At 42.2% G+C, this 83,964-nt stretch carries 67 protein-coding genes, 2 pseudogenes and 1 riboswitch; of the genes and pseudogenes, 20 read left to right on the forward strand and 49 right to left on the reverse strand.

Going from position 1 to position 83,964, the window contains the following annotated elements; translation table 11 throughout:
- The first annotated feature begins 68 nt into the window (after nt 1-68).
- Nucleotides 69-965, forward strand: coding sequence for a LysR family transcriptional regulator (locus MHN30_RS10945; RefSeq protein WP_239359573.1), 897 nt, complete (start codon nt 69-71; stop codon nt 963-965).
- 6 nt (nt 966-971) lie between these two features.
- Here MHN30_RS10945 and MHN30_RS10950 read toward each other — a convergent pair whose 3' ends face one another.
- The gene (locus MHN30_RS10950; RefSeq protein ID WP_239359575.1) at nt 972-1,823 is read right to left on the reverse strand and encodes a GNAT family N-acetyltransferase; all 852 of its coding nucleotides are present in this window, start codon (nt 1,821-1,823) and stop codon (nt 972-974) included.
- A gap of 259 nt (nt 1,824-2,082) precedes the next feature.
- Here MHN30_RS10950 and MHN30_RS10955 point away from each other — a divergent pair, with 259 nt between their 5' ends.
- Complete coding sequence (locus tag MHN30_RS10955) at nt 2,083-2,778, forward strand: hypothetical protein (RefSeq protein ID WP_239359576.1); 696 nt, start codon at nt 2,083-2,085, stop codon at nt 2,776-2,778.
- Between the two features lie 81 nt (nt 2,779-2,859).
- Here the strand turns inward: MHN30_RS10955 and MHN30_RS10960 are convergent, their stop codons facing one another.
- The 8 genes from MHN30_RS10960 to MHN30_RS23820 all read right to left on the reverse strand — a co-directional run bounded on the left by MHN30_RS10960 (nt 2,860) and on the right by MHN30_RS23820 (nt 9,163).
- Complete coding sequence (locus MHN30_RS10960; protein WP_239359577.1) at nt 2,860-4,122, reverse strand: HAMP domain-containing sensor histidine kinase; 1,263 nt, start codon at nt 4,120-4,122, stop codon at nt 2,860-2,862.
- A gap of 21 nt (nt 4,123-4,143) precedes the next feature.
- On the reverse strand, nt 4,144-4,845 hold the full coding sequence (locus tag MHN30_RS10965; protein WP_239359578.1) for a response regulator transcription factor: 702 nt from the start codon (nt 4,843-4,845) through the stop codon (nt 4,144-4,146).
- Entirely contained in the window at nt 4,845-5,756 is a 912-nt protein-coding gene (locus MHN30_RS10970; RefSeq protein WP_239359580.1) for an alpha/beta fold hydrolase, read from the reverse strand. Before MHN30_RS10970 ends, MHN30_RS10965 begins: the two co-directional genes overlap by 1 nt.
- A complete protein-coding gene (locus MHN30_RS10975) occupies nt 5,749-6,879 on the reverse strand; it encodes a DJ-1/PfpI family protein (RefSeq protein WP_239359581.1) in 1,131 nt (376 codons plus the stop codon). Before MHN30_RS10975 ends, MHN30_RS10970 begins: the two co-directional genes overlap by 8 nt.
- A gap of 117 nt (nt 6,880-6,996) precedes the next feature.
- Entirely contained in the window at nt 6,997-7,641 is a 645-nt protein-coding gene (locus MHN30_RS10980; protein ID WP_239359582.1) for a DUF6058 family natural product biosynthesis protein, read from the reverse strand.
- 3 nt (nt 7,642-7,644) lie between these two features.
- On the reverse strand, nt 7,645-8,034 hold the full coding sequence (locus tag MHN30_RS10985; protein WP_239359583.1) for a hypothetical protein: 390 nt from the start codon (nt 8,032-8,034) through the stop codon (nt 7,645-7,647).
- Between the two features lie 63 nt (nt 8,035-8,097).
- A complete protein-coding gene (locus MHN30_RS10990) occupies nt 8,098-8,940 on the reverse strand; it encodes an alpha/beta hydrolase (protein WP_239359584.1) in 843 nt (280 codons plus the stop codon).
- Nucleotides 8,941-9,031: 91 nt separating this feature from the next.
- The gene (locus MHN30_RS23820; RefSeq protein ID WP_275446621.1) at nt 9,032-9,163 is read right to left on the reverse strand and encodes a hypothetical protein; all 132 of its coding nucleotides are present in this window, start codon (nt 9,161-9,163) and stop codon (nt 9,032-9,034) included.
- Between the two features lie 269 nt (nt 9,164-9,432).
- Here MHN30_RS23820 and speA point away from each other — a divergent pair, with 269 nt between their 5' ends.
- Together speA and speB are read left to right on the forward strand one after the other, a co-directional pair.
- On the forward strand, nt 9,433-11,346 hold the full coding sequence (speA, locus tag MHN30_RS10995; protein ID WP_130163871.1) for a biosynthetic arginine decarboxylase: 1,914 nt from the start codon (nt 9,433-9,435) through the stop codon (nt 11,344-11,346).
- Between the two features lie 3 nt (nt 11,347-11,349).
- Nucleotides 11,350-12,270 carry an agmatinase gene (speB, locus tag MHN30_RS11000; protein WP_010604538.1) on the forward strand — a complete coding sequence of 307 codons (921 nt, stop codon included), beginning with the start codon at nt 11,350-11,352 and terminating at the stop codon, nt 12,268-12,270.
- A 1,247-nt stretch (nt 12,271-13,517) separates the two neighbouring features.
- Here speB and MHN30_RS11005 read toward each other — a convergent pair.
- Nucleotides 13,518-14,000, reverse strand: a complete 483-nt coding sequence (locus MHN30_RS11005) for a MarR family transcriptional regulator (protein ID WP_130163867.1) — start codon at nt 13,998-14,000, stop codon at nt 13,518-13,520.
- A 116-nt stretch (nt 14,001-14,116) separates the two neighbouring features.
- Between MHN30_RS11005 and MHN30_RS11010 the strand changes: the two genes are divergently transcribed.
- Nucleotides 14,117-15,016: an EamA family transporter gene (locus MHN30_RS11010; protein WP_239359585.1), complete on the forward strand. Its 900-nt coding sequence runs from the start codon at nt 14,117-14,119 to the stop codon at nt 15,014-15,016.
- A 50-nt stretch (nt 15,017-15,066) separates the two neighbouring features.
- Here the strand turns inward: MHN30_RS11010 and MHN30_RS11015 are convergent, their stop codons facing one another.
- The 3 genes from MHN30_RS11015 to MHN30_RS11025 all read right to left on the reverse strand — a co-directional run bounded on the left by MHN30_RS11015 (nt 15,067) and on the right by MHN30_RS11025 (nt 16,748).
- A complete protein-coding gene (locus tag MHN30_RS11015; RefSeq protein ID WP_045989465.1) occupies nt 15,067-15,582 on the reverse strand; it encodes a GNAT family N-acetyltransferase in 516 nt (171 codons plus the stop codon).
- Between the two features lie 27 nt (nt 15,583-15,609).
- Nucleotides 15,610-15,915, reverse strand: coding sequence for an NIPSNAP family protein (locus tag MHN30_RS11020; RefSeq protein ID WP_239359586.1), 306 nt, complete (start codon nt 15,913-15,915; stop codon nt 15,610-15,612).
- A gap of 95 nt (nt 15,916-16,010) precedes the next feature.
- On the reverse strand, nt 16,011-16,748 hold the full coding sequence (locus tag MHN30_RS11025; RefSeq protein WP_130163865.1) for a WYL domain-containing protein: 738 nt from the start codon (nt 16,746-16,748) through the stop codon (nt 16,011-16,013).
- Between the two features lie 106 nt (nt 16,749-16,854).
- Here MHN30_RS11025 and MHN30_RS11030 point away from each other — a divergent pair, with 106 nt between their 5' ends.
- The 3 genes from MHN30_RS11030 (at nt 16,855) to MHN30_RS11040 (ending at nt 19,154) form a co-directional block, all read left to right on the forward strand.
- Complete coding sequence (locus tag MHN30_RS11030) at nt 16,855-17,373, forward strand: DUF1579 domain-containing protein (protein ID WP_130163864.1); 519 nt, start codon at nt 16,855-16,857, stop codon at nt 17,371-17,373.
- A gap of 476 nt (nt 17,374-17,849) precedes the next feature.
- Nucleotides 17,850-18,227: a VOC family protein gene (locus MHN30_RS11035; protein WP_239359588.1), complete on the forward strand. Its 378-nt coding sequence runs from the start codon at nt 17,850-17,852 to the stop codon at nt 18,225-18,227.
- A gap of 279 nt (nt 18,228-18,506) precedes the next feature.
- Nucleotides 18,507-19,154: a hypothetical protein gene (locus MHN30_RS11040; RefSeq protein ID WP_017219287.1), complete on the forward strand. Its 648-nt coding sequence runs from the start codon at nt 18,507-18,509 to the stop codon at nt 19,152-19,154.
- A gap of 126 nt (nt 19,155-19,280) precedes the next feature.
- Here the strand turns inward: MHN30_RS11040 and MHN30_RS11045 are convergent, their stop codons facing one another.
- The 3 genes from MHN30_RS11045 to MHN30_RS11055 form a co-directional block, all read right to left on the reverse strand.
- A complete protein-coding gene (locus tag MHN30_RS11045; protein ID WP_239359589.1) occupies nt 19,281-20,894 on the reverse strand; it encodes an ATP-binding protein in 1,614 nt (537 codons plus the stop codon).
- 31 nt (nt 20,895-20,925) lie between these two features.
- Nucleotides 20,926-21,729 carry a PhnD/SsuA/transferrin family substrate-binding protein gene (locus MHN30_RS11050; protein WP_239359638.1) on the reverse strand — a complete coding sequence of 268 codons (804 nt, stop codon included), beginning with the start codon at nt 21,727-21,729 and terminating at the stop codon, nt 20,926-20,928.
- 119 nt (nt 21,730-21,848) lie between these two features.
- Nucleotides 21,849-22,736: a LysR family transcriptional regulator gene (locus MHN30_RS11055; protein ID WP_239359590.1), complete on the reverse strand. Its 888-nt coding sequence runs from the start codon at nt 22,734-22,736 to the stop codon at nt 21,849-21,851.
- Between the two features lie 107 nt (nt 22,737-22,843).
- Here MHN30_RS11055 and MHN30_RS11060 point away from each other — a divergent pair, with 107 nt between their 5' ends.
- Nucleotides 22,844-23,512: an NAD(P)H-dependent oxidoreductase gene (locus tag MHN30_RS11060; protein ID WP_239359592.1), complete on the forward strand. Its 669-nt coding sequence runs from the start codon at nt 22,844-22,846 to the stop codon at nt 23,510-23,512.
- A 50-nt stretch (nt 23,513-23,562) separates the two neighbouring features.
- Here the strand turns inward: MHN30_RS11060 and MHN30_RS11065 are convergent, their stop codons facing one another.
- The 8 genes from MHN30_RS11065 to MHN30_RS11100 all read right to left on the reverse strand — a co-directional run bounded on the left by MHN30_RS11065 (nt 23,563) and on the right by MHN30_RS11100 (nt 34,308).
- Nucleotides 23,563-24,870: a hypothetical protein gene (locus tag MHN30_RS11065; RefSeq protein ID WP_239359594.1), complete on the reverse strand. Its 1,308-nt coding sequence runs from the start codon at nt 24,868-24,870 to the stop codon at nt 23,563-23,565.
- A gap of 629 nt (nt 24,871-25,499) precedes the next feature.
- Nucleotides 25,500-26,099: a polymer-forming cytoskeletal protein gene (locus tag MHN30_RS11070; protein ID WP_239359596.1), complete on the reverse strand. Its 600-nt coding sequence runs from the start codon at nt 26,097-26,099 to the stop codon at nt 25,500-25,502.
- A gap of 191 nt (nt 26,100-26,290) precedes the next feature.
- A complete protein-coding gene (locus tag MHN30_RS11075; protein WP_239359598.1) occupies nt 26,291-28,975 on the reverse strand; it encodes a DUF349 domain-containing protein in 2,685 nt (894 codons plus the stop codon).
- Complete coding sequence (locus tag MHN30_RS11080; protein WP_010371878.1) at nt 28,965-29,246, reverse strand: DUF1315 family protein; 282 nt, start codon at nt 29,244-29,246, stop codon at nt 28,965-28,967. Before MHN30_RS11080 ends, MHN30_RS11075 begins: the two co-directional genes overlap by 11 nt.
- 2 nt (nt 29,247-29,248) lie before the next feature.
- Nucleotides 29,249-29,575, reverse strand: coding sequence for a zinc ribbon domain-containing protein (locus tag MHN30_RS11085; RefSeq protein WP_239359599.1), 327 nt, complete (start codon nt 29,573-29,575; stop codon nt 29,249-29,251).
- Between the two features lie 108 nt (nt 29,576-29,683).
- The gene (locus MHN30_RS11090) at nt 29,684-31,354 is read right to left on the reverse strand and encodes an AGCS family amino acid carrier protein (protein WP_239359600.1); all 1,671 of its coding nucleotides are present in this window, start codon (nt 31,352-31,354) and stop codon (nt 29,684-29,686) included.
- Between the two features lie 135 nt (nt 31,355-31,489).
- Nucleotides 31,490-32,617 (reverse strand): M14-type cytosolic carboxypeptidase, encoded by a 1,128-nt coding sequence (locus tag MHN30_RS11095; RefSeq protein ID WP_239359602.1) that lies wholly within the window; start codon nt 32,615-32,617, stop codon nt 31,490-31,492.
- Between the two features lie 245 nt (nt 32,618-32,862).
- Nucleotides 32,863-34,308 carry a glyceraldehyde-3-phosphate dehydrogenase gene (locus MHN30_RS11100; RefSeq protein WP_045988707.1) on the reverse strand — a complete coding sequence of 482 codons (1,446 nt, stop codon included), beginning with the start codon at nt 34,306-34,308 and terminating at the stop codon, nt 32,863-32,865.
- A gap of 188 nt (nt 34,309-34,496) precedes the next feature.
- Here MHN30_RS11100 and MHN30_RS11105 point away from each other — a divergent pair, with 188 nt between their 5' ends.
- Nucleotides 34,497-35,297 (forward strand): DUF2989 domain-containing protein, encoded by an 801-nt coding sequence (locus MHN30_RS11105; protein WP_239359604.1) that lies wholly within the window; start codon nt 34,497-34,499, stop codon nt 35,295-35,297.
- 61 nt (nt 35,298-35,358) lie between these two features.
- On the opposite strand, the gene MHN30_RS11110 is transcribed toward MHN30_RS11105, so the two are convergent.
- The 4 genes from MHN30_RS11110 to nhaD all read right to left on the reverse strand — a co-directional run bounded on the left by MHN30_RS11110 (nt 35,359) and on the right by nhaD (nt 40,415).
- Complete coding sequence (locus MHN30_RS11110) at nt 35,359-36,684, reverse strand: sodium-dependent transporter (protein WP_239359605.1); 1,326 nt, start codon at nt 36,682-36,684, stop codon at nt 35,359-35,361.
- 79 nt (nt 36,685-36,763) lie between these two features.
- Complete coding sequence (locus tag MHN30_RS11115; RefSeq protein ID WP_010604514.1) at nt 36,764-37,294, reverse strand: DUF924 family protein; 531 nt, start codon at nt 37,292-37,294, stop codon at nt 36,764-36,766.
- A 122-nt stretch (nt 37,295-37,416) separates the two neighbouring features.
- Nucleotides 37,417-38,763: a lysine-sensitive aspartokinase 3 gene (gene lysC, locus MHN30_RS11120; RefSeq protein WP_017219273.1), complete on the reverse strand. Its 1,347-nt coding sequence runs from the start codon at nt 38,761-38,763 to the stop codon at nt 37,417-37,419.
- A gap of 88 nt (nt 38,764-38,851) precedes the next feature.
- Nucleotides 38,852-39,022: riboswitch (Lysine riboswitch) on the reverse strand.
- A gap of 145 nt (nt 39,023-39,167) precedes the next feature.
- Nucleotides 39,168-40,415, reverse strand: coding sequence for a sodium:proton antiporter NhaD (gene nhaD, locus MHN30_RS11125; RefSeq protein ID WP_010371900.1), 1,248 nt, complete (start codon nt 40,413-40,415; stop codon nt 39,168-39,170).
- Nucleotides 40,416-40,571: 156 nt separating this feature from the next.
- Here nhaD and MHN30_RS11130 point away from each other — a divergent pair, with 156 nt between their 5' ends.
- From MHN30_RS11130 to MHN30_RS11145, 4 genes are all read left to right on the forward strand, one after another.
- Nucleotides 40,572-41,816, forward strand: a complete 1,245-nt coding sequence (locus tag MHN30_RS11130; protein WP_010604512.1) for a hypothetical protein — start codon at nt 40,572-40,574, stop codon at nt 41,814-41,816.
- A gap of 4 nt (nt 41,817-41,820) precedes the next feature.
- Nucleotides 41,821-42,369, forward strand: a complete 549-nt coding sequence (locus MHN30_RS11135; RefSeq protein WP_010371906.1) for a hypothetical protein — start codon at nt 41,821-41,823, stop codon at nt 42,367-42,369.
- Nucleotides 42,366-45,143 (forward strand): ATPase, encoded by a 2,778-nt coding sequence (locus MHN30_RS11140; RefSeq protein ID WP_222243129.1) that lies wholly within the window; start codon nt 42,366-42,368, stop codon nt 45,141-45,143. The genes MHN30_RS11135 and MHN30_RS11140 overlap by 4 nt, the downstream gene beginning before the upstream one ends.
- A gap of 107 nt (nt 45,144-45,250) precedes the next feature.
- Nucleotides 45,251-45,802: a DUF4136 domain-containing protein gene (locus MHN30_RS11145; protein WP_010371911.1), complete on the forward strand. Its 552-nt coding sequence runs from the start codon at nt 45,251-45,253 to the stop codon at nt 45,800-45,802.
- Nucleotides 45,803-46,141: 339 nt separating this feature from the next.
- Here the strand turns inward: MHN30_RS11145 and MHN30_RS11150 are convergent, their stop codons facing one another.
- From MHN30_RS11150 to MHN30_RS11170, 5 genes are all read right to left on the reverse strand, one after another.
- Nucleotides 46,142-47,053 carry a hypothetical protein gene (locus MHN30_RS11150; RefSeq protein ID WP_130163856.1) on the reverse strand — a complete coding sequence of 304 codons (912 nt, stop codon included), beginning with the start codon at nt 47,051-47,053 and terminating at the stop codon, nt 46,142-46,144.
- A gap of 459 nt (nt 47,054-47,512) precedes the next feature.
- Nucleotides 47,513-48,484, reverse strand: coding sequence for a transposase (locus MHN30_RS11155; protein ID WP_239359606.1), 972 nt, complete (start codon nt 48,482-48,484; stop codon nt 47,513-47,515).
- Nucleotides 48,485-48,580: 96 nt separating this feature from the next.
- Nucleotides 48,581-48,904, reverse strand: coding sequence for a hypothetical protein (locus tag MHN30_RS11160; RefSeq protein ID WP_239359607.1), 324 nt, complete (start codon nt 48,902-48,904; stop codon nt 48,581-48,583).
- Between the two features lie 156 nt (nt 48,905-49,060).
- Entirely contained in the window at nt 49,061-49,459 is a 399-nt protein-coding gene (locus MHN30_RS11165) for a hypothetical protein (RefSeq protein WP_239359608.1), read from the reverse strand.
- Nucleotides 49,449-50,021, reverse strand: coding sequence for a hypothetical protein (locus tag MHN30_RS11170; protein WP_239359609.1), 573 nt, complete (start codon nt 50,019-50,021; stop codon nt 49,449-49,451). Before MHN30_RS11170 ends, MHN30_RS11165 begins: the two co-directional genes overlap by 11 nt.
- 327 nt (nt 50,022-50,348) lie before the next feature.
- On the opposite strand from MHN30_RS11170, the pseudogene MHN30_RS11175 reads away from it, so the two are divergent.
- Nucleotides 50,349-50,584: pseudogene (locus MHN30_RS11175) on the forward strand (site-specific integrase); the annotation flags it as partial.
- A 248-nt stretch (nt 50,585-50,832) separates the two neighbouring features.
- Here MHN30_RS11175 and MHN30_RS11180 read toward each other — a convergent pair.
- From MHN30_RS11180 to MHN30_RS11220, 9 genes are all read right to left on the reverse strand, one after another.
- On the reverse strand, nt 50,833-51,120 hold the full coding sequence (locus MHN30_RS11180) for a hypothetical protein (RefSeq protein WP_239359610.1): 288 nt from the start codon (nt 51,118-51,120) through the stop codon (nt 50,833-50,835).
- A gap of 206 nt (nt 51,121-51,326) precedes the next feature.
- A complete protein-coding gene (locus tag MHN30_RS11185; protein WP_239359611.1) occupies nt 51,327-52,505 on the reverse strand; it encodes a cystathionine beta-lyase in 1,179 nt (392 codons plus the stop codon).
- 2 nt (nt 52,506-52,507) lie between these two features.
- Nucleotides 52,508-53,410, reverse strand: a complete 903-nt coding sequence (gene nudC, locus MHN30_RS11190; protein WP_239359640.1) for an NAD(+) diphosphatase — start codon at nt 53,408-53,410, stop codon at nt 52,508-52,510.
- Between the two features lie 147 nt (nt 53,411-53,557).
- Complete coding sequence (gene nagB, locus MHN30_RS11195; protein ID WP_045988699.1) at nt 53,558-54,352, reverse strand: glucosamine-6-phosphate deaminase; 795 nt, start codon at nt 54,350-54,352, stop codon at nt 53,558-53,560.
- 262 nt (nt 54,353-54,614) lie between these two features.
- Nucleotides 54,615-55,748 (reverse strand): DUF5009 domain-containing protein, encoded by a 1,134-nt coding sequence (locus MHN30_RS11200; RefSeq protein ID WP_130164352.1) that lies wholly within the window; start codon nt 55,746-55,748, stop codon nt 54,615-54,617.
- A gap of 258 nt (nt 55,749-56,006) precedes the next feature.
- Nucleotides 56,007-57,131, reverse strand: coding sequence for an N-acetylglucosamine-6-phosphate deacetylase (gene nagA / locus MHN30_RS11205; protein WP_130164353.1), 1,125 nt, complete (start codon nt 57,129-57,131; stop codon nt 56,007-56,009).
- Nucleotides 57,131-58,042 carry a BadF/BadG/BcrA/BcrD ATPase family protein gene (locus tag MHN30_RS11210; protein ID WP_130164354.1) on the reverse strand — a complete coding sequence of 304 codons (912 nt, stop codon included), beginning with the start codon at nt 58,040-58,042 and terminating at the stop codon, nt 57,131-57,133. The genes nagA and MHN30_RS11210 overlap by 1 nt, the downstream gene beginning before the upstream one ends.
- A gap of 310 nt (nt 58,043-58,352) precedes the next feature.
- Nucleotides 58,353-59,195 carry a 2OG-Fe(II) oxygenase family protein gene (locus tag MHN30_RS11215; protein WP_017219251.1) on the reverse strand — a complete coding sequence of 281 codons (843 nt, stop codon included), beginning with the start codon at nt 59,193-59,195 and terminating at the stop codon, nt 58,353-58,355.
- 386 nt (nt 59,196-59,581) lie between these two features.
- A complete protein-coding gene (locus tag MHN30_RS11220; protein WP_039495550.1) occupies nt 59,582-60,703 on the reverse strand; it encodes a hybrid sensor histidine kinase/response regulator in 1,122 nt (373 codons plus the stop codon).
- 107 nt (nt 60,704-60,810) lie between these two features.
- On the opposite strand from MHN30_RS11220, the gene MHN30_RS11225 reads away from it, so the two are divergent.
- A complete protein-coding gene (locus MHN30_RS11225; RefSeq protein ID WP_239359612.1) occupies nt 60,811-64,542 on the forward strand; it encodes a response regulator in 3,732 nt (1,243 codons plus the stop codon).
- 99 nt (nt 64,543-64,641) lie between these two features.
- Here the strand turns inward: MHN30_RS11225 and MHN30_RS11230 are convergent, their stop codons facing one another.
- Entirely contained in the window at nt 64,642-65,316 is a 675-nt protein-coding gene (locus tag MHN30_RS11230) for a DUF3334 family protein (protein ID WP_010378035.1), read from the reverse strand.
- A gap of 115 nt (nt 65,317-65,431) precedes the next feature.
- Between MHN30_RS11230 and cmoA the strand changes: the two genes are divergently transcribed.
- Together cmoA and cmoB are read left to right on the forward strand one after the other, a co-directional pair.
- Entirely contained in the window at nt 65,432-66,157 is a 726-nt protein-coding gene (cmoA, locus tag MHN30_RS11235) for a carboxy-S-adenosyl-L-methionine synthase CmoA (RefSeq protein ID WP_010378032.1), read from the forward strand.
- Nucleotides 66,158-66,165: 8 nt separating this feature from the next.
- Entirely contained in the window at nt 66,166-67,134 is a 969-nt protein-coding gene (gene cmoB / locus MHN30_RS11240) for a tRNA 5-methoxyuridine(34)/uridine 5-oxyacetic acid(34) synthase CmoB (protein WP_239359614.1), read from the forward strand.
- 97 nt (nt 67,135-67,231) lie between these two features.
- Here cmoB and MHN30_RS11245 read toward each other — a convergent pair whose 3' ends face one another.
- Together MHN30_RS11245 and MHN30_RS11250 are read right to left on the reverse strand one after the other, a co-directional pair.
- Nucleotides 67,232-67,849, reverse strand: a complete 618-nt coding sequence (locus MHN30_RS11245; RefSeq protein ID WP_130164356.1) for a fibronectin type III domain-containing protein — start codon at nt 67,847-67,849, stop codon at nt 67,232-67,234.
- Nucleotides 67,850-68,188: 339 nt separating this feature from the next.
- The gene (locus tag MHN30_RS11250; protein WP_239359616.1) at nt 68,189-71,068 is read right to left on the reverse strand and encodes a hypothetical protein; all 2,880 of its coding nucleotides are present in this window, start codon (nt 71,066-71,068) and stop codon (nt 68,189-68,191) included.
- Between the two features lie 614 nt (nt 71,069-71,682).
- Here MHN30_RS11250 and MHN30_RS11255 point away from each other — a divergent pair.
- Complete coding sequence (locus tag MHN30_RS11255) at nt 71,683-74,745, forward strand: hypothetical protein (RefSeq protein WP_239359618.1); 3,063 nt, start codon at nt 71,683-71,685, stop codon at nt 74,743-74,745.
- 145 nt (nt 74,746-74,890) lie between these two features.
- Nucleotides 74,891-75,091 (forward strand): annotated as a pseudogene (locus MHN30_RS11260) (IS3 family transposase); the annotation flags it as partial.
- A gap of 256 nt (nt 75,092-75,347) precedes the next feature.
- On the opposite strand, the gene MHN30_RS11265 reads toward MHN30_RS11260, so the two are convergent.
- The 4 genes from MHN30_RS11265 to MHN30_RS11280 form a co-directional block, all read right to left on the reverse strand.
- On the reverse strand, nt 75,348-77,078 hold the full coding sequence (locus tag MHN30_RS11265) for a fibronectin type III domain-containing protein (RefSeq protein WP_130164359.1): 1,731 nt from the start codon (nt 77,076-77,078) through the stop codon (nt 75,348-75,350).
- 1,270 nt (nt 77,079-78,348) lie between these two features.
- On the reverse strand, nt 78,349-78,624 hold the full coding sequence (locus MHN30_RS11270) for a hypothetical protein (protein ID WP_130164360.1): 276 nt from the start codon (nt 78,622-78,624) through the stop codon (nt 78,349-78,351).
- Nucleotides 78,625-78,650: 26 nt separating this feature from the next.
- Nucleotides 78,651-83,492: an RHS repeat-associated core domain-containing protein gene (locus MHN30_RS11275; protein WP_239359620.1), complete on the reverse strand. Its 4,842-nt coding sequence runs from the start codon at nt 83,490-83,492 to the stop codon at nt 78,651-78,653.
- A 53-nt stretch (nt 83,493-83,545) separates the two neighbouring features.
- Nucleotides 83,546-83,964: hypothetical protein (locus MHN30_RS11280; RefSeq protein WP_239359622.1), on the reverse strand; the 419-nt coding region annotated here is incomplete at its 5' end.

Genomic DNA, 83,964 nt, shown 5'->3' on the forward strand with positions numbered 1-83,964 from the left:
TAGCTAGGTGAAGGGGATACAGGTATAGTGATTTTAGTCATTTACTAATTGCATTTTTTACATCCGCTATGAAATCGATTACTGAAGAAGATTTGTTTGTTCTTACCGTTGAATCTGGCAGCCTCAAATCTGCGGCTGAAGTGATAGGTACCGATCCCTCCTCGGTAAGCCGAAAGCTCGCAAACTTAGAAAGTCGATTAGGAGTAAAACTTTTACAGCGCTCCACTAAGCAAACGGCCGCAACCGAAGTTGGTCTTGAGTACTATAAAGGCGTAAAGCAATTACTAGATGAAAAAAGGGAATTAGAAGAATCGATTTCAGGCACCTCAGCAGTACCTTCTGGGACATTGAGGGTTGCAGCTCCACACGACTTCGCTGAGCGCTTCATTGCTCCTGTGGTACAAACCATGATAACCACCTATCCAGATCTCAATATCGAGTTACTGCTCGGCAGTCATTTTGAAGATCTCAAGGCTAAACAAATCGATATTGCAATTAGGATTGGCAAACTGGATGATTCCTCCTTGATTTGTCGACAACTAGGCCATGTACCACGGGTCTTGGTGGCCTCTAAATCGTATATTGAACGCATGGGACAACCGCAACGCTTTAGCGATTTAAGCAAACTGGATTTTATCTTTTACAATAAACCTAAACTTGGTGATCAGCTCATTCTCGGTAAAGGCCTGCACCGTGAAGCCGTTACGGTAAGTGGTAAACTCATCGCCAACAGTGTTGCAGTGCTAAAAAATTGGGTAAACGCTGGCCTTGGTGTGCATTACGGGCCGCTATGGGCATTTCAAGATGAATTAGCTATGGGCAATTGTGTACAGCTACTACCTGAACTACACGATGAAAGTTATCCTATTCACGCACTGTACTTGTCGAAGCAATATACTCCCGCAAAGGTACGGGAGTTTGTTGAGCTATTGACTTCAACCTATCAGCAATACCGCTTCGATTGAATCAAACTAACCAATTTCAAACGAAGTTACCCCGAACACTCGCGTTAATGGCAAATCTGGGCGTTCAGCGGTGTACATTCTCGCGGTTTCAAAAGAAAGCGACATCTTGTACTTTTGTGTAAGCGCAACAGCAGCTGCATTTACTTCTGGCACATCCAAATAAATGGCCTCAGTTGCTGATACCTTGGACCTAAGCGCTAAGAAGAGTGTCTCTGCAAGTTCTACGTTATCAGCATAAAGAGGTCCTATTTTATAGCCGACGTGACAAGGGCGGATCACACCAATGGCTACAAGAGTGTCATCCTGTTTAATGCCTAAAGCGTGGCAGTTTGGCTGGTTAATCCAAGCATCAACAAAGGCTACTCTTTTTGCTGGGAAAAACGCACTGTCGTACGCAATGACCTCTTCTATTGGTAATCTTTCAAGTGCCACTAAGTTTGTGCTATCTGGCGCTTCGCCACCACCCACACCTTCGTAGCGAATATTACGATAGGCGAGCTTAAAACCCGATTTTTTGTAATTCTCTTGCTGCGCGACCACTCCATCCAGTGCGACGTTACAACCAGCTAAATATTGAAGTCCAGCCTCCCAAATCTGCATCCCATAACCCTGACCTCGATATTCTGGTTTAACAATATAAAAGCCTAAAAAACCAAATGAATCATCGTACTTAACCACCGAAATCGATGCGATAGGCTCATCGCCTAGATAGCCAATTAAAAAGCCATTTGGATCGGCCTGATAGTAGCACTGTGCGTCGCTAAGCCCAGGGTTCCACCCTTCTTGCAGAGCCCACTTTGCTGCAGTTTCTAATTCAGTTGGGTCCATTACTTTTATTTTAAATGCTCTATTTTCCATGGCGTGTCTACTTTCCTCACCTGATGTAGTTTGTATTATAGCGGACAATCCTGCACTGCAATGGCCCTATCATAGGCATAATAAGCCACAAATTTGGAGCAAATATAAAGGACATGAACAAATATAAAGGACAGGCACGCTAACGCCCGAACAATTATTACACTGATTGATTTTCCACACGCATCGCTATATGGTGTGCACCAAATACAAGCCTAACGCATTAATTACCAAAAAATAAACCATAAAAAGGAGTTGTTTTATGGCCCTCTACATTAAAGATTCGGCGCTCGCATGCCCTGCGACAAAAGTGTTACAAGCGACTGATTTTTACAAGCCATTCCCGAGTAGCCAAGATGTCGCGTTTAATGACAATCAGCTATTACCAATAGGACTACTTGCCTATTCAAAGTTAGACGTAAACAGCGATGATAATGTACTTATCGCATTACCGATTTCTATGGAGATTTTTGATGGCGACCTTCCTTATATCTCCTACTCACTGACAGACAATGGGTGGCAAGTTGACGCTCACAATGTTGACAATCTAAGTGAAGAGAAGGTGGATTTTGAAGACTATAGCGAATACTATCAGCAAGCAGCCAGCTTCTACGCCAAACATCAACGACTTAACTACTCCCTTGACGAAAACGATGAAAGCGTTCCGCTATTTGAATTCGGTGGGCAACCCATACTCGGTTGCAATTGGGACGCCTATTTGTGGGATGAAGAAGGCGATGATGAAACGCGCTATTTTGACGCTATGGATGAGCAAAGTGGCGAGAACTACAGCCACTACTCCACTCGTGAAATTGGCTTTTTTGATGAAGAGCATGACGTAGATTTTGCCTACCTTGGCACCTTCTGCTTCTCCACTTATTTTGAGGGCGGTGGCGAAGGGATTGTTTTTTATAGTGCTAAACACAAGAGAGTATTGGTTATCGCTGAGTTTTCTTAAGTTCAATTAAATTATCTCAAGGCACGATAACGGAAGTCACCGTGCCTTTTCATTGTGTGTTGGGTCAGGTCAACAACGACCCTAAGCAAACTTTAAGTGAACCGATACACCCGTTTCGCCACTTTCAATCATCACCTCTACAGAAAACTTCTCACAAAGACGCTTTACTAGCGATAAGCCAATGCCTGTACCTAAACTATTAGGACCCCGCATGCCAGACTCAAAGGCTTGCTCGTTTGCCGTAAAGATCTCTGGTAACCCTTGACCATTATCCGCAATCGTTAGTGTATTATCTCTGTAACGAATATGAATTTGCTCACCTTGGCTATGATGTACAGCGTTCTGTAACAGGTTTTGCACCACTAATCTTAGCTCCTGTGCGGCCATAGGAACAAATACATTGCCGGGTAAGTCAATACTTAGGACTTTATGCTCAAACAGCGCTTGGTTATTAATAATGCAAGCTTCAATCACGGATTGTAAATTAGTCTGCTCCGGTGTATCGGCTTTTTCCCGGGCAAGGGCAAGTAGCGCCTCTAGTGTTAGCTGCATCTGCAGGTCAGATTCCGCTATCCTTGCCACCAGCTCTTGCTGTTTACTGTTTAACTCAGTGTGGTTGAGTAAACTAACCGCCCCTTGGGAAATGGTCACAGGTGTTCTCAATTCATGGGAAATATCTCTGGTAAATTGGCGTTCACGCTCAACGAATGCTCGAATGCGAGCAAGGGCCGATTCTAGCGTTTGTGCAAATTTACCAATTTCATTTTGCGAAAACTGAGATGCAAAATTGGTCGGTAGGTTTTCAACGGGACTCCCGTCTACAATTACCATAAGCTCATCCAAAGGTTTAAGTAGTTTCTTTGCCAGCTTTACCGTTCCGAGTGCTAACAATAACGCGATCACTAATCCAATCGCCAATAGGGTCAGTGAAAAACCAAGCATTAAGCCTCGCAGTTCGCGCACTACAAGATGGCCGCTTACTTCAGCAAGCAATATGCCTTGTTCACGGTCATCCTTGTTTAGAAAGGCGATATGATAATGTTTACCCGCCTCAGCGCTAAACTCTTTGCGGTTTGGTTCCTCAGCGAGTAGCGTTCTTACCACCGCGGGTAAAGTGTCGGTTGTAGGATGAAATGTAACGAAGTCAAAATGTGCTTTTGGTGTCTCGTTATTGACGATTTGAAGCGCTATCTGCTTTCTTTCATCCTCTAAAATTTGATAAAAAAAGCTGTCTTCTATGATGTAGCTAAAAAGCAAAGTGATCAGTGAAAATAATACACTGAGCAACACGACGATAGAGACAAAATAAGTGATGATGCGGTTTCTTAGTTGTTTTGTTTTCATTTTACTCAATTGCTATTTCAGCTATAAATCCAGCACTAAACCAACGCTGTGAATGGTTTTAATAATGGCAGTTGGAAATGGCTTATCTACCGCTTTGCGTAATTGGTAGATGTGTGACCGTAAAGAATCCGAGTCAGTGCCCTCCTCGCCCCAAATACGCTCAACAAGCTCACTCTTTGACACCGCTCGAGGGTAACTTTCCATCAAAATTTTAAGAATATTGAACAAGATTGGCGGTAACACGAGTGCAGTCTCACCCCGCGTTACTGTTTGATTTTGATAGTTGAGCGTAACCTGTTTGTCTGCGTCCCCTACACTAAGCGTTCTTGCAGCAGATGTGGGATTTAATCGGCAAGTTAATGCGCTGACTCGCGCGGCGAGCTCCTCTAGTGAAAAAGGTTTGGTGAGGTAGTCATCCGCACCCTGCGCAAATCCTGCTAATTTATCGTCCAAGGTATCTCGAGCAGTTAACATGATGATGGGAATATGCCTGTCGGCTTGAAGCCTTAATCGCTGACAGACCTCTAGCCCTTCAATATCTGGCAGCATAATATCCAAAATAATACAATCAAAATATTGCGCTAATGCAAGCTCACAACCCTGCTCTCCCGTATAGGCAAAGTCCATATTATGTCCCTGCATATCAAAGTAATCGGCTATATTACTTGCAATCGCGGTGTTATCTTCAATCACTAAAATATTGAGTTGTGAGCTTGTTTTCATTAATACCAGCCTTGTAGTTTTTTGTAGTAGCCTTCAGGCAAGAGATGTCCGCCTTCAATGACTACATGATGTTTTTGTACACTCGCAATGGCTTCGAATAATGCTTTATTTTCACGCTCGCTTGTGTATTCATCGTCATCCGCCGAGACCAACCACACCTTGGGAGAATCAACTGCCGTCGCAAAGTTTTTAATCGCCACTCGTGCCACCGCGTTAGTCAGGTAAGGCGGCACAATTGATAATACATTATCTACTCGCTTATCCAGCGCTGCTAGAATTAAACTGATTTGACCTCCCATGCTATATCCCGCAACACTGATTTGGTCTTGATCAAATTGCGGTTGAGTTGCAATCCAATCAAGCAGTACCCTGTGATCCTTTACCGAATCAATAATTAACTTTTCGTACGGTTCGCGCTTGCCCCACCAATCTAAATCATCCATTATTTTAAAAATACCATGTTCGAGATCTTTACGCTTACCATGATTTCTTGAATCAATGGCCACCACGGCATACCCGTTTGCTAGTGCCATTTTGGTAAGTTCATCGGTTTGCTCAAACGTATCATATCCTCTAAAACTCTCCTGCATCCAACGCACATAACTACGAGCCATCGCATGGACACCCACCATGATAGGCATTGGTTTACTAGCATCGTAATTAGTGGGGTAAATGATTTGGCCATTCACTTTATCACCGTCAAAACTAATGTATTCGAGTGAAAATTGATTGCCCTCGAGCGGCGATAGCTTTACCTCCACCGCCTTTTGCTCATAGCTATATATTTGCGTTAATTCCTCTGGCGTAACGCTGTATGGCTTTAATCCAAATACTGCATACCAAACAGCGGCAACGCCCGCGATAATTCCAGTCACTACTAACATTGCTTTTCTCCAGTTTTGCTTAACCATAAACTTTCTCTTTTAGTGCAATCAAACTCTCCGCCGTACCGTGCTTTTTAAGCGCTGCTTTTATTGTGGATTTTGCGCCAGATACATCATTTAGTTTGAGCTGTGCATTTACTAGCGCTTCGTACAACATGGGGTGATCGATATCTGCAAGGGTTAATTGCATCAACTCAACGGCCACGGCAAGTTGATGAGCAGTTTGCGCATGCTGCGCTTGATATAAACCAGAGATCCCGAGCAACATAGGATCAAATGATGCCTTATCCGCTAAATAACGTGCCTTCGCTTTGCTACTATCTGAAAAGAATTGCTCTACCAGCAAAATACTTTCATCGTCTTTGAATCGCGGTAACTCGCTTACCGTCAGACCTAGCGCCGCAACCATCGCTTTAGCAGTGTCTACCGTAGAAAAAGGGTTTTGCCCTGTGATCAATTGACCGTCAATACTGACCTGATTCAACATCAACCCGTCTTGCACAAACGATGCTCCACGCTCAATGAGTTTATCTTCAAGTAGGAATGGAAACTGTTTGGTCCACTTTTTACCAAACGCTGCTTCTTCTTCGTTGGTAAAGCCATTTACTCGCTTGCCAGCGATTAAGTACTCTCCATTTTCAAGCTTTACATCCACCAATGCAGCAGGACCATGACAAACCGCACCAATCACGCCGTTGTTAACGTAGATATCACGAATAATCGCCTGTAACGGCTTGGAGTCATGCAAGTCGAACATTGGGCCTTTGCCCCCAACCACAAATACAGCATCGTATTGTGAGGGCTCTAACTCACTCAGTCTTTTAGTGTTTTTAAGCTGCACCATCGCAGTCGTATCGTTACTGTATGCTTGATTGTAAGGTTTGTTCTTATCGAACTTATCGGCCAGTGGTTCACCGCCCTTTGGCGAGGCTAACGTGACTTTTATGCCATTTTGTTTGAACACGGCATACGCTTTACTGAGCTCGTCAAATTCAAATCCAGGTTTGCTTAAAGAGCCATCAGCCCCCATTTCGCCATAACTACTGAGCACCATGAGCACATGAGGTGTATTTTTATCTTGCGCAACCGCATTGATTGAAGTTGCTGATAAGGCAGCAACGAGAGATAAGGTTAATAGTGATTTGTTCATCATCCTGTCCTCGGGCCTGTTGACCCTTGTGTTGTTTTGTTACAGACACTTTATGCGGACAGGTGTGAAATGGATGTGAAGTCAATTCACATGATTTAAAAAGCGAAAAACAGTTAATTATGATGTTAAAGGCTTTGGAAATTTTGCTCTTACGTCGTCGATTAAGCGCTTGCGTGAGCTACGTTCACGCTCATGAGGCGCAAATAAGGCACTGGCCTCATCCAATAAATCAACCACTTGGTGAAGGTTGGTTAGTTCATCTGGGCTCAAATGTTCATCTCGTGCTAAATACTCATTGATGATAACGATAGCGGCTTCTTTATTTGCAATATCTTCAGGTAAACCCGTTTTAGTACAAAGCCCGTAGATACCGCCAAGGAAATGTTGCCATTCACTTTCTAAGTGTGCATCGATGTTGTTATTCAGTTTTGCATCTCGCGGATTAAAGCCTTGCGCTTTTAATCTATGCAGTTGGTTTTTATAACGTTTACTAAAGAGTGCAAAGGCTTGTGCTTCATCCGTTACTTGCAACACAGCACCAAGCCACACTAAAGTGCCTTGCGGATAAAATTCTAGGCAGCTTTCATCACTGTGCTCGCCAAAGAAAGAATCACATTCAAGCTTTAATGCTAACTTATAGGCGGCTTTTGGCATCAAACGCTTTTCAATTAACGTAGCCAATTCAAGATGGGATAACTGCGACTCGCGTAGCAAAGTCTCTTTGGTAATAAAATGCGTCTGCAGATAGGTAAGTAGCTCCATTGATTATTCCTTTACATTTGTTAGCTTTATTTTTGCCGTGAGCGCAGTCGCGATGATTATCAAGCCAAGCAAGTTGATGTTTACCGCTATGGTTTCTAGGTTCAACTGAACCGTTAATAGCAGCCCTGATGAAAATTGGATTAGCGTATCATCGACGACTATGCCAATGGACATGAGCGCGCCGAGCACCGCTGCCCAACTTAAGGCCCTGAGTTGTTTTTGATATAACTTATACGCGACCATCAAGCATAAAAAGCTTGCTGTAAAGTCTAGGATTAACGTCAATTCCGGATGGTTAAATACACCCAGTACTGACAATACCACCCCTGCAAAACCGGCTGCAGCTACTAAGAAAGTCGTGATTTTTGAACTAATTATGTGATGAGAGAACATTGCTTTTATTATTGTTAGTTGGGTTAGCAGCAGTATAACCCCTAACCCTTTGCGTAAAAAATATTATTGTACCTTTTTCACCATTTCTTCAATATATTTGATGGCAATAAATGGGTCTGTTTCATCAAACAGGTGAGACGCATATTTCATGGTAATGGGCGTAACATTATCGCCAATTTCTTGCAGCTTTATTTGGGAGTCTTTTGAAGTTTGAGTATAAACATCAACATCGGCATAACTCATACCAGTAGAGCGAATAGAAACATGAGGGATCCCACGTGACAGTATAGTAATTGGCATTTTCCGGTTGATATTGTACATCTCTGTATGGGCAGAAGCTTCTTCCAAATCTTCTAATGAATGAGTATCTCGCTCCCAGTTGATGATCCAATCCATTATCTTCCATGCTTCTTTGGACATCTTACTTTTCATATTGTGATACCAAGACTCATGAGCGATATCAATAAGTACCATCCCTTTCACTTTTTCAGGGTTTCGGTTGGCATAGGCTCTTGCAACAAAACCACCAAAAGAGTGAGGTACAAGTACCAAATTATCCATTTTAGTGGCTTGAGTGAATGCCTCAAGCTCTTGTGTAAGCTCCAACATAGTCCGTACTCGAGGCTTCGCAAAAGTGCTTTTTCCGGTGCCCGCTCTATCATAAAAACATAAGCGATAGCCTTTTGGATTTATGTTATGAATGGTGTTTTTGTAGGTTTCATGAGCATCAAGGCCCATTCCAGCAAGTAAAAGTGCCGTTGTTTCGCCCTCTCCTTTGCAAGCATAGGCAAGTTTATTGCCGTTTATTTCCACATATTGATAATCGTGTTCATGAACTGATTGGTTGGCGCTGGCCACTGAACTGTAAGCGACGAGTCCGAGTACTGCTGATGTTATTGTTTTCATTGTCCTTTCTCATTTTTAAGTTTTCCCAATAACATACTAAATTAGTTTACTCGATAAACGCAATAAAGTTTCAGAAACTTCTGAAACCTTATTAACTCAACGTATAAATGAAATAAGCTACATAACCCATAAACAAGATACCACCTTCTCGACGACTAAGCTTAACGTCTAAAATAAGCAAAGGCACACCGAGCAAAGCGATATAAATAATATTGATTGTCATCGATGCAAACCTTGCGTTTTGATGAAACGTTAGCTTAAAAAACCCGAGAGTAGAATTTACTACTCCTTGTTTACACTCACTTAATTCACGTTATAGCGCAACTAAACTAAGGGAAAGATTTGTCACTCTTGACGAGCAAAATAACTCATTAGACTGAGACTTTCTATTTGTGTCTAATGCGCGAAAATTAATGAGACCTATCACTCAGTGAGTAGCCGCCATTGATGGCGCACTGCAGGCTGAACTCTAACTTACGTTAAGGAACTTGAATGACCAAATTTACCTCTTCTGAGCAAGCACGTGAATGCTACAACGTGCGCCACTGGAGCCAAGGCTTCTTTGGTATTAATGATCAGGGAGAGGTTACTGCGATGCCGAACCAACAGCAGCCACAGCACGCCGTAACTCTGACAAACATTGCACAACAAATTAAATCTGAGGGTTATACCCTACCTGCGCTAGTGCGTTTTCCACAAATTCTAGAACAGCGCGTACATAATATTGTTGGTGCGTTTAATCAGGCGATTACTGATTACAGCTACCCAGAAGATTATTTATTGGTTTACCCAATTAAAGTAAACCAACAAAAAGAAGTCATTGAGGGGCTTATCGCAAGCCAAGCAACCAGCGATAAAAAACAGCTTGGCTTAGAAGCTGGCAGTAAAGCTGAGTTACTTACCGTATTGGCGCTCAGTGAAAAAACCAGCGCAGTGATCGTGTGTAATGGCTACAAAGACAGAGAATACGTCCGTCTTGCGCTTATCGGTGAAAAATTAGGCCATCAGGTTTATATCGTTTTAGAAAAGCGTTCTGAGCTCGACATCGTGATGGCAGAAGCCAAAGCACTCAACGTTAAACCTCGTTTAGGCTTACGCGTACGTTTGGCATCACAAGGTAAAGGAAAATGGCAAGCAAGCGGCGGCGAAAAGTCCAAATTTGGTCTGTCTGCATCGCAAGTCCTTACGGTTGTTAACCAATTAAAGCAAGCTGACATGCTAGACGCGCTGCAACTGGTGCACTTTCACTTAGGCTCGCAAATGGCCAATATTCGTGACGTGCGCGTTGGTGTGGGTGAAGCAGCTAGATTCTACTGCGAATTACGCCGTTTAGGTGCAAACCTGTTGAATTTAGACGTAGGTGGCGGACTTGCAGTGGATTACGATGGAACGCGTAGCCAGTCGTCCAACTCGATGAACTACAGCTTAGCTGAATATGCAAACAACATCGTTTACACCGTAGGCGATACCTGTAAGCAATACAATCAGCCAATGCCAAAGATCATCTCTGAGTCGGGTCGTGCGCTAACGGCGCATCACGCGGTATTAATTACCGATGTGATTGGCACCGAAAGCTATCAAGTAGAAGAGATAACTGCACCGGTAAGTGACGCCCCAAGACTGCTACACAATATGTGGACGTCTTGGCAGGCGCTCAACGAGCAGAGCGACGACCGCGCGTTGATTGAAATTTTTCATGATACGCAGGGCGACTTGGCAGAAGTACACAGCCAATTTGCGATGGGCCTATTAAGCCTTGAGCAAAGAGCTTGGGCGGAGCAAGTAAACCTGCGCGTATGTTATGAGCTAAACAAGCGTATGGATAACAAAAACCGTTTCCATCGCCCAATTATTGACGAACTCAGTGCTAAGCTTGCGGATAAATTCTTTGTGAATTTCTCGCTATTTCAATCTTTGCCAGACGCTTGGGGTATTGAACAGGTATTCCCTGTCCTGCCACTCAGCGGGTTAACAGAGGCGCCAAAGCGCCGCGCGGTATTACTGGATATTACCTGTGATTCTGACGGTACGGTGGAGCATTATGTGGATGGCCAAGGTATTGAAGCCACCCTACCAGTACCAGAGTTTTGCAAAGATAAACCCTATTTATTGGGATTTTTCTTGGTGGGTGCATACCAAGAGATTTTAGGTGACATGCACAACCTATTTGGCGACACCCACACCGTTGTAGCCACATTAGATGACCAGGGCGAATTGTCGCTTGGTAATGTTGATGCGGGCGACACCGTTGCCGATATGATGCGTTATGTACACCTTGATGTTGAACAATTTAAGCGTAACTTTGCCAACCTAGTTGAAAGCAAACTACCGCTTGAAGAACGAGCTACCTGCCTAGCAGAGCTTGAAACCGGCCTTGACGGCTATACTTATTTGGAAGATTTTTAACCCATGAGCCACTTATTCGATCACACCGATCATTCTCTGTACTCCAACGGCATGACGTTTTTACGTCAGCCAATGGTACGCAATATCACAGATATTGATGCAGACGTTGTGGTACTTGGCTTGCCATTTGACTTGGCAACCTCTGGACGCCCAGGCGCGCGCTTGGGTCCAGATGCAATACGTCGCGCATCCGTGCACTTAGCTTGGGAAAGTAAAAAATACCCTTGGTCATTTGCATTGTGGGACAAAATTAAACTTCAGGACGCTGGCGATTTCACTTACCCAGTTGGCGATCCTGAGTATTTTACTGCGCAACTCGAGCTAGCTGCTCTGCAAATTTTGCAGCAAGGCAAAACGCTATTAAGCCTAGGCGGCGATCACTTTGTGACCCTGCCACTGCTGCGTGCTCACCAGCAAATTCACGGTAAAATGGCGCTCGTACATTTTGATGCGCACACAGACACATACAGCCAAGGCTCACGCTATGATCACGGTACTATGTTCTATCATGCTCCGATTGAAGGCCTAATAAGCCCAGAGCATTCAATGCAAATTGGCATTAGAACCGAATACACAGAGCAAGGTCACGAGTTTGGCGTGATTGATGCTATGGCAGCAAATGACTTAAGTGCCGAAGAAATAGCAGCACAAATCAAAGCACGCGTTGGCGACTTGCCGGTGTACTTAACCTTTGATATCGACTGTCTAGACCCAGCATTCGCACCAGGCACCGGCACCCCAGTATGTGGCGGCCTAACCAGCGACAAAGTGCTGAAGATTTTACGCGCACTGCAAGGGCTAAACATGATAGGCATGGACGTAGTAGAAGTCTCCCCTTCCTACGACCAAAGCGAGCTCACTGCAATCGCCGCCGCCACCATTGCACACGAACTACTGCATCTGTGGGCTGTAAAGCATAAATAACCGGATGCGGGGTTAGATTAAGCCACCTTAACAAGGTGGCTTTTTTGTTTGGGTTTGGGGTTTACTGTAAAGTCGTAGAAGATCTCACATGCAGCTTATTCTCCTTCGTCACACCTGAAAAACATACTTCTCGGCGGGTGACCCCCTCCCACAAAACTATTTACACTGTGAGGCTAGAGCCTCAATTTTTTAAACTTGTAAACGACTCTATCGCTATTGAGAAAGTAGAAATCCACAGGCGACTTATTCCCCCTCCATCACACCCGAAAATCATAATCCGATATGCAATGTGCCGACAGGATGTCGGCCAAGTCTTGTCTGGTACAGGGACGTACCTTACAAGACGGTTGCGCTATATCGACTTAGGATTTGAGGATTAAGTGTGATGTTGGGGCGACGTTTTCTTGGTTCGCTCGATCGCGTTGTTTCAAAAGAATGAACGAGAAGCGCATGGATGCGCTTTGATATTAAACATGGAGGTTTATGTTGCTAACATTTATCGTAAAGTCAGCCCGTCCTCCTGACAGATTTCGATGCCCATCCATGGGCTACGACATACTTTTCTTTGATGCCCAAAGAATCGTTGCGCAAAAGAAAGGGCACTCCCGACATCACACTGACTCCTCAAGTAAATCGCCAATATGAACGTCACCGCTGTGTAAGGGCCATCCTTGGCCCTGTCACAGCTTTTCACGCATCCATGCGCTGAAATGACTCATTGGCAATTTACTTTCGGGTGTGATGAGGGAGGCAAACGGTGCTGAAAGTTTTTTTGGTGCTTGCAAGCTAATTAGCTGTTTTACTGGATAAAACCAGAGCTAACAGACAGTGCTACTTCCCCTCCATCACACCCGAAAAGCGTAAGCCGATATGCAATGTGCCGACAGGATGTCGGCCAAGTCTTGTCTGGTACAGGGACGTGCCTTACAAGACGGTTGCATTATATCGGCTTAGGATTTGAGGATTAAGTGTGATGCTGGGGCAACGTTTTCTTGGTTCGCTCGATCGCGTCGTTTCAAAAGAATGAACGAAAAGCGCATGGATGCGCTTTGATATTAGCCAACGAGGGCTCTACTCATCAGTCAACTCGAAGTGGTCGCTTGCAAGCTCATCATCAACAATAGCTCGAAAACATAACTTCTCGGCGGGTAAACCGCCTCCCACTAGGTTATTTACACTATGAAACACTTGTGGTGGTGCTTCACTTATTTCAACCTAACCGACATATTACAAAACTGTTTATATCCTCACTCAAATTGCGTTAACCACTCTTTTAACACACTATTTAGCAAGGTTTGCTGCTCTCTACTCATCCCTTCAACCAATTGGGCTTGAATGGCGATATGCGGTTCAATCAGCTCTTCAATCAGGGCGAGGCCTTCTGCTGTCAATTCAACGGTTACACTGCGGCGGTCTTCTTTACAATGCTCACGCTTAATAAGGCCTTTTGCCGCTAGCTTATCTAAACGGTTGGTCATCGCACCAGAGGTGAGTAGCATGGTTTTAAATAGCTCTGATGGGGTTAAGCGAAATGGTTTGCCGCTGCGGCGCAAGGTAGCTAACACATCAAATTCGCCCAAATTTAAGCCGTATTGCTTGTGCAGCTTTTCAACTTCGGCTTCCATATGTTTAGCTATGCGCACTAAGCGACCCATTATTGCCATGGGTATTGTTTCTAACTGTGGTTTTTCGCGAGCCCACTGCTCTTGTACTCTATCAATCGCATCCATCAATATTTGCCCCGACAACAAACTTTGTAAAGAAATATCTTAACATAAAGATACTTTACAAAAAGTATTTTTAGTAATACCTTACCGCAAAGTATCTCAACATAAAGATAGTTAATGTGAATATACTCCTTGCGATGATCCCTGCATTTTTATGGGGCACCACGTATGCGGTGACACAATACACCCTCGCGGACTGGCCGCCTCTTTTACTTGGCGCAATTAGAGCGCTTCCGGCTGGGCTTATTTTGCTGGCAGTTAAGCCGAGTTTGCCAAAAAAAGCAGACTGGAAAATACTATGCGGCCTTGGGGCGATTAATATCGCGGCCTTTTTTAGCATGATCTTCGTGATGTCGTTAACGCTACCATCTGCCATATCGAGCGTGGGCATGGTGTCTGTGCCAGTGTTCGCCATGCTTTATCATTGGTTGGTCAATAAGCAACGCCCGGGATTGGTGCAAGCATTATGCGGCGCGGCGCTTATTGTGTTGGCCTGGTTGCTATTTGATCCGAGTTCACTGAGTTTAAACCCTCTTGGTTTAGCGGCAATACTTGCGGCAATAACCTGTATCGTGATCGGCAGCTCAATCACTAAATCTCTTGGTGATCGCATGCATTGGTGGACAGTGTTAACTTGGCAACTCATTATTGGCGGCGTTATTCTCACGCTCGCATCAAGCGTTCACGGTGTGATCGCACCAGCTAAGTATATTGCAGCTTTTAACAATTTCTCGATGACCAATCTCATCGGCATATTATGGGTTGTACTCCTGAACACTGCGCTGGGTTATAGCTTGTACGTGTGGTTACTGCAGCGTATGTCTGTAGTGGACTTTACCTTTGGTGGTATTGCAAATCCGGTTGCAGGTATTTTGACGGGGTTGGTGCTACTGGGCGAAACGTTCACGCCGCTTCAGTATAGTTTGATGGTTGGCATGATTGTAATGCCGCTATTACCGCAAATTATCGTCACTACCCTACGAAGCCGAGCTGTGCCTGCTAAGTGTGAGGTAAACTAATCAGTTGAGCGCATAGCAACTATGCGCTCATTCCCCCCAAATAGGGGAAACTAAAGTGCGAGTCGATAGATATATAACGGCTCGTCACTTGCTACGCCCAGATCATTGACACAGGACTCAACAAACTGACCGCCTATTTTTTCAATGATCCGCTGGCTCGCAATATTTGACTGTAAACATTGAAACTCCACAGTTTTAATATCACTTACTTCTCGAAGCCTGGCAATAACCTGTTCAAGCACTAGACCGATTAAGCCGTGACCTCTTGCCTTTTCGCCAAGCCAATAGCCGATTTCAGCAGTTTGCGTTTGCGCATCCATATACTTGATCCCAAACACACCACAAAACTCGCAATTAAATTCAATAGCAGACCAAAGTCCGCCGACTTGGTTGTTTATACGTGTGTCGATGTATCGCTCTGCATCAGCCTCGGTATGTAATGTCGCAACCCACGGCAGTACGTTTTGTAAACTTGCTCGACTACTTTGTACGCAATCAAATAATGGCTTTGCATGCGTCAAAGCAAGGTTTTGTAGTTTGAGATTGGCAGAAATATCTAGTTGCACGGGATGTTCAGCTCCATTTACTCACCTCTATTCAAATACAGGTCTAAAGAAGCTGCGTTCATAGCTGATTATGCAACCGGAATCTTCTGCAAATTTAATTGCAGCCTGACACTGTGCGTCTTGAAACGATTCGTTGCGATACGTTTCATAGGCCGCCAAACTGGGAAAGGTGAATAATGCCAAGGCAATATTACTTGCACCTTCCGATGGTAAAAAGTAGCCATTATGCTGCCCACCAAAACGATTGACGAGTGGGATCCACATTTTGGCATATTCCTCAAAGTCAGCAATTTTTGCCGGATCAACAACATATTTTAAGTAGCAAGTAACCATACAACCTTTCCTTTTTGTTAAAAATACCAGTTTCACATTGCTCTACACACCGTTAGACAGTGTGCGAGCTTACTGTAAGCGTTAATAACATGAAGTTAAAGTGATATGGGACTATCTGTCTCGATTAAATGCTCAAACTCCTGTTTTGGTCTGAGCTCAAAACGCGCTGACAACTCGAATGACCGCTTCATTCTATCCACACGAAATACGCGAAAGTCCATCCGTAAATGATCCCAAGCAAATATGTACCAAACAGGCGTATTAAAATACAAATAATGGGGCTCTATGACTCTATGCGTCTCTCTTTTATTTTCATCTTCATAGCTTACTTCCAAGCATAACTTAGAGATGAAGGCCTGCTTCAGTGCGCTGCAAATTGGCACGTCTGATTGCTCATAGGACGCATGTACCGAGGGCGATGCAGAGCTGCCTATGAGTACCCGACTACGCAGATTCTCTATCTTTCGCTTTTGATCAGAACTTAACAGCGCCAACAATTTATATTTTATAGATTGCAAACTCTCCAAAAACAGCGGCGAATTTAGTCTATCTGACATTGCAAGGCTCAGTAATAAATCCACCGCCTCTTCTTCTGTTAAGCTGAGTTTCCCCACTCCCCAACTACGATGCAATCTAACACCACCTCCCTTACCTTTATCAGCATCGATGGGAAGCCCTCTGTCTCTCAAGATATTAATGTCTCGATATAAAGTTCGTGTTGATACGTGCAAAGCATGAGACAGGGCACGCACCGTTAAAAAATCTTCCGACTTTAACATGCTCTCGAGTTTATCAAGCCTTGCTAAATGACCTGATGAGGTGGTTCTTTTCATACTCTAAATGTGACACAAAATGGCAGCTATATAAGTAGACTAACATGACTAGCAATTAAGTGAACGAAACTTTCAGATCAAATTTTCCACAAATAGGAGATACATAATGACCATAACGACGAAACAAAGTAACGACCTTATTAAGTCCGACTCTGCGGGAATAAATGATTTTGATTTTGCAATTGGTTGCTGGAAAGTTACCCATCGACGACGTCACAATCTACTGGATAGCAACTCACCTTGGGTCGAATTTTCAGCGGAGTCAACAACTCGCAAAATCCTCGGCGGATGTGGGAATATAGAAGATAACCTGCTGCACTTTCCTGACGCCTCATTTCGAGCAGCGGCTATCCGCTCATTCAATCCCAACAGTAAGCTATGGTCTATTTGGTGGCTTGATGGCCGCTTTGCGGATCAAATCAGTGTTCCAGTCGTGGGGTTCTTTCAAAATCACATCGGCCTCTTTTACGCAGAGGAGTTACTTGGTGGCAGACTTACAAAAGTCAGGTTTAGATGGGATGCTACCACCCCGGACAAGCCAAAGTGGGAACAAGCTTTCTCGGTAGATGACGGTGAGACATGGGATATTAATTGGCTGATGAGCTTTACTCAAAACAACAAATAAATAACCTGAGCTGCGGATAATTAATGCCTTTCTAGCAGCCAGTTTTAGCGCTAACTGCGTTGAATTCACTCCAATAGCCAGCTATTGATGCGTAAATTCGCCTTGCCTACAGGATGTAGGTACCTTAGCGAGAGCAGGACGCGGAAGCGGTGTTTTCCCTAAAACTCTCTGGCTAGACAAGGAGAAAACTAAGTTGTGCTTTAGCAACAATGAGTTGGAACATTCCTTATCCAAACCTCAGGTTAAATACCAAATTCCGAGGGTGTCAGTGTCAATTCGCAATGGCATCCGAGCGACTTTCGAGTGGCAGATACCAACAACTGAGTGATCCGTTTTCACACGATCGCCGGTTATTTTTAAACAAACTATCTACTCACCATAACTAGAGCCTCTACCTCTAGGCTAAAGCTACTGACAGTAACTGACACACCGAGAGAGTATTGTAGCTGCAACTTTTTAAAAAATGATGGAATTCCATGATGGTCACCGTTGATTCTTTGGTGTTATATGTAAGCGATATCAAGCTTAGCGAAGCGTTCTATAGACAGCTATTCCAATGTGAGACTGTAAAGCTTTCTCCAACTTTTGTTTCTATGAAGTGTGCAAACAACATCTCCATTGCACTTAAACAAAACACAGCCCTTACACCACCAAGTCGCATTATCGGGGGCGGTACTGAAATCTCTATTATGCAACCAAGCCAAAAGGCGTTTTTTGCTTTATACGATACATGGAAGTTACTAGATATTGAGTTTGCTCAGGCCCCGCAAGCCGAGGTATATGGCGATAGTTTTATCGTATTAGACCCAGATAAACATCGTATTCGCGTCTTTATTAATAAAAATAACGAGTAAACCAATTAAAGAAAGCAACCAAAAAACATGTTCTATATTAGCCCATCATCTTAAGCATGAGTTGTTTCGCTACCAGATTTGTAATTTTGTCTATACTTGTTTACTCATTTGTGAATTCTTCATTTAGTGTGAGGCCATAGCAACACCAACACTTGAAGAATTAACATCAGCGAAAATTGCGATAGAATCGTTCTGTCGCTCTCTATTGTTATGTGGTTGAACTGGGACTTCCCAGCCCAGTTTAGAAGTTTCAGGGAATAGCTGAAATAGGAGATAACAATGGCTGTTGCATATATTCAATCGATCGACATCACTGAGAACGGAAGAGTTCAAGTTAGCGGACAACTCTCTAGTACGAACTTAAATGTTTCACTGAATGAAATGATCCCTGTAGTTCCTCCCGCAGACGGGATTTGGAACTACGAGTTGACTGTTACACCTACCTCTATGATTGGCGCAGATATGCTCGTCCCATTTGTAGTTGATGCCCCTTGGATAGGTAATTCAGAAGCAAATGGTGCGAGAATCATTCAGCCAAGCAATGACCCTAACACACAGGATAAAGAGACCGTTCATCTTAAAGGTAAAACGGTCAAGACACTAACGCAAAAACAGGCAAATATGCTTTGGCTGAAAGGCGCTCACTATGACCGTTCTGCAAGCCAGTTAGTCATTGATGCAAGGTATGGTGGTGGTTGTTTTCAACACATATTTGCACTAGAGTGGGATGGCACTTCATTAGAAAGCTTTCCTCCTCAATATATGTTTAACTTAGTAGATATGAGTGAATATGATCCATGTAAAGCGCTCATCGATGTACAACTAAGATTTGACATCAGTACAATGGACTTTCAAGTTGACGAACCTTCTCGTCTGCATATCGGCACCCCCAGTTACGGTCGCACCTTGACGGTTGAGTTACAGTAAAAAAACAATTTGCAAAACGGTCGTTCACAGCGACCGTTATTCCGTACAATTAGGTGTCCATTGATCGCTTTTAACCACAAAGGACTTATTAGCTGTGGATTAAAACGTTTCGTATCAGGGTCGTGCTTACTTGCATGATGGCAATAAAATAGTAAAACATGTCCCAATGCCCTCTTCACTCTCAACCAATAACTCACCTCCATGCTCTTTGATTATATCGTAGCTAATGGAGAGCCCGAGCCCTGTGCCTTTACCGACAGGCTTTGTAGTAAAAAACGGGTCAAATATCTTATCAATGATCTCCTTGGGGATCCCAATGCCACTGTCTTGCACACTGATCGCAACACTGCCATTTTCCAAATACGTTGTTACCTTAATCTCTCCTTCACTCTTTAAAGCCTGCGCTGCATTGATGAGTAAGTTTGTCATTACTTGAATTAGCTTGCCTTGGTTCCCCAGTACTTGAGGGACTTCACCTAACTGTGTGATCACGTTCGCATGATATTTGAGCTTACTCTCAACCAGATTTAACGTTGTCTTTATGCATGCATTAATATCGCAAGGTTGCAATTGAATAGTATCAGCTCTTGAAAACTGCTTGAGGTCGTTCACAATCGCAGAAACTCTTTGTAGCCCAGTCATCGACTCATCAATCAGTTCAGTACAATCGCTATTAATAAAAGCAAAGTCTTTGTCTTGAACAAATTGATTGAACGCATTACGTTCGCCGGGTTCAAGTCCGAGCTGAACCGCACGCTTTGCTAGTTCGGCATAATCGCCATGATAGTGACGCATCACATCAAGGTTACTCATCACAAAACCGAGCGGATTATTTATTTCATGGGCAACTCCCGCAGCCAATTGACCCACAGAGGCCATTTTTTCTGAGTGAACAAGCTGTTGCTGAGCGGCTTCAAGCTCTCTATTCGTAGCCTCAAGCTGCTGATTTTTCTGGTTCAGTTTTTCCGTTCTCTGTGCCACTAGTTCTTCTAAGTGTTTATTTAGCTCAATCAAATCATGCTTATATCGTTCTCGACGCTCATGCTCTTCGGCTAAAGTTTGTGATAGTTCATCAAACGCTAAAGACAGTTCTTGTAACTCATCTTTACTCTGTATTGGTTTCCATTTGAAATCAAATTCGCCTTTTTTGACATTACGAGCGATAAATTTAGCTTGGCTTTTCAATATATACAGGTTGGTTGTGAGATATATCCCCAGAAAATAAGAGAAAATAGCAACTAACGCCATTTCAAACAGCGCGATAGAAACCGTCCAGCGTTTTACTTCTGACATCGTTCGATTTATGGTGCCAATATCTATGCCTATCTGAATAGTGCCAAATAGTGTCCCTCCCTCAACAATATCAGCATGAATATCAAAAATACCGTCCGTGACTTTCGCAACTAACGTATCATCTTCAAATGTGCGCGTTTTAAAGCGCTCGTTTCCTGCAAAGGAAAGTGTTTGGCTTTCACCATCGATCACTTTAACGTAAAGGATATCTGGGTTACTTAATAACTCATTGGTAAAAGCATCTAACGTGGCTAAATCGTACGACAGCACGGCATCTTTGGTCGCGCTCGCAAACAAACGTGCAGTCGTGGTTGCGCGTTTATTCATGGCGTCATTTGCGGACTCCATCATAAAATCAATCACCACAAATATGAGCGCACTCAACAGCACCGCTTCAATAATAGCGGTGCCAATCATGGTTTTGAGTCTTAACGATAGCCTTTTCATTCAGTCGTGGCGCTTCTTAATCATCCCAGTACTATTTGCCAACCAAGGTTTCTAATTCTAATGCTTTTACGTCTTGCCAGTCCTCGTTCGACGCTGCCATAATGCCCTTGAAATTCACCGCTTCGAGTAGCCTCATTCCCTCTTCAGTCAGTTCAAGAGAGGTCAACGCCGCTACTAATCTTTGCCTTGCATCTTCTGGCATTGCTCTTTTTACAGCAAATGCATGTGGTGTATAACCTTTTGTCATCCAGAGAATGTCGAGTTGTGATTTAATTTTAGGATCGGCGTTGTTGAAAGTACGCATGACACCGCCCCCCGCTTTGACAAATCCTCTCGACACGTTGAGATAAACGGAGTCATGGGAAGATACATATCTTGGCGTAAATTCAATACCTTGCTTCGCCAATTCCCCTCGGGGCAAAATGCTCGCAGCGAATGCAGCAGGAGCCGGAAAAGCAAGCGTTTCTCCTCGTAATTGCGATAAGTCAGTAATACCCGCTCCTTTTTTAACCACGATGATCCCTTTTATCATTTTATCTCTTTGCTTGGCGATAGCTTGATAACCTACCCGCTCATTAAATACAACAAAGTGATAGGGATTCATGTATGCCACATCATACTCTTGCTGCAGTACCCTGGCTTCAAAGGTTGGTATATCTTTAGCGGTTTTAAATGTGTAGTTATCTCCGGTTTTATCACTGAGATAATCGAGAATAGGTTGCCAATTTTTGGCTAACTTATTTGCAGACTGCTGCGGCACAAAGGCGAAGGTATAATCACCACTCAAACATAAAGCGGGAAATAAAATGAGACTCATCAGCAGGATTTTTATCATCACATCACCACCTAGTAATAAACACTTCTCGAATAAGGACTTAAGTTCCACAAAAGTATAGATCAATATTAAAAAACGGCTTATTTGCTCATTGATAAAAGTGCCTGTCCTTTATCTTTTTATCTTATGTCCTTATCTTTGTTGGCCTTGATATTTTGTAACGCGCTTGCCAGCCAAATGGTAAAATGGTGAACAATCGCCGAACTCTTGCGATAAGTCGTTTGCCTAAGCCAATAGCCATAGCCTGAAAATTCCTCCATTGTTGGGCTTTTACTTAACCACCCCTGTATTACTGCTGACTCTGCTAATACATCGCTCAATAGTGCCAGCCCTTGCCCGGCCACAGCCGCCTGCAAGACAAAGTGTTCTTGCTCAAAATAACGCAAGTCATAATGACTTTCGTCAATGTGCGCTTGCCAAGGAATATTTTCAAGCCCTGTTTCGTCTTGCCAATGGGTGAGAAATAGTACAGGTTTACCTCGGTCTGGCACCCGATAATTTGGACTAGCATAAAGCCCTATTTTCTCGGTAATAAGATGAGTTTCATTAGAATTCGGATCCGCTTTGCCATAACGCAGGGCGATATCAATATGTTTCTCTTTGTTTAAATCAATGAGTTGATCGCTCGCGCATATTGTGACGGTTTGGTTTGGCAAAGCATGATTAATGGCAGTCATATTCGGAGCAAGCCAAAGTGCAGCAAATGAATTACAACATGAAATAAGCAAATCATTCTTTTGCTCAGTAAACTCAATAAACGCATTATCAAGCATATTGAGCGAATCAATACACACCTTTGCCAGTGCCTGTCCTTGTAATGTTAATTGCACTGCTCTCGTTTTTCGCTCAAAAAGCTGAACCCTTAACTGTGATTCCAGTGACTTTATCTGATGTGACACTGCCGTAGGCGTAACATTAAGTACTCGCGCCGCATCTTTAAAGCTCAAGTAGTGCGCAGCAACAGCAAAGGTTTTTATGTTATTCAAAGACGGTAAATGTGTGAACATAGCAAACCTATAGGTTAGTTTATCTCATCTATTTATGGATTCTTCTCAGTTGTCACATTGCTCTCGCAGGAACAAAATAAAACACAAGACACAACTGGAGAAAAGCCGTGAAAAACATTCTATATATAAGTAGTAGCGTAAGAAAGTATAGTGAGACGAGTTCGCAACATCAGTCAATTAGCCGGATGTTAGGTGAGCAATTTTTGACAGAGTTTAGTTGCTGCACACATGAAGTGGAAATCACCCATCGCGACCTATCCGTAAAACAACCTACATTCATTGATGAAGCATTTATAGCGGCTGCATTTGCAAAAGGAGTGTTGAGCGAAGAGCAACGCTTAGTACTCGCTGAGTCTGACGAAATTATCAAAGAAGTGACCAATGCCGATATTATCGTGATCGCAAGCCCTATGTATAACTACGGCATGCCTGCCGTGCTAAAGGCTTGGTTTGATATGGTGATCCGAGTAAATAAAACCTTCAGCTTTGATTTAGCACGAGGTGATAAACCACTTGAGCCAATTTTATCGGGTAAAACTCTCGTATTACTGGCATCTTGGGGAGAGTTTGCATTTAAAAAAGGTGAGTCACAATATCATTTGAATCACCTAAGTAGCCATATCGAGCAGTTGGCTCCATATTTAGGTGCTGAAGCGTTTTATGAAATCGCATCTGAGTATCAAGAGTTTGGCGACGACAGGCATAAGCAATCTAAAGCGCTTGCAATTGAAGAAATCAACAACCTCGTACATATGCTCAGCAATCAAAATAGCTAAAAGAAATGGCCTACTTAACGATAAACTGTTAAGTAGGCAAAAACATAATCTTAATACGCCGTGTCTAAATTCGCGACGACTTGCATAGATACAAAATTATCAAATTTACTATCGTCTCTAAGATCATTATTCCATTTTTCGTCCAATAACGCCGAAAAAGACTTATTATCAACCGCTTGACCTTCATAGCCATATAAATAGATAGATAATACTTCAAGGTCTACTTGACCTTCTGGCTCAGGGAAGACTTCTCCGAATGACAGATCAGGGATTTCTCCACGGATACCACCTTCTATATCCCAATCAAACCTAGTTTCAGCCGCGTCGTCAACGAGAAAACTAAATCCCCAACGCGCGCGTGCTAAGCGCTCGTCGGTTGAGGAGAAATCATAATTAGTATCTGAACTATTGGATGCTGCGAGCAAATCATCAAATAGATTAGGCGAAATTTCAGGTAATTGCGTGAGCATATAATTGCCATCATTCTCAACTGAATTTTGCGCACGGATGTAAAAGTTGATGTCAACGCTGTTGACCGAAGTACTTTCAGTAATATACTGGTTTAAGAAATTAACATCAGTAAGAGTTGGAAAAATATACATAGGATCTGCAGACTGACCGCTAACGGCATTACCGAAAACATATCGCTTTTGACTCTTTAGATAACCTCGAGTAGACATAAATTCCGCATTAGTCCAAGAAATAGGCTCAATTGCCAAACCATCATAAACAAAGTCGCTGTTACTTAGTTTAATGGTATTACTGTCTGTGGGAACTTCAATAATGGCTGCTTTACCAAGATTAATAAAGGGAGCGGTTGCAGTAATATATAGCTCAGTTATATCAGGGCAAATTGTTACCGAGTCACGTAAGAAAGTGCTAGAACCATATCGAATACTAGCATTGGCATAATCTCCGGTTAACTCAGATTTATCTATATTGTATACTGAACAGCCACAATTTTCGCTGTAATTCTGGAAGTAAAAGTTTCCGAGGTTTTTTCTCTGTGAGATATCCAATTCTGTATATATCTGTTTAAACTCTTCTAGGTCTCTGTCTTTCACATCACCTATTACAGATAGATGCATCGTGCCTTTAGGCAACTCACCACTAAACGTACCACTGCTATTTGTTTTTGCAGTACCGACGGGTTTACCATTGGCATCATGAAAAACAATATCTGTGCTAACACCTGTATCCTTCCCGCACTGGTGCTGGTAAGTGTTAAGTGAAATCGTTTGAGTAGCTGGCTTTGTACCTCCGCCAATCTTCCCTGTATCATTCGATGACGAATCGCCACATGCTGACAGAGTTAGTGTTAAAAATGATGATAGTAAAGTGAGCTTATAGTTTTTCATGTAATGTCCATTTTCAGTTTTACCTAAAATTATCACAAAAAAAACCTCTGTGTATCAACAAAAAATTCTCTCTTGTGGCAAAACATAACAACTCCTTATCAACGACACTTAATTGTCAAACCAGCGTTGGGAAAAAGCCTCACTCATAGCCAAACATAGTAACTTTGCTGGTATTTCGGATAATTAATACCAATCCGCTTAATCAAGTGATCATTTTGAGGCGAGAAAATCTTGTCGATAATCCTGCTATCGCCAGGCTACCCACATTCATGTTAGCAAGACGAGAATTTTGCTATTTAACCTGAGGTTTGGGGAAGGAATGAGCTAACTCATTGCTTTTAAGCCCACATTAAATTATCCCCTTATCTAGCCAGACAGTTTTGGGGATAACAAGGGGAATTTACGCACCAATAGCTGGCTATTGGAAGTAAATTCAACGCAGTTAGCGCCAAGTTTACTCCTTCAAATTGGGCAAGTATTAAGACTAATTGATGTAATACCTTTCTGACAGCTGGTTCAGCTTATTGAAGAAGGAAATTTATGCTCGAAAGAGGAGAGTTTGATTTATGCAAACTAATGGTGGGTGTCCACACAAGCGTTTGCACAAGCGGTTACTACTCTCATGCAGCTTACTGTTTATAGTGATAAGTGATCTGACTTTGTAGATGTTTAGGTTCAATATGAATAGGACGATAAAGCTGGATAGTGCCGACAATCTTTGCACCATCACTAATTGTAAGCGTTGGTATGTCTTTCTCAAGCTTAGAAGCAAGATATCCTGCCTGACGATAAATCACATCACCTAAAATAGTAGCGCCGCTGGCAATTGTAATATCTCCGCTCGCGTTAATGACGTTTCCTTCAATTAGAGCCGACTCACCAACCTCAATATTACCATTAGTAACTTGAATGCTCCCATATACGTGCGCTTTTTCCATCAGCATAATATTACCATTATCAATATTAACCGACTGTGCTTCACTATGCTTATCAAGCTGAATATTACCGTTAGTCACTTCTGCAGATTTAACTTCGGCCCCTTCAGCTAGCGTAATATTGCCATTTTGTAGGGATAAGTTCCCGGCTCTTTGACCACTTGCCACATTAATATTTCCAGCAAAATGGCTTAAGTCTTCACCATGAGTAGCGTTAAGATTACCTACCGAGCATGCAACTAAGTTGAAGGTAAACGCAAGCGCAAGTGGATATTGATAAAGTTTGTTGGTCATTATTTTTTCTTCTGATTATTGGTTACTAGAGCAAAGTATTAAAATAAAGTGGTGTAACTACCTAGAGCCACTAAGCAGATTTCTCATAACTTTAGCATTCAAACCGAGCTCAAGAGGTGTTAGAGGCGGATAGAGTTTACATCGGAGAAGCCTACCCAGAGTGTTCTGAGTAGGCTCAAAGTATATAATGACTATGCGTTCAAAACAGCAAGTAACCTGCCTTTTGACGTCACTATATCGGCTTTGTCAGCCTCAGCGAGATAACTGATAAGGTAAGTCTCAAGGCTGCTTTCTTCACCTTGCAGTTTTGCATCTAGCATCGCGACTTGCTCAGACATTCTCTCGCTTTGCAAGGCTTCCGGTGATGACTGATTCGTTAAAATCTCAAGTCTCAATAGCAACTGGGCGGCGTTTAGCGAGGTTTTATTATTACCTTGCCAAGAGCTAGGAATATCACCATCAGTTTCTACCGCTTCCACCAGTTCATTGAACTTTTCACGACGCTGTGAAGAAAATAGATCATCTAATTTCGACTTCACTTGTGACAATAAACGATTCTTTTCTTGCTTCAGTCCTGGCACTACAATAAACGTATTGAGTTCATCACGAATGGCAGCCAGTTCATTTTGAGTGACCGCTTCAATAACCTTGTTGTCGAACTCTGCAAGCAACTGACGCTGCTCGGCTTCCTGCGACTTCTCATGTGCTTTTTGCTCGGCATATTGTGCGCTGCGCTTTTCAAACACGGCATCATTATGGGCACGAAATGCTTTCCACAGAGTATGCTCTTGTTTGGCACCAGCAAAACCAATTTGCTGCCACTGTTTTTGCAATGATTTCAGTAAGTCACAAGCTGCTGCTAAATCTTCAGCCTCAAGCTGCTGCTGTGCAGTTTCAACTAGCTTGGCCTTTTCAACGGCATTGGCTTGATGGAAGGCTTTAAGCTTCTCGTAAACCGCTTGATGGTGCTCACGGTAAATCGAATTCAGCTTTTGATAGACTTTGGCATCCACATTACCAGCATTTTTCCACACTTTGGCTAGGCGGTTAAATTGTGCTTCTACTTCTCGCCAATCAATACCCTCGTTATCCAAACTACTAAGCAGTGCTTTAACTTCTTCAATCACCGCTTCACGCGCTATTTTTGCCTGCTCACGCTGTACTTCTTGCTCCGCAAAGTAAGCGCGACAAGGTACAAACAATAATTCGATTTTTTCATCAAATTGAGCTGCTTGCGCCTTTTCCTGTTCCGTTTCAACATGACCAAGTTCGTTCCAACGTGTTCTAAGTAATTTTACTTCCTCAGCACGCTTAACAGGGTCAACCGACTCCTCAGCCAGTTTGATATCAAGTTCCGTAAGCAATTCTTCACGTTTAGGTGTAGCTGCATACTTTTGCCAATCTTTAAGATCTTTTAATGCTTGAGACAAGCTTTCATGCTGGTTTTCAAGCTGCTTTTTGTAGCTTGGCGTAAGCAACTCAAACTGCTCAATAAAGCCATTAAAAACACCAAATGCCACGTTGAATCGACCCTGATCAATTAATCGTTGAACATCGCGTGCTTTCTTCTTCGCGATTTTGAGTGCCTTTTCTTGCTCATTTTTCAGCGGCTCGATAGCTGTCATAAACGCTTGGCTTGCATCTGATAGCTCAGCTTTTGCTGATTTATGCAATACCTTAGGCAGTGAATCTAACGTTTTACGCGCTGTAACATAGCGGTCTTTTTGTGCTTGTACTTGGGTATCAAGCGCTTCTAACGAAGTTGGTACTTCAACTGCCTTTAACTCTGCTAAGGCATTATTGAAGGTTTCACTTGCAGCAATAAGTGCGGGTAAATCGGCAAGATCACGCTCAATATTTTGCAGTTTTCTTGTGAACTCGCCAAGCGCTTCAACAGTGACATATTGAGGTGCAGACACTTTGCCTTTTAATACTTCACTACGCTGAACCAATGCATCGTGTGGGGCTAAGTCTAGTGTTTTACATGCAACTTCGACCGATTTTTCAATGGCCTCAAGTTCAGCAGTTAATTCCGCGACCTCTAGGGCTTCATTTTGCTTTTGCATTAACTCAGCTTGCTGCGCTTGATGTTTAACTTGTAACTCATTGAGATGACGGTTTAATTTATCTGCTACTTGTTGATACTTTGCATCTAGTGCAGTTACCGTTTCAGCATCTAACCACTTAAGCTCAATGCTTTGCCACTGTGCAAATAACTGTTGTGCTTGCGCGTTCACAATTTCATAGCTTTGCTTATCTCTTAACGCGTTTAACTTGGCAAGTACAACCCGCGTTTGCTCAGCAACTTTAGCAGGCATTTCTTTTGCTAGTCGCTGCTGTTCCAGTGATCCAGTAAGAGAAGTCAGCGCTTCACCTTTGGCTGCTTTTAGGACACTCTTTTCAAGTGAATGCTGTGCAATCAGTTCCAACATAGCGATCTGAAGTGCTTCATCACCTTCTTTGAACGATTTTTCGATTAACGTGGCGTTCGCGAGGCGCTTAAGCAGTTTAACTTTGTTCGTTAAATCGGTCTCAATTAACGCAACTTTCTCAAGCGTTTTAGCTGGCGCATAGCGTTCAATGTATTCTTCACGAATGTTGCTCTGCAATGCGGTGTCTTGATTAATAACCGCACTCGAAATTTTCTGCTCAGCAAGCTCTTTTAGCTCGCTATCTTGCTTATAAACTTTCCACCAAAGACCAAGGTCATTTACCTTAGTAAGTACCTTTTTTCTGATCTGCGCAGACTCGTCCTCAAGTGCTAGCGTATGTAGTAAAGTTGCGTCTTTGCTTAAGTCTAACTTGTCCACTGCTTGTGAGCGAACGTCAACCTTAGGGTGTTTCCATTTCGGTGTAAAAAGGTGTTTAAAGATCATTTTCACTGAACCTAGCTATTTCATTGTCGGCTTTGAATTCTTGTTGTAATTCGCGTTTGGATTTTTGCACCATTTCACCTTTTTCGTTGATGGTGAACTGCTCATTGGACTTAGCTACTTTTGCTTGATATAGCATGACCAACTGCACGGTTTGCTCTTTTTGCGCATCACTTAGTGGCGTACCATCAGGCCACTTTCCGGTTGACGCACCGTATTGCAAACGCTCGAATACTTCAGGGGTAATATTTTGAACTAAGCTATCTACATTCATTACTACTTTTTCTTTTTCAAAATAACGAGGATGACTCGATTAATTAAGTACCAAACCGCACCAATGCCTATAGCACTTTTGCTTGCGATCATTTCAAACGAGTTAGGGTCAGGCTGCTGCCAATAGATATATAAGAATCCACCTAGTACTAGGATCAGTGCAATAAACGAGTAATTCATTACAGATTGCTGACGTTTTACACGATTTCTAGAGGCCGCTCTCTCTCTGTCTTCTTGAGAAAAGTCTGCTAAATTGGTTTCACAATGCGGGCAGGACTTATGTTTGGAGGAAATAGGTTTACCGCAGCTTGGGCACTGTGCTATTGCCATCGTGTTACTTCTCCATAATACAAAAAAGGGCACCTGTGAGGCGCCCTATTCTACTACCTTTGCGAACTCTTGTCCTTACATGACAAGATAATTTTAATTAAAATTCGCTCACTGTTTGTGTTCTTTGTTGAAATCTTCCCAGTATTCTTTAACCGAAGATTTCATTTCTTTTCTGAGTAGTAAAATACCAAACAAGTTAGGTAACGTCATCACTACGATGGCTACTGCAGCCAACTTCCACACTAGTGTCGTATCAGCAAACGACGCCCAGAAGAAGCCTGCAACATAGAATACGCGATACGGCATAACCGAACGACTACCAAGAAGATAAATCATCGCGCGGTCGCCATAGTATGACCATGCAATTGCCGTAGAAAACGCGAATAACAACAAACCAATCGAAACGATGTATTTACCATTTTCGCCCAAATAACCTCGCGTAAATGCTTTGGTTGTTAGCTCTGCCGAATGCACTAAAGAGTAACCAATCACGCTGATGCTATTGTCTGTTGGCAAGCCGTCTTTCACTTCGACCGTTCCTGTGTACTTGTGACGCTCTGTAATACCAAAACGTACTTGCTCACCAATAGAACGCGAGTGGATCACGGTAAAGTTTTCCGTTACCGCTTTACCCTGTACAACTTCAATCTCACCATTGAAAGGTTTGACAGTATGCTCTTTTTTACCATTCAAGTAGGCGTACAATGCATCTCGGTCTTGTTGATTCGATTCGTCATATTTACCGTCTAAGATAACCATAGACGAGCGCTCGAAATGGGTTTCGAACTTTTCGGTCCACACACCCGATGACAAAATAACCAATCCCGTCAAGGTACAGATAATGATTGTGTCAATAAACGGTTCAAGAATGGAAACCATACCTTCAGACACTGGTTCATCGGCTTTTGCCGAGGCGTGCGCGATTGGTGCTGAACCTTGACCCGCTTCGTTAGAAAACAGACCTCGGTTCACCCCACGGTTAAATGCATAAGCAAAAGAAGCCCCTAAGAAACCACCCGCTGCCGCAGAACCCGTGAAAGCATCTGTAAATACAGAAAGGAAAGAAGGAACGATATTATCAACGTTGTAGAAGATAACGGCAAAAGAACCAAGAATATAAATCGCGGCCATTAATGGCACAACGCGAGAAGTGATAGCAGCAATGCGCTTGATACCACCAAGTATAACAAGCGCAAGTAAAACTGAAAGCACAGCGCCTGTCGCCATCGGTGCAAAACCAAAGGTCGCTTCCATGCCTTGAGCAATGTTGTTGATCTGCGGCAAGCTACCTGTACCAAATGAGCTAATCACAGTAGCAATTGCAAATAATACCGCTAACCATTTCATGTTTAGGCGGCGATCCATATAATACATAGGACCACCGGCCATGGTGCCATCATCTGTTTGTACACGATATTTATGCGATAATGTGACTTCCACAAATTTGGTTGTCATACCAAAAAAAGCAGTCATCCACATCCAAAATAATGCTGCCGGCCCACCGATTGAAATTGCCAGCGCCACCCCACCAATATTACCAGTACCAACTGTGCCAGAAAGTGCCGTTGCGAGTGCTTGGAAGTGAGTGGTATCGCCTTCTAGGCCTTTTTTATCATATTTACCAGTAACGACTTTACACGCATGTTTGAAATATCTGATCTGTGGAAATTTCAAGTAGATTGTAAAAAACAAACCTACCCCTAACAGAACATACGGGAACCAAGGTGAACCACCTAACATTCCATCTAAGCTATCTAATAAGCTGCCTAACACATCCACGAATATTCCCCTTTATTGTTGTTATTACACCCTGTCGAGGTGCTCTACCTTATTATTTTTAAATATTATTTTGTTGTTCTTTTAAACGCACAAAAATAAACGGGTAATCAATATGGTGATTACCCGTCTTTAAGCTTATCTTAAGTCGTCAACCACATTTAAGATTGCAGCTAAGGTGTCTTGACCAAACTGATATGAACGTCGGTCTGACCAGCCGAAGTAAGGATCCGGCAGATTTGCATTATCCTTAAACGGCATTTCAACGGTATAAGCCAACGCTTTGAACGCTTCACCAACTGCACACGAAGCAACGGTAAGGTTTGCTTCACCCGGTGCATCTTTATCGTAACCAAATTCATCTTGGAACTCAGGTGTAATAGTTAACAGTGCCGCTTTGAAAGATTCTTCCAAACGCTGTAGACGCTCATCATAGCTCGGAATACCTTCACTGCCCGCAACGAAGTTATACGGTAGTGCTTCATCACCATGAATATCGAGATACATATCCAACCCAGTTTCATGCATTTTGTTTAATACATAATAAACTTCAGGTGAGTTCTCAAGTGTTGGAGCTTGCCATTCACGGTTAAGGTTAACGCCTTTTGCATTTGTACGCAGATGACCACGAACGCTGCCGTCCGGATTCATATTTGGCACGACATAAAATACCGCTTTCGATAACAGTGCAGCGGCATGTGGATCTTCGTCATCCAATAGTTTGTGAAGCAAACCTTCAACAAACCATTCTGCCATCGTTTCACCTGGGTGCTGGCGCGCCGTGATCCAAATCTTTTTCTTCTCATCTGACGGCTCACCAATAGTGAGTAAGCTCATATCACGGCCATCAAGCGTTTGACCTAGCGTCTCTACAACGCACGCATCATGGGCTTGAGCCCAGTAGACTAGGTCTAAATGGCGCTCATAACTATAAGGCGCAAAATAAGCAAAGTAGGTGTGAGCACATTCAGGCTCAAAATCGATAGTTAACGTGCCATTCTCATAACGGGTTGGCACACGGAACCAAGTTTGACGATCATAAGATGCAACCGCATGATAGTCATCCCAACCTTCTGGATAGGCTGAGTTTAGTAGTTGATTGATATGAATTTTGTGCTCTAAAAAAGGCGTAGACTCAAGTCTAAAGTGAAACCATTGAAAAAAGTCAGACTCATTGTCTTTATTGATTTCTAGTTGAATATCTGCAGGTGATTCTGCTTTTACCACCTTGATATTACCACTATCGAAATTACTCGTAATGCGCATAGGTTTCCCTAAATAAGTTAAAAACTGCTGTGTAAATACACTGTTACCATACTCAACTATGCTTCAGTCGAGAATTATATTAAACCTCAAAGAGAGGTAATACTATGCCTGTCTTTGCACAAAGTTGAGGTGTAACTTTTTGTTAGCTAATTGTAGCTGACCTATCTTTGCAAGCCTACCACAACCAATTTGTTTCAAAAACTAAAAAAGCCAGCTGGTGCTGGCTTTTTATCGTAAATTTCGTGTTAGCGAGGTAGGCTCGGGAATTTTACTTCCGCCATGTCTTGCATTACACGTACAACCTGACAGCTGTAACCAAACTCGTTATCGTACCATACGTAAAGTACTACACGGTCGCCATCAACGATAGTTGCTTTTGAGTCAACCACACCTGCATAACGGCTACCCACAAGGTCAGTAGACACGATCTCTGTTGATGCAGTGTAGTCAATCTGGTCACGTAGTTCAGAGTAAAGTGAAGACTCACGAAGGAATTCATTTAGCTCTTCAGCAGTTGTTTCTTTACCTAGATTTAGGTTAAGAATTGCCATTGATACGTTTGGTGTTGGTACACGGATTGCGTTACCAGTTAGTTTACCAGCAAGCTCTGGCAGTGCTTTAGCAACCGCTTTCGCAGCACCGGTTGAAGTAATAACCATGTTCAATGCTGCACTACGACCACGACGCTCAGCTTTGTGGTAGTTGTCGATCAAGTTTTGGTCATTGGTGTAAGAGTGAACCGTTTCAACATGACCATTTTTAATACCAAACTTGTCGTTAAGTGCTTTTAATACCGGTGTGATTGCGTTAGTTGTACAGCTTGCTGCAGACACAATCTTGTCTTCAGACTGAATGTCTGAGTTGTTAACACCATAAACGATGTTTTTGATGTCGCCTTTAGCAGGCGCTGTAAGTAATACTTTAGACGCACCGATTGACTTAAGGTGTTTACCTAAGCCATCTTCGTCTTTCCAAACACCTGTATTATCTACGATAAGTGCGTTTTCAATACCGTATTTTGTGTAATCCACTTCTTCAGGTGAGTTTGCGTAGATAACTTGAATGTAGTTACCGTTTGCTTTAATCGCACCTTTTTCATGGTCTACTGTGATTGAACCATTGAAAGGACCATGAATTGAGTCACGGCGCAATAAACTTGCACGTTTCTCAAGATCACCATCGCGGCCACCGCGAACAACGATTGCACGTAGGCGTAAATCAGCGTGAGAGCCGCCACGTTCGATAAGTAGGCGTGCTAATAAACGGCCAATGCGACCAAAACCATAAAGAACGACGTCACGAGGTTCTGGACGTGTGCCTTGGTTTAGTAATTCTGCAAGTTCTGCATTTAAAAACTCTTCGATTGAGCGGCCTTCACCTGCATTTTTATAAATGTAGGCATAAGCTAGCTTACCAAGGTCAACACGACCTGGCGCTAATTCCATTTTGCTGATCACTTCTAAGAATGGAAAGCTTTCACGGAGACGTAGTTTACGCTCTTCAAAACGTGCTACTGTTTTGTGTGCTTTGATAACATCAATGGTGCTTGCGCTTACAAGAGGACGACCGTATACAGAGATTTCAACGCCTTTGTTACGGTATAGACGACCGATTAGGGGTTGCATGCTTTCTGCATAATCTTGACGCTCTTGCCAGCTGTTTTGATATTCTTGCTCGTGAGATAAGGTCATTTTTTCTGCCTAATAAACAATTTTCTTTGAACGGATAGCCCGAATGGGCACGGCTATTCTAATTTAAACTGCCGTGATTCTCCACTGTTACCGAACAATTCATTGCGTTAAACTAGTAAACTATTAGCTCTACCCTGTTTATTCGGGCGTAACCCCCTATAATTATAAAAAATCATTGAGGTCAAACTATGGCGTTTAAAAAGTCGCTAGTTTTTGCAGCGTTACTACTTGCTGGTTGCGACGACACCCTAACCTTGAACCAAGTGTGTAGCGAAACGCCTGGTTTTTGTGAAGACTTAAATAAAGACAGTCACTGTAAAGACGAACGTGCGTCGCTTATCTACGCGCGCTATCACGAATACAAGTCACCGACGGACGAAAACAAATATGACTTGTTGCAGAATTTAGAAAGCTACAACCTATGTGTTTCTCGCGCCGCCAAAATTGAGCACATCAAGTTAAAGGAAAAAACCACTTCACGAGTGGAAGGTCATCTCACTGCACTAAAAGAAATGACACGTATTTATAACGAAACAAAAGGCAGTAACCACCCAGGTCTACTTTATTATCATTGGTCTCGTAACAGTGATCGCACAGCAATGAACAAGCTTTTGAACATGCAGGATGACCCTAGAGTTCAGAACGATCCCGAAATTCAGCTTTTCCTCGCAGAGTTTTACGCCAAAGTAGATGATGATAAAACCGTTGATATTCTCTACCGCGTATTAGAGCTAAACAAGAGAGGCCATACCCCTAACCCAGAAGTCTATTCATCTTTAGTCAGTATTTTCTACAAACACGAAAAGTATAAGCACGCATATACTTTTGCCAGAGTGGCTCAACTTTCTGGGGTTGAAGATATCGATATTATTCCAGTGACAAACCAACTGGCTTCAATGGGAAAAGATTTAGCCAACTTAGATTCATTGGCGCAACGAACTTACGAGAGCATTCAAGCTGGGGAGTTCGTTTCCCCTCGTGATTTCTGAGTCTTGTTATCAAAATAAAAACGGGAAGCCTATGCTTCCCGTTTTTGAAAATAAATGATCACTATTTTGCCAGTGCAACGTTAATAAATACCGCGGTCATTAAGATTGGGCAAACAAATCTAACGTACTGAGCAAACCAGTAATGTGCACCACGGGATTCTAAGTGGAGCTGATTACCGCGCTTCCAAACCCAACCAACAGTAATAAAGTAGAACAGCCCCATCAATGGTAGCTGATATTGCGTGAATAGACTGATCACCAATTCGAACAGCCAATCAAAGTTTAGAATAATCGTGCTCGATGCTAAAAAGATAACTAGCGTAACCAACCAAGTCGCTTGTTTACGTTTAAAGCCATGGTTTTCCACCAAGAACGATACCGGAATTTCTGTTGAAGAAATGGTAGAAGTTACCGACGCAATAGACATAAGCACAAAGAAAGTCAGGCTAACTAATAATCCCATTTCCCCCATATTGGCAAATAGCTCGGGTAAAATGGCAAAAATCAACCGGCCTTCACCGATTAATTTGCCGTCTTGAAATACTTGAACACCATTTTGCTGCGCAACGAATATTGCAGGGATAATAAGTAAACCGGCCAAAAATGCGACACTAGTGTCTAGCATTGCAACACTAAACGTAAGCTTAGGTAGATTTTCATTCGGTTTTAAGTACGAGCCATAAATCATCATGCAGCCCACACCCAACGACAACGAAAAGAACGCCTGCCCCATCGCCGCGATGATCAAATCAGGATCGCTAATTTTTGAAAAGTCCGGAACTAAATACGTTCTAAACCCTTCTGCTGCGCCGTCTAATGTCGCCATATAACCAATAAGACAGAGCAGTAATACCAGTAACAACGGCATAAGTCTGCGCGACCAAGCTTCTATGCCTGATTTTACGCCTTTAAGAATAATGCTCGCAGTCAAAATTAACATCAATGGCGTAAAGATAAAGTTTCTCAGCATTGAGTCACCGCTAAGAAACTGATGTGCAGCATCTAGTTCAGCCATTTGCGCAAGAGGATCAAGTGCATGAGACAGCATCCATCCAGCCACAATGGAATAAAAGCTGAGCATCACGATAGCACCAGCAAGGCCGATATACCCCGCCGCGGCTCCTATTTTCGGATTACCTTCACGCCAGGCTGTCTTAAGTGCTTTAACTGGATTTGCTTGTGCCTGATGGCCTAAGTACAATTCTGTGTAAAGTGCAGGTAATGCGAGTAAGAAAATTACCGCAAAATAAACCAGTAAAAATGCACCGCCACCGTGGTTTGCAGCTTGTGTGGGAAATCCCCAAATATTACCAAGTCCAACAGCCGCACCAGCTGCTGCTAACACAAAGCCAAGTCGGCTTTGAAATCCATCGCGCGTATGAGCCATGTCTGTAATCAATCATTATTTTTGTAGACGGCCGATTATACGTACTTCCGCTAAAAATGCGAGAGGTTCGAGCCGTGCCTCAGAAACTCGAGTTGGGCGTCTCTAGAAAGTCCATTTCTTCTTCTGTTGAATCGCGATTGAGTATTTCGTTTCGATGGGGATATCGGCCAAATCTATCGATAATTTTTTTATGCGCGACTTCAAAATCATAATTGGGCAGGTCGCGAAAATAATGATCAGCGGCACGATGGATGATGCGACTTTCGCTATGCATCATAGGTAGGTATAAAAACATCAATTCAGTATCATTGAGCTGGCGGTGATAGCCCTTTTCGATGGCGTGTTGGGTGAGGCTCAGCGCCAAAGGATCACTGGCAAACGCCTCTGGAGTGTCTCTGAATATATTGCGTGAAAACTGATCTAAGATAATGATTTCGCACAGCGCGCCAAGTGGTGTTGCTCTCCAGCTCGAAAGCTCACCTTGGTGCGCCATTTGGTGCAAAATACCGAAGCGATTTTTTATTATGCGATCAAAGTCCGCAGACTTCTTCCACCAATCTGATTCAGTGCATTCAACAAACCAGAATTCGTAGACGTCTTTATAATTCATGATGGCACTCCTAGGGAAAAACAAACTTGATGGTCAGCAGACCCTAACCGTTATAAACAAAGTGCCACCCATCACTCAATAATGCAACTTTTTTATTAGTTCCGAATGGGCAATAAATTCACTTATGCAACCTCTAGTAATTTAGCATGAATTGACTGCACGACCTGATCTGACTCCTGCTGCTCAACTAAAAAGCACAGATTGTGCTTGCTCGCACCATGGCATATCAATCGAATATTAAACTCTGACAACACATCCATCAGGTTAAGTTGGCACTTCTTCAACTGGATCTCAGAACCTATCATGGCCACCAAAGTAAGATTATTTTCAACGGTCACATGACAAAACTCGCCAAGTTCATCCAAACAAGCTTGTTCTAGCTCTGGTCGAGAAGCATTCGGCGCATTATCCAGCGTAAGTGCAACACTAATTTCCGAAGTCGTTACCAAGTCAACCGATATATTGTAATTGCTTAAAATGGTGAAGATACGAGCCAAAAAGCCGCTAGCAAGAAGCATTTCAGGGCTCTTTAACGTCAATAGTATTTGGTTTTTACGTTGTGTCACTGCACGAATGCCTGCTTGCGCCGTTTTCTCTTTTTCAATCCAAGTGCCACCCGCTTGCGGATCACGACTTGAACCAACAAATACTGAAATACCTTTACGACTCGCTGGCAATATGGTTGCGGGATGTAACACCTTGGCACCAAATGTCGCCATTTCGGCCGCTTCATCAAAACTCAAACGAGGAATAGGTCTAGCCTTTACACACAAACGCGGATCGGTACTGAAAATACCAACAACATCGGTCCAAATATGCACACTTGACGCGTCAATTGCCTCTGCTAACAATGCAGCACTATAATCAGAACCGCCACGACCAAGCGTGGTCGTCTGGCCGTATTGGTCACTACCAATAAACCCTTGCGTCACCTGCACTGTGTCGCCAAGTAGCGCGACCAAATTGGTTTGCGCAGCTTCACGCGTAGCTGCAACATTTGGATTCGCTTTTCCAAATTGATTATCTGTTTTAAGCACTTTACGCACATCAAAGCGCGACGCCTGAACCTGATTATTACGTAGTATTTGGGTAAACAAATAAGAAGAAAAACGTTCGCCAAAGCTCAACATTTCATCGCATTGCTGTCTGCTAAGTGCAGGTAAACTCGCAAGGCTTTCAAATTCACTGAAAGTTTGCTTGTAACCCTCTGCAAGATCAGCATCCAAAGACACTTGATCGATAATCGCTTGCTGTATGTTTTCAACCGCTGCAACAACTGCTTTGCGCCCGGCTTCATCTTCCTTTTGTTGGGTTAGCGTCACCAGGTGATTGGTTACGCCAGCACATGCACTCACAACCACCACTCGAACATTTGGGTTGTCACGAACAATGTGGGCACAACGAGACATAGCTTCAAAGTCAGCGACACTGGTACCGCCAAATTTGGCTACAACATACTGCGAATTCATTTTCTCTCCTCTCGACTGTTGGCACAGTCAAATTTTATAAGGAGAACTCGGCATGGGATTTCTAGAAAGACGAACGCTTGAAATGACCTTTGCCAGAAGCTCTCCACCAATACGGTGACAGTTCCGAGGATTCAGCCTCGTAAACCGAAGAATCGTTGCGACGAGCAACTTTTCTCCTCGGCGAATACTTCCCTCACTAGTGGTCATTGGTCTCGTCACCTCACACTAACTACCTAAGCATCGCGCCTCTTCTGTTTATTTTGCCTTTGTTAATCTGAATAAAAACAAAATAAAAGCCCGCAATCAATGCGGGCGATGTAAGAAAATTATCTTTTAGCCGTCTAGGTGTCAAGTTATTTATGAAAAACTTATTCCAAAGCGGTAAAAAATTAAATCCATTGGTCTTAAATAAGCTGACCCGCGAAATACGCACCACTATATCCAATGGTATATGCGATAAGCAGGTAGATACTCATTTTAAGATAGCTTGAGAAAGTTAAGGCTTTAACCTTGCTCATTGCAATGATCCCCGCTGCAGAACCAATGATAAGCATAGAGCCACCAACGCCAGTCGCATAAGTAAAGGTTAGCCATTGCGCTGGAGTCATCGTAATGTCTGCTTTTAATAGCGCCGCCGTCAACGGCACGTTATCTACCGCCGCACTCATTAAACCGACCAAGTAATTTGCGTATTCCGGCGCAAGATGCAGATATAAATCGGTAAACTTAGACAGTACACCGACCTCTTTCAACGCACCAACTAATAACAGCACACCCACAAAGAACAATAAGGTGTCGTATTCAATTTCACGGATATAGTCGATGATTTTCTTATTAACGTCTTTCTTGCGCATCAAGAATTGCGCCATTAAGAACATCAAAGACAAGCCAAATAAGAAAGTTAGCATCGGCGGTACATGGTATTGCACGCTTAAGAATAACGTGGCAAAAATGGTTGATAAAAAGATAAGCGCAATGGTGATATCAGTCTTTTCAATTCTGCGTAATTCAGCCTTTTCAAAGGTGATCTTATCATTCATGCCGATTGACAGCATCGCAGCTAAGATAAATACGCTAAAAATAGAGGGGGCTATTAGTAAAAGCAGATCAGGGATAGTCACTTTATCGGCTAGAAATATCATCAAGGTGGTTACATCACCGGTGATCAATGATACCCCACCGGAGTTAACACTGAAGATGATTAACGTCGCATATCTAATTAGCTTTTTCGGGTCTAATTTCAAAGACATGACTACAGCTAATGAAATAAGCGTCGCGGTGATGTTATCCGATATTGACGAAAATACGAATGCAAAAGCACCGACCAAAAACATTAGCTTGCGTTCGCTAATATGGGTTGGCATGATCCGGTGAACAATATTTTGGATAAACCCTTTTGAGTTCAAATAGGCCACAAACGTCATGGCAGCCATTAAGAACAGCCAAAGCGTCGCGATTTCCAAAATGTTATGGTCTAGCTCAATTTGTACAATTTCTGGGCTTTGACCATGAATTGGAGAGATAAAGGCGATAATCCAACATAAAGTACCAAAAAAAAGCGTTGTTTTGGCCTTGTTTACGTGAATAATATCTTCTATAACGATGAGTATAAAAGCGATGGCGATCAGGGTTAGAATAATGGGCGTGACCATAATGCGTAAACAACCTGTAATTAAATGTAACAAGGGGTGGGTTCGTTTTCGCGGCGGATTCTAGCACCATCACAGTCCCCATGCTACGTACGATAAACATTTTGTGACAAATTGATGAAGTAGCGATGTAACTTAGCTACTACACACTGGAAAGTTATGATCCCAGCAAAAAAATTATTAAATACGATAAATGAACACTGGAGCGTACTCGAGCTACTTTTTAAACGATTTAAGCTCGCAGATTTCAGTCTAAAAGATGTACAAAACATCCTAAAACAGAAAAACCCTAGCTGGTCGAGTGAACGAATTTATAAAGAAACCAATCGATTACTCCAACAAGAAATTATTATCCCTTTAGCTAAATCTTCACAGTTAGAAATCAACCGTGCCATCGCTGACTTCGCCAGCTTTCTTTTACAAGAAGAGAGCCTTGGTTTAGCGGAAGAGATCACAGTGCTGGTAAAAGACTTAGAAAGATTAGGTAATCGCATCGCACAAGCCGGTGAAGAGGCTGACTACTCTGAGCTACGCCGTTTTAGCCGCATTATGGACGAACGCGTTCGTAAAATTGTTAAGCTGTTCGAGCATAACGAAAGCGCTATCATGAACTTGGTTGAACAAGCAAAGTCTGACACCTCAACGCTTTCTCTTGGCATGAGATATAAAGCAGTATTGGAAGCGTTTGACGAATATATCGAACCTATGCTGGAAATGGTCGATATTCATGGCCCTTTCCAACGCTGCTTTGATCAAATAGAGCTTCAGGTCAGTGAACAGATTGACGAGATTGAACAATTAGGCCGTGGTGCTGCAGACAAGCGTATGCTGGAGCAGCTCAGAACACGCATTTTAGATATGCACCTCATTGGTAGAGAAAGTCTAAGCCGCAGCGCCGACCTACTTATGCCGTTAAGAGAAGAGCTACGCCGCAATACACTCATTACACGCCAAGCCTCTAAAGTCCTTGGACAAATTAGAAAGCGCGGCGTTGACCGTTTACTCTCACCAGTTCAACCAGAATTTGTGTCAGACATTCAACGTTTCAACCTCGGGCAAAAGCGTCACATGGTCGCTTATATGGCAAGTCTCGTTGAGTTTGAGCATGAAGAATATCAGCTGCCCGATCACGACGATGTGCCAGCTTATCAAAGCCCTAACATTCCAGATTACAACTCGGTAAAAACGAGATTTCAACAAACCGGTAAAAAGCGCCAGGCACTATTGGGCTTTTTAAGCGATAGCTACCCAGATCTCGAAGCAGACGAAATGCTGTTTCTTTATCAAAAGCTGATCAACGAATCTGACTTGGCACTTAGCCAAGAGCAACAAAAGAGTAAGATCACTATCGCATCGCATACCTTCTCTTTATATCCATTTAGTGCCAAAGCAAAACAAGATTAGCATTATGACGACAATTAACTTAGACATGCTCAATGAACTCCAAGCCATTAATAAAAAACTGGTGAGCGGGTATCATATCAGTGAGCAAGACACTACCCTTTGGCAAGAATTAGATCAGCAAATTGATAGCTATCAAGCGCTATTTTCAGCTTTAGGCCATGACTTACAGCACGATGCCCGTGGCTTTTACTATTTGGCAAGCGATGAAAGCACGCCAAATATGGGGAAAATTTCCCGCGCGATTGCCCTAACCATTTATATTTTGATTGAGCACTATGCCAACCAAGGTAAAGATCCGCTTCGCGTACTATTTGATGAAAGCTGCGATTTAGAGCTAATGCAAACCATAGTACAGCTCAATAAGCATCTTTTTGACCAGTTGGAAATATTTTCGGGCTCTGATCTCAGAAAAGACGTGTTTTTACGTATGGTGAGACTGGGTCTAGCCCGTGAGGTTGAGCAAGGCTTCATGCTACTTGCACCGATTTATCGCTACATTGACGCGCTAATGGAAGTAAACGAAGAACAATATGATATTGAGGACGAGCTATGAGCGAGCAGTTGTACGGCTTAAGTAAACTAGCATTATTAAATACCGCCGGATACGCTAAGTGTGTCATTCCTCTGGATAAAAGCGCGTCTATCTGCGCTCCGAATAACACTGGTAAAAGCTCGGTGATCAATGCGCTGCAGTTTCCACTGATCAACGATTTAAGACTGACTGAATGGGATGGTCACGATTTAGAAGAAACGCGTAAGTTTTACTTCTCTTCTGATCAATCCTATATTTTGCTGGAAGCCAACCTCCCCCACGGCGATGTGGTCATTGGCGTTGCGGGGCTGGGTAAAATCGCCGGTTACGCGCACCAGTTTTTTTGCTATCAAGGCAAACTGAATCTTGATGATTACACTCAAGGTAAAAGTATCATCAAGTACACTAAGCTATTTAATCACTTACAGGAAAAACAACTTAAGCCTGTAGAGCTAAAAGCACAAGAACTTAATGCCTTGCTCACAGGTGGCGCCACCCCATTTGATGGTGATATCAACCTGAAGATGATCCCACTGAATAATGTCCAAGATGCGCCTGTATACAAAGAAATATTCCGTCGTATTCTGAATCTGCACAAACTCGGCGCACAGGACGTAAAGCGCTTTATGCTCAAGGTGTTCGAACGCCATATGTCGAACTCGAAAGTCGACTTTTATGAAGTCTGGCGTCGCGCTTTTGATAAGGTCAACCGTGCGCGCCGTGAGCTGAATGCGCTGGAGTCGATGCAAGAGCCAATTTCAGCCCTTGAGAAAATGCTTGAAAATGAAGCCGTATTAAAAGGTAAACTGGCGGCTTACGCCCCGAAACTCGATTTAGCTTTGGTTGAATATGATAACTATCACAACGAGCAAATTGCAGAGCTGGCAACACAGCTAGAAGACATCGAAGCCGAAAAGCGCGAATTTGAGTCTAAGCAGCAGCTGTACGTCCAACAGTCTCGCGATATCGAGCGTAAGCAAACCCAAATCGAGCAATGGTTTACCGATTTCCACGCGTTAAAGCGTGAATTTGAACTAACTAATCATGCAACGCTTAAAACCAATTTAACGCTGTTGAAAAAGGAATATGAGCAACTTTCCTTCTCTATTAATAGTGCACAGGGGCAAAGTCTCCATACCCTTGATTTTCGCATCAACGAAACGCAAAAGCAGATTAAGAGTTTAAAACTGCAACTCAAGAACCTTGAGTTCAACCTGTTTACTCGTATGCGTGAAGATCTTTCTTTAAAAGAAGTGGAAGAAATCTCACGGATCTTGAATCCAGATCTATTATCATTTTCAACCACTTCTCAGGGTGAAATTGATATCACCGACGAAGATGCCTTTGGCGCATTTTTGGAGTCGCTATCTAAGTCAGTTCAAGGTGGTGAGCTTAAGGTGCCTGGTGCTACCGTTAAGTTGAAAAAGCTGAGTCCAGTACAAATGCAAAGCGGTGAGAACAAAGCCCAATTGCAAGCACAGCTGGAGTCACTACAACAGTCGCTTAACGACTTAAAACAGCAGCGTGAAGTAGCTGCAAACGTCGCTGAAAAGCAAAAAGAACGTGATGCGCTTTATGATGAACTCATGGCAACAGAAGCGGCCATGAAACGCTTTGAGCAATATCAAACCATGTTGCAATCCGTTGATGCTCAACAAGCACTAAAAGAGCAGCTAGAGATGGAACGAGAGCAAGTTGATGAATATTTGCATGATATTCAACGTAATGCTGGTTCGATTTCAGACCGCCGTTCTATCATTAAAAGCAAGCAAGACTTATTGGTGCGCCAAGCCGACCGCCTAAAGCAAGTGAAGTCAGAACGTATCGACCACACACTAGACCTATATTCGGGTAAGCTGGCACCTTACGAAATCGAAATTAACCTAGATTTTGATAACCTCTCTGAAGTGATCCACCAGTTTAATAAAGACTGTAATGAGCTTAGAAACTTAGACGTTAATGTGCGTAATACCTACTTGCATATCTACAACGCAGGGATCACTAAGTTTGAAAACGAGTCAGACGTTACTATTAAGTATCAAAAGCTGATCAGCGCGTATCACAACTTGGATAACGAACGAGATGCCGTCGATAAACAAGCACGAGTGGCGCTCACTGAGGTGGCCGCAACCATTAAAGGACTGCGTCAAGACTTAGACCGCTTACGCCGAGAGATGAACAGCTTTAACAAAGGCATAAGCCAGCATCGTATCTCTAACTTGCAGGCATTCAAAATCAATGTCATCCCTCGTAAGATGCTAGTTGATAGCATAGATACCATTATCAGCACTTCAGATTTATATGAAAAAGGCGAAAGCTTAGACTTACTGAGCGAGCAGCCTAGTTCAGAAAAGTCTGTTAATGAGGCAAAAGATCACATCATCAAACTAGCAAGTGATAAAGCGGGATTGACGTTAACCGATCTCTTCGACATTCGCTTTGAAGTGGTCAACCGCGCAGGTGACACTGAGCACTTTGATAAAATTGACTCGGCTGGCTCTAACGGTACGCGGATCACCATCAAGCTTTTATGTGGCATGCTATTTATCCGCTATCTGCTATCTGATCAAGAGCAAGCAATGTATCGTATCCCAATTTACATCGATGAAGCTGCAGATATCGACCCACAAAACCAAAAGGCTATTATCGAAACCGCACTAAGCTTTGGGTTTGTACCAATTTTTGCATCGGTGAAACCACAGATCAGCTGTGACTACTTGGTGCCGATCCGCAGTGTCGCACAAGGTAGCCAAAACTGGGTGGATGAAAAAGACTGGATAGAAGTGGAACATTAATCCCAAGTTAATGTCTTAGACACAATTATTAAAGGATGCTTGTCTCTACCATTTAACGCCTTAACACGTTAAGGTAGAGCAAACATCCGACTAAGGAGTAAAGACACATGTTTAAGAATATTGTTATCGCCACTTTGGTGCTGATGTTAGCGGCCTGCGCCAAAACCCCTGATTGGGATTATGATAAGTCTGTACAATTCGCTAACTACAAAACCTATGCTTGGTCACCCGAAGCGGACCTAAAAAATAATGGTCGTGAATACCAGGTCAATGACTTAATGGAAAAGCGGATCCGCAGTGCAATTCAAAACGAAATGAGCAAACAAGGTTTCACCCTCACCGATCCGCAATCGGCCGACTTACTGGTTAACTATCACGCATCAGTTGATACAAAAATTGAATCTGACTCGCTTCACACCACGTATGGCGCGCGTTGGAACTACTGGGGTATTGGTTGGCAAACACAGACCACAACACGTGAATATGAAGTAGGTACGCTAGTACTCGATATGATAGACAAAGCGTCTAACCAGCTAGTTTGGCGTGGTGCAAAAGAAGGCCGCTTACGTAGCAACCAATCACCAGATCAAAGAACAGCATCAATTAACAAAACCATTTCGGAGTTGCTGGCTAACTTCCCACCACAGCCACAACACTAAGCGAAAACCGGATCAAGCCTTGGCTTGATCCGAATTCCTCATTTTTATTTTGAAGATAAACAGTCTTGAGGTGAATAAGTCTAAGCTTTATCTGTCAGGGCTTAATCAAATCCGACTTTCGCATAAGTGCCAAACTCAGCCGTTCAACTTCATATCTTAAATCCAATAACGATAACGGGTGCTCATCCAACTCGTATTTGGACAGAAATGTTTTAGGTCGTCGGCTGTATTAGGCGAATTTCGCATAAAAATTTCTATGGGTTAACGCCTTGCTCACCGGAAAATGGGAGCACAGCGACCAATTTGTCCGTGTGCAGCAAATTGTTAGATGCTGACAGACTATTTGCCTTCAGTTTGAGCATCGTCACCCTTGTCCTTCATAGCCTCTGCCTCATTCTTCTCTCTAAGGTTATCTATCGAACTTTCGATTTTTAAAGCACTTTCAAAGATAGCAGATGTAAGTGACTCCAGATTATCATTTGTTCTCTTATCAAGCCCGACAATGCTTTTTTCAATCGCCTCGGAATAACTAGCTATTGCTCGTACATTATCATCGATGTGCGAATAGGCGTTTAATAACTCAAGGTGTCTTTCAGCGGCTTGGCTGCTCTCAACAGAGTCTTTAGACCAAGTAACTATCAGAATAATAAATCCACTTAACCCGACTGTTGCTGTGTATTTAGCTATTTCTCTGAAAAATACGGTCGCCCTTCTCTTATGTAGCGTTTTGTTTGCGACGTATTCTTTGAAATTACGAAGGTAAAATACCGCCAGCTTTTGAAAGACGCTCGGCCTACCATCCAAGCATGTTGACTCCATATAGGCCTGAAACATTTCCCAATGCCACTTTGATTTGCGCTTAAGCTCAGTCGGATTTTTAATCTTACTCAGAAGAATAAAGTCTTCAGGGTGATGGAAATTCTCCGAGGCTGCCGGGCTCAGTGTACATAATACTTGCCCATCATCCGTTCGCTGATACGAAAGTGTGGCCCCATGTGCTGTTTCCAATTTTTCGATCTTTTGGAAGTTGGTTCCCATTGTTGTTGTTGAATCAAATGGTCGTTTGCCATAGAACACGTCTACGATTTTCTTGTTCAGCCCGCCATGCCTTCCACCCGGACTGACGTAGAAAGAATACAAGCCATCCAAACGAACACTACTCTCAGAGGCCTTCGAATACGCCTCGAATAGGTCTTTTGAATCTTCGTAAAACTCGTCGAATTTTTTATATCGTTCTGCACGATCAGTCATAAAACTCTCATTTGCATCTAACATTTTATTCGTGCGCATGCGCGGTTACCTCATTGGACCAATGAAAACGCGCACAGTTAACTATCAGTATGCAAAGAACTTATCAGCATTCTGCTAAATATACCATCTGGAAAAATGCGCATGCGCGTTTCCCAAACCTATTATCTCAAATCAAAAATAAATAACCTATTGATAAAAAATAACATTTTTAATTTATTCATGCGTAAACGCGCAAAATTTTTTTAGCAAATCCCTGACACCCACTACTATTAATACCCGATCTGAGGAGGCCAAGTAAAAAAGTATGAAAATACTTCAATCACTTTGTTCAAAAACGTTCATCGATAGGTTATTTTTTAGCACTCAAGCGTATCTCTACACTAAAACAGGATTATCACGCACGACAAGGCGCTGCAAATACAACAGAAAGAAACTCTAGCGTTGAGAATGTGAGTTTTGCTAAGCCAACAAGCGCTCGCAGTTTGTTCGGTTCGTCCGTCGTCGTTTTTGAAGTGTTTCGCAGTAAGCGGTTATTGTTCGCTCTCGGCCAACGGCACCGTGAAATACCCGTGAAAACTGCGTAGTGAGTTTTATCCAGTTCTCCGGTTCGATATTTAGTCGAGTGAGTATGGGTTGTGCTTCGTTAATATAGCCTCGTTTGTCGGCGCGAATGCACTGGCCGGTGAGTTCAACTAATTCAATATAGGATTTGAGTTCAAAAGGTAGGCCTTTTGGCATGTGTTTTCGTGGGCTACCAGCAAAGCGTAATAGGCTTTTTGGTTGTTTTCCCAGCTTAGCGTGGTCGATTCGTTTTTTGATGCTGGTGTAGTCTGAGGTTTCAGGTGTTGCTGCGATTTTGGCTCTAATGGGGTTTAGATCTACGTAGGCTAGACAAGCAGCCAATGCAGCCTCGTCCAATAATGCTTGGGATTTAAATCGACCTTCCCAAAACCGACCTGTACAATTATCTTCTTTATTTGCTCGGCGAGCGATGTCTTCGTTAAGTACCCGCATAAACCAGCTAATATCTGCGAGTCTTTCTCTGTACTTGGCGACATGCTCGTCGAGTATCAATTGCTCCGACTCACGGAGTGGCTCATCTTCAATATACTTTTGGCTTATCCAATTGCCCTTAAACAACTTGTGCCACCGTATCACAACTGCTTTATCCGACAGACGCTTAGCCTTTTTATCATCAACATATAAAACAATGTGAGTGTGATTACTCATCACGGCGTAAGCACAAACATCAATACAAAACACAGACACCAACATCAATAGCTTTTCTTCAACCCAATCACGACGGTGTTCATATGATTTTCCCGTAAATTTATCTTCACCGCACAGAAACGCGCGCCTTACACAGCGGGAGATACAGTGATAATATTTGGTGTCGGTTAAACTGATTTGTTTTTTACGGGCAGTTGCCATAGTTTATTTTCCTCAATCCTTTGAGTGCAGAGTTAAAGCTTAGGCGGTATTTTAGGAAGGTGCAAATTAGTGGTGGGTGTCAGCGATTTGCTTAAATTAGTGGTGGGTGTCAGCGATTTGCTTCATTACAACAGCATAGAACTTAACAAAATAAGTAAATCCTTTAAAAACGCCACCCTCTGCAACCATCTCATCGTGCTTCTTCTTCGACATCGCATTGTAGCCATCCATAGCAGAATAAAAAGCAAGTACTCCGATTGCAGGCAAGGCTGGATAAACTGACGCTTTGACGATATCAGTTAGTGCTACATATGAGAGAATGTTAATATCAAAGTTAATCCAGAAGCCCCACAAGTAAGAAATACCAGAGAAAAGTGCCAATCCATATATAACAAGCGTGATATCAACCTTAGTGTTCATAAATCCTTCTTCATTTAAAGATACTTATCTGGAAGCTCATGCTGCTGTACAGCTAACGCAAAGCGCAGCGGCAGTTTGTGGAGTGGCCTTTTATTGCTAGCGTTGCGACCAGCACAAAAAGAGCCACGGAACAAACTGTCTGGCTGACGCGTATTGTTATACCTTGCCAAATTCTAACCATTTATTAACCAGTTTTATTATATTCACCATCGAAGCCATCGTGTAAAAAGCTACTATGATCCAGATTAACTGGTAAAGCGTTATCATAAAATCAAAGTTGATCAAACTAAGTTTCGTTGTACTTATATGCTTCACCGCTTGAGGAAGCATTACGAACGAAATTGCACCTAGCATCGCAAAGTTAGGCATACTGCTCAGCAAGATAGTCGTTGCTATTGTAGATCGCTGCTTTTTAAGAGTAGTAACTTGTTCCCTAGGCGGCTTATCAATTGCAAGCGCTTCTTTCACTTTATTTGCATTCGCGCCCATATGGAAAACCGCAACACCAAAGAGAACACTTAAAGCAGATATGATGTTTGGTAGGCTAGTTTCCAAAATGATTCCCTAGGGCGGTGTGGGTGTCAGAAGCAATGAAATACTTTCTTGAACCTACTGATCTTTTTCTTATGGGATTATAACCAGCCCCTTCTTTGGCAACGATAAGGTTTAAATGCTCGACGAAGACATCCGACAATATTGTCACATCATAGCCTTCACCACTAACCTCAGCCGATCGGTATATTTCCTCTAAAGTTTGGTGGAGCTCTTCATGCAGCTTAGTTCTATACCTAGAAAGAGTATTTCGCAGAAGAGTTTTAGATTGAGTTGTAGTCAATTGGAACATGATAGAAATATCATCTTCACTAGGGAGACGAGGAGAAAATACTTTCTTTATTATATAGAGGAGGCGATCTTGCTTCGCTTCGTCCGCTCGGTTAGGCATTCCTTTTCCAGCTAGCATTTCTAGATACTCGATTAGTCCTGCGTGGGCCAAATTGGTTAAGCGTGGAGCGAGATCATCTGTATCAGCCAGGCCCATCGAAGCACGCAGCAGGTCAAGCTTTTCTTGCGAGACCTCTAGCCCGTCAAGTTCTCTCAAGTCAAATCGTATTTCCATAGGCTAATGTCTCTCCGTACTGTGGTTATAACATTTTATTCGTGCGCATGCGCGTTTACCTCGTTGGACCAATGAAAACGCGCACAGTTAACTATCAGTATGTAAAGAACTTATCAGCATTCTTCTAAATATACCATCTGGAAAAATGCGCATGCGCGTTTCCCAAACCTATTACCTCAAATCAAAAACAAATAACCTATTGATAAAAAATAACATTTTTAATTTATTCATGCGTAAACGCGCAAAAATTTTTTCATTATTTTCCTTGATATCCGAGAACTTCAGATAACACTGTATATATACAGCCACATAAGGTAAGCAGTTATCATGAGTCTAAAAAGCCCATTTCTGAAAGGTCTTCAGGAAGAAATGCGTATGCGTGGTTACAGCATTAGTACAGAAAAAACCTACCTATATTGGATTAAGGCATTCATTAACTTTCACCACAACACCCTGAGACAATGGGAACGGAAGAGGTTACACAGTTTTTAACCTTCCTTGCCAACCAACGAAATGTGGCTATCAGCACACAAAAAATTGCACTTAACGCGTTAGCCTATTTGAGAGGAAAATAAGTGACATATATGGACGTTCGCTCTGAATGGGAAAAACTAAACGTAAACAACTTAAAAGCATTAAAATATCTATATTTTTTCAATGCATTAGAAAACAGTTGTAAAAAGGAGATATCTGAGGGCTAGATACTTAATAAAAATTCAGCAAACCAAGTAGCTCGCACAAGTGGTTTTGGAGCGTTGCGCTGTGCTTAAACCAACACACGACGCAACAATTATACAAGTCAGTAGTTGTTTTAAGATTTATTATCGCATTTTATCGTCTCTTCCCCAAGACGATAGGCATTATTTGCCAGCACATAAGTTCCCGAAATAATAGCAGTAGTAGGAACGAGTATCGGCGTTAATATAATTCCACTCACGGAATAATAGGTATTGGTTTCATCTGCAACATCGACTATCTTTAGGGTTTTTCTATCCGATGAAATCTCGCACTTGTTGGTGTGAGCAGTATCTTGCACAGGCATTACTACACAAGCGCTGAGTGAGATTATCGGTAACATAATCAGTCTGTTTAACTTCATCACCTTTCCTTGAATTCAGTTTGCAATACTTTCATGACGTCGCTATTAGACATAACCTCCCTCTAAAGGTTCCCTGTGCTTTACGCTTAAACTGCGCCAAACTGGTATTGTTCTCTACAGTTTTCAGTCTTGATCCAACAGCTATTGTGGCTCAATAAATCCGAGGTACCTCATATAAAATGAAGCACCCCATACTGATCGAGGTTTTAAGATTTACCGAGGTTTTGTTCGTAGACCTTAAGTGCGTGTTCTAAATCTTCTATCAAGTCTTCTACGTCTTCAAGACCTATGTGAAGGCGGATCACGGGGCCCAATGCCCAACCTGTGGTTGATCGCAAGTGCTCCATGGTTTTATTGGCTGTAACTAAACTTTCATAGCCGCCCCATGAAAAACCCATTTTAAAATGGGATAAAGCATCTAAGAAGCGGTTAATCGCCTTTTGGCTACCTTCTTTCATTACGATTGAAAACAAACCATTACTGCCATCAAAGTCTCGCTTGAAGAATTCATGACCGGGGCAAGTCTCAAAAGCAGGGTGTCTAACGTGGTCCACGAGCGGATGCGCTTCGAGCCATTTCGCCACCGTCATTGCCGACTGTTCGTGTTGTTTTAACCTCGCAGGCATAGTACGTAACCCACGTAGTGCTAAATAAGCATCATCTGCAGAGGTACATTGACCAAGTAAATACGAGTGCTCTCTAAGCTCAGGCCAATAACGCTCGTTTGCAACGGCAACCCCCATCATGACATCCGAATGCCCAACAATATACTTGGTTGCGGCTTGAATGCTGATATCAACACCATGATCGAGCGGACGAAACTGCCAGCCATTACCCCACGTATTATCAAGCATAGTGATAACGCCACGGCGCTTTGCAACTTCAACCATCGCTGGCACATCTTGAACTTCCATGGTGATTGAACCTGGAGACTCTAAGAACAACACTTTGGTATTGTCTTGAATTAACGCGTCAATACCAGCGCCAACCATAGGGTCATAATAAGTGGTTTCGATACCATAGCCTTTTAACAGCTTATCGCACAAATCTCTGGTTGGTTCATAGGCAGTATCCACCATCAGCAAGTGATCGCCTGCTTTTAAAAATGACAGTAGTGACTGTGCGATAGCAGCAGCACCAGACGGATATAAGGCGCAACCTGCACCATTTTCAAGCTCTGTAATGGCATCTTGCAAGGCGAAATGGGTATTGGTGCCACGGCGGCCGTAAAACAAAGTGCGATGTCCACGTCCTTTTATCGCTCCTTGCATTTCGGCAACGCTCTCAAAAACTACGGTAGAGGCGCGCTGAACAACTGGGTTTACTACCCCTTTGGTATATTCTGCTTTTCTTCCAGCAGCAACGATTTTAGTATGCTTTTTCATAATTACTCTTCTGATTGTGCACGCCAGTATTCAACTAAATATCTGGAGATAGAGTCTTCTCTGGTAAGTTTATAGCCGGGCTTTGTATCGCCCCACTCTGAAAATGTATTAAGCTCCGCCCGTGAAAACCATTTAGCTTGCTCAAGCTCATCTTGCTCGACAAAAATCTCCGTGGTTTTCGCCTTCGCGATAAACCCAAGCATAAGTGATGACGGGAACGGCCAAGGCTGTGAGGCAATATAAGTGGCGTCGTATGCTTCAACACCCGCCTCTTCCATCACTTCCCTTATAACTGCTTGCTCTAACGACTCGCCGGGGTCAACAAACCCAGCCAGAGTCGAAAATACACCTTCTGGCCAAACAGCCTGACGGCCCAACAAGCAGCGTTCAACGCCATCAGGGAAAACATGAGTGACAAGCATGATAACGGCTGGATCTGTACGTGGAAACGTCATATGGCGACATTCAGGGTTAACACAACGTCTTGCATGACCTGCTTCAACCATTTTATTGGGTTGCCCACAACGTCCACAAAAACAATGGGTTTTATGCCAGTAGCATAAGCCTCGTGCAAGCACGCCAATTGAGCCTTGTTGCTTTGGTAAGTTACGACCCACTTGGCGCATGTCGATGAATTCTGACTCGGAGTCAATAAAAGAAAGCTTGTCTCGTTGTTTAGAGACGTCAAGCGCAAAATAGCTGTGCGCTTCGTCACGGCCTAAGAATATCGCGTCTTGGAGCGCTAAATCAGCGACTTCTCTGCGAGAAAGATAATGTAATTCATTATCTCGGGCACGCACTAAATTAGCGTCGTCTTGAATTAATAACCAGCGACTATTGTCACCCATTTGAGATAATAACCAGTTTTGATCTTTTCTTTCGTTAGATGCTCTGTCCAACGTCATTTGCGTGTAATACAGCAAGCCCCTATTCCTTCGTGTTCTGGAACATTTTATCCACCTCGGCGAGACCTTAAAACTACCATAGCACAAAGGTACAGGCAAAAAAAAAGCCCATAAATGGGCTTTTGAAAACTACAGTGTGATTTCACACTACAGAGAGGCAAGATAGTCCAACAGCTTTTGATTTTCGTTTTCAATATGCTTATAAAATTCAATATCTTTTAGCTTAGATGCCGCAGCTTCATCGATGACGATTACAGCATCACGATGCATTTGTAGTGCCGAAGCAGGACACGCCGCAGTTAACGGGCCTTCCACCATAGCAACAACAGCATCGGCTTTATTTTCACCCGTCGCTAATAACACGACTTTTTTAGCGTCTAAAATCGTGCCAATACCCATTGTGATTGACAAGTGAGGTTGGTACTCATCAGCCTTAAAAAAACGAGCATTATCATCAATCGTCGCTTTCGTTAGGGTTTTAACCCGAGTGCGTGACGTTAAGCCAGAAGACGGCTCGTTAAAGCCAATATGGCCATTTCTGCCAATACCTAACAGCTGTACATCAATACCACCAGCCGATTTAATACGCGCTTCATACTCGCCGCACGCCGTAATTGGATTTTTTGCATCACCCGGCGGTACGTGCGTGTTACTTTTATCAATGTTGATATGGTCAAACAGCTGCTGCTGCATAAAGTAACGATAACTTTGTGGGTGCGAGCCATCTAGGCCTAAATATTCATCTAGGTTAAAGCTGGTAACTTCAGCAAAACTGATTTCGTTCGCTTGGTTACGCTTAATTAATTCTTGATACAAAGCGACCGGTGTTGAACCCGTCGCTAATCCCAACACAGAGTTAGCTTTACGCTTTAATTGCGTTGTAAAAATGTCTGCACCATATGCTGCCACTTCGGCAGCGTCTTTTAAAATGACTACTTGCATACGATTAACCAAATGTTGAGATGATTAGAATAAAATGGGATCTGAGCCTTGCCTCGCGTGCAATCAAAGCAAGGTCAGATCGAACCTAATTGGGATACACAACATTAGGTTATTACCATTATGACAACGCTGTCATTATTATCAGAAATAATTCGCTTGTAAAGCAAAAGTGAAAAAAAATATGGATATTTTTTACTCTATGCAATCGAAAGGTGTTAAAAAGCCCACAACGGTGGGCTTTTTGAAAGGAGGCTGGTGAATATTATACACTTACAAAAATACGGCGTTTATACATCCAATGCAGCACTAAAAGCTGTACCGCCAGTAGCGCAAAAACAGCAATTAATGGTTGCCACGCAGTTGGCACAGCGGCCATCACGCCACCGAATACGCTTTTACTAATAAAGGTCCAATTCACTAAGCTCGACGCTAAATAAATAATAATGGAATTAGCCCCAATAATAACAAAAGGATACGCCCAACGCTGAAAACTCAGTACATCTACTATCGCGTAAAATACTGCAAGTAGAATTGCACTCCAGCCGACGGTTACTAGCACAAATGAGCTTGTCCACAATTCTTTATTAACTGGAAATTGCATGTCCCAAAGCCAACCTAGTGCTAAGACGAGTACACCTGAGCCTGCCAAAATACCAACGGTTTTCCACTCTCCCTGCGTTTGTGCATTAGCAATAGCACGACCAGCAAATACACCTGCGATAGCGTTTACAATGGCAGGTAAGCTTGACAGCACACCTTCTGGGTCAACAGGACGATTTTGATAACTGATCCCTGGCAGTAAATATGTGTCAATGAACGCATTCCAACTACCAACACCATTTGCACTCAAGTCCCCCGCTTGCCCACCAGGAACCGGGATAAAGCAAAGCAGTAACCAATAAAATATCAATATGCCTACACCCACATAAGCCAAGGTTCGCAAGCTCGTATGCCAAACCAGTAAAGCACAAAAGAACCAAGCAAACGCAATGCGACCTAATACACTGGCGTAGCGAATACCGTCAGGATCCATTGGGATCCCAGTTCCCCAACCATGGTTGTATAACACGCCAAAAGCACACAGTAACAAAAGCCGCTTCAGTGCTTTGAGATAAAACGGTTTACGTTCATTAAAGGGCAGATGGTCGATACGTTTAGGTGACAAGCCCATCGCCACACCCGATAAAAAGATAAACAGTGGAAAGATAAGATCATAAAAAGTGAAGCCATGCCAAGGGCTGTGCAGCGTGTGCGCTTCAAACGCCTTCCAGCCTTGCCATCCGGTCAATACAAACAGTGCCGCAAAAATAGACTGGCCACCTAAGATCCAGAACATATCCATGCCGCGTAAGGCATCTAAAGACGCAAGTCGCTTTGGCTTATTATTCGTTGTCATTGTTATTTATCCGCGTGAAAACATTAACTATGGATCGCTCAACCAAGCAAATCCATTTGACTCAAGGTTAGTTTTGATGCGCGTTGCAATCATGACTCTATCATTACGCACACGACATTAACTTCCTGAGTTGTCGATCCACCCATGCTTAACCAAATACCGGCTAAGCTTAAAAAACAAAGCCCCGCGGTACTGCTGCGGGGTTTTATCAGGGAAACTTAAGCGGCCGTTTCCGTCCACTATTCAATTGCAAATCAATTACAGCAACTGACCACCAATATAGGTTTGCTTCACAATCAAATCGCTGTTGAGCACCACGAAATCAGCATCAGCACCCGATCTTAGATGCCCCTTTTGAGACAGGCCAAGATATTGCGCAGGGTAAAGAGAGGCCATGCGCAAACTCTCCGCTAGACTCACGTTAAGCGTATTGACGGTATTTCGCACCGCACTTGCCATATCCAATACACTACCTGCAAGCTCACCGGTTGTTGAATTTAACCGATCACCGGTACGAATAACTTTTCTGCCATCAAAAAAGTCAAACTCCGTATCATCTGTCCCAACCGGAGGCATGGCATCCGTCACTAGCATCATTTTGCCACGCTGCTTAGTACGAATCGCAAGTTGCGCCGACAATGGATGAACGTGGTGGCCATCAACAATCAAACCACACCAGCTATTGTCATTCCAAAGCGCGGCACCGACAACGCCCGGCTCACGGGAAGTAAACGCAGACATTGCATTAAATAGGTGCGTAAAGCCATCCACGCCAACATTGAGTGCAGCGTTAGCGGTGTCATAGTCCGCGTTTGAATGGCCAATACACACTTTCACACCCAGTGAAATCAAGCGTTCTATATCGCTAAGTGGCACGGTTTCAGGTGCTAAAGTCACCATTTTGATACCTAAATCTTGACGCGCGTATACCGCAAACTCTTGCTCTGAGATTGGTCTGATGAACTTTTCGCTATGCGTACCCTTTTTAGGGTGAGATAAGTGTGGGCCCTCAAAGTGGATCCCAAGCACCCCTGACTGATTAGCTGCTATAGCTGCTGCTGTTGCGGCTGCCGCTTGTTGCATTACTTCAATTTTGTCAGTGATAAGGGTTGGCATTAGTCCCGTGGAACCAAATTGGCCATGTGCTTTAACCATAATCGCCAAGCATTCAGTGGATTGCTCGGCGTTAAAAAATGCACCGCCACCACCATTAACTTGTACGTCAATAAAACCTGGTGCAACTAGTCCCGATAACTTGGATACATTGGTCGCTTGCGACTCATTAATATAACCAATTTGGCCGTTGTTTACTTCGAAATAAACGTCTTTTCTAAAATTTTCACCATCAAAAAATTCTGGAGCAAAATAACATTGAGTCGTCATTAGTTCGCCTTTTTTAATTCTTGACCTGCACTTTGAATTGCAAAGTAAATTGCCCCCATTTCAGGAGGTTGTTTCGGTAATTGGACTTGCTTTGCAACTTCTGGGTCGAGCCAAGGTTGTAGCGGCTCTGATAATCCGCCGATCATAGAGAGTCTAGGTGGGTTTAGTTCAAGTAAACGCTTAGCTAAACGACTAATATATTCCGCACCAGACTTTACGATAGAAAGAGCAATTTCATCATTTAGCTTGGCTTGCTCTAATACATAACGAGCCAGCTTTGCATAACCACTAGACGGTTGTCCCGCCATTTGCTCTGCAATACCCATTGCCCCTTTCGCACTGAAGTGCTCAAGTAACACTTGGCTCAATGTCGTTTTTTCGCCAAGGCCATCGAGATCGAGCAATGCAGCTTTTACCGCCTCTAATCCCATCCATGCGCCACTGCCCATATCGCCTTGAGCAAAGCCATGACCACCATAGTTCACTGTTTTACCATCAACTAACGCAAAACCACAGGAGCCGGTGCCCGTAATAATCACGGCACCATCGCTACCTTCATGAGCACCAATACACGCGGTGTGTAAGTCTGTGGTAAGGAACATTTGTTTAAAGGGATGCTCCCATTGCATGATTTTGTCATAGAGCGCGGGTAAGTTAACACCTGCAAGGCCAAGACCTGCATTTAGCTCATGTACTTGTTCAACACGAAGACCCGCGTCTTGTAACGCCATTTGTGTCGACACCATGATGGATTCAAGCGTACGCTCTAAACCATGTAAGGGATTCGCAGGACCGCCTAGACCCGTACCCAAAACGCCATGTTGAAGAGAATAAATTGTAGCGCGGCATTTTGTTCCACCACCATCGACGCCGATGTATAGTTGGTCTTGGTTAACCTGTTTAGCCATCATGTAAAGACCCCTACCTTGTTCTGGATTAGACCGCGTTATTATTTTCGTTAGACACGGTTTTTCATTCATGTTGAATTGATGTTACACAACAAATGACAGCGTTGTCATTAAATTTTTCAAGAAATTTCTTCATTTTGAAAAAAACTAATATTGCACAGATTGTGAGGATTGTCAGTGAAAAATTGCAATAATCGTCAAATTACAAGGACTAACAGAGATTAGGGATTGTTAGACACATAATAAAAAAGCGACTCAATATTACATCAAGTCGCTTTATCGATTTAACCTTATCGTTCAGGTTATTCGCAGATTACTTAACCCCAAGTTCTCTTAAACGCTCTTGCAAATAGCTATCTGCAGTGTAACGCTCCGACAATACAACATCCGGTCTTGGATGTAAGAATAGCGGCAATGAAATACGAGATTTCGTCGACGCTTTGCCTGTTGGGTTAATCACACGGTGAATTGTCGATGGGAAGTAATCACCCGACGCCTCTTGCAGCATGTCACCAATGTTAATAATTAGCGAACCAAAGTCGCATGGTACGTCTAACCAGCTGCCATCTTGTCTTTGCACTTGTAGGCCAGGCTCATTTGCCGCAGGCAATACAGTAAGTAGATTGATATCACCATGAGCTGCGGCGCGAATTGCACCTGGCTCTTCATCGCCTGTCATTGGTGGGTAATGAAGAATACGCAGTAATGTCTGCTCTGATTCTTTGATCATATCTTTGAGATCAATAGAGAATCTCGCTCTCACATCTGCAGGCGCTTCCGCCTGTACCCAGCTTAGCAACTCTTGAGCAAACTCGCTCGCTAAACGGTAATATTCACGAATCTCTGCTTCTAATTGAGCCGGTACGCGACCTTTTGGATAAACGTGAAAGTACTCTTTAATGTCTTTTACTGTAAAACCTTTCGCAACTTCAGAGACTTCTGGTGGGAAGTAACCATCTTGGGTTTCTTTATTGAAAAGGAATTCGTGTTTTTCTTCTGAATTAAAAAATTCTTGCCAATGTTTGTAGATTGATTCAACCAACTCTTGTGGGATTGGGTGATTTTTTAGTACACCGAAACCCGTGTTTCTTAAAGATTCTACAAATTCTTTCGCAGCATTTGGCGATTGATAGTCTACGGTAGGTAACTGTTGCATAATGGTTCCACCAAAATTATTAGTAATTCATGGTTATTTACTCAATTGCACATTGGAGTAAATAACGCACTTCCCGTGTCATCTCAACACTGCGTACCTAGTAGAAGGTAAGGCGTATGTTATCGGGTCTGTTAACCTAGGGGGTTGTTTTTAAGCAGTAAACTTGTATTTAACAAGCCTCACTCAAAACAGCAACAGCAAAGGCTAAAAAGCCCTTATACGATCGTGTTGTCGATAATTCTTCAAAAAGTGTAGCTAATTACATGGTTAGCAGAGTACTTTTTAAAGATTACGTTTTAACAGCGAGCGAGCTTATTGAATTAGGACAAATGATATAAGGACTTATGTCCGCTTTTATGTATAGGACCTGAGACTTTTGATGCAGATCAAGCATTATCGGGGGCATCTATCGGTATTTGGATATCCCACTCCAATCCTTGCGGTGTATTTTTCACGCTAAACTCTCCATTGAGTGCCCCTGAAACCAAGTTGGCAGTTAAATTTGCGCTTAACCCAACATGGCCTGCATTACCTCTTTTTGTTGTAACAAATGGTTTTAATAACTCTTGTGTACTAATTCCTCTAAGCCCTATTCCATTGTCAGTATAATTCACATGTAAATTGTTACCCGAGTGCGTGAAGGTGATAGTCGCAAGGTGATCATGGTCAATCCAGGCATGCGCAATAGAGTTTTCAACTAAGTTGCTCAACACCTCAACCAGAGCTTGTCCATCCACGTAAACCTCAGTTGTTGTGTTACCAACAAACTGGATTTGTACGTCTTGCTTGGAAAAATCTTTTTTCAGTCTTGTTTCTATTTCTTGTAATTTAACGTCAGCACAGCTGCTATCTCGCTCAGACTGAGAGACCGATTTTAATAAGCTGACAAACTTAGCCACTTTTTCTAGATTACGGCTGCACAGCGCACTACTGTCTTTGATCTGTTCAAACCCCGTAACCAACCCATCCTGCGTAAGCGTACCTGCGGTAAGTGCACTTTGTAGCTCTTGCATGACGCCTTCTAAAAAGGTGTTGGACGTAATACTGGTACCAAGCGGGGTATTGATTTCGTGTGCAATCCCCATCACCATTTGGTTTATTGCCTTAGATAGCTGCTGTTTTACCGCTAACTTTTGCGCTTCAATTAACTTAAATTGGGTGTTTACTCTAGCAATAATTTCAGCGGGTTTATAGGGCTTGGTGATATAATCAACACCACCGACCTCGAATGCCTGTACCAGGCTCTCGCTGTCTTCATAGGCACTCACAAAAATAACGGGAATGGCCGCCGTTGAATTGTCGGACTTAAGCACTTTACACAGCTCAATCCCCGACATATTTGGCATTTTTATATCAGTAATAATTAGTTCAGGCTGATGCTTTTTAACGATACCTAAGGCAATGTCCCCCCCTCGTGCTGCCAATACTTTATATCCTTCCTTTCTTAGTATGAGCTGCAATACTTGGAGGTTTTCCGGCATATCGTCAACAATTAAAATGTCTGACATGTAATGTTACTCAAGTCCTTAAGATAGACACTTTTTACAGCATAGCTTGAGAAATTGTATATCGCGACTATGTTTATATATAAATTTTCACGCGTAAATAATAACTTATGTCCTCAAAAGCATTACTAAGTTGGATCGCACTTTTCGCCTTGATGGCAGCCCTAGGAAGCGCAACGCTTATCTACTACTCAACAACCACTCATAGCACACTCGCGACCGACGTTAATACCGCTTATCACAACCACCTCTCACTTGAGATGTATAGCAAAGATAAAAACGCCCAATGGCTCGATGACATCAAATCTGCACCAAGTCACTCATTGCCACTACCGCTACAACAAATTTATGAAACCCAAACAAGATTAAAATCTCGATTTTTAGCAAACATGGTTGAACAGGTCGATTTACCTCAAAGTTATCAAAATGCCATCTCGCAACTGCCTCTCATTGCAAACGCTGAACTCGAAACACGCACCAATCAACAACTTAAAATACTGTTAATTACTGGCCTTGCTTTCGCGGTGTTAACACTATTTTTAGGCTTTTATGTTTGGTTTATGCGCACTAAACATTTCTCCCCGCTCTATCGCATCGTCAATACGCTACGTGCACAAGCGTTAAATGGCGCCCCTCTTTCAGTAGCACCCACAAACAGTGACGCTGATGTAAAACGGCTCACGCAAGCGATCCATGCTGCCACCACCTCTCAAAGCCAAAAGTTGGCGTCAGCCGCAATTATCGAAAACTATAATCGCGAACTAAAATCCATTACCGGCTCCGAACCTATCGTGCGCCACGCACTAGAGTTTATTGCCAATGAGTTCAATGCACCGAGTGTTTGTCTCTATGCCAATTTAGAAGACGACACCTTGTCATTAGTGAAAAGCCATGGAGTGACACCAAGCCACTCAATTATTGCATCCACGATAGCGCTTTGTGCAACAAATAATGAACCACAAGTACAACAAGAACCGTTGTGGCTCAAAGAAGAAGAGGTTGAAGTGAAGTTACAAAGCCGTTATTGCTTTCCACTAGCCATCGGTAATCATGTAGTTTATGTGCTGTTAGTCGGTAGTGCACAGGCATTGATAGACAGCCAATTTGAAGCGCTTGAGTACTTGTGTAAGGACTTAAGCCTCGCGCTTGCTATTAATGAAAATATCGAAAAACAACAAAAGACAGAATCGGCCTTAAGCGAACAACTTGAGCTTACCCACCACATTATCAATGCTATCCCAAACCCTACATACTACCGTTCTACTGACGGTGTATTTATGGGGGTAAACAAGTCCTTTTTGGCACTGTTAGATCAATTTGAAGTAGATGTGATTGGCGCCAAACTAGACGAAATTTTTGATTTAGGAATAGCCAGCCTATTTGAGTCCAAAGCCCACGAAATTATCACCACAACCCAAGAGCAAACCTACGAAGTACTATTGCTTGATGGCCAAGAGCAGGCGCGGGAACTGATTGTATACGAAGCGCCATTTTTTAATGAAAATGGTGCTGTAGCTGGGATTGTTGGCATGTACCTAGATGTTTCGGAGAGGAACCAACTGCAACGTGAGCTAATAGAGGCAAAAGACTTGGCTCAAAACTCGGCAAAAGCGAAAAGCGAATTCCTCGCCAACATGAGCCATGAAATTAGAACCCCAATGAACGCGATTATTGGTATGTCTCATCTCGCACTTGCGACCGAATTAAATGCTAAACAGCACGACTACGTATCAAAAATAGATACTGCGGCAAAGCAATTACTGAGACTGATCAACGATATACTCGATTTTTCAAAAATCGAAGCTGGCAAAATCGAATTAGAATATCAGGCTTTTTCAACAGAAAAGCTACTCGACAGTGTTGCCACCATCGTCAGTGTAAAAGCCCAAGAAAAACAACTAGAGTTAGTCTTTGATTTAGACTCACAAGTGCCCTACTGCGTGATTGGCGATCAATTTAGAATAAGCCAAGTACTCATCAATTTAGCGGGTAACGCGGTTAAATTCACAGAAACTGGCGAGGTTGTTATTCGTGTTGCCCTCGTCAATGTCGAAAAAGGGTTAGCGAAAATTAAGTTTAGCGTCAAAGACTCCGGTATTGGCATGAATAAACGTCAGCAAAAAAACCTATTTCAATCTTTCTCGCAAGCAGACAATTCAATCACCCGAAAATATGGCGGTACTGGGCTTGGCCTCACGATTTCGCAGCAACTGGTCAAGCTTATGGGGGGAGAAATATATGTTGAGAGTGAGGAGAACGTCGGTTCGGAGTTTTATTTCACATTAGAAATGGAAGTCAGTGACGAGCTGAGTCAGGCGAAAATGGCCTCTACCCACTTATCAGAGTTATCAGCAACAATTATTGACGATAACCAACACGCATTGGACGTGTTAAGCGGTATGCTAACAAACTTTGGTATGCAGGTTTGCTCTTATTTAGACCCTCATAAGGCGTTAAATCAATTCGTCCTGACTCAAGATTTACCCGATCTTATTTTCGTCGATTGGCATATGCCGAAATTAGATGGTATCGAGCTGATCACCAAGCTGCAATCGCAAATCGATGTGTCGCAAAGTAAGTTCATTTTAGTCACAGCTTATGGTCGAGAATTAAACCTCAACGATAGCCAAGCCAGTTTAGTCGATGGTGTACTTTTAAAGCCGATTAATCCGTCAAATCTTGTGGACGTTATTCAAAATGCCGTGTTTGACTCACCAGAAATAAGAACCACTATCACCAAAAAAGAACAAACGATTAGTAAACAAGCACTCAATGGCATATCGATTTTGGTTGCGGAGGATCAACCTGTCAACCAGGAAATCGCAGTGGAGATCTTATCTAGCTTCGGAGCTCAAGTGGCGGTCGCTGATAATGGGCAAGAAGCCATTGAGCAAGTTCATAGCAAACATATAGATATTGTTTTAATGGATATGCAAATGCCAGTGATGGATGGTATTACCGCGACGCAAAACCTTCGTATAGAGTTCGATAAAAATACACTTCCTATTCTCGCGATGACCGCCAATGCCATGGAAGAAGACATCCAGACTTGCATCGATGCTGGTATGAATGACCACGTCACCAAACCCATCGACGTAGAGCAACTCGTTAAAAGTATTTTGAAATATGCAAGCGCTGAGACCAGTAACCTTTCAGCAACGCCTGTAGCAAACCAACCAGAAGTCACTACAGAAGGAGAGGAAGTTGATGAGGTCATTGAGTTTGAAGGCATTGATATTGCCGAAGGTATTGCTCGAGCAGCTGGCAACCAAAAGGTTTACTTCGATATCTTAGAAAAGTTCCTATCCCAGCAGATTGAAGAGCTGATCAATTTAAAACAGGCTTTAGCCATTGAGAATTTTGAACTGGCACATAGCATGTTACATGCATTAAAAGGTGCTAGTGCTAATCTTTCGATTGTTAGGCTGACTGAAGAGTTTAAGCACATTGAAGCTTCTCTTAATGTCCGCCCACCTAATGCGAGCGAAATTGACGAGCTGATTAAATACGTCAAATATGCACTGGAACAATGCCAAAAACGTCGTAAAAAAGAAGCGTCTCATCAGGTAAAAAATGTAACGAAAAACAACGAAGAAAAAGGTGGCAATAGTCAATTAGAGGAACTTATCCAGCTTGCGTGTGCGTTAAGAGATTATGATACTCAAGCCACAGAGCTAGTAGACTCAATTTCAGTAAGTAGCTATTTGACTGAACCAGAACTACAGAAATTAAAAACCGCCATCGCCCGCTTTGAGTTCAATGAAGCCTTTATGATGCTAACATCCATAAAGCATGTAGAAGAAGCACCTGAGCTTAATGCAGGAAAAGGCGCTCTGCATTAGTGCCATTGCTATTTTTATCCTAGGGCGAAGTGAAGATTTTAACGTAATAGAAAGGCCACTGAGGTGGCCTTTCTAATTACGTGCTCCAAGAAAACGGTTTTACAGTCCTAACTGATCCATAAAGTCGTCATCTACAACATCTTCTTCCTGCGGCTTCGCTGGCTTTTTCTTCTCAGCCTGACTTGCAATAATGTCATCTGGGTCTACCGACTCCGCAATATCAAAGTCATGTAGCTTAATGAATTCAGTTTTATCCATTGCCAATTCAAGATAGAAAATATTCTGACCTTGCGTGGTAAAGGTAACGCGTCTCGCCTGCGGGCGATCCATCGTTGTGTCTACCGAGATCTGCACCTGTTTGTTGATAGCCATCATCTTAGGTTGGTTTTGCGTGATAGAGGTATGTAGCTGCTCACGTACTTTGTTGGTGAAATCACCAACAATCTGGTTCATCAACTCACCCAAAACGTTGGCAACGTCATCGGACAAATGACTATGCGCAATTTCTTCTTCAGGCATGCCCATGTTGCGCATGTAATCGGTATACACCTCCATTGCTGCTTGCGCGGTAAAATTAGTTACGACTAAACCGGTAAAGCCGCCATCAAACAATACGAAACAGCCGATGTCAGGCCTCATACAGGTACGAGTGATCTTTTGTACCATCGCGGAATAGTTAATTTGGTTGCCGCTTGCCGAAGACAGAACTTCTGTTACTGAGTGGCATAGCGTTGAGAGGATATCTTCTGTGCTAATCACTTTGCTTTTCGCCATTTTTGGTCTCATATTTACTTCTTATTATTAATAGTAGCCAAGCTACTGAATTTATCACTGACTATCCAGCATAAAATGCTAAAATAGCGAGATTATTTTCAAAGAGAGATTTAATGTGACGGGCAAAGACAGTATTTATGCCACTGAGCAAGCAGTAAAAGATTTCACTTTCGACGCCAATGTCGTCGAAGTGTTTCCAGATATGATCCAACGCTCAGTGCCGGGCTACGCGACAATAGTAAGCACAATGGGCAAACTTGCGGGTACTTACGCGCAAAGTAACTCAAACTTATATGACTTAGGCTGCTCTTTAGGCGCGGTCACGCTAAGCATGCGTAGAAATATAGATAAAGAAAACTGTCATATCATTGCCGTGGATAATTCACAGCCTATGGTAGAGCGTTGCCAACTGCATTTAAAAGGCTTTAAATCTGACGTCCCAGTCTCGGTCACTTTAGGTGATATCAATGAAATAGAGATTAGCAATGCATCTGTCGTTGCGATGAACTTCACCCTACAGTTTATCCCACCAGAAAACCGCAAAGCAGTCCTCGAAAAAATATATCAGGGTTTAAAACCTGGTGGCGTACTGCTATTAAGTGAAAAAATCCGCGGTGAAAACGGTACTAAAGACAACTTACTTATCGACCTTCACCACGACTTTAAACGCCACAATGGCTACTCAGAATTAGAGATCAGCCAAAAACGCACCGCGATTGAAAACGTGATGCGCACGGACTCATTAAGTACCCATATGACAAGATTAGAGGATATTGGCTTTAATCAAACTCAAGTGTGGTATCAGTGCTTTAACTTCTGCTCAATGGTAGCAATAAAATAGAGGCAATTATGAATCATTGGTTTACCGACTTTTATGCAACCATTGCGAAAACCCCTTTGAGCCATTGGCTAGAAACATTGCCTGCGCAGCTTAGCCATTGGCAAAAAGAAGCCCAACATGGCGACTGGCCGAAATGGGAAAAAGTCATTAAAAATCTACCAGAGATCTCAACCACGCATGTTGATATAAAAACCAAGGTTGAGATAGGTACTGGCGAAGACGTCAATGAAGGTCATCAAAAGCAGTTAACGCATTTACTAAAACGCATGATGCCATGGCGTAAGGGACCATTTCATTTACATGGCATCCATATTGATACAGAGTGGCGCAGCGACTGGAAATGGGATCGACTGCTCCCGCATATCAGCGACCTTCACGGCCGTAATGTCTTGGATATCGGCTGTGGCTCTGGTTATCACTTGTGGCGTATGCGCGGTGAAGGCGCAGAGCTTGTTGTTGGCATTGATCCTTCCGATCTATTTTTATGCCAATTCCAAACGATTAAACACTTTAACCCCGATCCAAACGTGCATTTACTACCACTAGGTGTAGAGCAACTGCCGGAGTTAAAAGCATTTGATACTGTGTTTTCAATGGGCGTGCTATATCACCGTCGTTCACCAATCGACTTTTTAGCGCAGCTAAAGTCTCAGCTAAGAAAAGGTGGCGAATTAGTGCTAGAAACACTCGTCATTGAGGGCGATGTAAATACAGTATTAGTGCCGACCGACCGCTACGCCAAGATGCGCAATGTATGGTTTATTCCAAGCTGCGACGCATTAACATTATGGCTTGAGCGTGTGGGCTTTAAAGATATCAAAGTGGTAAACAAAGACGTTACATCGTTAGACGAGCAGCGCCAAACCCCTTGGATGGAAACAGAGTCGCTTGCTGATTTCTTAGATCCAAATGACACTAGCAAAACCATTGAAGGCTACCCCGCTCCGCTCCGTGCTATATTTATCGCGAAGGCTTGAGTAATATATTTTCAAACAATAATCGGCTCTAAGTCATTTCAGCTTGATGTTGGCCTACTCTAAAGAATGAGGCCAACATCTAAACTCGCGTTTCGTATTAATAAACGGCAACCGAATTTGAGTATGTCCAAAGAGAGCACCCTACAGAGTTACACGCCCTAACTCTGTATTGATATCTGTTTGCAGACACACTTTTGAAACTAGCTGATGTATCTACATATGCTTTGGGATTAATCCAATCACCACTGTTGACTTTCGCCTCACGGATATAACTACTCGCACCAGAAACAGCCGACCAAGAAATGTTGATGTCATTACCATTTTGCACTGTAGCCGTCACGCTTTTTGGAGCCTGTGGAGCACCATTAATTATTATCTTGTTAGAATAAGTATAATTTGAACACCCATCATTGTTGCACGCTTTTACTCTATATTGGTAACCATCTGCTCTGATATTGTAATAATTAGCAGAAGTTGTTTCATATAATTTTCCATTTTTCCAAGCTAGCTCTGGATTACTCCAATGTTCTGAATCAATTCTAACTTGCCTAATATATCTAAGCGCACCAGGCACACTTGACCACTGAAGATGAACATCATTGCCGTTATTGACAGTAGCAAAGACGCTACTAGGCATAGCGGGTGCGGCAGCATATACTGAAGTGGAAATTGCAGAAACGCAAAATAGAGCTGAACTCAAATATTTTTTATACATGATTAAATCCTTTAAATTTATAATAGTTCAGTGAAAAGCTAAACTTCCGACTGAGAAAGAAATTATATATAACAGGGACAAAAAAACAGCCCTAGGGTTGTTTAGATTAAAAATGTGTAACTTACCCATTACACCCAATGTTCATGACTTTTGTCCGTTACCGTAATTCCACCACACAAAAATGTGCGGCGAATACACCGTGATCAGAGGTACTATTTGCTATCAATAAAGCTAACTTGGATGTTGTTTCCCACTTATTGAACTTACAATCTTTTCCCTAAAGCACTCGTGTATTTAGTTAAATTCCTTATCCAACAGTGTTGGATAAGGAATTTTGTTCTAATATTCATTAAGCACTGATTCGGCAACCGGACTGCCCAATAAGTCTGTATGAATAAAGATTATGCGTTTCTTTGGACTAGACTTCACAATGTATATCCATTGACTGCATGTGCTGTTACCCAAACACGCTTTAATTCTATAGATCTTGTTTTCTACCGGTTTAATGGCATAACTTCTACTACTGCCAGGTAAGGTAACTACCGGCTGCCAGTTTAAAGTAGGCAGCTCTTCACAATTCTCTGCACACAAAACACTTTCTATCACAAAGCTGGTTGCACCAGAAACTTGCTCCCATATTAGTTCATCACCTTTGTTTTCTGGTGCGAACACTACAACAACATCACTGGCAGCAGAGTATTCAGACTCACCTAAGTCGTTAATACCTCGCACTCTGAATTGTCGGCTACCATTAGACAGGTTATAAAATGTTACCGATGCTAATGCTTCTCTAAATGGCTGCACGACCCCTGTACCTGCTGATACAAGTGTCCAGTTTCCTGAGCCATATTTCACCTGAACATTATAAGAAGTTGCATATGGTGCTTTTGCCCATGTCACTTCTATATCATTTCCTTTGACCAATATAGTTGGCTTCTCTGGTACTTCTGGCACGCTAGCTTGAACAACAGATTGATTGCTTGGCGCAGAAAAAGACGAACATTGATCGTACAAGTTACACGCTTGCACCGTAAAAACACGCGTACCAGCATTAAGGCCTACTAGCTGTAATGAAACCGTTGACTTATCTTGGCTGACTTGAGACACGGTATTACCAGCAAAATATTTCGCTGGGAAGGCGTTGAATTGTACTTGTGCCTTGTAATAGCTAGCCCATGCTACACGCGGCCAAGTCAGTGTGACTGTATCGGCGACCGTCGTCGCGGCAGGCTTTGATGGCATACCTGGTGTCGGGGTATTAATCACCACACTATTACTGGCGGCCGTGTAGGTACTCATACAACGCAGTGCTGAACATGAAGTAACTCTAAACACTCTCGCACCGTCCAATAAGCCAGTAAATTGGTACTTAACGACATCCCCCTCAGATGGCTGCGGGACTTTGATGACTTCTTGCCAGTCGCGGTTATTAAATTTAACTTGCAGTGTGTATGAGCTCGCCGAGGAGACTTTCTGCCACGACACTTCAATGTTGTTTTCTTGTTGCTGTGCCTGAATATAGTTTGGTAATGCCAAGGGCAATCTAACATTAATACTAGCAACTGAACTCTCAGCACAACCGACCGAGTTACATGCTTTCACGCGATAGTAGTAGTCATCCTCTGGTAAGTTTTGACGTACCAGCGAGGTTCCTTCTCCTACATATAAATAATCTTCTTGCTGCTCACCAATCAGTTGATATGTAATTGGTTTTGTGCCAGAACGACTCAACCAGTTCACTATATAGTTACCTGTTGTGCTTGATGATGGTACAGTTAAAGTAGGTATTGCAGGTGGTGCAATAACCACGATATTGCTGGCTGGCGTAAATTGTTCTGAGCAGTGGAATGCAGTACACACTGACACCCTAAAAGCTCTAACACCGTCATTTAAATTGTTCAACTGATAGCTAGCTGTCGACCCGCTAGGCTGTGCAACCTCTTTATAATTTTGCCACTCAGTGCTGTTAAACTTAACCTGCAGCATGTAAGACACCGCTGAATCAACTTTTTGCCAAGACACTAGCACGCCTCTACCTTCTTGCTCAGCCTTGATAAAGCTAGGTAAGGTGATAGGTAATCTCACTTTGATACCTTTTATATCTGAGTAATCGCCACATCCAGAGATATTGCACCCTCGCACCTTGTAATAATGGTCCCCTTCACGAATACCCGAACGTGATAGTGTGGTTGCCGATCCTGTATACAAGTTGCCAGATTGACCTTCACCAACTACTTCGTAACGCTCTGGCACACCGCCTTGCGTATCAGCTTGCCACGAAATCTGATAGCTACCCGTCTCACTCAATGTCGGTACTGTGAGTTGTGGTTTTCCTGGTAGTGGAGGTAATTCTACCGTCGTTGAGGTTGTTGGTGAGTAAGCGCTACAACCATATGAGTTACAAGCTCTCACACGGTAGTAGTACGTTCCGTTAGTAAGCGGCCCTCGATTGGACGAAGTGCTCATATTATCTGAAATAGTGCCTGAAGCCCCTTCACCAATCACTTCATATCGTGTCGCTTGCGGGCCCGAGGCTGCAGACCAAGTGACTGTAAAATACCCCGTATCATTTGTATGCGGGCTACTAATACTTGGCGTATTTGGAATTTTTGGCTTAGAAACGGTGGTAGATGTAGTTGGTGAGTAACTACTACATCCTGCCGAATTACACGCACGTACACGATAGTAGTAGGTGCCATCTGCTAGCGGTCCGCGACTTGAAGATGTGCCACCACCTGAATAAACATACCCAGAAAGGTTTTCACCAATTACTTCATAATAATTAGGACTAGCTCCTGAGCCTGCCGACCAACTGACGGTAAAATACCCATTTGAGCTCGTTGATGGACTGCTAATGCTTGGTGTACCAGGTGGGTATTGTCTAGTTACACGTGTTGATACAACCGAAGAAAAACCACTACAGACTCCATTTTTACAAGCTTTAACACGGTAATAGTAAGTACCACTATCTAGTGGACCACGACTAGAAGAGGTTGCTGGGCCAGAGTAAACACCGCCCGATAAGCCTTCACCTATTACCACATAGCTGTCAGGTGTTTCACCGGAGCCGGCACTCCAGCTAATGCTGTAATAACCTGTCGTGTTGCTTGATGGTGCCCAAATGCTTGGCACACCTGGCGCACTGTATGCCTTCAAGCTAAGTCCAAAAGTGAGAAAAATGAAATAAAACACTTTTCTCAAATAAGTAATTCTGTCCATAAAATGTCAAGAGCCTTAATTGTTATTGATTTTTTGGGTGCATTAAAGGCTACGGATTGTACCTTTTCCAATAAAAACCGCAATGATGTATCCTTGCGAATAATGCAGTTGTTACGAGAAATTCTACTAATAAACTGCTTCTGCTTATGGGGGTTACAAAGTCGTATTTTCATCGATACCAAAGACTGAGGTCGACCAGCTAAACTGTTTACATTCACCTATGCTTATACTTAACAGCTACCAAGTAACAGCTCTTTGTTTTTAATATCCATGTTAATTTCTTCATAATCTTAAAAGCAGTGAATTATATAAAAAGGTAAAAATCAAAAAATTTTTGGGGACTAATGTAATGTTATTCAGTAAAAATAAGACCACACTTGTATTTGAAGTAAAAATTCGACGCTTTTGTTTTTTTGATAAAAAATAGAGTATCAATTCTTACATCCCACTCACTTTCTGCAATTCAAGAGCTACCTGCATCTTTTGTTAATTTTCAATTGATGTTACGTTAGTTCCTTATTATGATACACCGCCAAATTTACTAACATTATCAATTACAAATAAAAAATAGAAGGCTCATTATTCAAGTCTTTTAATCTGGAATCTTTGCCAACATGAAATCAATCTTTTTATTAAGCCTCTTTTTCATCAGCCTTAAAGCTTTTGCTTTAAACTCACCCCATTTAAGAATAAACCAATCCATAATCGAAAAAGGAGGTGGGGTCGATTTATCTTGGAATGCTCCAAGTGGAGCCACGCACTATAATCTCTGGGTTATCAAACCAGATGGAGTCAGCGCTAATTTCAGAAGCGGCTATACGAGCACTTCATTCCCTCGACGTAATATAAACTTTGTTGGCACACATACTTTCTATATCGAAGCATGTTCTGTATCTCAATGTTCTCGTTCAAACTCAGTTTCGCTTACTGTTGTCGAACCCCCACCTCCGGTGCCAAGTCCCGGTTTCCTTGCAGGGTTAAATGTAAGTAGAACAAATATAGGTTATGGTGATTCAGTAAGAATTAGCTGGTCTGCTCCATATAATATGAACGGATTCCCTGTATATTATGATGTGTATGTCACTAAACCAGGTGTAGCTGGTAGCCCCTCAGAGAACTTTTTATGGTTCGATAATACAACCGCGACCAGTGCTACTAGGACAAACATCTATCGTAGGGGAACAACCCAAATACAAGTGAGAGCATGTAATCAGTACAATCAATGTGGCCCAATGAGCACTACTTCATTTACTGTAAGCGGAGAATTACCACAACCAAATTTCAGCGTAAGTAATCAGCAAATAAATCAAGGCGAAAGTGTTTACTTATCTTGGTCAAATCACATCTACTACAATGAGCCCGTCACCTATAGCGTGTATGATGGCGATGTTCGAATAGCAAATGGCAGCGATATTCATTCGCTAAACTATACAATGAACAACCTAGGCTATCGCTACCTATCGATTGCTATGTGCAATAGTTATGGAGAATGTAGTGACCGAACAAAAACCAGAACTCAAATCAAGGTTTTGCCCACAATAGAAACATCTGTCGTAAAAGCCCTAAAACTTGATAAATATGAGATAGAATACGGTGACAGCATAACCGCTTCATGGCAACGCCCCGAAGGCTATACTTCTGACGACCAGCTGGTATACGACATCTATATAACGAAACCCAGCGCAATTGCGACAGAACCAGATGAACACTTTCTTTGGAAAGATAACCTAACTACAAATTATATTACTAGAGGCCCTATTTTTAGGCGAAGTAAAACAAAAATAGAAGTAGTCCCATGCCTTATCACTGGCGAGTGCGGTTTACCAATGTCTGTCACATATGATTTATCTGGAGATTCGCTACCACAGCCAATTCAATTTAAAACCATAGCTGACAAAGGTTATGTTGGATTTCCAGTCAGTTTTGATATTCAGATGCCGACTAACTTCAGTGAGGCTGTTACAAATCAAATTTGGGTCAAATACCCAAACACAAATCAATATAGTCGCTTTGACCCGAGCACAAAGCTTAGCACCAGAGGGCCGCATTTCTTCCAACTGGAAGTTTGTACAGTTAACACCCCCACGATATGTAATAAAAAGCAAGACACCGAGTTCAAATTGGATGTCACTCCATTAGTTGTTGAAAACCTGCGAGTCGATAAGCCTACGATTGAACTTAATCAATACGTTAATATTTCTTGGCAGAAGCCAGCAGGAATAAGTCACGAATTTGTTTATGATGTTTATATCACTAAGCCATCGGCAACAGGGAGTAGTGAAACCGAGACGGTCCTTTGGCACGACAATACGACAGATATATCACTCAATAGAGGACCCAATTATCGTTTAGGTAAAACTATCGTTGAGGTTGTTCCATGTACTGTTGATCAGAAGTGTGGTGAAAAAACACGAGTGGAATATACAGTGAGTGGTGGAAAACTACCGGATCCAGATACTTTTTCTACTGATAAAAATATCTACTATCAAGGACAGTGGCCTACATTCTCTTGGCAACTCCCCGAATTTTATAAAGAGACAATTAGACCCACTTTTTGGGTCAAAAAGCCATCCACATCAGCGCTCGTGAAATACGATGAGGGCACACCATTGAACGACGTTGGATCTTATACTTTTTATCTCGAACTCTGCGATACACTTCCGACACCCACATGTAGTAATAAGTCTAATTCTTGGGTTACCGTATCAGTTACAGATAGTTTGGCGGCAATAACAGTCGCAGACTTGCAAGTTGACAAATCAACGATCAAGTTTGGTGAATCAGTAAATATTTCTTGGCGAAAGCCTCAGAGTATTACTGCGCCGTTAACTTACAATGTTTATATCTCCAAGCCAAGCACTATAAGTGGAGAACCCGATGAAACATTCTTGTGGCAAAGCAACTTTACTGGTACTCAGTTACAGCGCGGACCCAACTACAGAGTTGGTGGAGCTATTATCATTGAAGTAGAACCTTGCTTGCAAAACGGCAGCTGTGGCTCAAAAGTATCAACAAGTTATAGAATACACGATTCACAATTGCCAAACGTATCATTTATAAACGTTCCTGAGCACTTTATACTAGAACAAAGCATTTTCCTAAACTGGCAGATCCACGAATTGTTCAAGGAACATGCTACATATTCATTATATATGCGTGAACCTGGCAGCAATAACTTAAACTTGCTAGGAGAATTTGATTCAAATGTTCAAGCTTTGAGTTACAAATACAATTTAACTAAAGCGGGAATATACAAATTTTATGTACAAGCCTGCCTTACAGGGGAGAATAAGAATATTTGCAGCAACTTAGCTGCTTCTGAGCTCGTATTAACTGTAAAAAATGAACGCTTTGCCATTACCTTAAAAGATAAAGTCGTCAGCTGGAAAGCTATTTCAGGCGCACAAAAAATTGAGTTACAGCGTGCTAAATGCAGTTCCAAAGCAAACTGCAACAGCTCTATTCAGCGAGAGTGGTTAGAAATCCACGGAATTATTGCGACAGCAACAAGTTATACAATTGATGATGCTCTTGATGGTAACTATATTTATCGTGGAAGAACGTGCTTTCTTGAAAACAGTTGTACACAGTGGAGCTACGCCACTGACATGAAAGAGAAAAAAATAATATACATTCATACGGACTTACTTGGTAGCCCTATCGCTGAAACCCAATAAGTTAGAAAAGCCCAGGCTTCCATATTAAAAGGCTTTACTCAAACGCTGGGGGTAACCGATTCGAAAAGAGCTGGCCCCCAATTTTTTGACATGACTTTACGTGATTGATCTGTTTTTATAGTAACCAAAAGTATGGAAACGAATTATGGCTAGAAAATGTAGAAACCACTCTCCTGAATTTAAAGCTAAAGGGACATTGGCTGCTAGCGGTGATAACACCGTCCCTGATTTAGCAGGAGGGTATAACATTCATGCAAATCAAATCTCCACATAGCAAAAGAACTGTTTGTAATTTGCAGCAATGACTTTTGCTTATGAGAGCCTGTTAGGTAAAGGCAATTCCGAATAAATAGATAAGCTTTAAGCCAAAATCAGTCAATTTGACTGAGCTAACTCAGATAAGAGTTGTTTACCAACAAACTTAAGTGAGCAATTGGCTGAGCAAGGTATCAATTTTAAATCAGATCAGCAAAGTAACAGTAGCATCACCCATTTCATCTTGGGACATAGCCGAGTATCAAAATAACTCGGCTTAAATTCCAATGCAGCTCTGCAGTAAGTACAAGTAAGTTAATTTTATTGCCTATGGCGCTATTTTTTAACTATTGGCTACTCTCAGCAACCGGATTACCCAATAGATCGGTATGAATAAAAACAACTCCCTTAGATTGAATAGGTTTTTCTTTTACGCTTACCTCATTTGAGTAGCTCCAACCAGAGCATCCGTCATTATTACAAGCCTTAGCTCGGTAACTATACAAGCCTGGTTCTAGGATATCGTTGGTTGCAATATTAATTGTATATACTTTGCGATTGCTCCATTTTCCATTGTCCACCCTAGCCTCAAGTACATAGCTTAATGCTCCTTGCACTATCGACCAAGTAACCTCAATATCATTTTCACCCTTGAGCACCGCCGTTACCTTCTCTGGATTCGGCGGCAAACTAATAATAGTGACAATCTCTGAGTAGCTCCAACTTGAACAACCGTGGGTATTACATGCTTTAAGTCTATATCGATACTTGTTTGGAGAAAGATCCTTGAATATATCCTGAGTGTCCAAATACTCTTTAGGTGTGGACCAAGAGCTGTCGTTAATCTTCACTTCTCGAATATAATATGCCGCTCTATCTACACTTGACCAAGATAGATAAATATCATTCTCATTCTTAATTACAGCGGTTACATGAGAAGGAGCATTGGCTGAAATTATCACACTAACAGTATTAGAGTAAGCCCAATTCGAGCAACCCCGATTATTGCATGCCCTTACACGGTATTGGTATTGATTCGGCACTGCATCTGTAAATGAAGCAAAAGTGCCTGAATATTTTCTTGGATTGATCCATGCCCCTGAATTAACACGGGCCTCTCGGATATAATAGTCCGCGCCAAAAGCAGTCGACCAGCTCACTTCCACAACATCCAAGTTTTTAATTGTTGCTGATACACTCGAAGGCACTAGTGGTATAGCTAACACAGTCACTGTATTTGAATACTTCCAATCAGAACAACCACTAGTATTACAAGACTTAACTCGATATCGATATTGATTCGGGAGGGCGTTGGAAAATGAAACCGAGGTCCCCGTATATTCATACGGATGTATCCAATTACCGTTACCAACTTGCGCTTCTCGAACATAGTAACTGGCACCACTAACTTTGGACCATGATATGTTGACATCATTTCCATTTTGAATTTCGGCTATTACTTGAGATGGAACTGAGGGAGGCCTAACCACATTAATAATATTAGAGTAGGTCCACTTCGAGCAACCTAGATAGTTACATGCTTTTACGCGGTATTGATATTTATTCAGCTCAGCATTATTAAAGGAAACAAAAGTGCCTGAATACTTTCTTGGGTTAATCCATGCCTCTGAATTAACACTAGCTTCCCGAATATAATAGTCCGCACCGAGAACTTTCGACCAGCGGATCTCCAGATCATCTAAATTTTTAATTATTGCTGATACACTTTCAGGTGCTGTTGGGGAATCAAAAACCGTTATTGTATTTGAATACTGCCAGCCAGAACAACTACTAGAATCACAAGCCTTAACTCGATATTGATATTGACCCGGGCGGGCGTTGGAAAATGAAACCGAGGTGCTTACATACTCGTTTGGGTTTATCCAAGAACCGGTTCCAACTTTAGCTTCGCGGATATATTTAGCTGCACCACTAACACTCCCCCACCGAATAGTAATATAATTGTTGTTACTTACACTCGCGACTACATTTTTAGGTGTTGATGGTGCTGCACTAGTATACACCGAAAACAGGGCTGCAAAAAGAAACACACCCCAAGCTAATACACCTTTTATCATGAAATATCCTTTGAATTACTTTCGACTGTCATTTCAAATCCATACAGAAAAAATGATATATAACACATCACTCAACCTTTATAGACTAGAAATTATATATCTCGTTATTATATATTTTTTTGTAAAACTCAGCCACCCTAATTTAATATAATAAGAGTGATACTCATCGAAAAATGGCTGAAGTAGTCAAACCTGAATATTGACTTTTTGATGCATAGGCTAGCCGAACCAAATCAGCATAAACTGAGAAGAAATAAAGTGAATGTCTTTTTATTGTTCTTCTGTTCCAGGTAGAGTGGATCTGGTGGTTCAATCAACCGGACTATGCAGTTGCATATTCCGGTCGACCGTAACCACTACGCATTTTTATTTGAACCACCAATAATTTTGTCTGAACCAAGCGGATGATGAGAATGGAACAGTCGTTAAAACTGAACAGCTCTAAAAATCAAAATGAGAGGTGTAACCAACTAACATTAAAGGGAAAGATTTTATAGTGGTTTATAATTTCGTTATAAAGACATGAAAATAAATCAGCACCTCCTTGAAAACACGTGTTTTTGCGCGTAAAAATAGCGAGCATTATCCGTAGTACCTAGTCATAAAAACGCTTTTTCATTATTATTAATAAATATCCTAAATTTTTATAGTTGAGCATTCAATTCTTATTGCGAGAAGAATATAAACATTGGGAGAAAGCGTCGCTTTTTCTATTTAAGCAGACTAACTTTCGACTTTCTTGATAATATTCACAAGAAAAAACGTTCATTCTAAGTCAGGCGCTCTAACAGTAAAAGTACCAACTCACGCTGGAAGTATTGAAATTCATCAGGGATATACAGTGGATATTAGCTGTGCAAAGAAAAAGAATGTTCACTGCTATTTCAAAATTAATGACTCTTAGCTCAAGTATAACAAAGCCTCATAATAGCGAGGCAATATAAATTACAAAAGGATTTACACAAAATCAAATTAAAGTAGGTGCCACTTATCTTTTACCTTGCTAATCTCATCGTTCACTCCTTGAACTTAGAATTTGAAATGATTTTGAAGAACTAAAAGCTTAGACAAGCCACCCCAACATGCAAATTGGAGTGGGTGTCCACGTTAAATTCCACGACAAGCTGATTTGCCGCTTCCTTGCTAATCCCATCGTTCACTCCTTGAACTCAGAATTTGAAATGATTTTAAAGAAACTAAAGCTTAGACAAAGCACTCAAGGTTTCAAGTTTGAGTGCCTGTCCATTTAGTTCTGTTCAGCGAAATTCAGCTAAATTTTTCCCATCTCTTTTTTGTATAAAAAATATAAAATTACACTCCCTATAACGTTCAGAAACAGCAAGGTTCCAATAGCAACAAAAAAGTTCTTTTTAAGCTTAATACAAACGAATAAAGGAACTACAAGCAGCACCACAAAAACAGCACTGATCAAAAAACCAACGATAGGATGTACAGTTGAACTTGCTGGCTCTAAAGATGAAACAACTAAAAAAGTTGCTAATAAAGTAAATTGCAACACAATTAAGAGAAGCCAAAATACTTTCATTTTTCTTAACTCCATATTTAAATCTCTCACTTCAACTTATCCAAATCCACTTCGACTGAAACTTTTACAAAAGCGGCTGTAACTTCTGCCTTAACTTTATTACCCTCAGCTGCCATTGAGCTATTACCATTGTTAACTTGTGCTGCTAATTTTGGCCCTTCAACAACTTGTGAAGTAACTCGAGAAACCCCTGAACTACTATCTGAAGTTTCTTCAACCTTAACAACTTGAGCTTTTGCTTCGAATGCTGCGGATTCAGCTTTGGCAGCAACCTCAATTGAAGTAACGTTTTCAGGCCCATTATCTCCATTTCTTACCTGCATCGACAACTCCCCACCAACACTAACTGTAGCATGAGGTGTTTTGACTCCAATACGCGCGCCTATCGCTGGCCCAGCACTTACAGTAGTTGCATTTCTCAGTGCCCTGTTTTGCTGAGGGGTAATCATTAGCCCTTGTGGATTATAAGAATTCATACCTGTCGGATCAGTATACTTATATGGGTTATTATTCGCATATGTGTAACGGTTGAATCCATGAATACCATTTGGAGTATTGAAGTGTCCAACCGTATCAACCGGATCATTCGAGTAAAACCGCCCGATAACTGGATCATAGTATCGTGCCTGCATATAACTTAGACCAAGCTCTTTATCAAACTTATGGCCGGTATAGCCTACATCATCTTTTGGCGTTTCCAACGTTTCACCAAACGGACGGTAGTGTTGACGACTATCAGCTTCCGACGTTGGTTTTACGTCGCCGTATTTGGCAATTAGCTTTTTGCCCAGGTAAATATAGTTAACGCCATCACCCGTTATGGTGTTGCCCTTTTCGCGATACAGCAAAGTGCCATCTTGCGAGTATAAGCTATAACTCGTTCCGCTTTGCTCTACTTGCTTAACGCGGCGATTATGTCCATCGTATAGATAGGTGTTATTTTTCGCTGATGTAAGCTGGTTTGCTAAGTTAAAGTTAAGCTGATACGCACCATTGTTGTCGATATTGCCCCGCGTATCATACGTTAAGTTTGCATACTTACCATTGGTGCCTGCTCCCGTCACGCTAGATAATCGGTTTGTCGTTCTGTTGTATGTGTAGGTCAGGTTTCTATCTTTACTTGTATATGATTCTATATTTCCTAGCGCATCATATTTAATACTGCTGTTACCAATGGCCGTACCGCCTGTGACCGAGGTTAATCTATGTAGATCATCGTAAACTAGGCTAGTCAAGCTATAAGTGGGTTGCACTTCGTCCAAAATAGCGGTGACATTCCCCACCTTATCAAAGCTATAGTCTAGCTTAACAATATTTTTAGTATCTCGGCTGTCTTGGAGCACATCTGGCAGTAGGTTATCGTCAAGTATTAAACTATGCGTAACTCCATTGCCGTAAGTAAAGCCCTTCAACATCCCATTCGCGTAGTAACTGGCATCTGTAGCAAATTTAAGCTCGATGTCAACAGTGCCTGCTTTATAGGTCACTGCGCGTGTCGGCTCACCATACCCATTTGGATTAAAGTGTACCGATGTACCGTCAGGGTAAGCCAAATACTCACGTTGTTGTAATGCGTTATAACCATAATCAATTTCTAAAGGCAGTTGACCGTTGATTAGAAGCTGCTCTACCTCTAGTAGGTTTTGGTTGTTATACACATAGCTATGGGTGACATCTCCCGCAGTCACCCCTGTCACATTACCATTATTATCAAGAGTATAGGTAACTGAAGGCGTGTTACTGTTTTCAGGGTAGTTAATCTTATATAGGTCACCAACGTTATCATACACATACTCAATTGCATCAGCTGGTTTTGTTGCGACACAGTCAGTATCTGTAACCCCTTCTTTTTTCCAAATCATTTGTCCAAGAGCATTATGTCCAAATATTGTGTTACCAACATCCGGGCGTGTTATTACACAAAGGTTTTGGTTACTATCATAAACTCGCTTTTCTACAGCTGAAACCACCGCTCCATCACTACTAGGACCTGATTGTGTAATCGCCTCCACTTGACCAAATAGGTTAACTGCTATACTTGTATCTACATTTTCTGGTGAATCAATAAAGGTGGCTATCTCATATTCTGGAGCCCCAAATGCTTGATATGTTGTCGTGGTAACTTTAGAGAGTGGATCCGTCACTTTAATCTTATTGCCAGCGAGGTACTCATACTTAGTCTTACCAAGGCCCGACACACTCACTGTCTTTGTGCGGCCTAACGCATCATAAGTCGTCCTAGTACCCTTTAATTCAGCACTATCAGTACTATCAGCACTATCAGTACTAACAAATGAGGCTAAGGTCTGACGATTTTGATAGTCATACTCAAAGTTTTGATATCGAACACTGGTTGTTGCATCTGCATTTGCAGTGTCATCTATGGTTTTGATCTGAGTGAGTCTCAGTAAATTATCGTAGGTTTCTACCGTTTCAATAAGAGGTGCTGCTTCACTGCAATTACTATATTGATTTAACGTACAACGCTTGATGGTACGGGTATTAGTTGTATCATCCCATTCAAATTTTGTGTCTAACCAGTTATTGTTTTTTACTTCATCAGTCAAGTTAATTGCTGTAATGCGGCCAATAGAGTCGTAGTCAAACGTTGTTGTAACACCATTGAAGTCTGTTGTTTTTTCCACTAAACAGTTGTCATCCAGTTCAATGCTATGTGAAATTTCTGTATTTGATAAGCGGCCGGGGTATATAACTTTTTGAGGAACACCACATTTATAATCTCCATATTTAACAAAGCTATTATCCTTAACAGAATCATTTTCAGATATAATCTTGTTATTTAACTCTTTATATACAACTCCCCCCACATCATTATATTCTATAAAACGCTCTCTCCACTCCCCGAAAATCTTTATCTCGTAAGGTAAGTTTTTTTCTGTATAAGCATTATTCCCACCATCATTATCATAGTAAGAAATTTCTTTTATAGTAGTATATTTACTGTCATCATTTGAGACTTCATGTTTCTGAAGCTTGCCCAACTCCCACAACTCTGTTGCATGCTTATAAGTATGCTTTTCATACTTAACCTTATTATTGATGCTATTTTTATAAATTGTTTTTTTAGCGTATCCATACTCATCAAATTCATCATATTCTGCAGTGTAAGTTGTCGCTTCTTCGAGTCCACTTGTGCCACCGTAGACGATTGTTTTCTTTTCACTTAGAAAAACTTGAAAGTTATCACGCTGTTCATTTACATAGATCTCACAATCATCTTGCCCAGATATTCCATGGAAATCTTTAGTCAGGCGCTTGCAGTTGTCCCACAGCTCAGAGCCTTGTCGATAATAAAACAACTCTCTTTTTAATAAGGAGTTTGAACTAAAATTAGCATAATCAATCGCTAAAACTTTTCCTTCACTATATGAATCAACACGACGATCAATGTAGTATATCTTCTTTAAACCTTCACCAATTACAGTTGTGGTTTTTACATCAATTTCAGCTTTTACGCTCGCAGGCTTACCAAAGGGGAAACTTGGTTTGACCTTCCCAACTTTGCTATTTATTGCTTCTACCACACTTTTGAAATCATCCCAGTGACGATTTGTTTCATTAAGGTAGTACCCTTTATTTTGTGAATAAATATAGCTCCAGCTATATTTATCTACACCATCATACTGTACGGACTTTCCAACAAGACTTTGCCTAACAGTGCAATTTAAATTTTTAAACAGTGTATAAGGTATTAAATTTCCTGGCCCCTCATCATATGGCCTAACATTATGGCGCCCATGAATTGTATATTCAACAGAGTAGGTAATATTTGCACCATGAGGTGTTTCAACAGTAAACTCTTTTAGCTCGTGTTGTTTGGATAAGGTGTCTTTATTTATTTCACACATACCAAGTTGTTCGGATGTCAATTGCTTTGACTTTGTTTGGCCTCGTAACTGAGATGAATAGAATTCTGGAGGATATTTCCAAAAAGTTTTGTTCGGCAACTCAACTGAACTTAGTCTATTATTGGTATAATTATACTTCCACTTTCTATCACCATGTATAACTTCTTTAAGTGTATTATCATTATTGTATTCAAACTTTAACTCCCTTAAATCAGAAGAGGTAATCGACTTAAGCAATTCTCCTTCATAATTATATTTTACAGTATTACCGAATTTATCTTCCACTGATGTCACCATCAGCATTCGTCTAAACCCTGTATTTCCTATCGGAAAAGGTAAACCATTTTTAGATTCGATTGCATAATCAAACTTGTATTTAATACCGTTTGGAGATATCACTTCAATACCCTGACCATTGCCATCTTCTCGGTTATAGCAATTAGAAATGTAGTGGTTAGTCTGAGTTGCCTGTTTATTTGCGTATATACCCTTACCTGGTACTAAGTTCTCTGAAACCTCATTTGGTATATGAAGATATTTTCCCTGCCAATAAGAAGTATAAGGCAAATCTTGATGGCTGGCAGAACCATATGCATAAGTGTACCAGCCCACATCTTGCGTACACTCTTTTCCAATTAGCCAGCCTCCTGCAACGTGCCTTAGGTAATGAGAGTGGGACGAGCTCGAATCAGGATCTACATATTCACCACTAATGTAGGGTACTTCAATTCTCCAGCCCCCCCCTAAGTTCAAGCCTTTATTATTTAATGGCGAATATGTACGCTTTACTTCTACAGGAATTGCAAAATTTCCAGATATAGAAATATCTGATACAGCAAAGCTTAGGCCCCCAGTAACGGGGTCATAGACATCTCCCATAGTTGAACTATTAAAAACACTTTGAGCTCTTACCTTACTATCAACTTCCAAAATGACTTCGGTCGATGAATAAGATAGAAATGATGTAAATAAAATTAAATTTAAAAAAATTCTTTTCATAAATATCTCAAATAAAAAATTATATAGAGGAATAACATAATCACTATAATGGCCTATGGATTTTCACTCTCTGCCACCGGACTCCCTAATAAATCTGTATGTATAAAGATGAGTTTTTTGGCACTTGGAAGAAATACCTTTTCCGAAATGGAAGTATACTGTTGATTAAAAACAGCCTTGGCACAAAGTTTTGGTTTAGTGCTATTGGTATCAATGACGATGGCCGCAATATACTTCTTCCATGTCACGCTAGCCGCGTTGCAACTCGTTGCTTTTTCAACAATGGCATAACTCAATTCGGCGTCCGTGATAGGATGACTTATTGTCATTGATGTTTCGCCCTGAAGTATTACAGGATTAACTAACTTGTTTGATACAACCAAATCAGCGGTCAAATACTCTGAAGGATTGGCAGGAAAGCGTTGAGTCTTGGCTTCGTCAACAAAGCACTCCCATTGTGTTGGATAACTTC

Source organism: Pseudoalteromonas sp. OF7H-1, assembly GCF_022347825.1.
GTDB lineage: Bacteria > Pseudomonadota > Gammaproteobacteria > Enterobacterales > Alteromonadaceae > Pseudoalteromonas > Pseudoalteromonas maricaloris.

What these genes read in the sequence shown, in the direction of transcription:
- MHN30_RS10945 (WP_239359573.1), top strand. Translation starts at nt 69, where the DNA reads ATGAAATCGATTACTGAAGAAGATTTGTTTGTTCTTACCGTTGAATCT.
- MHN30_RS10950 (WP_239359575.1), bottom strand. Translation starts at nt 1,823, where the DNA reads ATGGAAAATAGAGCATTTAAAATAAAAGTAATGGACCCAACTGAATTA.
- MHN30_RS10955 (WP_239359576.1), top strand. Translation starts at nt 2,083, where the DNA reads ATGGCCCTCTACATTAAAGATTCGGCGCTCGCATGCCCTGCGACAAAA.
- MHN30_RS10960 (WP_239359577.1), bottom strand. Translation starts at nt 4,122, where the DNA reads ATGAAAACAAAACAACTAAGAAACCGCATCATCACTTATTTTGTCTCT.
- MHN30_RS10965 (WP_239359578.1), bottom strand. Translation starts at nt 4,845, where the DNA reads ATGAAAACAAGCTCACAACTCAATATTTTAGTGATTGAAGATAACACC.
- MHN30_RS10970 (WP_239359580.1), bottom strand. Translation starts at nt 5,756, where the DNA reads ATGGTTAAGCAAAACTGGAGAAAAGCAATGTTAGTAGTGACTGGAATT.
- MHN30_RS10975 (WP_239359581.1), bottom strand. Translation starts at nt 6,879, where the DNA reads ATGAACAAATCACTATTAACCTTATCTCTCGTTGCTGCCTTATCAGCA.
- MHN30_RS10980 (WP_239359582.1), bottom strand. Translation starts at nt 7,641, where the DNA reads ATGGAGCTACTTACCTATCTGCAGACGCATTTTATTACCAAAGAGACT.
- MHN30_RS10985 (WP_239359583.1), bottom strand. Translation starts at nt 8,034, where the DNA reads ATGTTCTCTCATCACATAATTAGTTCAAAAATCACGACTTTCTTAGTA.
- MHN30_RS10990 (WP_239359584.1), bottom strand. Translation starts at nt 8,940, where the DNA reads ATGAAAACAATAACATCAGCAGTACTCGGACTCGTCGCTTACAGTTCA.
- MHN30_RS23820 (WP_275446621.1), bottom strand. Translation starts at nt 9,163, where the DNA reads ATGACAATCAATATTATTTATATCGCTTTGCTCGGTGTGCCTTTGCTT.
- speA (WP_130163871.1), top strand. Translation starts at nt 9,433, where the DNA reads ATGACCAAATTTACCTCTTCTGAGCAAGCACGTGAATGCTACAACGTG.
- speB (WP_010604538.1), top strand. Translation starts at nt 11,350, where the DNA reads ATGAGCCACTTATTCGATCACACCGATCATTCTCTGTACTCCAACGGC.
- MHN30_RS11005 (WP_130163867.1), bottom strand. Translation starts at nt 14,000, where the DNA reads ATGGATGCGATTGATAGAGTACAAGAGCAGTGGGCTCGCGAAAAACCA.
- MHN30_RS11020 (WP_239359586.1), bottom strand. Translation starts at nt 15,915, where the DNA reads ATGGTTACTTGCTACTTAAAATATGTTGTTGATCCGGCAAAAATTGCT.
- MHN30_RS11025 (WP_130163865.1), bottom strand. Translation starts at nt 16,748, where the DNA reads ATGAAAAGAACCACCTCATCAGGTCATTTAGCAAGGCTTGATAAACTC.
- MHN30_RS11030 (WP_130163864.1), top strand. Translation starts at nt 16,855, where the DNA reads ATGACCATAACGACGAAACAAAGTAACGACCTTATTAAGTCCGACTCT.
- MHN30_RS11035 (WP_239359588.1), top strand. Translation starts at nt 17,850, where the DNA reads ATGATGGTCACCGTTGATTCTTTGGTGTTATATGTAAGCGATATCAAG.
- MHN30_RS11040 (WP_017219287.1), top strand. Translation starts at nt 18,507, where the DNA reads ATGGCTGTTGCATATATTCAATCGATCGACATCACTGAGAACGGAAGA.
- MHN30_RS11045 (WP_239359589.1), bottom strand. Translation starts at nt 20,894, where the DNA reads ATGAAAAGGCTATCGTTAAGACTCAAAACCATGATTGGCACCGCTATT.
- MHN30_RS11050 (WP_239359638.1), bottom strand. Translation starts at nt 21,729, where the DNA reads ATGATAAAAATCCTGCTGATGAGTCTCATTTTATTTCCCGCTTTATGT.
- MHN30_RS11055 (WP_239359590.1), bottom strand. Translation starts at nt 22,736, where the DNA reads ATGTTCACACATTTACCGTCTTTGAATAACATAAAAACCTTTGCTGTT.
- MHN30_RS11065 (WP_239359594.1), bottom strand. Translation starts at nt 24,870, where the DNA reads ATGAAAAACTATAAGCTCACTTTACTATCATCATTTTTAACACTAACT.
- MHN30_RS11070 (WP_239359596.1), bottom strand. Translation starts at nt 26,099, where the DNA reads ATGACCAACAAACTTTATCAATATCCACTTGCGCTTGCGTTTACCTTC.
- MHN30_RS11075 (WP_239359598.1), bottom strand. Translation starts at nt 28,975, where the DNA reads ATGATCTTTAAACACCTTTTTACACCGAAATGGAAACACCCTAAGGTT.
- MHN30_RS11080 (WP_010371878.1), bottom strand. Translation starts at nt 29,246, where the DNA reads ATGAATGTAGATAGCTTAGTTCAAAATATTACCCCTGAAGTATTCGAG.
- MHN30_RS11085 (WP_239359599.1), bottom strand. Translation starts at nt 29,575, where the DNA reads ATGGCAATAGCACAGTGCCCAAGCTGCGGTAAACCTATTTCCTCCAAA.
- MHN30_RS11095 (WP_239359602.1), bottom strand. Translation starts at nt 32,617, where the DNA reads ATGCGCATTACGAGTAATTTCGATAGTGGTAATATCAAGGTGGTAAAA.
- MHN30_RS11100 (WP_045988707.1), bottom strand. Translation starts at nt 34,308, where the DNA reads ATGACCTTATCTCACGAGCAAGAATATCAAAACAGCTGGCAAGAGCGT.
- MHN30_RS11105 (WP_239359604.1), top strand. Translation starts at nt 34,497, where the DNA reads ATGGCGTTTAAAAAGTCGCTAGTTTTTGCAGCGTTACTACTTGCTGGT.
- MHN30_RS11110 (WP_239359605.1), bottom strand. Translation starts at nt 36,684, where the DNA reads ATGGCTCATACGCGCGATGGATTTCAAAGCCGACTTGGCTTTGTGTTA.
- MHN30_RS11115 (WP_010604514.1), bottom strand. Translation starts at nt 37,294, where the DNA reads ATGAATTATAAAGACGTCTACGAATTCTGGTTTGTTGAATGCACTGAA.
- lysC (WP_017219273.1), bottom strand. Translation starts at nt 38,763, where the DNA reads ATGAATTCGCAGTATGTTGTAGCCAAATTTGGCGGTACCAGTGTCGCT.
- nhaD (WP_010371900.1), bottom strand. Translation starts at nt 40,415, where the DNA reads ATGGTCACGCCCATTATTCTAACCCTGATCGCCATCGCTTTTATACTC.
- MHN30_RS11130 (WP_010604512.1), top strand. Translation starts at nt 40,572, where the DNA reads ATGATCCCAGCAAAAAAATTATTAAATACGATAAATGAACACTGGAGC.
- MHN30_RS11135 (WP_010371906.1), top strand. Translation starts at nt 41,821, where the DNA reads ATGACGACAATTAACTTAGACATGCTCAATGAACTCCAAGCCATTAAT.
- MHN30_RS11140 (WP_222243129.1), top strand. Translation starts at nt 42,366, where the DNA reads ATGAGCGAGCAGTTGTACGGCTTAAGTAAACTAGCATTATTAAATACC.
- MHN30_RS11145 (WP_010371911.1), top strand. Translation starts at nt 45,251, where the DNA reads ATGTTTAAGAATATTGTTATCGCCACTTTGGTGCTGATGTTAGCGGCC.
- MHN30_RS11150 (WP_130163856.1), bottom strand. Translation starts at nt 47,053, where the DNA reads ATGACTGATCGTGCAGAACGATATAAAAAATTCGACGAGTTTTACGAA.
- MHN30_RS11155 (WP_239359606.1), bottom strand. Translation starts at nt 48,484, where the DNA reads ATGGCAACTGCCCGTAAAAAACAAATCAGTTTAACCGACACCAAATAT.
- MHN30_RS11160 (WP_239359607.1), bottom strand. Translation starts at nt 48,904, where the DNA reads ATGAACACTAAGGTTGATATCACGCTTGTTATATATGGATTGGCACTT.
- MHN30_RS11170 (WP_239359609.1), bottom strand. Translation starts at nt 50,021, where the DNA reads ATGGAAATACGATTTGACTTGAGAGAACTTGACGGGCTAGAGGTCTCG.
- MHN30_RS11180 (WP_239359610.1), bottom strand. Translation starts at nt 51,120, where the DNA reads ATGAAGTTAAACAGACTGATTATGTTACCGATAATCTCACTCAGCGCT.
- MHN30_RS11185 (WP_239359611.1), bottom strand. Translation starts at nt 52,505, where the DNA reads ATGAAAAAGCATACTAAAATCGTTGCTGCTGGAAGAAAAGCAGAATAT.
- nudC (WP_239359640.1), bottom strand. Translation starts at nt 53,410, where the DNA reads ATGACGTTGGACAGAGCATCTAACGAAAGAAAAGATCAAAACTGGTTA.
- nagB (WP_045988699.1), bottom strand. Translation starts at nt 54,352, where the DNA reads ATGCAAGTAGTCATTTTAAAAGACGCTGCCGAAGTGGCAGCATATGGT.
- MHN30_RS11200 (WP_130164352.1), bottom strand. Translation starts at nt 55,748, where the DNA reads ATGACAACGAATAATAAGCCAAAGCGACTTGCGTCTTTAGATGCCTTA.
- nagA (WP_130164353.1), bottom strand. Translation starts at nt 57,131, where the DNA reads ATGACGACTCAATGTTATTTTGCTCCAGAATTTTTTGATGGTGAAAAT.
- MHN30_RS11210 (WP_130164354.1), bottom strand. Translation starts at nt 58,042, where the DNA reads ATGATGGCTAAACAGGTTAACCAAGACCAACTATACATCGGCGTCGAT.
- MHN30_RS11215 (WP_017219251.1), bottom strand. Translation starts at nt 59,195, where the DNA reads ATGCAACAGTTACCTACCGTAGACTATCAATCGCCAAATGCTGCGAAA.
- MHN30_RS11220 (WP_039495550.1), bottom strand. Translation starts at nt 60,703, where the DNA reads ATGTCAGACATTTTAATTGTTGACGATATGCCGGAAAACCTCCAAGTA.
- MHN30_RS11225 (WP_239359612.1), top strand. Translation starts at nt 60,811, where the DNA reads ATGTCCTCAAAAGCATTACTAAGTTGGATCGCACTTTTCGCCTTGATG.
- MHN30_RS11230 (WP_010378035.1), bottom strand. Translation starts at nt 65,316, where the DNA reads ATGGCGAAAAGCAAAGTGATTAGCACAGAAGATATCCTCTCAACGCTA.
- cmoB (WP_239359614.1), top strand. Translation starts at nt 66,166, where the DNA reads ATGAATCATTGGTTTACCGACTTTTATGCAACCATTGCGAAAACCCCT.
- MHN30_RS11245 (WP_130164356.1), bottom strand. Translation starts at nt 67,849, where the DNA reads ATGTATAAAAAATATTTGAGTTCAGCTCTATTTTGCGTTTCTGCAATT.
- MHN30_RS11250 (WP_239359616.1), bottom strand. Translation starts at nt 71,068, where the DNA reads ATGGACAGAATTACTTATTTGAGAAAAGTGTTTTATTTCATTTTTCTC.
- MHN30_RS11255 (WP_239359618.1), top strand. Translation starts at nt 71,683, where the DNA reads ATGAAATCAATCTTTTTATTAAGCCTCTTTTTCATCAGCCTTAAAGCT.
- MHN30_RS11265 (WP_130164359.1), bottom strand. Translation starts at nt 77,078, where the DNA reads ATGATAAAAGGTGTATTAGCTTGGGGTGTGTTTCTTTTTGCAGCCCTG.
- MHN30_RS11270 (WP_130164360.1), bottom strand. Translation starts at nt 78,624, where the DNA reads ATGAAAGTATTTTGGCTTCTCTTAATTGTGTTGCAATTTACTTTATTA.
- MHN30_RS11275 (WP_239359620.1), bottom strand. Translation starts at nt 83,492, where the DNA reads ATGAAAAGAATTTTTTTAAATTTAATTTTATTTACATCATTTCTATCT.